This window comes from Burkholderia sp. AU16482 (assembly GCF_002223285.1).
Classification (GTDB): domain Bacteria; phylum Pseudomonadota; class Gammaproteobacteria; order Burkholderiales; family Burkholderiaceae; genus Burkholderia; species Burkholderia semiarida.
On sequence record NZ_NKEY01000004.1, the window covers coordinates 906534 to 1021876 of the forward strand.

The following is a 115343-nucleotide window of genomic DNA, read 5'->3' on the forward strand; positions in this document are numbered from 1 at the left end:
GCGAACTGTCGACGGGGCTCGTCGGATCCTGGTTCTGCAACTGCGTGACGAGCAGCTTCAGGAACGTCGCCTGCAGGTCGCTCGCCGACGTGCCGTTGGTCGACGACACTTTGTTGGTGTTCATCGTGTCGGTCGGCAGCGTCGACACGTTGGTGCCGTTGCTGCCGATCGTCGTGTTGGAGGAAGTCATCCTGGGTGGCCTTCTGTCGGAACTGTCGGTGTCGGGTCGGTCGGGTCGGCGGCGCGCGGCTTACGAGCCGATCGTCAGCGTCTTGAGCATCAGCGTCTTCGCGGTGTTCAGCGTCTCGACGTTGGCCTGGTACGAGCGCGACGCCGAGATCATGTTCACCATCTCCTGCACCGGATCGACGTTCGGCATCTGCACGTAGCCGTTCGCGTCGGCGGCCGGGTTCGCCGGGTCGTAGGTCGATTTCATCGGCGACGGGTCGTCCATCACCTTCGTCACGCGCACGCCGCCCACGCCCTGGCCGGACGCGGTGCGCGCGCCGCCCATCGGGTCGGTCGCGAACACGACCTGCTTGGCCTTGTACGGCTTGCCGTCGGGGCCGGTCGCGCTGTCGGCGTTCGCGAGGTTCGACGCGGTCACGTTCAGGCGCTGCGATTGCGCGGACAGCGCCGAACCGGCGACGCCGAAGATGTTCATCAACGAAGGCATGGAGGCTCCTTGTGCTTGGGTCCGGGTCCGGATTCGGAAGCGGCGCTTACGAGTTCGTCGAGATCGCGGCGATCATCGCCTTGATCTGCTGGGTCATCACGGTCATCCCGGTTTCGTAGTGCAGCGCGTTGTTCGCGAACTGCACGCGCTCGACGTCGAGATCGACCGTGTTGCCGTCGAGCGACGGCTGCAGCGGCATCCGGTATTGCGCGCGGCCGTAGTCGTCCGACGGGCCGCCGGTCGGAATCAGCTTCGCGGTGCCGGCCATGTGGCCCGGCGCCGTCGACACCATCGACATGCCGCTCGTCACGCCCGCCGGCTGCGCCATCGGCAGTGGCGCGGCGTTGCTCGGCGCGAGGCCGCCGCCCGTCTGCTTGAGCGAGCGCGCGAGCGTCGACGCGAAATCGACGTCGCGGGCCTGGTAGCCGGGCGTGTCGGCGTTCGCGATGTTCGACGACAGCAGTTCCTGCCGGTAGGCGCGCACGTCGAGCGCCTGTCGGCCGAACGCGAATTCCGCATCGAGTTTGTCCAGCATGTGTGCGTCTCTCCGTATGAAGCGCTGCACGCCCCTCGCGCCGGATGGCGGCCCGAGCGGCTTTTTTCCATGACAGCGATGGTAGGCGCGGGACGCAACCGGCAATCGGGCGAATAACGCGGCAAAGGCCCCCTCTATTCATCGTTTGCGCGACGCTCGCGCTCCCTAGAATGCGAAGCGGATCAACGGATCGAGGACACGGCGATGACGGGCGGCGCACTTCGCGACAGGAACGGGCGGCTCACGCACGTCCGGCGTGCATTCGCGCTCGCCGCGGCGCTGTGGATCGCCGCGCCCGCCGTGCACGCGGACGACGGGATGATCGTGATTCCCGGACGCGGCGAGACGGCCGAAACCGCGCTCGCGCACGCCAACGCGGCGAGCGGCGGGCAGTTCGGCGCGAATGCGGGCGCCGCTTCCGCTTCGGGCGCGCAGCGCGCGGCCGGCGGAGCGAGCGCCGCGACCGGCGCCGGCTACGCGGCGCAACCGGCCGGCCAGATGGTCGTGACGAGCGTGCCGCCGCCGGCCGCCGCGCCGGCTCCCGCGCCGGTCCCCGTCTACGCAGCCCGCGCGAACGCCGGGTACGGCACGTCGCCGCGTGCGGCGGACCCGGCCGCCATCGCGACGGTCGTCGCCGGCACGGCCGAGCCGGCATCGAATGCCGCGCGGCCGGCGCCGCCACCGGCAGCATCGGCCCGCCTCGCGGCTGCCCGCGCCGCGTCGGTCGCGGCGGCGCCGCGCACGGCGGCCGCCTCCGCCCACCCGGCCCCGGCTGCCGCCACGTCTCCGCCCGCGACGCCGCCCGGCCAGCAAGATCCCGAAACGATCCGGCGCGCGGCCCTCGCGTTCCTGCAGCAGCAGATCGCCGGCCTGCCCGGCAAGACCACCGCGACGGTCACGACCGCCTTTCCGCGCGGGCTCGCCGCGTGCACGACGCTCGAACCGTTCCTGCCGACCGGCGCGCGCCTGTGGGGCCGCACGACGGTCGGCGTGCGCTGCGCGGGCGAGCGGCCGTGGACCGTCTACCTGCAGGCGAAGGTCGCCGTGCAGGCTACCTATTACGTCGCCGCGCGCCAGATCGCGCCCGGCGAGCCGCTCTCCGCGGCCGATCTCGTCGCGCGCGACGGCGACCTGACGGTGCTGCCGCTCGCGGTGATCACCGATCCGGCGCAGGCGATCGGCGCGACCGCGCTCGCGCGCATCTCGGCCGGGCTGCCGCTGCGGCAGGACATGCTGAAGAGCGCGGCGTCGGTGTCGGCCGGCCAGACGGTGCGGGTCGTCGCGGCCGGCCCCGGCTTCACGATTTCGGCCGAGGGCAGCGCGCTCGCGAATGCGGCGCCCGGCCAGTCGGTGCGGGTGCGGATGGCGGCGGGCCAGATCGTCACGGCGATCGTCAAGGACGCCGGCACCGTGGAAATTCCGCTGTAGGGACGGATCGGCCGCAAAAATGTAAAGAATTGTTTATTCGGAGCCTGTCGGGCTCGCGATGCTAAAGTTCGGGCCGACCCGGCCGTTATCTGGGTCAAACCGTACAGGAAACCCATCGTGAAGATCGATTCCACTCCGAAACCGAGCCCCCTCGCGCCGACCGGCAACGGCGCGGCCCGTGCGCCGTCCGGCACGGACCAGCCGTCCGCACCGGCAGCCGACGCAGGATCGACCGGCGGCGACGCGACCGTGAATCTGTCGGGTCTGTCCGGCCAGTTGCGTTCGGTGTCCGCATCGGGCGACGCCGATATCGACGCGGGCCTGGTCCAGTCGATCAAGGACGCGCTGAACGACGGCACGCTGACGATCGACGCGAACAAGATTGCCGACGGCGTATTGAACACCGCCCGCGAACTGCTGCAGCAGCAGCGTCCGGGCAGCTAATCCCCGGCCTCGTGGCCGGGTCACCCCGGTTTGCCGGCGCGCGCAGCACTGCGCGCACCGGCGTGACGAGCATGACGCGATGAGAGAAGAGCTGCTGGCCACGGTCAACGACGAACACGCGACGGTCGAGGCGTTCGCGTCCCTGCTCGTCTACGAGGAAAAGGCGCTGACGACGGCCGAGCCGCTCGAGATGCTGCCCGGGATCGTCGAGAAGAAAAGCGCGCTGATCGACCGGCTCGCGCAGCTCGAACGCATGCGCGACACGCAGCTTTCCGCACTCGGCTTTCCGGCCGGCAAGAAAGGCATGGACCAGGCGGCCGAGCGCGATACGCGCCTCGCGAGCCGCTGGCAACTGCTGCAGCAGGCCGCCGAACGCGCGCGCCAGGCCAATGCGAACAACGGGATGCTGATCCGGATCCGGATGGACTACAACGAGCGCGCGCTCGCGGTGCTGCGCTCGGCGCCCGCGCCAGCCGGCGTGTACGGCCCCGACGGGCGCGTGTCGGCGCTCACGCGCTGACCGGCCGGCGTCGCGCCGCGCGGCCGCCCCGCGGCCGCGCTCCCTGCTTTCCCCTTCGTTACAACAGCGGACACGCGGTGACCTGCGTGCCGCGTTCCACGCACAGCCGCTCGTAGTCGCGCAGGTACGCGCGCTCGGCGTCGTCCAGCAGATCGAGATCGATCAGGTCCCAGTCGTAGCCGACCGTCACGATGTTCTCGAACGTCACCGTGCCCGGCTGCGCGTCGTCCGGCCGCACGATCACGATGTTCTCGATCCGCACGCCGCCCTTGCCCGGCAGGTAGATGCCCGGCTCGACCGAAATCACCGCATTCGGCACCAGCCCGTACGTCGCGCCCGGCGCGAACCGCACGCCGCCCTCGTGCACGTGGATCCCGACGCCGTGCCCGGTGCCGTGGCCGAAATCGTGGCCATGATCGCGGCACACCTGGCGCACCAGCGCATCGACGTCGCCGCCCGTCGCCGTGGCCGGAAAGCGCGCGACGAGCCCCTTGATGCAGGCCTTCAGCGCGACCGTGTAGATCTCGCGCTGCCACGGCTGCGCGACCGTCTCCGGCCGCGTGCGGCGCAGCACGACGCGCGTGCAGTCCGTCGCGAAGCCGGCTTCGTAGTACGCGCCGCTGTCGAGCAGCACGAGCTCGCCCTCGGTCAGCTCGACGTCGGCGCTCGCCGCCGTGTAATGCGCGAACGCGCTGTTCGCGCCGTTCGCCGCGATCGACGGGAACGACAGCGCGACCGCCGAACGGGCGCCGTACGCGTCGTTGATCCTGCGCGCGAGGTCGTACTCGGTGTGGCGCACGCCCGGCTCGCCGGTCTTCGCCCAGCGCATCGTCTCGGCGATCGCCGCGGAGCTGCGCGCGAACGCGTCGCGGAAGCGCTCGAGCACCGCCGGCGTCTTGCTTGCCCGCATCGCCTCGACCGGGTTGAAATCGGCATGCCGCGCGTGCGGCCACACGCGCTTCACCGCGTCGACGAGCGCGCAGTTCACCGATTCGAAGCCGTAGCACACGTGCTCGACCGCGAACCGGGCGAGAAACCGTTCGAGCGCCGCGACGTCGCGCCGGATCACGTGCAGCGCCGGATACGAATCGAGCGCGACCTCGCAGCGGTCGCAGCCTTCCGGCAAGAACAGCGCCACCTGGCCGCCGATCGCGAACAGGAAGCCGAGGTGCGACGACGCATTCGGGATGTGATAGCCGCGGCTGTTCAGCAGATACGCGAGATCGTCCGACGCGCAGGTGAAGAACGCCGTCCTGCCGTCCGCCGCGCCGGTATGCGCGGCGAGCCGGCGGTTCAGCGCATCGAGGTTCTGCGCGACGCTCGCGCCGGTCATCGCGGCCGGAATCTCGAAGATCGGCCGCTCGACGCTCCAGCCCGGCAGCGCGATCGCGCGATCGATCTCGCGATCGGCGAAGCTCGCCCAGTCGAGCGACGCAGCCTGCGTCTGCTCGAACAGCCGGTCGCGCTGCGCGACGCTGATCCGCCGCGCGTCGTAGCCGACCCGCGCGAGCCGGCTCGCGTGCGCGAGCAGCCAGTCGGCCATCGCCTGCCAGATCGTCACGTCGATGCCGAGCTTCTCGACGCGCACGCGCGCCGGATCGCACTGCTCGTCGGCCTGGAAGTGATAGCGGCCGTCGACGAACAGCACGAACGGCGGCAGATCGAGCGCCTGCGCGGTCGCCGCGCTCAGAAAGATTCCGCAGCCGGCCGATCCGTCGAAACCGGACACCGCGTAGCGCGGGTTGTTGCCGCGCGGCAGGTATTCGGTCACGTATTCGTCCTGCGACGTGATCACCACCGCGTCGAGCCGCGCGGCATCGAGCAGGCGCGACAGGCCGGCCTGCGTGTCGGCGACGGACGCGTCGTACGGGGGAAGGCCGGAGAAGCTGTATTTCAGTCGATCGATCATCGGATGCCCGTTATTCGTTGCTGTCGGCGGCCGGAAGCATGTCGCGGCGTCGCGCCTGCCTGACGCGACACGTCGCCGCGGTTCAGGTCACGCACGGCACGACGCGCGGCCGCGGCCGCGCCGCCGTTCAGGCGGCAGGCCCACGGTAAAATTTTTGTCTCACTTAACTTTGTTTGATGCGCGACAGAATCTAGAGCACGCTGAAATCGAGGTCAAGCCAAAATTTTCGTAGCACTAAAATCGGCGCCCCGCCCGCGGATTCCGGCACAACGCCAATTCGGCCGGCGACGCCGCGCGGTACAATGCGCCGGCCCAGCCGCCGCCCCGCCCCGGCGGCCGCTTAGCCCCTTCGCCCGCGTCCCGACTCGTTGCCACACGAAAGAGATTCATGGATTCAGACCTCATGCGTATCGGCCAGCGCATTCGCCGCCTGCGCCGGGAAGCGAAGAAGACGCTGCTGGAAGTCGCGTCCGAAGCGAAACTGTCGGTGGGGTTCCTGTCGCAGGTCGAGCGTCATCTGACGGGCATCTCGCTGTCGTCGCTCGTCAACGTCGCGAAGGCGCTGGGCGTGCCGCTCGGCGCGCTGATCGACCAGCCGCGCCAGGCGCAGCCCGATTCGCACGAGGGCAGCCGCAGGCCGTACGCGCTCGACGCCGCGTCGCAGTGGTACGAGCGGCTGTCCACCACGTTCGACGGCAGCCAGATCAACGCGCTCAAGGTGCAGATGATGGAAGGCTACCGGTCCGAATGGGTCGCGCACGCCGGCGACGAATTCGTGTACGTGCTGGCCGGCCGCGTCCGCTACACGGTCGGCAAGAAGCATTACCCGCTGACGGCCGGCGACTCGCTGCACTTCGACGCGCGCAAGCGCCATCGCGTGGCCAACGTCGGCGACGGGCCGGCCGAGCTGATCACCGTCAGCACGCTGCCGCTGTTCGACGACAGCGGTGCGGAATGCGTGCCCGCGACGACGGATATCGGGCAGCCGGCCGCTGGCGCGCCGCGCGTGCGCGGCCGCGCGCCGGCGCCCGAACGGAATGGCCGCGACGCCGCCGCGGCACGGCCGTCGAGGGCCGGCGCAGCCGAAAGGAAGGGGACGGCGAAGGCGCGCGCCGCCGCCGCCGGCAAACGCCCGGCGGCCGCGACCCCGGCACGCAGGAAGAAACCGTAACGGCCGACGGGCGCGCACGCCCTGCGCGCTGTTCCGCGCCGCCTACTCGCCGATCGCGAGCGCCTGCGCGACAGCCTGGATCCGCGCGCGGTGCACGGCATCCTTGATCTTCTCCGTGTCGCTGCCGATGCCGCGCGCGATCGCGCCGGCGTCGACGCTGCGCGCCGCCGCGAGCGCGACGCGCAGCCGCTCGGCCTGCGGGTACGGCTGCGCCTCGAGCCCGAGCCGGCCGCGCGCATCCGATTCGCAAGCCTGCAGCAGCTCGGCGAAGCGCGCCGGCTTGCGCAGCGCGTCGCTGCGCTCGAAGAGCCGCACCAGCGCGGCCGCGCCCATTTCCATCACGCGATGCAGGTTGCCGTGCTCGCGCGCGACCACCAGCGCGAGATCGCGGCATTCGTTCGGCACGCGCAGCCGCTCGCACAACGGCTTGAGCAGTTCGACGCTGCGGCCTTCGTGGCCGACGTGGCGCGGCAGCACGTCCGCGGGCGTCGTTCCCTTGCCGAGATCGTGCGTGAGCGCCGCGAAGCGCACCGCCAGCGAATAGCCCTGCTTCGCCGCGTAGTCGACCACCATCATCACGTGCACGCCGGTGTCGACTTCCGGGTGGTAATCGGCGCGCTGCGGCACGCCCCACAGCGCGTCGACCTCGGGCAGGATGCGCGCGAGCGCGCCGCAGTCGCGCAGCACCGCGAACATCCGCGACGGCTTCGCCTCCATCAGCCCGCGCGCGATTTCCTGCCAAACGCGCTCGGGCACGAGCGCATCGACCTCGCCCGCGTCGACCATGCGCCGCATCAGCGCGAGCGTTTCGTCCGCGACCGTGAAATCCGCGAACCGCGCGGCAAAGCGCGCGATGCGCAGGATCCGCACCGGATCCTCGACGAACGCGTCGCTCACGTGCCGGAACACGCGCGCGCGCAGGTCGGCCTGCCCGTCGAACGGGTCGATCACCGGGCCGACCAGCGCGCCATCCGGGCTCACCTCGCGCGCCATCGCGTTGATCGTCAGGTCGCGCCGCGCGAGATCCTCGTCGAGCGTCACGTCCGGCGCGTAATGGAACTGGAAGCCGTGATAGCCGGCCGCCGTCTTGCGCTCGGTGCGCGCCAGCGCGTATTCCTCCTGCGTCCGCGGATGCAGGAACACCGGGAAATCCTTGCCGACCGGCCGGAAGCCCTGCGCGGTCATCTGCTCGGGCGTCGCGCCGACCACCACGTAGTCGCGGTCCTGCACCGGCACGCCGAGCAATTCGTCGCGGATCGCTCCGCCTACTGCGTAGATGTTCATCACTGGGGCTCGTATTCGGCGATCACGTTGGTTTCGCGGCGCGCGCCGTCGATCCACTGCCGCACCGCCGGCAGCGCCGTCACGCGCGCCGCATAGCCGGCGGCTTCCGGCGACAGCGCCGGCGCGTACGTGTTGAAGCGCATCACGACGGGCGCGTACATCGCGTCGGCAATGCCGAATTCGCCGAACAGGAACGGCCCGCCCGACGCCTCGATGCATTCGCTCCACAGCGCGTCGATGCGTGCGACGTCGGCGAGCGCTTCCGGCGTCGCGCCGCGCCCCGGCATCGACGCGCGGATGCTCATGCCCATCTGCGTGCGCAGCGCCGCGAAGCCCGAATGCATCTCGGCGGATATGCAGCGCGCATGCGCGCGCGCGCGCGGGTCGGCCGGCCACATCGGGAATTGCGGATAGCGCTCGGCGAGCGTCTCCGCGATCGCGAGCGAATCCCAGATCGCCGAGCCGTGATCGTCGACGAGGCACGGCACCTTGCCGGTCGGCGAGTATTCGCGGATGCGCGCGGCCGTGTCGTCGCGGCGCAGCTCGACCACGATCTCGTCGAACGGGATGCCGAAATGCACGAGCAGCAGCCACGGCCGCATCGACCACGACGAGTAGTTCTTGTCTCCAATGACGAGCTTCATGACGGGGTTCCCGAAAACGCGAAAAGGAAAAGAAAGGGGCCGGCCGACGTCGCCCGGCGCGCGGGCTAACGACGCGAGCGGAACCAGTCGAACCGCGAGCGTTTCGTCGCTTCGCCGAGATACGCGGGCGCGATGCTTTCGAGACTCGCGGGCGAGAGACCGAGTTCCGGCGCGAGCGGCCCCGACAGCACGTTCGGCACCGACATCGTCGCGAGATTGTCGCGCGTGAGCACCGGCTCGCCCGGCAGGCATTCGAACACGCTTGCCTGCAGCCGCGCAAGCGCGTCGGGCAGCCGCACGATGCGTGCCTGCCGCCCGACCAGCGTGCCGCAGTAGCGCACCAGTTGCTCGAGCGTGTAGACGGTCGGGCCGCCGAGCTCGTAGGTCTTGCCGTGCGCGCCCGCGAGATCGAGCGTGTTGACGAACGCGCGCACGACGTCGCCGACGAACACCGGCTGGAAGCGCGCGTCGGGCATCGCGAGCGGCAGCACGGGCACCGTGCGCTGCAGGGTCGCGAACGTATTGAGGAAGGCGTCGCCCGGGCCGAACACGACCGACGGACGGAAGATCGTCAGCGCGAGCGAATCGGTGGCCGCGATCGCATGCAGCGCGGCTTCGCCGTCGCCCTTCGAGCGCTGGTACATGCTCGCGCCGTGGGAATCGGCGCCGAGCGCGCTCATGTGCAGCAGACGCCGCACGCCGGCCTCCGTGCAGGCCGTCGCGAGCGCGGCCGGCAGCGCGACGTGCGCGCGCTCGAAGCCCGGCCCGTACGGCGTGCCGCGCCCGCCGTGCAGCACGCCGACCAGGTTGATCGCCGCGTGCGCGCCGGCGACGAAGCGCGCGAGCGTGCGCGTGTCGAGCGCGTCGAGCTCGACGATGTCGACCGGCAGCATCTGCAGGTGGCGCGCATGGTCGCGCCGCCGCGTGCCGATCCGCACGTGCTTGCCGGCGTCGATCAGCGCATTGACGAGCCGGCTGCCGATGAAGCCGGTGCCGCCCAGCAGCGCGACGGTCTGGCGATCCATGATGTGGGCCTCGAAAGAACACTGCCGCGTCTCGCGCGGCAGTTCATGTATCAGGGCGAGATCATGCCTAGACGCTTCTTCAACGACTGCGGTTTGCCCTCGAAGAGCGCCGCGTAGTAGACGGTGTTCGACAGCACGTTCTTCACGTAGTCGCGCGTCTCGTTGAACGGAATCGTCTCCGCGAAGATCGCGCCTTCGACCGGCTGCGTCAACACCTGGCGCCACTGGCGCGGCCGGCCCGGGCCCGCGTTGTAGCCGGCGGTGGCGAGCACCGGCGAGCTGTCGAAGTTGTTGTAGATGTCCGCGAGATACCAGGTGCCGAGCTGGATGTTGGTGTCGATGTCGTGCATCTGCGCACGCGAGATCGTGCCCATGCCCAGCTTCTTCGCGACCATCTGGGCCGTCGCCGGCATCAGCTGCATCAGGCCGCCCGCGCCGACCGACGAACGCGCGCTGATGATGAAGCGCGATTCCTGGCGGATCAGCCCGTACGCCCACTCGACGTCGAGGCCCGTCGACTGCGCATAGCGCTCGACGGTCGTGCGGTACGGGGACGGATAGCGCAGCGTGAAGTCGTGCTCGGCCTTCGTGCGGTCGGCCGTGTTGACCGTGCGGTCGAGCAGCTCGACGCGCTTGCCGTATTCGGCGGCCGCGAGCAGCTGGCGATCGGTCATCCCGCGCAGCGGCCAGTTCCATTCGCGATTGCCTTCGAGGCGCAGGTTCAGCGCATAGAAGCGCTGCGCGAGCGCGAAGCCCGGGATCTTGCTCATCGCGTCGATCTCGGCGTCGCTCACCCTCGTGCGCGGCGGAATCGTCGTGCGCTGGCCGAGCTCCTCGCCGGCCAACTGCCCGTAGAAGTTGAACTGGCCGGCCACCTGCTCGAATTCCTGGTTCGCCTGCAGCGTGTCGCCGCTCTGCTTGAGCGCGCGCGCATGCCAGTAGATCCACGCCGGATCGTTGCGCAGCGACGGCGGCATCTGCTCGATCGACCAGCGCACCATCGGCCAGTTGCCGGCGAGCAGCGCGGCGCGCGTGCGCCATTCGTAGCCCGGGTTCGACAGCGGCGCGTTCGCCGATTTCGCATACCAGACCGAGGCCATCGGCGAGCGCTTGATCGCGCCCTGGTAGCCGATCGCGCCCCACGCGATCGCCTGTTCCTGCTTGGTGAGCGACGGCGCGACCGTCGTCAGCATCCCGGCGGCCGCGTCCGGATCGTTGCGCGCCATGCGGCCGAGCGCGATCAGCGCGAGCTGATGCGACGCGGCGTCGGGGCCGACGCCGCGCGCGAGATACAGCGGCGGCGCGCTCGTCGCCTGGTCGAAGCCGGCCGGGCGCGGGCCGAGCGCGTCGACGATCTTGCCGCCGAGCGTCGTGTAGTTCTGCTCGTACGCGAGGCGCGCCTGCTGCCACACGTCGTCGCTCGTGAACTGCTGGTTGACGGCGAGCGCGGTGATCAGGTCGACGCACGCGTCGCCGTAGTTCTTCGGCTCGACGAGCAGCGCGCGCGCCGCGTCGGCGACGTTCTCGTTGCGCGCCGCGCGCGATTCGAGCGCATAGCACTTGACCTGCGTGTCGTCGTCGAGCACGAAGCGCTTGTACTGGTCGTCGAAATTGCGCCAGTCGTGACGCGCGCCGAGCACGAGCAGGTAGTCGTTGCGCAGGCGATCGGCGATCGCCTGCCCGTCGTAGCGCTGCAGGAACGACTGCACGGGCGCGTCCGGCGCATCGACGCGCGCGCGGCCCGTCGAATCGAACAACTGCGGCTTGATCTGGAAATACTCGACGTAGGACGGAACCGGATAGTTCGGGATCATCGACGCGAGCTGCGCGGCCTTCGCGGCGTCGTTGCGGCGTGCGGCTTCGCGAAGCTGCACGAAGATCTGGTCATCCCCGGCGAGCGTGTCGTCGTTCGGTGCGGCGCATGCGGCCGTGCCCGCGACGAGCGCGGCGGCCGAAAGCGTCAGCGCGAGCGCGCGATATACTCGGAAAAGGCTGTTCGACATCGTTTTGAATGGAGCACGAAGTGAGCGAAAGCATAGCACGCAACCCTGTGCCGAACCCGAAGGTTGCGCTGCGCAAAACGCTGTCCGGCGCCCGTCGCGACGCCGCGTCGCAACCCGCCGCGAACGCCGCGCTCGACGCGCGGCTGCGCGCGCTGCTCGACCGTCTGGCGCCGCGCACGGTCGGGTTCTACTGGCCGCTGCCGGGCGAATTCGATGCGCGCGACGCGGTGCTCGCATGGTGCGCGGCGGGCGCCGGCCGGCGCGCCGCGCTGCCGGTGATCGGCGAGCGTCACACGCCGCTCGCGTTTCACGCGTGGGATGCGCACACGCCGATGCGCGAAGGCCATCACCGGATTCCCGAACCGGCGTCAGGAATCGTCGTCGTGCCCGATCTTTTGCTGATTCCCTGCGTGGGATTCGATCTCCAGCGCTACCGGCTCGGCTACGGCGGCGGCTACTACGACCGCACGCTCGCCGCGTGGCCGGGCGACGCGCTGCCCGTGACGGTCGGCATCGCGTACGAAGCATGCCGCGTCGATGCGCTGCCGGCCGAAGCGCACGATCTCGCGCTGCGCTGGATCGTCACCGACGGCGCGCTTTACCCGGGCGCCGGATAATGCCGCGCGCGGCGCCGCGATCGTCGCCATGCGCCCGTGAGCGCATCGCCGCGCGCGCCCCTTTGCGCCGGCGCCTACAGCGACGCCGCCGCGCGCGCGGCCGTGTCGTAGAGGCCCGAAGCGTGGCGCAGCAACTGCGCCGCGTCGCCGATCTGCTCGTTGGTGAGGCCGCTGTCCTTCAGCGTCTCGATCAGGCAGTGCTCGCGCACCTCGCGGTATTTCAGGCACAGCTCGCGGCCCGCGTCGGTCGCGAAGAAGAACACTTCCTTGCCGCTCTTCTCGCTCTTCACATAGCCGCGGGCGATCAGTTTTTTCAGCGCATAGGTCGCGACGTGCGTATCCTCGATATTGAGCACGAAGCAGATGTCGGCGAGCTTCTTCTTGCGTTCGCGATGGCTGACGTGATGCAGCAGCGAGACCTCGACCGCCGTCATGTCCTTCGCGCCCGCCGCCGACATGCAGCGCACCATCCAGCGGTTGAACGCGTTGCCGGCCATGATGAGCCCGTATTCGAGCTCCGACAGTTCCGCGCTCGATTCGGAGACGAGGTGTTCGGATGACACGATCTTGGTCGCAGGACGCTTCATGGAAAGGCGGCGCAAGCCGGATGACAGGATGTGCCCGAGTGTACGCCAGAAGCCCCGGCCGACGAGCTAGGCGAAAACGCTTATTGAGAAGTTGTCGATATTTTATTGACAATGTGCGCTAACATTGCCGTCCGAACCGTGCCAGTCCGATGACGCAACCCCGCATTTATCCGCTCGGCGATGCCGCCCTCGTCTGCGAGGTGCCGCCGCCCGCCACGCTCGATTGCCAGCGCCGCGTCTGGGCCGTGGCCGAGGCCGCGCGCGCATGGCCTGACGTGATCGACGTCGTCCCCGGCATGAACAACCTGACCATCGTGTTCGACGCGCTCGCCGCGACGGCCGACTCGCTCACGCCCGCGCTGCGCGACGCGTGGGAGACGGCCGACGTGGAGCACGCGGACGGCCGCGAGGTCGAGATCCCGGTCGAATACGGCGGGGCCGCCGGCCCCGACCTGGCCGCCGTCGCCGCGCACACGGGCCTGTCGGCCGATGAAGTCGTCGCGCGCCACGCGGGCGGCGCCTACGTCGTGTTCTTCGTCGGCTTCCAGCCGGGCTTCGCGTATCTGGGCGGCCTCGACGCGTCGCTGCACACGCCGCGCCGCGCGGCGCCGCGGCTCGAGGTGCCGGCCGGCTCGGTCGGCATCGGCGGCGCGCAGACGGGCATCTACCCGGCCACGTCGCCCGGCGGCTGGCAGTTGATCGGCCGCACGTCGCAGGTGCTGTTCGATCCGGCGCGGCAGCAGCCGACGCTGCTGCTGCCCGGCGACCGCGTACGCTTCACCATCGCCGGAGTCCACACACGATGACCCAGAGCAACGCACCGGGCACCATCGAAGTCGTGCGGGCCGGGCCGCTGTCGACCGTGCAGGATCTCGGGCGCCGCGGCATGCGCCATCTCGGCGTCGCGCAGGGCGGCGCGCTCGACGGCCTCGCGCTCGAGGTCGGCAACCGGCTCGTCGGCAACCGCCCCGACGCCGCGGCCGTCGAAATCACGATCGGCCCCGCCGCGTTCCGCTTCCCGCGCGCCACGCGCATCGCGATCACCGGCACCGAATTCGGCGCGACGCTCGACGGCAAGCCCGTGCACGCGTGGTGGAGCCTGCCGGTCGACGCCGGGCAGACGCTCGTGCTGCCGGCCGCGAAACGCGGGATGCGCGGCTACCTGTGCATCGCGGGCGGCATCGACGTGCTGCCGATGCTCGGCTCGCGCAGCACCGATCTCGCGTCGCGCTTCGGCGGCCTCGGCGGCCGCGCGCTGCGCGACGGCGATCGCCTGCCGGTCGGCGTGCCGCCGGCCGGCGCGGGCTGCCTGGCGGCCGATGCGCCCGAATTCGGCGTGAAGGCGCCCGCGTGGTGCGCGTTCGTGCGGGTCGACGAGCCGCCGCGCCGTCACCGCCCCGCGCATGCGCCGTGGGCGATGCCCGTGCGCGTGCTGCCGGGCCCCGACTACGCGTCGTTCGCGGCCGATGCGCAGCAGGCGTTCTGGGACGAGGAATGGCTCGTCACCGCGAACAGCAACCGGATGGGCTATCGCCTCGCCGGCGCCGAGCTCGCGCGCGAGCGGCCGGTCGAGCTGCTGTCGCACGCGGTACTGCCCGGCACGGTCCAGGTGCCGCCGAACGGCCAGCCGATCGTGCTGATGCACGACGCGCAGACCACCGGCGGCTACCCGAAGATCGGCACGGTGATCCGCGCCGATCTGTGGAAGCTCGCGCAGGCGCGGCTCAACCTGCCGATCCGCTTCGTGCGCACGACGCCCGATGCCGCGCGTGCCGCCCTCGTCGCGGAACGGGCGTACCTGCGGCAGATCGACGTCGCGATCGAGATGCGCGAGGAGGCGCGCCGCCGCGCCGGATCGCGCGCGGCGTGACAATGGCGGAAGCAGCAGCGAAAGACGCGCCACGCAACCAGTGGACGAGGAACATATGGAAATCGATCTGAATGCCGATCTCGGCGAAGGATGCGGATCGGACGAGGCGCTGCTCGACCTCGTCACGTCGGCGAACATCGCATGCGGCTGGCATGCAGGCGGCGCGAACGCGATGCGCGACTGCGTGCGCTGGGCCGTGCGCAAGGGCGTGTCGATCGGCGCGCACCCGAGCTTTCACGATCCGGAGAATTTCGGCCGCAAGGAAATGCAGCTGCCGGCCGGCGACATCTATGCGGGCGTGCTGTACCAGCTCGGCGCGCTGTCGGCGATCGCGCAGGCCGAGGGCGGGCGCATCGCGCACGTGAAGCCGCACGGCGCGCTGTACAACCAGGCCGCGCGCGACCCGATGATCGCCGACGCCGTGGTGTCCGCGATCCACGATTTCGATCCGTCGCTCGCGGTGTTCGGCCTCGCGAATAGCGTGTTCATCGCGGCCGCGCGGCATGCGGGGCTCGCGGCGGTGGAAGAAGTGTTCGCCGATCGCGGCTACCGCGCGGACGGTTCGCTGGTGCCGCGCAGTCAGCCCGGCGCGTTGATCGACGACGAAGACGCGGTGCTCGCGCGCACGCTCGACATGGTGCGCAACCGGCAGGTGCGCGCATTGAGCGGCGAGTGGGTGCCGCTCAATGCGCAGACCGTCTGCCTGCATGGCGACGGGCCGCATGCGCTGGCGTTCGCGAAGCGGATCCGCGCGGCGCTCGCGGCCGCCGGCGTCGACGTCGTGGCGCCCGGCGCGCTGCAGGCCGACGAACGCGCGTAACGAAGCATTCGGCGTATTCGGCACATTGCCGCGGGCCGCACGTTTTCGTCGCGGCAAAGAAAAAAGCGCCCTCGCGGCGCTTTTCCGTTGGTGCAATCGCCGCGGCTTCGCCGTCTGTCGATTCACCCCCCGAAACCGTCTTTCGACGGTGACCGGAAAAATATTCCGGATTAAAAAACGTCCGCCGCCGCCCGATCACTGCCTTCCCCGGTCAGACGACGGAACGTCGCTTATGTGCAAGTCGGCCCGCATGCATGTGTTGTAGACGACGTTGGCCCCGCCGTGCATGCAGACTCTCCGCGGCCGGCACGTGCTTCACGTGCCGGCGACGCTCACCCCGCGCTTTATTTCTGCTACCCCGTAGAACTTATCTATTCTTTTCATTTTTTCAACTTGTGGGATGAAGAATAGAGATCGGCCGAACGGGATGTCAATCGTTTTAAACGCTATTTTCCGACGATTCAAGGGTTTTCCTTATCGACCGGCGCCACCGCGCAGGCGCGTCGCGCGGCGCGCGAGTCGTCGATCAAACAGGGGATGATCAGGGCGGGCAGCCGGGCGCGATCAGTTCGCGTCGACCCGGTATCCTTGCTGGCGCAACAATTCGAGCACGCCGCGCGGGCCGCCCAGGTGCAGCGCGCCGATCGCGACGAACAGCGGCCGGTTCGGCGCGGCGATTGCCGTCATCCGTGCAACGAAGCGCCGGTTGCGCTCGTACACGATCTTGTTGTCGAGCGACGCCGACAACGCCTTCGAACGCGCGAGCCGTTCGCTCTTCGCGACGGCCCACGCCGAGATCGCATCGGCGTCGCCAATTCGCCACAGCCGGTGCAGCGCCTTGATGTCGTCGGCGTTCTGCGCGGGCGTCTGCACCATGTCCTGCGCGAGCATCTCGCGCTGCTCGGCGAGCGTCAGCCCGGTGAACGCGCGCATCTGCTCGGCGAGCGTCTCGAGCCCGATCACGCGGCCGCCCTTCTTCCTCAGGAACACGTTCTGCAGCTGCGCCTCGGTGCCGTATTCGGTCTGCAGGCCGGCCGACAGCGAATCGTAGGTCTCGACGACGAGCGCCGCGAGCCACGGCCGCATCTTGCGGATCTCGGCGAGCGCGGCCGGGTTGCCGCGCAGGCGCGCCGCGAGCCGCTGCCACAGCGGCTCGGGCAGCAGGCGCTGCAGGCACGGATAGCGGCACACGCCGTACTTCGACACGTCGTCCTGCGATTCGAGCAGATCGTCGGGCGACAGCTCGAGCGCGAGCGTCGGCGACGCGGCGAGCGCCGCGAGGATGGGCGGCCGGAACGGCTGCGCGCTCGGGTAGTCGGACGGATCGCCCGTGTGCAGCGTGCCGAGCACGTAGAGCGTGACCTTGCCCCGGGTCGCGACGTAGAACGGCATGCGCGCCGGCTGCACGCGCACGGTGCCGCGCGACACCGTGCCGTCGGACACGGCCGGCGCATGGAAGCCCGGCAGGCTCATGCCGGGCGGTGGAACCTGTGACGGACGAATCGGCGCGGTCGCCGGCGCACGCCCTTCGGCACGCGCCGGTTCGACGGGGGCCACGACGCTGGTCGCCACGCACGCGCCGGCCAGCGCCGCGCCCGTGACGGTACGCACGCTCCAGCGCCGCGCGTCGCGGTACGCGCGCATTGCGCGCGCGCCGCCTGCCCCCGCACGGCGCGCGCCGGACACGCGCGCCGCCAACGCTTCAGGCATTCGCCTCCCCGACTTCCTCGGCGCGATGGCAGGCCACGCGCCGGCCGTCCACTTCGCGCAGTTGCGGCTCCTCGACGCGGCACCGCTCGATCGCGTACGGGCAGCGCTGATGGAACGCGCAGCCCGACGGCGGATTGAGCGGCGACGGCAGTTCGCCCTGCAGCTTGATCTGCACGCGGCGGTCTTCCTCGAAGATCGCTGGCGTCGCCGACATCAGCGCCTGCGTGTACGGATGGCGCGGCCGTGCGTAGATCGTCGCCTTGTCGCCGAGCTCGGCGACGCTGCCGAAGTACATGACCATCACGTCGTCCGCGACGTGCTCGACCACCGACAGGTTGTGCGAGATGAACACGTAGCTCGTCTTGAACTGCTCCTGCAGATCCATGAACAGATTCAGGATCTGCGCCTGGATCGACACGTCGAGCGCGGACACCGGCTCGTCGGCGACGACGATGCGCGGATCGAGGATCATCGCGCGCGCGATCGCGACCCGCTGGCGCTGGCCGCCGGAGAACATGTGCGGATAGCGCTTCGCGTGCTCGGGCCGCAGGCCGACCGTGCGCATGATCTGCGCGACGCGCGCGGCGCGCTCGGCGGCCGTCAGGTTCGCGTTGATCTCGAGCGGCTCGGCGAGCGTCTGCTCGACGGTCTTGCGCGGGTTCAGCGACGCGAACGGATTCTGGAACACCATCTGCACGCGGCGGCGCAGGTCGGCGACCGTGTCGCGGCTCGCGCCGGCCACGTTCTTGCCGTCGATCACGAGGCTGCCCGCGGTGGGCGCCTCGATCATCGTGAGCTGGCGCGCGAGCGTCGACTTCCCGCAGCCCGACTCGCCGACGACGGCAAGCGTCTTGCCGCGCTTCAGCGAGAACGACACGCCGTTCAGCGCCTTCACCGTGCCCTGGCCGAACATCCCGCGCTTCACCGTGTAGTGTTTCGCGAGGCCGTCGGCCACCAGTACCGCTTCCTCGTCGTGCGATGCGCGAGGCGTTTGATTGACTGCATTCATCGTGCCCCTCCCGTCAGGTCGAGGTTGGAAACATTGAGCGGCTTGATGCAGCGCGCGCGCATCGCATCGTTGGCCGGCACCAGCGTGTCGAGCGCCGGCCGCGCCTTGCGGCAATCGTCGACGACGTACTTGCAGCGCGGCGCGAACAGGCACCCGGACGGGCGATCATCGCGGCCCGGCACCATGCCGGGCAATGCGGCAAGGCGACGCGCCCCCTGATTGTGCTCGGGAATCGCCGCGAGCAGCGCTTCGGTGTACGGATGATGCGGCGCGCGGAAGATGTCGGGCACGCGGTTGGTCTCGATGATCTCGCCCGCGTACATCACCGCGACGCGATGCGCGACCTCCGACACCACGGCCAGATCGTGCGAGATCAGCACGAGCGCCATCCCGCGTTCCTTCTGCAGCTTCACGAGCAGATCCATGATCTGCGCCTGGATCGTCACGTCGAGCGCGGTGGTCGGCTCGTCGGCGATCAGCAGCTTCGGGTTGCACGCGACGGCCATCGCGATCATCACGCGCTGGTTCATCCCGCCCGACATCTGGTGCGGGAACGACGCGATGCGGTTCTTCGCATCGGGAATGCCGACCTGGTCGAGCAGCTCGAGCGCGCGCCGGTGCAGCGCGTCGCCGCGCAGCCCTTCGTGCAGCTTCAGCACTTCCTTGATCTGGTAGCCGACCGTGTAGCTCGGGTTCAGGCTCGTCAGCGCGTCCTGGAACACCATCGCGATGTCCTTGCCGACGATCCTGCGGCGCGCCTTCGGCGACGCCTTCAGGAGATCCACGCCGTTGAACGTGACCTCGTCGGCCGTCACCTTGCCGGGCGCGTCGATCAGGCCCATCAGCGCCATCATCGTCACGCTCTTGCCCGAACCCGATTCGCCGACGACGCCCACCACCTCGCCCGGCGCGACCGACAGGTTGATCCGGTCGACCGCGGGCAGGCCGTTGAAATTCACCGCGAGATTGCGGATGGTCAGAAGATTCTGGCTGCTCATGTTCACGCCATCCGTTTCAGTTTGGGATCGAGCGCGTCGCGCAGCCCGTCGCCGAGCAGGTTGATCGCGAGCACCGAAATCAGGATCGACAGGCCGGGCATCGTCACGATCCACCATGCGTTGTCGATGTAGTCGCGCGCGGAGGCCAGCATCGCGCCCCACTCGGCGGTCGGCGGCTGCACGCCGAGGCCGAGGAAGCCGAGCGCGGCCGCGTCGAGAATCGCCGACGAGAAGCCGAGCGTCGCCTGCACGATCAGCGGCGCCGTGCAGTTCGGCAGCACCTGCGAGAACATCAGGCGCAGCGTGCCGGCGCCGGCCACGCGCGACGCGGTCACGTATTCCTTCTGCAGCTCGCCGAGCGCCGACGCGCGCGTGAGGCGCACGTAGGCCGGCAGCGCGACGATCGCGATCGCGAACATCGTGTTGGTGAGGCCCGGGCCGATGATCGCGACGACCGCGACCGCGAGCAGCAGCGACGGCAGCGCGAGCAGCACGTCCATGATGCGCATCACCGGCGTGTCGGCCCATTTCTGGAAGAACGCGGCGACCAGCCCGAGCACGATGCCGGGAATCAGCGCGAGCACGACCGACACGAAGCCGATCCAGAACGACATCCGCGCGCCGAACATCAGCCGCGAAAGGATGTCGCGGCCCGCTTCGTCGGTGCCGAGGATGAATTGCCAGTTGCCGCCGGCGAGCCACGCGGGCGGAATCTTCACGTAGTCGCGATATTGCTCGACCGGGCTGTGCGGCGCGATCAGCGGTGCGAGCAGCGCGACTGCGATCAGCACGATCACGACGATGCCCGCGCCGACGGCGCCGCGGTTGCGCGAGAAGTTGGCCCAGAACTCGCGCAGCGCGAGCGCACGGCCGCCGGCCGGCGCGGATTCGGTCGGCAGGGTATTTTGCAGATTGCTCATGGAATTACCTCGTGTGGCGGATGCGCGGATTCAGCACGCCGTACAGCAGGTCGACGACCAGGTTCACGACGATCACGAGCGTCGCGATCAGCAGGATGCCGCCCTGGACGACCGGATAGTCGCGGCGGCCGATCGCGTCGATCAGCCACTTGCCGACGCCGGGCCACGAAAAGAGCGTCTCGGTCAGCACGGCGCCAGCAAGCAGCGTGCCGATCTGCAGGCCGATCACGGTGACGACCGGGATCAGCGCATTGCGCAGCGCATGCACGACGACCACGCGCACGGGCGACAGCCCCTTCGCGCGAGCCGTGCGGATGTAGTCCTCGCGCAGCACTTCGAGCATCGACGAGCGCGTCATCCGCGCGATCACCGCGAGCGGGATCGTGCCGAGCACGATCGCGGGCAGGATCAGGTGGCTCACCGCCGACTTGAACGCGCCTTCGTCCGGCGCGAGCAGCGCGTCGATCAGCATGAAGCCGGTCGGGTGCGGGAAATCGTATTCGACCGCGATGCGCCCCGACACGGGCGTCCAGCCGAGAGTCGACGAAAACACCATGATGAGGATCAGCCCCCACCAGAAGATCGGCATCGAATAGCCGGTGAGCGCGGTGCCCATCACGCCGTGATCGATGACCGAGCCGCGCCGCAGCGCGGCGATCACGCCGGCCGGCAGCCCGACCGCGAGGGCGAACACGAGCGCGCACAGCGACAGTTCGACGGTCGCCGGGAAGCGCGCGAAGAATTCGCCCGCGACGCTCGTGTTGGTGATGATCGACATGCCGAGGTCGCCGTGCAGCGCCCGGCCGATGTAGTGCAGATACTGCAGCGGCAGCGGCTGGTCGAGCCCGAGGCGTTTCATCGCCTCCGCATGCATCGCGGGATCGACGCCGCGCTCGCCCATCATCACTTCGATGGGGTCGCCCGGTATCAGGTGAATCAGCGCAAACGCCAGGATGGTGATGCCGATGAAGGTCGGGATCACCATCCCCACGCGGCGCAACACGAATCTGAACATGATGCGTCTCGTATTTTCTTGTGGGAAATGTGCGACCGGCGACGAGGGGCTTCTGGCCCCTCGCCGCCGGATGGTTTCAAGCCGGTTTTCTCAATGACGACAGCTTACGCCAGCCCCGTTACTTCACGCTGACACCGTCGAAACGCGCATAGCCGAGCGGCTCGATACGCATGTCGACCACGTTCTTGCGCACCGGCTGGTAGACCGTCGAGTTCGCGATCGGCGAGAACGGCAGCTGTTGCGCGAAGATCTGCTGCGCCTGCGTGTAGAGCTTCGTGCGCGCATCCTGGCCCGTCGTCGTGCGGCCCTTCTGGATCAGCTCGTCGAACGGCTTGTAGCACCAGTGCGAGAAGTTGTTGCCCTTGATCGCCTCGCAGCCGAGCAGCGTGCCGAGCCAGTTGTCCGGATCGCCGTTGTCGCCCGTCCAGCCGATCAGCATCGTGTCCTGCTCGCCCGCGTGCGCGCGCTTGATGTACTCGCCCCATTCGTACGTGACGATCTTCGCCTTCACGCCGATCTTCGCCCAGTCGGCCTGGATCATCTCGGCCATCAGGCGGGCGTTCGGGTTGTACGCGCGCTGCACCGGCATCGCCCACAGCGTGATCTCGAAACCGTTCGGGAAGCCGGCCTTCGCGAGCAGCGCCTTCGCTTTCGCGGTGTCGTAGGCGGCCATCTTCAGGTTCTTGTCGTACGACCATTGGGTCGGCGGCATCGGCGCGGTCGCGGCCTGGCCGGCGCCCTGGTAGACCGAATCGAGGATCGCCTTCTTGTTGATCGCCATGTCGAGCGCCTGACGCACTTCGAGCTTGTCGACCGGCTTGTGCTCGACGTTGTACGCGAGGTAGCCGAGGTTGAAGCCCGGCTGCGACGGCATGTCGATGCCCGAGTCGGCCTTCAGCGTCGCGATGTCGGCCGGGCGCGGATAGCTCATCACCTGGCATTCGTTGCGCTTGATCTTCTGCACGCGCACGCCCGGATCCGGCGTGATCGAGAAGATCAGCTTCGACAGCTTCACTTCGCCCTTCTTCCAGTAATCAGGATTCCCGTCGAAGCGGATCGTCGCGTCCTTCGTATAGCTGCGGAAGATGAACGGGCCCGTGCCGACCGGCTTCTGGTTGATGTCGGCGGCCTTGCCGGCCTTCATCAGCTGATCGCCGTATTCGGCCGACAGGATCGACGCGAATTCCATCGCCATGTTCTGGATGAACGGCGCGTTCGGCTCGGCCAGCGTGAACTTCACGGTGTACGGATCGACCTTCTCGATCTTCGTGATCAGCTTGTCGAGGCCCATGTCGGTGAAGTACGGGAACGACACCGGGTACGCCTTGCGGAACGCGTTGTTCGGGTCGAGCATGCGCTGGAACGTGAACAGCACGTCGTCCGCATTGAATTCGCGCGTCGGCTTGAAGAAGTCGGTCGTGTGGAACTTCACGCCATGGCGCAGGTGGAACGTGTACACCTTGCCGTCGGACGAGACGTCCCACTTCTCGGCGAGGCCGGGCTCGACCTTCGTGCCGCCGCGCTCGAATTCGACGAGGCGGTTGTAGACGGTGAACGTGGCGGCGGTGAAATCGACGCCGGTCGTGAATTGCGCGGAATCGAAACCCGCCGGGCTGCCTTCTGAGCAGTAGACGAGCGTTTTGTTCGGGATCTGTGCGAATGCAGAACCCGCGACGCCGAGCGATGCCGCTGCCACGCCTGCCATGGCGGTAACACGCAGGGTGTGCAACAGACGGTTGTATTCCATGTTTCCTCCAGGTCTCCAGATCGGAACCGGTCCCGCCAGGGAGCCGGCGTACGCGGATATTACTTGAGCTAGCGATTCTGCAACAAGCTGGAGAAAAAACTCTTCCAGACGCCCGCCGGGTTTTTGCCGATGTTTAGTGTGGGTAAAAAATGCGACAGCGCGCGTGAGCGGCGATTCCGTTCATTTCGCGCGTGTTTCGTTCGGCGACTAAACAATCCGGACGCGAACACGAAGGTGCGACACGCGTCCTCGTCGTTCGGCCGCCGATCGTTGCGTTTTGCGAAACGATGTAATGACGGCATTCGATCCGTCACGCGCTCACGCCGGCGCATCGAGGTCGGCGCTGCGCGCGGGCACGAACGCGACCGCGACGATCGACAGCGCGATGCCCGCCATCACGTAGTAGGTGGGCGCGAGCGGCGTGCCCGTGACCTTGATCAGCCACGTGACGATGAACTGCCCGAAGCCGCCGAACAGCATCACCGCGACGTTGTACGCGATCGACAGCCCGGTCGAACGCACGTTGGCCGGGAACAGCTCGGCGATCATCGCGCCGAACGGCCCGTAGTAGCCCGCGAGCGTCACCGACAGCACGGCCTGCACCGCGATCAGCCGCCCGATGCTCGGCGCCGCGTCGAGCCACGCGAACAGCGGATACATCAGCGCGAGCGTCAGCACGAGCGACCACAGCGACAGCCCCTTGCGGCCGATGCGGTCCGACCATGCGCCCGCGACCGGCGACAGCACCATCAGCAGCAGGTTGCCCGCGATCACCGCGTAGAACGATTCCGCATAGGGCAGCTTCAGCTGCTTCACCGCGAACGTCGGCAGATAGCTGATCAGTACGTAGATCGTCACGGTGAGCGCGATCACCGAGCCGAGCCCGCACAGCACCTCGCGCGGGTGGCGCGTGAACACTTCGCCGAGCGTCGCGCGGCGCGCGCTTTGCTGCGCATGCAGGAATGCTTCGGAATCCGCGAGATGGCGGCGGATGTAGAAGCCGATCGGGCCGATCACGAGCCCGAGGACGAACGGCACGCGCCAGCCCCAGCTGCGCAGCGCGTCGGGCGACAGCCCGCGCGTGACGGCCGCGCCGACGAGCGCGCCGATCAGCAGCGCGGCCGCCTGGCTCGCCATCTGCCAACTGCCGTAAAAGCCGCGTTTCGAGAACGGCGCGGCCTCGATCAGCAGCGCCGTCGCGCTGCCGAATTCGCCGCCCGCGGAGAAGCCCTGCAGCAGGCGGCCGAGCACGATCAGAAGCGGGCCGCCGATGCCGATCGCCGCATAGGGCGGCGCGATCGCGAGCAGGAAGATGCCGGCCGTCATCAGCAGGATCACGAGCGACAGCGCGGCCTTGCGGCCCGCGCGGTCCGCGTACAGGCCGAACACGATGCCGCCGATCGGACGCATGAAGAATGCGACGCCGAACGTCGCGGTGGTGAGCAGCAGCGACGAGTATTCGCTGGAGGTGGGGAAGAACAGCTCGGCGATCACGACCGTCATGAAGCCGAACACCGTGAAGTCGTACCACTCGAGCGCATTGCCGATCACGGCCGCCACGACGGCACGCCGGTTCAGCGCGCGCTCGGGCCGGGTCGTTTTCGTTGAATTCGCAATCGTCGCCATGCGTGCCTCGTCCTCGTGGATTCGCCGTATCGGGCGGTTCGGCGCGCGGGGTGCCGCGGCGCGCTGGTGTGCAGCGAGTGTAGAAAGCGACGGAACCGTTTTCAAGCATTAAAAAAACGCCCGCCATCGAACGACGGCGGGCGTTTGCGGTTTTCGCCGCATTGCGGCATCGCACGATGCCGCACGGGCCTCAACCCATCTTCGAGAAGGCGCTGCACCAGCCCTTCGCCGACACCTGCTTGCCGGGGAATGCGCCGCACGGGCCCGAAGCCGAGCCCTTCTTGCCCTGGTACAGCATGCAGGCCGCGCAATCCTGGCCCGCGGCGTATTTCGGGTACTTCGTCTTGTCGACCTTCGTGGCATCGGCCTTGTAGCCGAGCGCCACCGCGGTCGGATCGGTTTCCGACAGCATCGGCGCATCGGCCAGTGCTTCGCGCGACAGCGCCAGCGCGGACACGGCACCAATGCTCGTGATCAGGAAACTCCGACGGGATGTTTTCATGGGGACTCGCTCCAACGTTATCGGTTTGAAAGCCGTTCTGGCGACGGCGTCCAACAGAATAACGCTCAAGCGAATAAATGTGCGCGCCGAAATGCCGGAGATAAGGGATTTCACACGGGCTTCACACGCGCTTCACGCGGCCGGCCCGCGCGGCGGCGGGCCATGCGTCACACCCGCGACACCATGTCGCCCACGCGCTGCGCGAGCGCGAGCGACGCGGTCAGCCCCGGCGACTCGATGCCGAACAGGTTCACGAGCCCGCGCACGCCGTGCTGCGCGGCGCCCTGCACGATGAAGTCGGCCGGCGACTCGCCGGGCCCCGCGAGCTTCGGCCGGATGCCCGCGTACGCGGGCTGCAGCGCATCGTCGGGCAGGCCCGGCCAGAATGCGCGGATCGACGCATAGAATGCCCCCGCGCGCGCCGGATCGACTTCGTAGCGCAGCGAATCGCACCACTCGACGTCCGGGCCGAAGCGCGCCTGCCCGCCGAGATCGAACGTCAGGTGCACGCCGAGCCCCGCGCGCTCGGGCATCGGGTAGATCAGGTGCGAGAACGGCGCACGGCCCGACAGGCTGAAATAATTGCCGCGCGCGAGATAGAGCGGCGGCACCCAGCGCGGATCGAGGCCGCGCGTACGGCGCGCGAGCGCCTGCGCGCCGAGCCCCGCGCTGTTGATCACGCACGCGGCGTCGATCTCGGCCGGCGCGGCGCCGCCGGTGCGCACGACGAAGCGCCCGCCGCGCAGCACGTCGATCGATTCGACCGGCGCGTGCAGCGCGCATACGGCGCCGTCGCGTTCCGCGTCGCCCAGCAGCGCGAGCATCAGTTGATGGCTGTCGACGATGCCGGTCGACGGCGAGAACAGCGCCTCCACGCATTCGAGCGCGGGCTCGAGCGTCTGCGCCTCGGCGCGCGTGAGCGGCAACAGGTCGAGCACGCCGTTTTCGGCCGCGCGCGCGGCGATCGCCTTCAACTGCTTCACCTGCGCGGCGCTCGTCGCGACGAGCAGCTTGCCGGTGCGCCGGTGCGGCACGTGATGCGTGTCGCAGAACTCGTACAGCAGGTCGCGCCCATGCACGCACGACGTCGCCTTCAGCGACCCGCGCGGATAGTAGAGCCCCGCGTGAATCACCTCGCTGTTGCGCGAACTCGTGCCCGTGCCGATCGCGTCGGCCGCCTCGAGCACGATCGTTTCACGCCCGCGCGCGGCCAGTTCGCGTGCAATCGCCAGACCGACGACACCCGCGCCGATCACGACACAATCCGTCTGCTCCATGGCTTTTCGCGCTGCTCGCGCGTCGAAGGGAGAGAGGACGATTGTACGTCCCGGTTCGCCCGCTTGCCGAACGCCCGCGCATCGCGACGAGGCCGACGATGCGGGCGCGCGCGCCACGAACGCCACGCGCGCACGCCGCGGCCGTGCGCGCGCGGCCGCGTCAGAAGCCGATCGGCCGGCGCTTCGCCGCGCCTTCGTCGGCGCGGATGTCGGCCGGCCCGATCGCATCGCGGCCGTCGAGCCGCGCGGCGCCGAACGCGTGCAGCAGCGCGCGGCGCATCGTGCGCGGCGGCGTCGCGGCCAGCACGTCGAGCGCATCGTCGCCGAGCGTCTCGGGGAAGCGCCGCCCCCACGCATGCGACGTGCGGATCTCGTCGTAGATCGTCTGCGCGATCCGGCGCGCGCCGGCCGCATCGGGCGGCGCGATCTCGTACACGTTCATCCGGTTGAGCAGCGGCTCCGGAATCGCCTGCGCGTCGTTCGCGGTCGCGATCCAGATCACGTTGCCCGCGTTGATCGGCACTTCCGCGAATTCGTCGACGAACGCGCGCGCGGTGTCGTGCTCGAGCAACGCGTACAGCGCGCCGAGCGGATCGTATTGCGCATCGCTGCCGGCCTTGTCGATCTCGTCGACGGCGATCACCGGGTTCGCGTAGCTGCCGTTCACGAGCGCATCGAACACCTTGCCGGGCTTCGCGTTCTTCCATTGCGACGACGCGCCCGACAGGATCCAGCCGGCCGTCAGCGAACTCATCGGCACGTAGTGATACGCGGTGCCGAGCAGTTGCGCGAGCGCCTTCGCGAAATGCGTCTTGCCGATCCCGGGCGGCCCGAGCAGCAGGATCGGCATCAGTTCGAGCCGGTCGTCCGTTTCGAGGCACAGCGCGATCTGCTTGCGCACGTCGTCGAGCGGCTCGCCGAAATTCGGCAACGCCTCGCCGAGCGCGTCGAACGACGGCATCCGGTTCGGCTTCACGCAGAAACGCAGATTCCCCGTCTTGAGCATCTTCTCGTAGGTCGAGCGCAGTGCGTCGCTCGCGCTCTCGTTCAGGTCGCCCAGCGCCGTCTCGACCTGCTCGAGGTCGTACACCGTGCTGAAGGACGCCACCGCCAGTTCATGTTTCACCATCGCCGTCGTCATACTCACCTCGCTGCACTTGCCGTCATACATGCATCAGACCCTTACGATTTCAGTGTAGCGATCCCGCATCGCCGCGCAAGCAAGCAGCCGGGCGCGTCTGCTGCTAACAGCGCGCGCACGCTGCACGGCCGCGCGCCGCGGCGTATCATCGAAGATTCACGACGCTCGCGCGGGGCTCGCCGATGGCGGCCGCGCGCATGCCGCTCCGCACCTCGCCTGACACCTCGCCCGAAGGGTTGCCGATGTCCGTCCCCGCTTCCCCGCGCGTCGACGCCGACGCGCTCCGTTGCGTCGATGCGGTCGATGCCGTCGACGCCGCGCTCAAGTCGCGCCGCGCGGTCCGCGCGTTCCTGCCGACGCCCGTGCCGCGCGACACGATCGAGGCGATCCTCGAAGCCGCGAGCCGCGCGCCGTCGGGCACCAACATCCAGCCATGGCGCGTGTACGTCGCCACGGGCGCGACGCGCGACGCGCTCGCGGCCGCGCTCACCGCGGCCTACGACGATCCCGCGCGCGACGAGAAATACGTCGCCGAATACGACTACTATCCGCGCGAATGGGTGTCGCCGTATCTCGACCGGCGCCGCAAGGTCGGCTGGGACCTGTACGGGCTGTTGAACATCCGCCGCGACGAGAAGGCGCGCATGCACGCGCAGCACGCGCGCAATTTCCGTTTCTTCGATGCGCCGGTCGCGCTGTTCTTCACGCTCGAGCGCATCATGGCGCAGGGCGCGTGGCTCGACTGCGGGATGTTCCTGCAGGGCGTGATGACGGCGGCGCGCGCCCGCGGCCTCGACACCTGCCCGCAGGCCGCGTTCGTGCCGTTTCACCGGATCGTCGCCGAACACCTCGGCATTCCCGCCAACGAGCAGTTCGTCTGCGGCATGGCGCTCGGCCATGCGGACCCCGACGCGATCGAGAACCGCCTCGTCACCGAGCGCGCGAGCGTCGCCGAGTTCACGCGCTTTTTCGCTTGAAAACGCATGACGCGGCCTCACTTGTCGGGCAGGACCGCATCGTGCTGCGAACCTGCCGCGGCACGTCCTGTCACATCACGGCCGAAATCGATCGGGCGTAAGATGTGCGTCCGTTCCCTGCTATCGCGCGTTTCCGGAGACGTTTCATGCTGAAACACGGCCTGGCCGTCCTGCTTGCGAGCATCGTGCTCGCCGCCCATGCGCAGAGCCCCGCGCCGGCCGTCGTCGCATGGGAAATCCAGGTGGTGCGCGACGGTCAGACGATCGACACGTTCCAGCAAAACACCACCGTGGGTCAGTCCCGCACCGATACCCATCGCTATCCGTCCTCCGTGCCGGTGGGCTGCGGCAATGCCGCGCGCGTCGTGCCGACCGAGCGCTCGCGCTCGGTGACGGTCGCCCCGCTCGCCGTCGACGCCAACGCGCACACCGTGTCGCTCGGGCTCGACGTGCAGGAAACGCTCGACGACGACAATGCGACGCATGGCGATGCGTGCGTGCCCGCGGCGCCGCGGCAGATCGTCGCGAGCCACCCCGGCCTGGCGGTCGGGGGCGATGCATGGACCGACTGGACGCTCGTCGAGCAGCATCCGCATCTCGTGTACCGCGTGCGTGCGCACGTCGCGAAGGATTGAGCGTCATGTCCGCCGACGCCCTGTCCCTGCCGTTCGCCGAGCCGCACGCCACGCCCGATGAAATCACCGCCGTGAGCTGGAACTTGCACAAGGGCCGCTCGCCGCTCGGCTTCACCGCGTGGAACGCGATGCGCGACTGGATGCAGTCGATGCATGCCGACGTGTATTTCCTGCAGGAAGCGATGGCGCGCCGCATGCCGCGCCCGATGCTCGCACCGGGCTTCGGCTCGCCGATGGACGACGCGGTCGACGACGTGTGGCATTGCCAGGCCACCGAGATCGCGCAGGCGCTCGACTGGCAGATCGCGCTCGGGCCGAACGTGTTCAAGCCGTCGTGGCGGCACGGCAACGCGATCCTGTCGCCGCATCCGCTCGACCTCGGCGGCCGCTGGGACATCTCCGCGCACCGCTTCGAGCGGCGCGGGCTGCTGGTCGCGCGCGCGACGCTCGCGGGCGCGCGCCCGGTCACGCTGCTGTGCGCGCACCTCGCGCTCACGCGCGCCGCGCGGCTGCGCCAGATGCACTGGATCGCGCACTGGATCGTGCGCAACGCGGGCGACGGCCCGTTGATGCTCGCCGGCGACTTCAACGACTGGCGCAACGACTCGGTCGCGCTGTTCGGCGAGATCGGGCTGTCCGAGGTCGCGACGCTGCTCGGTGAATCGGGCCGCACGTTCCCCGCGTTCTCGCCGGCGCTCGCGCTCGACAAGATGTTCGTGCGCGGCCTGACGCCGCTCGAATGGCGCGCGCCGTCCGGCGAAGCCGCCTGGCTGTCGGACCACCTGCCGTACATCGCGCGGCTGCGCCTCGATCCGCAGTAACGCGCCGGCGGCCGCGCGCTCCCGTCAAGGCGCCGCCCGAACGTGTCGGCCTCGGCGCGAAACGCATGGTCGAGCGCGGCCGATCGACGAAAGCCCGTTGAAAGGATGCGTTGCGCCAAATCCGCGCGGCCGCGCGGGTCAAGCCCGCATCTGCCCCAAGCAGGGTAAAATAACGAGTTCCTCAAACGTCTGTCATCGAGAAGGCGCGTGTCCGACGCGCCGGCCGGCCGGTCCGCGATCGGGCCGACGCACTCGGTTTTTTTGCCCGTTTTTGGGCCCGTTACACGCGTCCGCTACGCGCGTCCGTTTTCAAAGCCATGAGCAAATACGACACCGCCACCGTCCAATCCGTCCATCACTGGACCGACACGCTTTTCAGCTTCACCTGCACCCGCGAGCCGAGCCTGCGCTTCAACAACGGCGAATTCACGATGGTCGGCCTCGAAGTCGACGGCAAGCCGCTCGCGCGCGCCTACTCGATCGTCAGCCCGAACTACGAAGAGCATCTCGAATTCTTCAGCATCAAGGTGCAGAACGGCCCGCTGACGTCGCGCCTGCAGCACCTGAAGGTGGGCGACACGGTGCTGATCGGCAAGAAGCCGACGGGCACGCTGGTCGCCGACAACCTGCTGCCGGGCAAGACGCTGTGGATGCTGTCGACGGGCACGGGCCTCGCGCCGTTCATGTCGATCATCCGGGATCCGGACATCTACGACCGCTTCGACAAGGTGATCCTGACCCACACGTGCCGCCTGAAGGGCGAGCTCGCGTACATGGACTACATCAAGCACGACCTGCCGGGCCACGAGTACCTGGGCGACATCATCAAGGAAAAGCTCGTCTACTACCCGACGGTCACGCGCGAAGCGTTCGACAACGAAGGCCGGATCACCGACCTCATCGCGACGGGCAAGCTGTTCACGGATCTCGGCGTGCCCGCGTTCTCGCCGGAAAACGACCGCGTGATGCTGTGCGGCAGCACCGCGATGCTGAAGGACACGACCGAGCTGCTGAAGCAGGCCGGCCTCGTCGAAGGCAAGAACAGCGCGCCGGGCCACTACGTGATCGAGCGCGCGTTCGTGGATTGACCGATCCCTCAGGGCCGTTCCCGCCAATAACGGGAACAGGCCCTCATTGCGCGTCATCAAGAACCGGAGCAAAAGCTCCGGTTTTTTTTCGTCCCCACTTGGCGAATTCGTAACAAACTGGGACCATTCCATCTCAAATAGTTACATTTGGATACGTCATCGCCCGGTGGTCGGATGTCAGTGTTTTTCCTACAACACCTTCATTCCGATTATTCACATTTACCCTTAAATGTCCGCCCGACATGACGTTTTCAGTAGTTTTGAGATATTATTCGGCGCGCGTGGTTGCCGTTCGGAAGAGCATGGAAGGGTCGGATGCATGTGTTACAAGATGTAACTTTTGTTACCTCGGCATGGAGCGATTCTCTGGCGGCGACCGTCATCGAAACGGCAGCCAGCGCACGCAGCCAGCCGGTGTCTGAACCGCTTTCTGAGAGCAGGAGAGTCATGGATACGTCGCTTAACGCGCCCTCGGGCGCCCACGCCCCGTTCCCGTCACGGCAGCGCATGCCTGGCTGCGCTGCTACTCCGCCCATGGCCGACGCCGCGTCGAAACGCGACGCGTCCGCCGCACGGATCGCCGCCCTTTCCGCCGAGCTTCTGGCCGCCGACGAAGCGGCCCGCCGCCATCTGGCCGGCGAGCTGCACGACGGGCTCGGCGCCGAACTGACCGCCGCCCGCTTCGCACTCGCAAACGTTCAAACGTGGCTGCCGGCCGACGCGCCGGAAGGCTGCCTGCGCGCGCTGGCGCTGGCGCAGCAGGCGCTCGATGCCGCGACCGACGCGAATCGCCGGCTCATCGACGAACGCGATACGCCGGCGCTGGACGCAGGCGTGGTCGGCGCGCTGTCGTCGTGGATCGACACCCATGCGGCGCGCACGGGCCTGCGCACGAGCTTCGTGTGCGCGGCCGACGCGCGCCTGACGCAGATCGCCGGCGCCGGTGCGCTCGCGGTGTTCCGCGTCGCGCAGGAAGCGCTGTCGAACGTCGCGAAGCACGCCCGCGCGACGTCGGTCGACGTCCGGATCGTCACCGACGGCACCCATCTGTCGCTGAGTGTCACCGACGATGGGACCGGTTTCGCCCGGCGCCGCCGCAACGGCTACGGCCTCGCCGGCATGCGCGCGCGCTGCGAGGCGTTCGGCGGCAGCTTCGAGACGGTCACGCCGGCAACCGGCCGCGGCACGCGCGTCATCGCGCGCTTCGCGTGGAATTCGCTGCTCGCGGTGCCCGTCGCGGCACGTCGCACGTCGCTTTCGTGAGGCCGCGATGAGCCTGAACATCCTGCTCGTGGACGATCACGCGATTGTCCGGCAAGGGATCCGCCAGTTGCTGATCGATCGCGGCGTCGCGCGCGACGTGACCGAGGCCGAGAACGGCGGCGATGCGATGGCCGCCGTCGACAAGCAGGAATTCGACGTGATCCTGCTCGACATCTCGCTGCCCGACACGAACGGCATCGAGCTGCTCAAGCGCCTGAAGCGCAAGCTGTCGCGCACGCCGGTGCTGATGTTCTCGATGTACCGCGAGGACCAGTACGCGGTGCGCGCGCTGAAGGCAGGCGCGTCCGGCTACCTGTCGAAGACGGTGAACGCCGCGCAGATGATCGGCGCGATCCAGCAGGTCGCGGCCGGCCGCAAGTACGTGAGCCCCGCGATGGCCGAGGCGCTCGCCGAATACGTGTCGTTCGAGAACGAGCCGCTGCCGCACGAGAAGCTGTCCGACCGCGAATACCAGACGCTCTGCATGCTCGCGTCGGGCAAGCGGCTCACCGATATCGCGAACACGCTGTCGCTGTCGGTGAAGACGGTGAGCGTGTACCGGTCGCGGCTGCTCGAGAAGATGCGGCTGTCGAACAACGCGGAACTCACGTTCTACGTGATGAGCAACCAGCTCGTCGACATGGCGCCCACGGCCGGCGCCTGATCCCCCGGCCAGTTCGAATTCGTCCGATCCGGCGGCGCGGTGCATGCCGCGCCGCGCCCAGGCGCGCCCGTTGCGCACGCAGGCGCTTGTTTTCTCGGCCGATTCCGCGGCGCGCCGCTGCACCGCAGCAGGGCTTGCACGCCAAATCGGCTAAAATTACGGGTTTTCACTCAATCGGCGCGCCGTGCCCGCGCGTGCCGGCGATTCCTCCGCAATGTCTCTCTTCCGCAAGAAAAACGTCGATCGCATGATCGCCGGCGCGCAAGCCGCCGGGCTCAAGAAAGCGCTCGGCGCGATCGACCTCACCTTCCTCGGCATCGGCGCGATCATCGGCACCGGCATCTTCGTGCTGACGGGCACCGGCGCCGTCCAGGCCGGCCCCGCGCTGATGCTGTCGTTCGTGATCGCCGCGATCGCGTGCGGCCTCGCCGCACTGTCGTACGCGGAGTTCGCGTCGACGATCCCCGTCGCCGGCTCGATCTACACGTATTCGTACGCGACGCTCGGCGAGCTGGTGGCGTGGATCATCGGCTGGGACCTGATGCTCGAGTACGGCCTCGCGTCGTCGGCCGTGTCGGTCGGCTGGTCGGGCTATCTGCAGTCGCTGCTGCAGGGCTTCGGGCTCACGCTGCCGGCCGTGCTGACGGCCGCGCCGGGCGCGGTGCCGGGCGTCACCACGTGGTTCAACCTGCCCGCGTTCCTCGTGATGATCGTGATCACGACGCTGTTGTCGATCGGCATCCGCGAATCGACCCGCATCAACAACATCATGGTGTTCATCAAGGTGTCGGTCGTGCTGCTCGTGATCGCGGTCGGCCTGTTCCACGTAACGCCCGCGAACTGGCAGCCGTTCATGCCGCACGGCTGGAACGGCGTGTTCGGCGCGGCGGCCGTGATGTTCTTCGCGTTCATCGGCTTCGACGCGGTGTCGTCGGCGGCCGAGGAAGTGAAGAACCCGAAGCGCGACCTGCCGATCGGCATCATCGCGTCGCTCGCGGTGTGCGCGGTGCTGTACGTGACGGTCGCCGCGGTCGCGACCGGCATCGTGCCGTCGGCCGAGTACGCGAACATCTCGCACCCGATCTCGTATGCGCTGCAGGTCGCCGGCGAGAAGTGGGTCGCGGGTTTCATCGATCTCGGCGCGGTGCTCGGCATGCTGACCGTGATCCTCGTGATGAGCTACGGCCAGACGCGCGTGATCTTCGCGATGTCGCGCGACGGGCTGCTGCCGGCCACGCTGTCGCGCGTGCATCCGCGCTTTGCGACGCCGTTCCTGACCACCTGGCTGGTCGGCCTGTTCTTCGGGCTGATCGCCGCGCTCGTGCCGCTCAACGTGCTCGCCGAGCTGATCAACATCGGCACGCTCGCGGCGTTCTCGATGGTGTCGATCGCCGTGCTCGTGCTGCGCCGCACGCACCCCGAGCTGCCGCGCGCGTTCCGCTGCCCGGGCGTGCCCGTGGTGCCGATCCTCGCGGTCGCGTCGTGCCTGTTCCTGATGCTGAATCTGCAGGCCGTCACGTGGGCCGCGTTCGCCATCTGGCTCGTGATCGGCCTCGTGATCTACTTCCTGTACTCGCGGCACCACTCGAAGCTCGCGCACGGCCACCCCGACGCGCACTGAGCGCCGTCATGGCGCGATGACGCCTCCCGCGCGGGGCCGCTGCCGGCCCCGCACGCCCCCTTCTCTCCCGCCCCCTCGGCGCCCGCGCGATCACTGTCCGATCGTCGCGAAATCTTGCCCGATCCTCCGGATTTGCCCGCGCGAGCCGCGCGCCGCCTGCACGCGCGCGCCGGGCGGTTCATAATCCCGCCATCGAACGACGGCGCCGCGCGGCGGGCCGTCCGGCAACAGGAAAAACGATGGAAAGCGTCGATCTCGATGTACTGAAATCCAGCGCGCGCTGGCTCGAAGAAGGGCGGCGCGTGCTGCTCGTGACAGTCGTGAAAACGTGGGGCTCGTCGCCGCGCCCCGAAGGCGCGATGCTCGCGGTGCGCGAGGACGGCCTCGTGGTCGGCTCCGTGTCCGGCGGATGCATCGAGGACGACCTGATCGCCCGCGTGCATGCGAGCGGCATCGCGGCCGATGCGCGCCCGGAAGCGCTCAAGTACGGCGTGACCGCCGAGGAAGCGCACCGCTTCGGGCTGCCGTGCGGCGGCACGATCCAGCTGGTGCTCGAACCGCTCACGCGCGACAGCGGGATCGCCGCGCTGTGCGCGCAGGTCGAGGCCGGCCACCTCGTCACGCGCACGATGACGCTCGCGACCGGCCGCGCGTCGCTGTCGCCCGCGCAGGCGACCGACGGGCTCGCGTTCGACGGCGAACGGCTCGTGACGATCCACGGGCCGCGCTACCGGATGCTCGTGATCGGCGCCGGCCAGTTGTCACGCTATCTGTGCCAGATCGCGGTCGGGCTCGACTACCAGGTGACGGTGTGCGATCCGCGCGACGAATACACGGATGCGTGGGACGTGCCGGGCACGCGCGTCGTGCACTCGATGCCCGACGACACGGTGCTCGACATGAAGCTCGATGCGCGTTCGGCCGTGATCGCGCTCACGCACGACCCGAAGCTCGACGATCTCGCACTGATGGAGGCGCTGAAGACGCCCGCGTTCTACGTGGGCGCGCTCGGCTCGCGGCGCAACAACGCGGCGCGGCGCGAGCGGCTGCGCGAATTCGACCTGAGCGAAGCGGAACTGGCCCGGCTGCATGGGCCGGCCGGCATCTACATCGGCAGCCGGACGCCGCCGGAAATCGCGATCTCGATCCTGGCCGAGATCACCGCCGCGAAGAACAACGTGTCGCTGCCGACGATCCTGCAGGTCGAAGGCGCGAAGGCCGCGCGCGAAATCGCGGCGAACGGCGGCGCGGCCTGCGGCCTCTGACCCGCGGCGGCGGGCGGCCGTGCTCGCGCCGGGCGCCGGCGCAGGCCGGCGCCACCGCCGATCAGGTGAGGCCGGCAGCCAGCGCGGCGGCAACCGAACCGACCACCAGCACGACGCCGACCGTGCGGCGCTTGTTCAGCTCGGTCCACAGCAGCACGCCCGTCAGCGACAGCAGGATCAACGAACCTGCGATCGTATCCATCAGCAGCACCCAGCCGAGGTTCATCCCGACGCCGCGATGCAGGTTGTTCAGCGTCGTCAGGAACGTGTTGCCCGTGCGTTTCACCGACACGTAGCCGTTGCCGACCCAGTACTCGGCCTGCAGGTTCTGGTGCGGCCCGAACACGCCGAATTGCCAGTGCTCGGGCTGCATCACGCGCTTGTCGCCCCACGCGACGGCCTGCGCCGGCTCCTTGCGCATGCGGCCGGGCTTGCCGTCGAAATGCAGCTCCTGCTGCAGCCACTTCGTCATCGCGGCGGGCGTCTTCGGCACCGGATCCGGCAGCGCGATCTGCATCTCCTCGACCTGCGGCTCGCCGGTCGGAATCTTCAGCGGCGGCGCGCGGTGATTCAGCACCACGCCGGTCACCCCGAACAGCAGCCCGAGCACCGCGCCCCACAGCCCGACCCAGCCGTGCACCTTGCGCAGCCACTTGATGAAGGTCGCGCGGCGCGAGCGCTGGCGGCGCGCGGCCAGTTCGTCGTCGCTCAGCGGGCGGCCCGCCGGGTGCAGCATGGTGACGCCGGCGCGCGGCATGCCCGTCTTCGGCGGGTCGATCGTTTCGGGCGCGTTCACGCGAAAGGTTCCATTCGTTCAAAACAACGGGCGGCGCGCAGGAAGTGCGCACCGCCCGGGCAGCATGAAAATGAGAATGGATATCATTACATAAATCAAAAGCCGGCTCAATCCGTGCGCGTGCGGAACGGCGGGTTCCCTGCGCGCCGGAACGCGAAAGAAAGGTGTCCGTTGCAGCACGAAGCCAATCGATCGGCGCACGATGCCGGCGGAATGATCCCGCCGACCACGAGCCGCATGTCGCAAGAAGCCGCGCGACGGCAGGCCGTTCAGCGCAACGGCGGCAGCGGGAAGCGCGGCGCGGCCGCGTCCGGCGCGGGCTCGGTGCGATCGAGCGCGTACAGCCATGCGAGCAGATCGGCGACCGCCTGATAGAGCTGCGGCGGGATCCGGTCGTCGAGATCGACCTGCATCAGCAGCGACACCATCTCCGGTGCCGTATGCACGTACAGCCCCGCGTCGTGTGCGCGCGCGACGATCATCTCGGCGAGCACGCCGTAGCCCTTCGCGACCACCCGAGGCGCCGCGTCGCCGCCCTTCGGGTCGTAGACGAGCGCGGCCGCGCGCTTGCGGGACGTCATGCTCATCACAGCGCCTCGTCGTCGTCGCCCGGCACCCGCACGTCGGCCGCGCCGCGCGCGTACGCGGCGGCGGCGGCCTGGGCGGCAAAGAGGTCGAAGCCGTCCGGCCCGTCGTCGACCGCGCGAATCGACAGCCCGCCCACCTTGAGCCCCGAACCCTCGAGCCGCTGCCGCAGCGCGGCTTCGTTGCGCGTGAGGCGGTCGGCGCCCGTCTGGTTCGCGCGTAGCCGCGCGACGAGCTGTGCGCCGTTCAGCACCAGCTCGGCGTCCACCGTGCCGAGCGAGGGCAGCGTCAGCGTCAGGCGCGTGCGCCACGCGATGCCGTCGCCCGTGTCGTCGTCACCGCCGCCGCGCGGTGCACGGTGGCCCGGCTCGTCGGGTTCGATCGTCCAGTCGAGCCGCGCGCCGGGCCACGCCTCGCCGGTCCAGCGAAACTGGTCGGTCGCGAGCGCATCGAGCTGCTGCCGAACGAGCGGCACGGCGGCCGGGTGCACGGGCGCGAGCGGTTGCGCCTGCGGGTCGGACGATGCGGCGGCCAGCCCGGCACGCGCGGGCGTCCAGTGGGTATCGGCGTGCGCGGCCAGCGGATCGGCGGCGTCGGGCGGCGACGGTGCGCCCGGCCGGGCGGCCGCCGGCGCGGCCTGGGCGGGGTCGCGTGCAGGCGCGCCGCCCTGGGCCGGCGGTTGCGCGGTGGCCCGCGCGGCGGCGGGCAGCGGCGGGCGCGGTGCGAGCAATTCGTCGAGCACGTCGGTCGGCTCGCGCGGGACGGCTTCCGGGTCGGCCGGCACGGGCGCGAGCGCGGTCGCGAGGCGCGCCTGCGGCTCGCGCATCAGTGCCGCGAGCGGCCGCTGGCCGGCCAGCCATTGCGCGAGATGGGATTCGTAGAAGAGGCCGCTTTCGCTCACGGCCTGCGCCAACGCCGCCCGCAACGCAGCGACCGGCGGCGGCGCGGCCGCATCGCGCGCCGCTGCCGTGGACGACGCTTCAGCGGAAGCCGGCGTGGAAGACGCAGCGGGACCGGACGCAGCCGGCGCGCGCGCCGGCACGGGCGTCTCGGTGAGCAGCACGGTGGGATCGGCGAGCAGCGGCAGCCGGCCGACGATCGCCGGCGTCGCGTCGCCGCCCGAGCGCGAGATCGCGTCGAGCACGCGCCCGACGTCGGACAGCGCGGTCTGCGTGGAAGCGGGCGGCGCGGCGCTCGGGCTGCCGGCCGGCGGCGAGGACGACGCGCCGGCGCCGGGCGTGCCGACCTGCGAGGCCGCGCCGCCGCCCGCCGGCGCCGATACGGTGCCGGTCAGCAGGCTGTCGAGGCGGCTCGCCAGCAGCGCGGCCGCAACGGAGTCGATACCGGTCATGATCGAAGCCTGCCTATATCAGCCACATCGTTGCGAATCGGGGCGCGGCACGCCGGTGCCGCCCGCGGGACCGGCACGCGCCGCGTGCGGCGCCGGGCCCGGGCGCCCCGCACCCGCCTCCGGACCACGGCCCTACCCGCGCGCGCGGTACAGATCGGTCAATACCTGGGTCGAGCGCCGCGCCTCGAACAGCGCGGACAGCCGCGCGACGTCGGGACTCGCGAGATCGCGGATCGCGGCGTCGTCGGCCAGGATGCGACGGATCAGGTCGAGCTTGCGGCCGAGATCCGACTCGTCGAGCGCGACGCCCGGATCGGCCTCCTTCAACCCGTCGACGAGTTGCATGAATTCGGCCTGCAACTCCGGCAACGCGCTCCAGTCGGCGTCGCGCGCGGCGCACAGCATCCGGCCCGACACGGCGGCGAGCGCCTCGTAACGCGCGAAGTATTCGGCCTTGTGATTCATCGTGATGCTTCCGCTACCTGTTGCGCGGCCATCCGCGCGACTTCCGGGGCGATGCCCGTCCATGCTTCCTCGAGCGTCGCGAGCAGGCGGTCGACCTCGACCAGCATCGCGTCGCTCGCCTGCGTGTTCGCTTCGAGCAGGCGCCGGCCGATATACGCATACAGCGCATCGAGCCGGTCGGCGATCTGGCCGCCCGCGTCGCGGTTCAGCGACGCCTGCAGGCCGCTCTCGACGATCCGGATCGCCTTGCCGATCGCCTCGCCGCGCCCGGACACGTTGTCCTGCTGCAAATGCATGCGCGCCAGTGCGATCGCCTGCCGTGCGCCCTGGTACAGCATCGCGATCAGCCGGTGCGGGGAGGCGCCCATCACCCCCGTCTCGACGCCGACACGCGCGTACGCATTGGCTCCAGCGTGTCCTGGGGAAAACATGCGCTTCTCCTTGTTATTTGCGTTGGCTAGTCAGGAGCCGCGGCCGTGCGTTGCACGGGACGGCCTTCACCGGAGTTATCGGAAGGGATTTGAAAAGCTTTAGGTGCGCGGAGGCTGCCGTCGGGCAAGCGATGCCGGCCGCCCGCCTCACCCGGCAAGCCCCGAGCCGTCGCCGGACGGCCGTCCCCGGATGGCCGTCACACCGCCATCTGCATGATGTCGTTGTAAGCGCTCACCAACTTGTTGCGGACCTGGAGCCCGAACTGGAAGCCGATATTGGCTTTCTGCATGTCGACCATCACGTCGTTCAGCGAGATGTTCGGCGCGCCGACCTCGAACGCCTTCGCCTCGCCGAGCGCGTGCTGCTGGTCGCCGCTGATCTTGTCGAGCGATGCCTTCATCGCGCTCGCGAACGTGCCGGCCGTCGCCGCGCCCGCGCCGGCCAGCGCCGCCGTCGGGCTCGCGACGCCGCCGGACGCCTGCGCGGCCATCGACTGCATCTGTTGCAACACCGAACCGATTCCGCTGACGTTCGCAGTCATGCTGTCCCCAGACATAGAGAAGAGACCCGGACACACCGGGCGACCCGCCGGCGCCGCACCACGCGCACCATGCCGGATCGCGACAAAGGATAGCAGCGCGGTGCGCGTCAAAGCCGCGAAAGTACGGGGGAAACCCCGCTCTTTTCGGTCGATCGGAGTGCGCCGCGGGTCCCGATAATCGCATCGTGTCATTGTCCGCCCGCTCGTCCGAGCGAGCTCAGTCGTCCCGCTCCGGAGAAACTCGACGCATGGATTCGCAGGCCAACTCGCTGATCAACCCAGACGCCCGCGCGGGCCTCAGCCCGGTGCCCGGCGCCGCCGCGGCCGCCGCGTTGCCGGGCGCGGGCGGCGCAGGCGCAGGCGCGGACTTCGGGCTTGGCGGCTTCGCGGAACGCATTCCCGGCATCTCGCGGATGAAGGGCAACCCGAAGCTGCCGTTCGTGATCGCCGTCGCGTTCGCCATCGCCGCGATCACCGCGCTCGTGCTGTGGAGCCGGGCGCCCGACTACCGCGTGCTGTACAGCAACCTGTCGGACCGCGACGGCGGCGCGATCATCGCCGCGCTCCAGCAGGCAAACGTTCCCTACAAGTTCGCCGATGCCGGCGGCGCGATCCTCGTGCCGTCGAGCCAGGTGCACGAGACGCGCCTGAAACTCGCCGCGATGGGGCTGCCCAAGGGCGGCTCGGTCGGCTTCGAGCTGATGGACAACCAGAAATTCGGCATCAGCCAGTTCGCCGAGCAGATCAACTACCAGCGCGCGCTCGAAGGCGAGCTGCAGCGCACCATCGAATCGATCAATGCCGTGCGCGGCGCGCGCGTGCATCTCGCGATTCCGAAGCCGTCGGTGTTCGTGCGCGACAAGGAAGCGCCGAGCGCGTCGGTGTTCGTCGACCTCTACCCGGGCCGCGTGCTCGACGAGGGCCAGGTCCAGGCGATCACGCGGATGGTGTCGTCCGGCGTGCCGGACATGCCGGCCAAGAACGTGACGATCGTCGACCAGGACGGCAACCTGCTGACCCAGACCGCATCCGCTTCCGGCCTCGACGCGAGCCAGCTCAAGTACGTGCAGCAGGTCGAGCACAACACGCAGAAGCGCATCGACGCGATCCTCGCGCCGATCTTCGGCGCCGGCAACGCGCGCTCGCAGGTCAGCGCGGATCTCGATTTCTCGAAGATCGAGCAGACCTCGGAAAGCTACGGCCCGAACGGCACGCCGCAGCAGGCCGCGATCCGCAGCCAGCAGACCAGCAGCGCGACCGAACTCGCGCAGGGCGGCGCGTCCGGCGTGCCGGGCGCGCTGTCGAACACGCCGCCGCAGCCGGCCTCCGCGCCGATCGTCGCCGGCAACGGCCAGAACGCGCCGCAGACCACGCCGGTCAGCGACCGCAAGGACCAGACGACCAACTACGAGCTCGACAAGACGATCCGCCATACCGAACAGCCGATGGGCAGCGTGAAGCGGCTGTCGGTGGCGGTCGTCGTCAACTACCAGCCGGTGGCCGACGCGAAGGGCCACGTGACGATGCAGCCGCTGCCGCCCGCGAAGCTCGCGCAGGTCGAACAACTCGTGAAGGACGCGATGGGTTACGACGCGAAGCGCGGCGACTCGGTGAACGTCGTGAACAGCGCGTTCTCGACCGTGAGCGACCCGTACGCCGACCTGCCGTGGTGGCGCCAGCCCGACGTGATCGCGATGGCGAAGGAAGCCGCGAAGTGGCTCGGCATCGCGGCGGCCGCGGCGGCGCTCTACTTCATGTTCGTGCGCCCGGCGATGCGCCGCGCGTTCCCGCCGCCCGAGCCGGCCGCGCCGGCGCTCGCGGCGCCGGAGGACACGGTCGCGCTCGACGGCCTGCCCGCGCCAGAGAAGGCGGCGGAGGAAGCCGATCCGCTGCTGCTCGGCTTCGAAAACGAGAAGAACCGCTACGAACGCAACCTCGACTACGCGCGCACGATCGCCCGCCAGGATCCGAAGATCGTCGCCACCGTCGTGAAGAACTGGGTGTCCGATGAACGCTGAAGGCTTGACCAAGAGCGCGCTGCTGCTGATGTCGATCGGCGAGGAAGAGGCCGCGCAGGTATTCAAGTTCCTCGCGCCGCGCGAGGTTCAGAAGATCGGCGTGGCGATGGCCGCGCTGAAGAACGTCACGCGCGAGCAGGTCGAGGACGTGCTGCAGGAGTTCGTGAAGGAAGCCGAGCAGCACACCGCGCTGTCGCTCGATTCGAACGAGTACATCCGCTCGGTGCTGACGAAGGCGCTCGGCGAGGACAAGGCCGGCGTGCTGATCGACCGCATCCTGCAGGGTAGCGACACGAGCGGCATCGAGGGCCTCAAATGGATGGATTCGGCCGCGGTGGCCGAACTGATCAAGAACGAGCATCCGCAGATCATCGCGACGATCCTCGTGCACCTCGACCGCGACCAGGCGTCGGAAATCGCGTCGTGCTTCACCGAACGGCTGCGTAACGACGTGCTGCTGCGGATCGCGACGCTCGACGGCATCCAGCCGGCCGCGCTGCGCGAGCTCGACGACGTGCTCACCGGCCTGCTGTCCGGCAGCGACAACCTGAAGCGCAGCCCGATGGGCGGCATCCGCACCGCGGCCGAGATCCTGAACTTCATGACGAGCGTGCACGAGGAAGGCGTGCTCGAAAGCGTGCGCCAGTACGACGCCGATCTCGCGCAGAAGATCATCGACCAGATGTTCGTGTTCGAGAACCTGCTCGACCTCGAGGATCGCGCAATCCAGATGATCCTCAAGGAAGTCGAGTCCGAAACGCTGATCATCGCGCTCAAGGGCGCGCCGCCCGCGCTGCGCCAGAAGTTCCTCGCGAACATGTCGCAGCGCGCGGCCGAACTGCTCGCCGAGGATCTCGACGCGCGCGGCCCGGTACGCGTGTCCGACGTCGAGACGCAGCAGCGCCGCATCCTGCAGATCGTGCGCAACCTCGCCGAGAGCGGCGCGATCGCGATCGGCGGCAAGGCGGAAGACGCCTATGTCTGATTCGGCGAGCGATCGCGTGGGCACCCTCACCGCGTACCAGCGGTGGGAGATGGCGTCGTTCGACCCGCCGCCGCCCCCGCCGCCGCCCGACGACGCGGCGGCCGCTGCGGCCGCGCTCGCCGAGGAGTTGCAGCGCGTGCGCGACGCCGCGCACGCCGAAGGCCATGCGGCCGGCCACGTCGAAGGCCAGGCGCGCGGCTACCAGGCCGGTTTCGAACAGGGCCGCGAACAGGGTTTCGAGGCCGGCCAGGCCGAAGCGCGCGAACAGGCCGCGCAACTGGCGGCGCTCGCCGCGTCGTTTCGCGAAGCCGTCTCGGCCGTCGAACACGATCTCGCGTCCGACCTCGCGCAGCTCGCCCTCGACATCGCGCAGCAGGTCGTGCGCCAGCACGTGAAGCACGACCCGGCCGCGCTGGTCGCCGCCGTGCGCGACGTGCTCGCGGCCGAACCGGCGCTCGCCGGCGCGCCGCATCTCGCGGTGAATCCGGCCGACCTGCCCGTCGTCGAGGCGTATCTGCAGGACGACCTCGACACGCTCGGCTGGAACGTGCGCACCGACGCGTCGATCGAGCGCGGCGGCTGCCGCGCGCACGCCGCGACCGGCGAGGTCGACGCGACGCTGCCCACGCGCTGGCAGCGCGTCGCCGCCGCGATCGGCAAGGTGAGCACGTGGTGACGCGCTCGCCCGACGCGCTCGCGCACGACGGCATGACGCCGCTCGAACGCGAGCTCGCGCTTGCGTCGTTCGGGCCGGCTGCCCCGCACGATCCCGCATTCGACGCCTCGCCGCACGCGGCATCCGAGGCCGCCGGCGCCGCCCCGCGCGCGCCGCACAATCCGCACCTCGCGCACTGGCGCACGCACCTGAACGGGCTCGCCGCACGCAGCCACCGCGCGCTGCCGCTGCGGCCGTGCGGCCGCCTCACGCGCGCGGCCGGCCTCGTGCTCGAGGCGATCGGGCTGCGCCTGTCGGTCGGCGCCGAATGCACGATCGAACTGCCGCCCGGCAGCACGCTGCCGCACGCGCAAGCCGAAGTCGTCGGCTTCGCCGGCGACCGCCTGTTCCTGATGCCGACCACCGACGTCGCCGGCGTGCTGCCCGGCGCACGCGTGTGGCCGCTCGAGGCCGCGCCCGTCGCCGATCCGCTCGCGGGCGCGAAGCGGCTGCCGGTCGGCTGGGAAATGCTCGGGCGCGTCGTCGACGCATCGGGCCGCCCGCTCGACGGCCTCGGCCCGCTCGCGTCGAAAGTCGACGCGCCGCTGTCGGCGCCGTCGATCAACCCGCTCGATCGCGAGCCGATCCACCATGTGCTCGACGTCGGCGTGCGCGCGATCAACGCGCTGCTCACCGTCGGCCGCGGCCAGCGGATGGGCCTGTTCGCCGGCTCCGGCGTCGGCAAGTCGGTGCTGCTCGGCACGATGGCGCGCTACACGAGCGCGGAAGTGATCGTGATCGGGCTGATCGGCGAACGCGGCCGCGAAGTGAAGGAATTCATCGAGCAGATCCTCGGCGAGGACGGGCTCGCGCGCTCGGTCGTCGTCGCCGCGCCGGCCGACGTGTCGCCGCTGCTGCGGATGCAGGGCGCCGCGTACGCGACGTCGCTCGCCGAGTACTTCCGCGACCAGGGCAAGCACGTGCTGCTGCTGATGGATTCGCTGACGCGCTATGCGATGGCGCAGCGCGAGATCGCGCTGGCGATCGGCGAGCCGCCCGCGACGAAGGGCTATCCGCCGTCGGTGTTCGCGAAACTGCCCGCGCTCGTCGAGCGCACCGGCAACGGGCCCGAAGGCGGCGGCTCGATCACCGCGTTCTACACGGTGCTGACCGAAGGCGACGACCAGCAGGACCCGATCGCCGATTCGGCGCGCGCGATCCTCGACGGCCACATCGTGCTGTCGCGCGCGCTCGCCGAGGCCGGCCACTATCCCGCGATCGACATCGAGGCGTCGATCAGCCGCGCGATGACCGCGCTGATCGACGAAACGCATCTCGACCACGTGCGGCAGTTCAAGCAGATGCTGTCGCGCTACCAGCGCAATCGCGACCTGATCGCGGTCGGCGCCTACGCACCCGGCCGCGACGCGCAGCTCGACCGCGCGATCGCGCTTTACCCGCGCATCGAGGCCTTCCTGCAGCAGGGCTTTCGCGAATGCGCGCCGTTCGCATCGAGCCTCACCGCGCTCGATGCGCTGTTCGACGCTTACGGAGGCTGATCCCGATGGCCCACGGCTTTCCCCTTCAGTTGCTGCTCGACCGTGCGCAGGAAGACCTCGACTCGGCCGCGAAGCAGCTCGGCACCGCGCAGCGCGACCGCACCGCGGCGGCCGAACAGCTCGACGCGCTGCTGCGCTACCGCGACGAATATCACGCGCGCTTCGCGCAATCCGCGCAGAGCGGGATGCCGGCCGGCAACTGGCGCAATTTCCAGGCGTTCATCGACACGCTCGATGCGGCGATCGCACAGCAGCGCACCGTGCTCGCCGCGGCCGACGTCCGCATCGACGAGGCGCGCCCGAACTGGCAGCAGAAGAAACGGACCGTCGGCTCGTATGAAATCCTGCAGGCGCGCGGCGTCGCGCAGGAGGCGAAGCGCGACGCCCGGCGCGAACAGCGCGACGCCGACGAACATGCCGCGAAGATCCTGCGCATGCGGGCCGACGCGGCCCGCTCGTCGTAACCGACCACCGCCTTCGAACGAGAGAACCGTCATGCCTCCCCTGCCCCTGCTCGGCGCGCTGCTCGACACCGCCGGCGCCGCACTCAAGGCCACCCGCGGCCCGGGCGCGTCCGCCACTGCCAACGATGCGCCGGCTGCCGCGAGCGCCGTGCCGTTCGCGCAGACGCTGAAGCAAAGCGTCACCACGCGCGGCGACACGGCCAGCACCGGTGCGCCGGACGTGCCGGCCAAACAGGCTGCGTCGAAGCCGGCCGCCGGTGCGAAGCCGTCCGGCACGGACGACGACGACGCAACCGACGCCACGGCCGCGAACGCCACCGCCACCGCCAACCCCGATGCCGCCGCGCTCGCGGCTGCCGCGGCCGTGCAGGCGCAACTGCAGGCGCGCCCGGACACCGCGACGCCGGCCGACGCGACGACCACGGCCGCGGCGGCTGGCGCTGCCGCCGCGCAAAAGACGGCCGTGCCGGGCCAGCCGGACGCCGCGGCCACGCTCGCCGACCATGCAACCCAGGACGCAGCCGCCCTGCCAACCGACCCGGCATCGAGCCGCGACGCGCTGCAAGCGGCGCTCGCCAAGCTGACGGGTGGTGCGAACGCGATTGCGATGCCTGCGACCGGCACGAGCGCCACCGCCACGCCGACGGCGCCGGCCGCGACCACGTCGAACGCCGCCGCGCCGCTCACGCCGAAAGTCCCGACCTTCGACCGTACGCTCGCCGACGCGAAAGGCGCGCTCGCCACCCAGCAGACGCCGGCCCAGGTCACGCCGCAGACGCTGCAGGCCGACGCGAACGCGCAATCCGGCGCACAGCACGCGCTCGCGGCAGCCGGCAACGCAACCGACCCGGCCGCCAGCGCGACGCTCGCGGCAGGCGCGGCGGCCACGGCCGCCGCGCAGGCGAACCTGCAACTGTCGCCGGCTGCCGGTGCGATCGCCGCCGCCAACGCGCACGCGCTCGCGCCGCACGTCGGCACGGCCGACTGGACGGATGCGCTGAGCCAGAAGGTCGTGTTCCTGTCGAATGCGCACCAGCAGAGCGCCGAGCTGACGCTCAACCCGCCCGATCTCGGGCCGCTGCAGGTCGTGCTGCGCGTCGCGGACAATCACGCGCACGCGCTGTTCGTGTCGCAGCACGCGCAGGTGCGCGACGCGGTCGAAGCCGCGCTGCCGAAGCTGCGCGAGGCGATGGAAGCGGGCGGGCTCGGGCTCGGCAGCGCGACCGTCAGCGACGGCGGCCTCGCGTCGCAGCAACAGCAGCAAAACCCGCAGCAGACTTTCGCCGGCGGCCAGCCGTCGCGACGCGGGAACGGCGGACCGTCAGCCGTCGATGCACCCGTCGACGCCGCGCGATCCGCACCGGTCGCCGCACCCGTGAGCCGCGCCGGCCTCGTCGATACGTTTGCCTGAGCATGGTCGCTGCCGTGCGCGCGCCGCGTCTAGCGACCGTGCACCGCCGCGGCCGCCTCGCCGCGCGGCACGCCGCCCTTGCGCGCCGCGGCGATGAAGTCCGCCGCGCGTTCGCCGATCATCACCGACGGCGCATTCGTGTTCCCGCCGACCAGCGTCGGCATCACCGACGCATCCACCACGCGCAATCCGTCGACGCCGCGCACGCGCAGTTGCGGATCGACGACCGCGCGCGCATCCGAGCCCATCCGGCAGGTGCCGACCGGGTGATAGATCGTGTCCGCATGCGCGACGATCGTCGCGCGCAGCTCCGCTTCGCTCTGGTCCGGCCGCGTGTACAGCTCGCGCCCGCCCTGCGACGCCAGCGGCGCCTGCGACAGGATGCGGCGCATCGCCTGCGTGCCGCGCACCAGCAGGTCGAGGTCGCGTGAATCGCTGAAGAAGCGCGGATCGATCAGCGGCGCATCGCGCGCATCGCCGCTCGCGAGCGCGACCGTGCCGCGGCTGAACGGCCGCAGTGCGCACACGTGCAGCGAATAGCCGAAGCCCCAGTGCATCTTGCGGTTGTGATCGTCGACGAGCGCCGTGCAGAAATGCAGTTGCAGGTCGGGACGCTCGAGCGACGGGTCGCTCTTGATGAAGCCGCCGGCCTCCGCGACGTTGCTCGTCATCATCCCCGTGCGGCGCGAGAAATAGCGCACGAGCGCCGGCGTCATCTTCGCGATGCCGCGCAGGCACACGCCGACCAGCTCCGACGAATTCACGCGCGTGTTGATGATGAAGTCGATGTGGTCGATCAGGTTCGCGCCGACGTCCGGCGCATCGTGCACGACCGCGATCCCGTGCCGGCGCAACTGCTCGGCCGGGCCGATCCCCGAACACATCAGCAGTTGCGGCGAATTGAACGCGCCGGCCGACAGGATCACTTCCGCACGCGCGCCGAGCGTCTCGAGCCGCCCGTCGCGCGACACGACGACGCCGACCGCGCGCTTGCCGTCGAAGCCGACGCGCAGCACCGTCGCATCGGTGATCACGTGCAGGTTCGGCCGGTTGCGGCCGTAGATATACGCGCGCGCCACGCTGCAGCGCGAGCCGTCGCGATGCGTGACCTGATAGAAGCCGACGCCTTCCTGCGTCGCGCCGTTGAAGTCGTCGTTCAGCGGATAGCCGGCCGCATGCGCGGCCTGGATGAATCGTTCGGAGAACGGATTGCGAAAGCGCAGATCGGACACCGTGAGCGGGCCGTCCGCGCCGTGCCATGCATCCGCGCCGCGCTCGTTGCCTTCCGCGCGGCGGAAATACGGCAGCACGTCCTGCCAGCCCCAGCCCGTCGCGCCCAGTTGCGCCCACTCGTCGTAGTCGCCCGGGTGGCCGCGCGTATAGATCATCGCGTTGATCGCGCTCGAGCCGCCCATCCCGCGCCCGCGCGGCTGGTAACCGCGCCGCCCGCCGAGGCCCGGCTGCGGCACCGTCTCGTAGCCGTAGTTCGTGCCGAGCTTGAACGGCACCAGCGCCGCGATGCCGACCGGCATGTTGACGAGCAGATTGCGCTCCGTATGCGAGCCGGCCTCGATCAGCGCGATCGTCGCATCGGGGCAGGCATCGGCGAGACGGCCGGCAAGGCTCGCTCCGCCCGAACCTCCGCCCACGATGATGTAGTCGTATTGCATGTCACGTCTCCGTCGTGTCATGGAGGTCGCCCGGCACTGCCGCGCGACCGTGTCTCCTCTTTGGAGGGTCTGTTTGCAGATGGAACACGCATGCGAATGCCCGAAATCGCTCGTAGGGCAAGGAGCGACGAGCGACGCCGCCATACGCCCCGAAGGAAGTCCCCTTGGCGGACGGGCGATTTCGGGCATTCCCGTGACATGATCTTTTCAATTTGGGGTTGCCACGAGAACGGCCGCTCGCCGCGTTGTGCTCCTTGGCGATACGTCGGTATTCGCGGCGTCGCGTGCCTCGTGAGCGGCCGTTCTCGCGGCAACGCATGCGTGTTCCATCTGCAAACAGACCCTCGGGGCATTGTAGGAATGGCCGTCCCGTGCGCGGCGCGCCGATTCAAGAGCGATTCCTCTAAACGCCCGCGTGAACTAAATTTAAGATGTGTCGATGCGCTTCGCGCGATGCACCGGCCACGAGAAGCCGATTCGTCGCGAAACGGGAAGAATGACGATGCAGCGCCAGATCCTGCAGGCCGCGTGCCGACCGGGTGATCCAGAGGTCAAGCGCGCGGCCCGCATTTCATTTCAAACGGCGGCCCGCGCGACGCTGCGCGGCGTGATGCGCGCCCTCGGTCGAAATCGAACGGCGCGTGTCGTCGCCGACCGTTTGGACGGTGTCTCGGCGCCGTCGCACGACGCGCGGCGACACGCCGTCACGGACCCGTCGCGCGACGCTGCCGCGGTGCACCGGCACACGCTCGCAAGACGGCGTCGCGTGCCCGCGCGTCACCGCATCGAGCCGTGCTCGCCTGCCGTGCGGCACGACTTTCGGACACGGACACCGTCGCGCGGATACGACGCCGGCCGCATGCATCAACCGGTTTTCGAGCACCCGTCGCATCCGGCCCCGTGCCGCGCGACACGCATCACCCGATCCGCGTCGCCGCGCTCGCCGAGCGTGCGGCGTGACGGCCGGCCGACCAGCCAGGCCCAACTGGAGGAGACGACATGAAGAACGACCTGCCCGAACTGGCTCCGCAAGCACGCCCGTCGGTCGATGCGCTGACGTCGCTGCTGCACGACCAGCGCGCGGCGTACCTGCGCGCACCGTACCCGGCGTGGGACACGCGTGCGCAGCACCTGCGCGCGCTGCGCACGATGCTGATCGACCATGCGGATGCGCTCGCCGACGCGATCAGCGCCGATTTCGGCCATCGCGCGAAGCAGGAAGTGCTGCTGTCGGAAATCTGGATGGCGAAGGAAGAGATCGACGACGCGCTGAAGCACGGCAAGCGCTGGATGAAGCCGATCCGCAAGCCGATGAACAAATGGCTGCGCCCGGCGCGCGCGAAGGTCGTGCCGCAGCCGCTCGGCGTGATCGGCATCGTCGTGCCGTGGAACTACCCGGTGCTGCTCGCGGCCGGCCCGCTGATCTGCGCGCTCGCCGCCGGCAACCGCGCGATCATCAAGATGTCCGAACTGACGCCGCGCACGTCGGCGCTGTTCGAGCAGCTCATCGGCAAGACCTTCACGCGCGACCACGTCGCGGTCGTCAACGGCGACGCGGAGGTCGGCGCCGCATTCAGCGCGCTGCCGTTCGATCATCTGCTGTTTACCGGCTCCACGCAGGTCGGCCGCCACGTGATGCGCGCGGCCGCCGACAACCTCACGCCCGTCACGCTCGAGCTCGGCGGCAAGTCGCCGGCGATCATCGGCCCGAATGCGCGCTTCGACGCGGCCGTCGACGCGATCGTCGCCGGCAAGACGCTGAACGCCGGCCAGACCTGCATCGCGCCCGACTACGTGCTGCTGCCGCGCGGGATGGAAGGCGCGTTCATCGAACGCGCGCGAACCCGCTTCGCGAAGCTGTATCCGGACCTGTCGGCCAACGGCGACTACACGACGATCGTGTCACCGCGCCACTACGCGCGTCTGCAGCAACTCGCGAGCGACGCGCAGGCGGGCGGCGCGCAGCTGCATCCGCTGTCCGACGCGCAGTCCGATCCCGTGTCGCGCCGCTTCGTGCCGTGCGCGCTCACGCGGGTGCCGGCCGCGTCGCAACTGATGCAGGAGGAAATCTTCGGGCCGCTGCTGCCGCTCGTGCCGTACGAACGGCTCGACGAAGCGATCGCATACGTCAACGCGCGCCCGCGTCCGCTTGCGCTGTACCTGTTCGACGAGGATGGCGGCACGGTCGACCGCGTGATGCACGAAACGATCTCCGGCGGCGTAACGGTCAACGAAACGCTGATGCACATCGCGTGCGGCAGCTTGCCGTTCGGCGGCGTCGGCGCGAGCGGCATGGGCGCGTATCACGGCTACGACGGCTTCGTCACGTTCTCGAAGATGAAGCCCGTGCTCACGCAGGCGCGGCTGAACGCGCGCAACCTGCTCGCGCCGCCATACGGCAAGCGCTTCGCCGCGCTGATCAAGCTGATGCTGAAGTTCTGAGGTAGACGGGCCGCGCGCGTCGCGCCGCGGCCCTTGCCGCACGGCATGGGATGCCGCGCACGCAGCCGTCGTCCATCACACGGGCCAGAGCGGCCCTTCCTGCATCGCGCCGATCTGCTCGCGCAATTCGAGCACGCGCGCTTCCCAGTAACGATGCGTGTTGAACCACGGGAACGCGGCCGGAAACGCCGGGTCGTCCCAGCGCCGCGCGAGCCACGCCGCATAGTGGATCAGCCGCAGCGTCCGCAGCGCTTCGACCAGATGCAGCTCGCGCGGCTCGAATTCGCAGAAATCCTCGTAGCCGGCGAGCAGGTCCGCCAGCGCGCGCGACGCGCCTTCGCGATCGCCCGGCAGCAGCAGCCACAGATCCTGAACGGCCGGCGCCATCCGGCTGTCGTCGAAGTCGACGAAATGCGGGCCGGCATCGGTCCACAGCACGTTGCTCGGATGACAGTCGCCGTGCGTGCGCAGCAGGCGGATCTCGCCCGCGCGCTCGAACGCGGCCTCGACGCCTTCGAGCGCGAGTGCGACCGCGGTCTCGTACGCCGGCCTTACGTCATCCGGAATGAAATCGTGCGCGAGCAGGTAGTCGCGCGGCTCGTAGCCGAACGTACCGATGTCGAGCACGGGACGCGCGGCATACGGCTGCGTCGCGCCGACCGCATGAATGCGGCCGATGAAGCGGCCGAGCCATTCGAGCGTGTCGCTGCGGTCGAGATCGGGTGCGCGGCCGCCGCGCCGCTCGAAGATCGAGAAGCGGAAGCCGTCGAACGCGTGCAGCGTGCGGCCGTCGAAGGCTCGCGCGGGCACCGCCGGAATCTCGTGCGCGGCGAGTTCGGCGACGAACGCATGCTCTTCGAGAATCGCGTCGTCCGACCAGCGCGCCGGGCGATAGAACTTCGCGACGACCGGCGGGCCGTCTTCGATACCGACCTGGTAGACGCGGTTTTCGTAGCTGTTGAGGGCGAGCAGGCGCCCGTCGGTGCGCAGGCCGGCCGGCATCAGCACGCTGTCGAGCGCGTCGAGCACGCACTCGGGCGTGAGGCCGGCGAACGGCGGGCTGGCGGGAGAAGCGGGAGCGGAAGTGGTGTCGGTCATGCCCCGCATTGTGCCGCCAGCCGGACCGAAAGACGAGCGTCCGGTACGAGCGTCCTTAGTGAAGCGCCGCGCCGGCCGGCAAGACGGATTCGCCGGTGTCGATCAGGTCCTCGAGAAAGAACGGCTCGGTGTTGAGTTCTTTCGACTCACCCGGCACGCCCGCGTACCAGGTCACCATGGCCATGTCGCCCAGGATGCGCTGGACGATGCCGCGCGCGCCCTTCGGCACCGCGATATGGGTAGTGCAGACGATCGACCCGATATGCATGATGGTTCCCCACTCTTGAATCTTGAAACCCGGCCCGCTGGCGAGCCGGCAAATGCACGATCCGCGCCGCTCTCGGCGGAGCGTTGCGCGTGATCCCATTGTTCACGGTTTATCGAAGCGCGAAAAGAAGAAGAAGCGGGCGAAGTGCCGCGAATTCGTCGAATGTCTCCAATCAACCACTGCGCCGGGCATGCACTTGCCCGCCCGGTTACCCCCATCATACCCTGTCGAATGCGGCTGCCTACCGAAACCGTCCGGCGCCGCCGCGCACGCGCGATCGACGCAACGCGCGTCCCGCTTCGCTTGCGCCGCGCGCAATCGTCGGAGCACGCCCGCGATCGGCGCTCACATCACGTCCCGCGCGTCGCTTGCCGATCGCCTTCTTCCGTTCGCCGAAAGCTTGCATGCGCATCGGCCAGAGAGCGGGCGCCGTCTTGCATCGCCCCGCCCGCGATGCGCCGCCGCCGACAGCAGTTGCGTTCGACGGCTGCCTTGCGGTACCTTTGGCTTTCATTCGCGTTCAATCGCATTCCGACACGATGCATCCGCTCACGTCCGCCCGCGCAACATCCCGGCCGCAGTTCGACTCGCGGCCGCGGGCGTGCGTGCATCCGTCGGTCCTTCCTCCTCCTGTCGCACCGCCGCGCGTCTGCGCCGCGCCGCCCCCGCCGGCGGCACGCGCCGGCTGACTCGCCGGCTTCTTCGTCTTCCATTCGCCCCGTTGTCTGCACGTGCGTGCGTCATGACGCACGGCACGTTGCCGCGCGCGGATGGAACGTTTCGATCCGTTCGACAGGTGGATTCACATGGTTTCGTTCAAACGCGCGCTTGCCGCGCATGGCGCGACGTCGCTCTTCGTGCTGCTGTGGAGCAGCGGCGCGATCTTCGCTGAACTCGGTTTGCGGCACGCCTCCGCGTTCGCCTTTCTCACTGCCCGTTTCGCGCTCGCCTCACTCGTGCTGATCGTGCTGGCCTTCATGCGCAAACGCTGGCTGCCGCCGCGCGGCGAGCGGCGCATGGCCGCGCTGACCGGATTGCTGATGATGGGCGGCTATTCGATCTTCTATCTGCTCGCGCTCGAGCGCGGCATCGCGCCCGGCGTGCTCGCGACGATCCTCGGCGTGCAGCCGATCCTCACGCTCGCGATCGTCGAGCGGCGCTGGCAGCCGGCGCGCATCGCGGGGCTCGCGCTGTCGCTCGCCGGCCTCGCGCTCGTCGTCGGTCGCGGCGTGAGCGGCGGGACGGGCGGCCTGTCGGCGGCCGGCGTCGCGTGCGCGCTCACGGCGCTCGTCGCGCTGACCGTCGGCTCGCTGCTGCAAAAGCGCGTGCGCGCGGCGCCCGCCGACGTGCTGCCGATGCAGAACGCGATCGGCCTCGCGCTGTGCGTCGCGATCGTGCCGTTCCGGCCGGTGTCGTTCGAGCTGAACTGGGCGTTCGTCGTGCCGCTGCTGTGGCTCGGCATCGTGATTTCGGTGATCGCGCAACTGCTGTTCTACCGATTGATGCAGCGCGGCGATCTCGTGAACGTGACGAGCCTGTTCTATCTCGTGCCGGTCGTCACCACGCTGATGGATGCCGCGTGGCTCGGCAACCGGCCCGAGCCGCTCGCGCTCGCCGGCATGGGCGCGATCATCGCCGGGCTCGCGCTCGTGTTCCGCGCGCCGGCCGGCCGCCCGCAATCCGACCGCGCGTGAGCGGGCCGGCCGCCGCGCCCGCGGGTGCGGCGGCCCGTATCGGACACATACGACGATTCCGCGAAAATCGAAAGGAACGGGAAAGATGCGTGCAAGGCGTTCGTCTTGTTCGCACGAAAAATGCGAGATTCCCGGGGCTTTCCGCTGATTTTTAATGGTTCGGATAGCGAAAAACGCCGCCGGTTGCCTATACTCGAATGGACCGGCCTGCTCGTAACGGGCCGGACCAACTAGAAACACCCGGCATGGGGCCGGGGTGAGCGCACGCGTGCCGGCTTCGGCCGATATCCCGCGGGGATGGAGCCGCCAAGGCACGCACTGAAGCGCTCACTTCGGCCGACACTGGAGACACGCATGACGACCTATTTCACGATCGGCGACTTCATCCTGTTGATTCCGATGGCGCTGGCCGGAGCGCTATTTCTCGGCGCGGTGCCGTGCGCCACCCAGTTCCGTCACAACCTGCTGCGCGTACTCGGCGTCATTCTCGGCGTCGGCGTCGCGGTATTGCTCGTTGAAGGCCTGCCCGCGCTGATCTAGCGCCACCGCCGTGCGCGACACACCTCGCTGCACGGCAGCGAGGTGACGCACTGCCTGCGCGTCGACGATACGGCGCGCGATGTTTCGCATGCCGTATCGAGTTCCGGTCAGATCGCCTGATCGGTGGACGGCTTTTCCCACAGATTGATGCCGCCTTCCGTCGCGTAGCGATCGATCTCCGCGAGCTCCTCCGCCGAGAATTCGAGGTTCTTCAACGCACCGAAGTTCTCGCGCACCTGCTCCGCCCGGCTCGCGCCGATCAGCGCGGACGTCACGCGGCCGTCACGCAGCACCCACGCCAGCGCCATCTGCGCGAGGCTCTGCCCGCGCCGTTCGGCGATTGCGTTGAGCTTGCGTACATGCTCGAGGTTGTCCGCGCTCAGGTGCTCCTGCTTCAGCGAGCCGCCGCCCGGCTTGTTCACGCGCGCGTCGGCCGGCACGCCGTTCAGATACTTCGACGTGAGCAAGCCCTGCGCGAGCGGCGTGAACGCGATGCTGCCCGCGCCGACGTCGTCGAGCGTGCCGAGCAGGTCGCGCTCGATCCAGCGGTTCAGCAGGTTGTACGACGGCTGGTGAATCAGCAGCGGCACCTTGTACTGCGCGAGCAGGTCGGCCATCTCGCGCGTCTTCGCGGCCGAGTACGACGAGATGCCGATGTAGAGCGCCTTGCCCTGCTGCACGGCCGAGGCCAGCGCGCCCGCCGTTTCCTCGAGCGGCGTATGCGCGTCGAAACGGTGCGAATAGAAGATGTCGACGTAGTCGAGCCCCATCCGCTGCAGACTCTGATCGAGGCTCGCGAGCACGTACTTGCGCGAGCCGCCGCCGCTGCCGTACGGGCCCGGCCACATGTCCCAGCCGGCTTTCGTCGAGATCAGCAGCTCGTCGCGATACGGCCGGAAATCCTCCTTCAGCAGCCGGCCGAAGTTGGTTTCGGCGCTGCCGTACGGCGGCCCGTAGTTGTTCGCGAGGTCGAAATGGTTGATGCCGAGATCGAACGCGGTGCGCAGGATCTCACGCTGCGTCGAGATCGGCGTCGAATCGCCGAAGTTGTGCCACAGGCCGAGCGACAGGGCGGGCAGTTTGAGCCCGGATTTGCCGCAGGTACGGTATTGCATGTCGGCATAACGTTCGGAAGCTGCTTCGTAGGCCATGAGTCTGTTCCGTCAGGACATCGGGGGAAGGGACGCGCGCCGGCCGCGCCGATGGCGCGACGGCGGCGAAGGAGTCATACGACGACTATGGTAGCGAAAGCGGCCGAATCGCGCACGGCGGCACGGCGATGGACGCGACCGCGGCGCTCGCCTACACTGCGGCGTCTCGAATCACCGTTTCAGCGAGGTTGGTATGTCCCGGGTCATCTCGGTTGCACTGCTCGTCGGCGGCATCGTGCTGCTGTATTTCGGCGGCCAGTCGTTCCATTCGATCAACGACAACGTGTCGCGCTTCTTCACCGGCTCGCCCGCGACGAAGACGATCCTGCTGATCGTCGGCGGCGCCGTCGCGTCGTTCATCGGCCTGATCGGCCTCGCGATGCCGGGCGGCAAGCGCTGATCGCGACGCATCCGCGGCTCGCGTCACGCGCGGGGGCCGCGCCAAACGAAACGGGCGGCCAGGCCGCCCGTCGTTTCATCCGCCCGCGATGCGCCGCATCGCGTGGCCGCGGCGGCTTCACCGGCCGCCAGATCCGCGCCTAGAACTGCACTTCCGGCTTCGACGCCGAGCGCGTGCCGGGCACCGGCCGGTTGCTTGCACCGTGGTACGTGTACACGAGCGAGAACTTCACCTGGTCGGAACGGTTCTGCCCGGCCGAATGCAGCGTGTTGCAGTGGAAGAACACGACGTCGCCCGTCTGCAGCGACGGGCACGTGGCCGCGTCGATCATCCTGCGATTTTCCGGCAGATCGCCGCGGAAGAACTTCGCGTCATCGAACGCTTCCGGCCCGAATTCGGCCGTATGCGAGCCGGGCACCAGCCACAGCGCGCCGTTCTCGTTGGTTTCCGGCCCGAGCGCGAGCCACACCGACACCATGTCCGGGCGCTCGAACGCCCAGTAGCGGAAATCGCGATGCCAGCCGGTCAGGCTGCCGTACGCCGGGTGCTTCGTCATCATGCAGTTGTGATGCGCGCGCGACAGCACGGGTTGCTCACCGAAATACTCGCGCATCCACGCGCCGATTTCGGGCGCGATCGCACGCTCGGCGAATGCCGGATCGCGCGCGTACGCATCGAGCAGGCGCCGCACCGTATGCCCGCCGGGCGCATGCTTCGATTCGGGCGCGCCCGGGTAGCGCAGGTCGGCCTCGAATTCGATCGGCTCGGCGGCCTCCCGCAACTGGCGCTCCGCGATCTGCCTGAGCGTCGCGCACTGCGCTTCGCCGACGAGGCCGCGCGCGACGACGAAGCCGCGCTCGCGCAATTCCGCGACTTGCGCGCGGATCGATTCCGACTGCAATGGAGACGACATGGGATGCCAGACGTTTATTGTGTGAATGTGACGATTGTAAATCGGCGCCGGATACCGCGAACAGCGCCATTGTCGTGCGCAGGGGCATGCCAATCGCGGATTTGATCCAGCGCAAGGGAACTGTGCGGCGCGGCACCTGCCTGAGCGACAGGCGGTATGCGGCACACGCGTTGCGGCACAAGGGTTTATCGCGACTTTTGCCCGTCACGAATCCCCTGTAGCCTGACGCGGCCTGTCAATTCTGGCGGGCGCGGCGCGCAACGGGTTTCGGTAAGATCCGTTGCGTCATCCGAGGCCGTTCATACCAGTGCGCTCTGCAGGGCGCCATCCATACAAGCGAAGCATCGTTCACATGCCATTCCGTCTGACTTCCCGTTTCAACCGCGCCGCGAAGCGCGTCGTGCCGTCCGCTCCCGCCCGCCCGCTGCGCCACCACCGCGCACGCACGCAGGCGCTGGCCGAACGTACGCACCCGCACAGCCGGCTGGACGGCATCCGTGCGTGGTTTCACGCGTTTTTCTCGATGATGAGCACGCAGGCGTTCGCGCGCCGCGCCGGCCTGCGCTCGCTGCTGCAGAAGCCGTCGTCGCTGCGCGCGCTCGCGCTGCGCCGCAAGCTCGGCCCGCAGCGCCGCATCAACCGCCCGCGTCGCCTCGCGGCCAGCAACGGCTGGTTCGGGTTCGGCGCGCGCTGAGAATGTACCCGGCGGGCGTCGTCCGCCCCGATCGGCCGCCATTGCTTCGGCGATCGAACCCATAAAAAAACCCCGGCTTGGCCGGGGTTTTTCATTTCAGGCGAGCGACGTTCACGCGACGCGTGCGGTCGGCTCCACGCCGGCCGCTTCGGCCAGCGCGAGCGCCTTGTCGGTCGCTTCCCACGAGAACTCCGGCTCTTCGCGGCCGAAGTGACCGTAAGCCGCGGTCTTCTCGTAGATCGGGCGCAGCAGGTCGAGCATCTTGATGATGCCCTTCGGACGCAGGTCGAAATGCTCGCGCACGAGCTTCGTGATCACCGCATCCGACACGCGGCCCGTGCCGAACGTGTTGACCATCACCGAGGTCGGCTCGGCCACGCCGATCGCGTACGACACCTGGATCAGCGCGCGCGACGCGAGGCCCGCGGCGACGATGTTCTTCGCGACGTAGCGGCCCGCATACGCGGCCGAACGGTCGACCTTCGACGGATCCTTGCCCGAGAACGCGCCGCCGCCGTGCGGTGCGGCACCGCCGTAGGTGTCGACGATGATCTTGCGGCCCGTCAGCCCGCAATCGCCCTGCGGGCCGCCGATCACGAACCGGCCGGTCGGGTTCACGAGGAACTTGATGTCGCCCTTGATCAGTTCGGCCGGCAGCGTCGGCTTGATGATTTCCTCGATCACCGCTTCGCGCAGCGCGGGCAGTTCGATGTCCGGTGCGTGCTGCGTGGACAGCACGACGGTGTCGATCGAATCGGGCTTGCCGTCGACGTAGCGGACGGTGACCTGCGACTTCGCGTCCGGACGCAGCCATTGCAGGCGGCCGTCGCGGCGCAGGCTGGCCTGGCGCTCGACGAGGCGGTGCGACAGGTAGATCGGCAGCGGCATCAGTTCCGGCGTTTCGTCGCACGCATAGCCGAACATCAGGCCCTGGTCGCCCGCGCCTTGATCGAGGTTGTCGTCGTGTGCACGATCGACGCCCTGCGCGATGTCCGGCGATTGCTTGTCGTATGCGACGAGCACCGCGCAACCCTTGTAGTCGATACCGTAGTCGGTGTTGTCGTAGCCGATGCGCTTGATCGTATCGCGCGCGATCTGGATGTAATCGATGTTCGCCGTCGTGGTGATTTCACCGGCCAGCACGACGAGACCGGTGTTGCACAGCGTTTCCGCCGCGACGCGGGAGTATTTGTCCTGCTCGAGGATGGCGTCGAGAATCGCGTCCGAGATTTGGTCCGCGACTTTGTCCGGATGGCCTTCGGAGACGGATTCGGACGTGAAGAGATAATCGTTTGCCACTTTTTCAGGCTCCTGTGTGGTTACGGTTGGTTTCACGTAGCCAGCTTCGTTGGGCCTGAAGCGGCGACGCTTTAGCGGATTACCAGGACCGGGCAGCGTGTGTCGCGCCAGCCGGCTTCGCCCCGCAAGTTGTCAGTTAACTCGGCGAAGCCCGTATTATAGCGGCTTTCCTGAATTGTCACAGAGCGCCGCCCGTGCTGCATCTTCCGCTGTCTTACCACCCTGTTCGCAACGTGCCGGCCAGCCGGCCCCACGGAGATTCCGCATGCTAGGCCGCCTCGGCACGCACCTCGCCATCGGCTTGCTGAAGCTGCTCGCGCTACTGCCGTACGGTCTGACCGCACGGTTCGGCGATGGCCTCGGCTGGCTGCTGTATCAGATCCCCAGCCGGCGAAAGCGCATCGTACATACGAATCTGAAACTCTGCTTCCCCGACTGGAGCGACGAGCGGCGCGAGGACGTGGCGGGCCGGCATTTCCGCCATGCGATCCGCAGCTACGTCGAGCGCAGCGTGCAGTGGTTCGGCTCGGAGAAGAAGCTCGCGAAGCTGATCCAGGTCGACAGCGCGGTCGATCTCACCGATCCGGACCTGCCGCCGACGCTGTTCCTCGGCCTGCACTTCGTCGGCATCGAAGCCGGTTCGATCTGGCTGAACCGGTCGCTGCACCGCCGCTGCGGATCGCTGTACCAGCCGTTCTCGAACGCGGTGCTCGAGGAGGAGGCGAAGAAGGCGCGCGGGCGCTTCGACGCCGAGATGGTCGGCCGCGCGGACAGCGCGCGCGTCGTGCTGCGCTGGCTGCGCGACCGCAAGCCGGTGATGCTCGGCGCCGACATGGACTACGGGCTGCGCAACTCGACGTTCGTCCCGTTCTTCGGCGTGCCGGCGTGCACGCTGACGGCCGTCGGCCGGCTCGCGAAGACGGGCCGTGCGCAGGTCGTGCCGTTCATCGGCGAGGTGTTGCCGAACTACAAGGGCTACCGTCTGAAGGTGTTCAAGCCGTGGGATCACTACCCGACCGGCGACGACGATCTCGACGCGCGGCGGATGAACGCATTCCTCGAGGAACAGATTCCGCTGATGCCCGAGCAGTACTACTGGGTGCACAAGCGCTTCAAGACGCGCCCGCCCGGCGAGCCGAGCCTGTACTGACCCTGCCGCGAGACGTTCGCGGGCGCGCCGTCATGCGCGTGCCCGCGCCCTCGCCACCTTCGGCGCGCCCTTGGCGCGCGCGCGCCAGAGATCGTAGGCCGACTGCTGCGCGAGCCACAGATCGGCCCTTCCCCCGTTTTCCTCGCCGAGCCACGCTTCGAGGCGCAACGCCATTTCCGGCGAGATGCCGGCATGGCCGTGCAGGATCCGCGACAGTGCGGCACGCGTCACGCCGAGTTGCGACGCGGCCTCGGTGACGGTCAGGCCGAGCGCCGGCAGCACGTCGTCGCGCAGCGTTTCGCCCGGATGGGGCGGATTGAAGATGCGGGTCATGGTGTTGGATCAATTCAGTGACGAGGCGCGATGCCGGAAACGCCGGCAGCGCATAGCCGCACTATACGAATCACCGGATTGGGACATCAATTTGACGGGTACGAAATACACATCGCGTACCGGCCACAGCCGAGCCCGCCACGCCGCCCCCTGTCAATCCGCCCGCTCATCATCCGCGCGACCAGTCGGCGCGATCGGCAGACAAGGCCCTCGCCCCCCGCACAACGGACGCCGGCCCGCCCGGCGCAGGACGCCCCTGTCGGCTGCATGTATCATTTGCGGTTGAGATCGGCACGACGAACGAGGCCGCCCGGCATGGCAGCCGGCCGTCCGTGTCGTGCCGACCGCCTTGTTCGCCATGGAATTCCGGACCCAGTGAAACTCTCGTTCACCAAGATGCACGGCGCGGGCAACGACTTCGTCGTGCTCGACGGCTATTCGCGCGCGCTGCCGCCGCTCACCGAAGCGCAGGTGCGCGCGCTCGCCAACCGCCACTTCGGTATCGGCGCCGATCAGTTGCTGCTCGTCGAGAAACCGACCGTCGACGGCGCGGATTTCAAGTACCGGATCTTCAATTGCGACGGCGGCGAGGTCGAGCACTGCGGCAACGGCGCACGCTGCTTCGTGAAGTTCGTCAGCGACCGCGGCCTGACCGACAAGCGCAGCGTGCGCGTGCAGGTCATGAAGGGCCTGATCACGCTGACGCTGCAGGAGAACGGCGAAGTCGTCGTCGACATGGGCGCGCCCGTGTTCGCGCCCGCGCAAGTGCCGTTCGAGGCGTCGGGCCTCGACGGCCGCAAGGAAGGCAACGACACGCTGTGGCCGCTCGACGTCGGCGGCGCGACGCGCTGGATCTCGACGGTGTCGATGGGCAATCCGCACGCGGTGCAGGTCGTCGACGACGTCGAAGCGTATCCGGTGCTGGAAGAAGGCCCGCTGATCGAGCGCCATGCGCGCTTCCCGCAGCGCGTGAACGCCGGTTTCATGCAGATCGTGTCGCGCCACGAGGTGAAGCTGCGCGTGTACGAACGCGGCGCGGGCGAGACGCTCGCGTGCGGCACCGGCGCGTGCGCGGCGGTCGCGGCCGGTATCCGGCGCGGCCTGCTCGATTCGCCCGTGACCGTGCACACGCACGGCGGCACGCTGACGATCGGCTGGGACGGCGCGCGCGACGAAACCGCCGCGCTGATGATGGCCGGCCCCGCCACGACCGTGTTCGAAGGCGAGATCGACCTGAACGCCTGACCCTGCAACGTCCCTGATAACTGAACGCTCCAGCCACATGAACGATCGCGAAGTCGCCGACTACCTGCTCGCCAATCCCGAATTCTTCGCGCAGCACGCCGAACTGCTCGCGACGATCCGTCTCGCGAACCCGCACGGCAAGGCCGCGATCTCGCTGCAGGAGCGGCAGATGGAAATGCTGCGCGACAAGAACAAGCATCTCGAACGCCGGCTCGCCGAGCTCGTGCGCTACGGCCACGAGAACGACAGCCTGTCCGCGAAGTTCAGCCGCTGGACCGCGCGCGTGATCGCGGAACGCGATCCGTATGCGCTGCCGCGCACGATCGCCGACGGCATCGCCGACGTGTTCGACGTGCCGCAAACGGCGCTGCGCGTCTGGGACGTGGCCGACACCTACGCGCAAGCCGATTTCGCCCGCCAGGTCGGCGAGGAAGTGCGCCTGTTCACGAACGGGCTGTCGACGCCGTACTGCGGCGCGAACACGGGCTTCGAGGCCGCCCAGTGGCTCGCGCCCGCGCGCGCCGCCGCGAGCGCGGCGGAAGGCGCCGAAGCCGCGCCGGCCGGCGACGGCTCGGCCGCGTCGGTCGCGCTGCTCGCGCTGCGTGCGCCGCTCGCCGGCAACGATGCACCCGCGTTCGGCCTGCTGGTCCTCGGTTCGCCCGACCCGCGCCGCTTCCACGACGGGATGGCCACCGACTTCCTCGCGCAGATCGCGACGCTCGCGAGCGCGGCGCTCACGCGCCTGCTGCCGCACTGATCCGCCGCACGCGATGACCGACGATCCGATCGCCGCCTACCTGTCGAACCTGAAGCACGTCAGGCAACTGTCGGAACACACGCTGCGCGCATACACGCACGAGCTCGACGAACTGAGGAAGCTTGCCGCCGGCCGGCCGCTCGAAGCATTGACCGCCGCCGACATGCGCGGCGCGGTCGCGCGCGCGCATGCGGGCGGGCTGTCCGCGCGCTCGATCTCGCACCGGCTGTCCGCCTGGCGCGCGTTCTACCGCTGGCTCGCGCAACGCATCGAGATGCCCGCGAACCCGGTCGCCGCGGTACGCGCGCCGAAGCGCCCGAAAACCCTGCCGAAGGCGCTGTCGGTCGACGACGCATCCGCGCTGATGGACGCGCCGCTCGCCGGCACGACCGAAGGCATCCGCGATCACGCGATCCTCGAGCTGTTCTATTCGTCGGGGCTGCGCCTCGCCGAATTGATCGGGCTCGACGTCCGGTACACGCAGGCCGACGGCTACCGCTCGGCCGGCTGGCTCGATCTCGCCGAGGCCGAAGTAACCGTGCGCGGCAAGGGCAACAAGGAGCGCAAGGTGCCGGTCGGCCGCAAGGCGATCGACGCGCTGAACGCGTGGCTCGCGGTGCGCGGCGAGTTCGTGAAGCATGATCCGCATCCGCTGTTCGTGTCGGTGCGCGGCAACCGGATGTCGCCGGGCGTGGTGCGCGAGCGCGTGAAGCGCGCGGCGCTCGCCGCCGGCATCCCCGCCAACGTCCACCCGCACGTGCTGCGCCATTCGTTCGCGACGCACGTGCTGCAGTCGAGCGGCGACCTGCGCGCGGTGCAGGAACTGCTCGGCCACGCGAGCGTCGCCGCGACGCAGGTCTATACGTCGCTCGACTTCCAGCATCTCGCGAAGATTTACGACAGCGCGCATCCGCGCGCGAAGAAGCGCGACTGACGCGCGTCCCGTGTTACCCGCCGCGCGCGGCGGCCGGCACCGGCCGGCGTCGCGCCCGGCCCCTTTCGATCTCACCATGCAAACCGTCACCCTCAAGCCGTCCAAGGAAAAATCGCTGCTGCGCCGCCATCCGTGGATCTACGCCAATGCGATCGACCGCGTCGACGGCAAGCCCGCGCCCGGCGCGACCGTGCTCGTGCGCGCGCACGACGGCCGCTTCCTCGCGCGCGGCGCGTACAGCCCGCAGTCGCAGATCCGCGTGCGGGTGTGGAGCTTCGACGAGCACGAACCGATCGATCACGCGTTCTTCAAGCGCCGCGTGCAGCGCGCGGTCGCGCACCGCACGACGATGGTGTCGGGCACGGGCGCGGTGCGGCTCGTGTTCGGCGAAGCCGACGGGCTGCCGGGGCTGATCGTCGACTACTACGTCGCGGACACCGCCGAAGCTGGCGCCGCGCCGCGCGGCCAGCTCGTGTGCCAGTTCATGGCCGCGGGCGTCGAAGCGTGGAAGGACGCGATCGTCGCGGCGCTCACCGGCGCGACCGGCTGCCCGAACGTGTACGAGCGCTCGGACGTGTCGATCCGCGACAAGGAAGGGCTCGAACAGACGACGGGCGTACTGGCCGGCGACGCGCCGCCAGCGACGCTGATCGCGAACGAAAACGGCGTGCGCTACCACGTCGACGTGCCGAACGGCCACAAGACGGGCTTCTACGTCGACCAGCGCGACAACCGCGCGCTCGTCGCGCAGTACGCCGAGGGCCGCGACGTGCTGAACTGCTTCTGCTACACGGGCGGCTTCTCGCTCGCGGCGCTCAAGGGCGGTGCGAAACGCGTCGTGTCGATCGACTCGTCGGGCGACGCGCTCGCGCTCGCGCAGCAGAACGTCGTGGCCAACGGCTTCGACGCCGAACGCGCGACCTGGCTCGACGCCGATGCGTTCAAGACGCTGCGCCGCCTCGTCGACGAAGGCGAGCGTTTCGACCTGATCGTGCTCGATCCGCCGAAGTTCGCGCCGACGCGCGACAGCGTCGATCGCGCGGCGCGCGCGTACAAGGACATCAACCTGAGCGGCTTCAGGCTGCTGCGTCCGGGCGGCCTGTTGTTCACGTACTCGTGCTCGGGCGCGATCGACATGGACCTGTTCCAGAAGATCGTCGCGGGCGCCGCGGCCGACGCGAAGGTCGACGCGCGGATCCTGAAGCGGCTCGGAGCGGGCGTCGATCACCCGCTGCTCGCGGCGTTCCCGGAAGGCGAATATCTGAAGGGCCTGCTGTTGCAAATCGTCTGATCGCCCCGATCTTGGCGGACACCCCGGTCCGCCGGCCCCGCCTGTCGGGCCGACGCTTGCCCCTGTCGTCCGGACGACGGGCGGGGGCTTGACAGGTATGTTTCAATGGATGGTTGTGCGCCCCGGCTCGCAGCGCGAGGGCGCGACGCACATCCTGGTTTTGACCCCGATTCACGAACCACAGGCGACCGACATGGCCACTCCCGTCACCATCCTTACCGGCTTCCTCGGCAGCGGCAAGACGACGCTGCTCAAGCGCATCCTGAACGAACAGCACGGCATGAAGATCGCCGTGATCGAGAACGAGTTCGGCGAAGAGAACATCGACAACGAAATCCTCGTGCAGGATTCGAACGAGCAGATCATCCAGATGAGCAACGGCTGCATCTGCTGCACGATCCGCGGCGACCTCGCCCGCGCGCTCGGCGATCTGGCCGCGAAGAAGCGCGAAGGCAAGCTCGATTTCGACCGCATCGTGATCGAGACGACCGGCCTCGCGAACCCGGGCCCGGTCGCACAAACGTTCTTCATCGACAGCGAAATCGCCGACGATTTCCTGCTCGACGCGGTCATCACGCTGGTCGACGCGAAGCACGCGAACGCGCAGCTCGACGAACACGAAGTGGTGCAGCGCCAGGTCGGTTTCGCCGATCGCCTGTTCATCACGAAGTCGGATCTCGTCGACGATCAGACCGTCGCCGGCCTCAAGCACCGCCTGATGCACATGAACCCGAAGGCCGCGATCAAGGTCGTGAATTTCGGCGAGGCGGACATCAAGGAAATCTTCGACCTGCGCGGCTTCAACCTGAATGCGAAGCTCGAGATCGATCCCGATTTCCTCGCCGAGGACGATCACGCGCACGACCACCACGATCACGACCATGATCACGATCACGCGAATTGCGACCACGATCACGGTCAATGCGCGCACGATCACGACCACGGCCACGGCCACCACCATCACCACCACGCGCACCACGACGACAAGATCAAGTCGTTCGTGTACCGCAACGACCGCCCATTCGACCCGAACAAGCTGGAAGACTTCCTCGGCGGCATCCTGCAGATCTACGGCGAGCGGATGCTGCGCTACAAGGGCGTGCTGTACATGAAGGGCGTCGACCGCAAGGTCGTGTTCCAGGGCGTGCACCAGATGATGGGCAGCGACCTCGCGGCGAAGTGGCTGCCGGTCGAGAAGAAGACCAACAAGATGGTGTTCATCGGCGTCGACCTGCCGCAGGACCTGATCACCGACGGCCTCGACGCCTGCCTCGCCTGACCCGCGCGGGCGCCCGCCGCGCCCTTGCTGCCCGGCCGCCTGCGAGGCGGCGGGGGCTGCCGCGCGACGCCTTTGCCGGGCAGGGTTTCGCCGTCATCGCTTTTTCGCGATTTGCGCGTTATATTTTCTAGATATTGGCGCAGCCGACGGGGATCGACCCGATACGGCGCCCGCTTGCGATTCAGTTACAATACGTGCCCGCTGGAGTACGGCAACAAACAGGCCCGGTTCTTGCTGAACCAGTTTTCCGGGCATCGCAACCGCGCCGGATCGCCAATCCGCCTCCCGGCCGCGGCCGATGCGATGTGCCGCGCAGCACACCGGTTCGCAGCGCGCGCAAATCTGCGCCAGGCCTATCCTGGTATTTGAGAACCGGTTTTCCAGAGGCTTTCGGCCCCGCGGCGGCAAATCGCAAATGATTGCAAGCGCGGTTGCGGGTAATCCCAAAGTGCAGGCAATATCTGTTGATTTGCCGCACATTGAAGAAGCAAGCAGATGACGAAGAAACTCTTGACCGAAGCCGAAATCCTGAAGATGAGCGACAAGGATTACATGAATGAGGATCAGCTCGCCTTCTTCAAAAATCGGCTCGAACAGTTGCAGGCGGACATCCTCAAGAATGCAGGCCAGACGACCGAGAACCTGCGCGAGACGGTGATCGTCCCCGATCCCGCCGACCGCGCGACGATCGAGGAAGAGCACGCGCTCGAGCTGCGCACGCGCGATCGCGAACGCAAGCTCCTCAAGAAGGTTCAGCAGTCGCTCGCCCGCATCGATTCCGGCGATTACGGCTGGTGTGAGGAAACGGGCGAGCCGATCGGCATTCCGCGCCTGCTCGCGCGTCCGACCGCCACGCTGTCGCTCGAGGCGCAGGAGCGCCGCGAGCTGCGCCAGAAGCTGTTCGGCGACTGATCGAGCGGCATTCCGCTCCGACACACGCTGCTTCCCGAAAGCGCGCGGCCTGCCGCGCGCTTTTTGTTTTCCGGCACCGGTTCAGGGCCTGTGCCCCTGATAACGGGCTTGCGCCGACCGATTTGCCTCCCCCTCTTGATATCCCGGCGCCCGCCCTAAAATGAAACGGACGCGCGCCGGGCCGCTCCCTGGCGCACTGCGGATTCACGCGGCGGCGCGTCGCGCCGCCCGACTCTTCCCCGTTTTTCTCAAGGAACGCAGATGGAGCAATTTCACGGCACGACCATCGTTTCGGTCCGGCGCGGCGACAAGGTCGCGCTCGGCGGCGACGGCCAGGTAACCCTCGGCAACATCGTCATGAAGGGTGGCGCGCGGAAAGTGCGGCGGATCTACAACAACCAGGTACTGGTCGGATTCGCGGGCGGCACCGCCGATGCGTTCTCGCTGCTCGACCGCTTCGAGGCGAAGCTCGAGAAGCACCAGGGCAACCTGACCCGCGCGGCGGTCGAGCTCGCGAAGGACTGGCGCACCGACCGGATGCTGCGCCGCCTCGAGGCGATGCTGATCACGGCCGATGCGAACACCACGCTCGTCATCACCGGCAACGGCGACGTGCTCGATCCGGAAGGCGGCATCTGCGCGATCGGCTCGGGCGGCGCGTACGCGCAGGCAGCGGCCCGCGCGCTCGTCGAGAACACCGAACTGTCGCCGCGCGAGATCGTCGAGAAGTCGCTCGGGATCGCCGGCGACATGTGCATCTACACGAACCACAACCGCATCATCGAAACGATCGAGTAAGGACCGCCCCATGAGCACCATGACCCCTGCCGAGATCGTCTCGGAACTCGACAAGCACATCATCGGCCAGAACAAGGCGAAGAAGGCCGTCGCCGTCGCGCTGCGCAACCGCTGGCGCCGCCAGCAGGTCGCCGATCCGCTGCGCACGGAAATCACGCCGAAGAACATCCTGATGATCGGGCCGACGGGCGTCGGCAAGACCGAAATCGCGCGCCGCCTCGCGAAGCTCGCCGATGCGCCGTTCATCAAGATCGAGGCCACCAAGTTCACCGAAGTCGGCTACGTCGGCCGCGACGTCGACAGCATCGTGCGCGACCTCATGGAGACCTCGGTCAAGCAGACGCGCGAGACCGAAATGCGCAAGGTGCGCAGCAAGGCCACCGACCAGGCGGAAGACCGCATCCTCGACATCCTGCTGCCGCAACCGCGCGCGGTGGGTTTCGGCGGCAATGCCGATCACGCCAACGACGACAACAACGCGACGCGCCAGACCTTCCGCAAGCGCCTGCGCGAAGGCCAGCTCGACGACAAGGAAGTCGAGCTCGACCTCGAGCAGCCGTCGGTCGGCATGGACATCATGGCGCCGCCGGGCATGGAAGAGATGACCGAGCAGATCCGCTCGATGTTCTCGAACCTCGGCAGCGGCAAGAAGCAGCGCCGCAAGGTGAAGATCAAGGAAGCGCTGAAGCTGCTGACCGACGAGGAAGCGGCGAAGATGCTGAACGAAGAGGAAGTGAAGACGAAGGCCGTGCAGAACGTCGAGCAGAACGGCATCGTGTTCCTCGACGAGATCGACAAGATCACGTCGCGCAACAACGAAGGCAGCGGCGGCGAAGTGTCGCGCCAGGGCGTGCAGCGCGACCTGCTGCCGCTCGTCGAAGGCACGACGGTCAACACGAAGTACGGGATGGTGAAGACCGATCACATCCTGTTCATCGCGAGCGGCGCGTTCCACCTGGCGAAGCCGAGCGATCTGATTCCCGAACTGCAAGGCCGCTTCCCGATCCGCGTCGAGCTCGATTCGCTGTCGGTGAACGATTTCGAAGCGATCCTCGTCGCGACCGACGCAAGCCTCGTCAAACAGTACCAGGCGCTGCTCGCGACCGAGGACGTGCAGCTCGAATTCGCCGACGACGGCATCCGGCGCCTCGCCGAGATCGCGTTCGCGGTCAACGAGAAAACCGAGAACATCGGCGCGCGCCGGCTGTACACGGTGATCGAGAAGCTGCTCGAGGAAGTGTCGTTCTCGGCCGGCAACCATGCGGGCGAGCGCGTGACGATCGACGCGAAGTATGTCGATCGCGCGCTCGGCGAAGTGTCGCAGGACGAAGACCTGTCGCGCTACGTGCTGTAACGCGCGCAGTGCGGGACGAGAGACGGGCGGCCCCTTCGGGGGTCGCCCGTTTTCATTGGTGCGCCCGCTTACTGCCGCACCGGCTTCTTCGCGAGCTTGCGCTGCAGCGTGCGGCGGTGCATGTTCAGCGCGCGCGCGGTCGCCGAAATGTTGTTGTTGTTCTCGGCCAGCACGCGCTGGATGTGTTCCCATTCGAGCCGGTCCACCGACAGCACGACCGGATTCTCGAGCGCCTCGTCGGCCTGCACTTCGGTCGCGTTGGTCTGCAGCGCGGCCAGGATCGACTCGACGTTCGCCGGCTTCGCGAGGTAGTTGTCGGCGCCTTCCTTCACGGCCTGCACGGCGGTCGCGATGCTTGCGTAGCCGGTCAGCACCAGGATCCGCGCATCGGGCTGCAGGTCGCACAGCGGCGCGATCAGGCTCAGCCCCGAATCCTCGCCGAGATGCAGGTCGACGGTGATGAACTGGAACTTGCCGCCCGCGGCGAGCCTGAGCGCCGCCTCCTTGTCGTGCGCCTGCTGGACCGCGTAACCGCGGCGCTCGAGGCCGCGCGCGAGCGTGCCCGCGAACACCTCGTTGTCGTCGATCACCAGGAAATTGTTCTCGCTCATGTGGTTTCTCCGTCTACGTGTTGGTTGAGGCCGCCGGCATCGCGACGCGCACGACCGGCAGGCGCAGCACGGCCCGCGTGCCGCGCCCGGCCGCCGCGCCGGCCGGGCGGCTCTCCGGCGTGCCGGCTGGCCGGTCGACCGTACGTGCGCCCGTGCGTTGTCCCGATGCGGCCGCCGCGTGGCCGTTTGCCGCGCCGCCGGCCCGCCCGTTGCCGCTCGCGGCGCGCGGCGCGACATCGGACAGCTCGATCTCGCCGCCGAGCCGCGCGGCCGCGCTGAACGCGAGGTACAGGCCGACGCCGTGCCCGCCCTGCGTGCTGTCGACCGGCATCGCGCCGAGCGATTCGCGCAGCGCGGCCGGAATGCCGGGCCCGTCGTCGCATACTTCGAATTCGATTTCGTCGGCCGTGCCGCCATGCGCGACCTTCGCGGCGAGCGTCACGCGCTGCGGGCTCGCGCGCGCGGCGTTGTCGAGCAGGATCGTCAGGATCTGGCCGGCCGCGACGGTATCGTCGAGCGCGACGCCGGCCGGGCGCGCACCGAGCAGCTCGAACTGCACGTGCGGATGCCGCAGGCGCCAGTGCTCGACGAACGTGTCGAGCCAGTCGTCCACCGGCTGGCGGCTCGCCGGCGCGCTCGCGCGGCTGCGCAGGCGCGCGAGCGCCGACGTGCAGAGCGTCATCTGTTCCTCGAGCACCTTCAGGTCGGCCTCGTAGCGCGCGAGCCCCGGATCGGCGCGCGCCGCATCGCGCAACTCCTCGGCGAGCATCGCGATCGTCGACAGCGGCGTGCCCATTTCATGTGCGACGGTGGCGGCCTGCACGCCGAGCGCAACCGCCCGCTCGTCGCGCAGCAGGTGCTGCTGCGCCTCGCCGAGCGCCGCGTCGCGCTGGCGCAGCGCATTCGACATGCGCGCGACGAACCACGCGATCAGCCCGACGCTGACCATGAAGTTCGCCCACATGCCGGTACGGTAGTAGTCGAACAGGTTCGCCGGATTGTCCATGTTGAGCGGCACCGAATCGAAGCCGAGCGCCGCGTAGCAGGCCACCGCGAACGCCGCGAGCCAGATCATCAGGTGCCACGGCAGCACGGCCGCGGCGATCGCGAGCGACGGCAGGTACAGCGACACGAACGGATTGGTCGTGCCGCCCGACAGGAACAGCAGCGCGGACAGCGCGCCGAGGTCGACCCACAGCTGGCCGAGCAACTCGAAATTGGTCTCGGGCCGCGCGCGCAGCACGCGCACCCAGGTCAGCGCGTTGAAAACGATTTCGAGCGCGATGACCATCAGCATCGCCGGCAACGGCAAGTGCACGCCGAAATAGGCCTGCACGACGCCGATCGTCACGAGCTGGCCGATGATCGCGAGATTGCGCAGCCAGAACAGGTGGCTGAGGTTGACGCGCCCGGTGGTGGTGATTCGTTGCATCCGAGCAGTTTACCCGTTTAGCGGGCGGCGCCTCCACGGGGCCGGATCGGGAAGGACGAATGGACGGTCGGACGCCCCGGCGCGGCGTCCGGGGGCGCGAGCGAGCGACGTCAGCCGGGCGCCGCCGCCATGCGCCGCGCGATCTCGTCGGCGAGGCATTCCGGGCAGAGGCAGCGCGCGCGGGCTGCCGGGGCCGTGTCGCCCGGCAAGACCGGCATCGCAGCGCACCAGCAGTCGAACGGCTGCGTGTGCGCGCCGCAGTCGAAACCGCGCCCGCAGTGCGGACAACGCGCACGGCGCGGGGCCGAACGGGCGTCGGCGGCGGAATCGGTCATGGTCGAGGTGCGGAAGCGGGCACGAACGTCGCCCTACGCGACTAGCATAGCGCGGCCGACGGATTTTGCACGTCGGCCGTCTGGCCGACGGCTGCCGCCGACCCCGCCTGATGCGCCGGGCGCGGCCCCGTCCCGCGCGCCGCCGCGGCAGCGGGAGCCTTGGCCGGCGGGCCGCCGCGCGTGCCGTCCGACCTGCGCGACCCACCGTCCGGCCAGCCCAAAAACCGATGCTGCGCTGCGCCACTCCTGTACAATTCGGCCTGTTTCAACCGTTCCCAGCCAGAGCCGCCGCCATGTCAGAGCCCATCGACCTCTCGCAGATCGCCCCCACGCTGAAAGCAGAAATCCTCGCGGAGGCGCTGCCGTACATCCGCCGCTACCACGGCAAGACCGTGGTCATCAAATACGGCGGCAACGCGATGACGGAAGAGCGGCTCAAGCAGGGCTTCGCGCGCGACGTGATCCTGCTGAAACTGGTCGGCATCAACCCGGTGATCGTCCACGGCGGCGGTCCGCAGATCGATCACGCGCTGAAGAAGATCGGCAAGGCCGGCACCTTCATCCAGGGCATGCGCGTCACCGACGAAGAGACGATGGAAGTCGTCGAATGGGTGCTGGGCGGCGAAGTGCAGCAGGACATCGTGATGCTGATCAACCACTTCGGCGGTCACGCGGTGGGCCTCACGGGCAAGGACGGGGGCCTGATCCATGCGCGCAAGCTGCTGATGCCGGATCGCGACAACCCGGGCCAGTACATCGACATCGGCCAGGTCGGCGAAGTCGAGGCGATCAACCCGGCAGTCGTGAAGGCGCTGCAGGACGACGCGTTCATCCCGGTGATCTCGCCGATCGGCTTCGGCGAGGACGGCCTGTCGTACAACATCAACGCAGACCTCGTCGCGGGCAAGCTGGCCACGGTGCTGAACGCCGAGAAGCTGCTGATGATGACCAACATCCCCGGCGTGATGGACAAGGACGGCAACCTGCTGACCGACCTCTCCGCACGCGAGATCGACGCGCTGTTCGAGGACGGCACGATCTCGGGCGGCATGCTGCCGAAGATTTCGTCGGCGCTCGACGCCGCGAAGAGCGGCGTGAAGTCGGTACACATCGTCGACGGCCGCATCGAGCACTCGGTGCTGCTGGAAATCCTGACCGAGCAGCCGTTCGGCACGATGATCCGCTCGCATTGAGCGCGCGCCGCCCGCCTGCCAGCCCCGGCCTGCCGGCGTCGCTGCGGCGCCGGCGCATCTCCCGCAGCCGGCCGCGCGCCGGCACGCCCGTGTGGCTGTTCGATCTCGACAATACGCTGCACCACGCGTCGCACGCGATCTTTCCCGAGATCAATCGTGCGATGACGCAATACATCATCGACGCGCTGCAGGTCGAGCGCGCCGAAGCCGACCGCCTGCGCATCGGCTACACCGAGCGCTACGGCGCCGCGCTGCTCGGCCTCACGCGCCATCATCCGATCGATCCTCACGATTTCCTGCGCGTGGTCCACACGTTTTCCGACCTGCCCGCGATGGTGCGCGCCGAGCGCGGCCTTGCGCGCATCGTCGCCGCGCTGCCGGGCCGCAAGCTGATCCTGACCAACGCGCCGGAAAACTATGCGCGCGCGGTGCTGCGCGAGCTGGGCATCGAGCGGCTGTTCGAGCGCGTGATCGCGATCGAGCACATGCGCGACCGCCGCACGTGGCGCGCGAAGCCCGACCCTGCGATGCTGCGCCGGACGCTGCGCGCCGCGCATGCGCGGCTCGCCGACGCGATCCTCGTCGAGGATACGCGCGGCCACCTGAAGCGCTACAAGCGTCTGGGCATCGGTACCGTATGGATCACCGGCCACCTGCCCGGTCATCTGCCGGCAACCGGACGCCCGCATTATGTCGACCAGCGCATTCGTTCGTTAAAATCGCTGCGACTGGGCACACGATCGGGGCGACAGAAATGCAGCCGACTTACCCGCAGGACCAAGCCGTAACGGAAGGCCAGGCCACACCCTCTCGCCCGCGCCCGAAGCCGGGCGAGCGCCGCGTGATGATCCTGCAGACGCTCGCCGCGATGCTCGAGGCCCCGAAACCCGAGAAAATCACGACCGCCGCGCTCGCGGCCCGGCTCGACGTGTCCGAAGCCGCGCTGTACCGGCACTTCACCAGCAAGGCGAAGATGTACGAAGGGCTGATCGAGTTCATCGAGCAGGCGCTCTTCGGGCTCGTCAACCAGATCGTCGCGAAGGAGCCGAACGGCGTGCTGCAGGCGCGCACGATCGCGCTGACGATGCTCAATTTCGCCGCGAAGAACCCGGGCATGACGCGCGTGCTGACCGGCGAGGCGCTGGTCGGCGAGGACGAGCGGCTGACCGAGCGCGTGAACCAGTTGCTCGACCGCATCGAGGCGACGGTCAAGCAATGCCTGCGGGTTGCGCGCACCGAGGCGAATGCGCCGCACGAGGGCGCGGCGCCGTTCGTGCTGCCGGCCGACTACGATCCCGGCGCCCGCGCGAGCCTGCTCGTCAGCTACGTGATCGGCCGGTGGCATCGATTCGCGAAAGGCGGGTTTCAGAAGCCGCCGGGCGAGCAGGCGGATGCCCATCTGAGGCTGATCCTGCAATAGGCGACGACGATGCGCGCCCGATGCCCGCCCGATACGCGGCTCGATACGCGGCTCGATACGCCGCACGGAGCGAGCGCCTCGTATCGGGTGGTACCGATGTGCGTCAATCGCCCGCGTGCGCGTAGGATGCGCGGAACACGAAGGCCTCCGCGGGTACCGCGTTCGCGTCGATCACCTCGAGGTCGACACGTGCGAGTGTGCGCTGCGACGCCAGCGCATCGAGCCAGTGCGAGGCGAGCCGCGGCAGCACGTGCTGCTCGATGAAGCCGATCAGCAGGCGCGCACCGGTTTCCTGGACGAGACAGCGCTCGACGATGTAGTCGAGCACCGCTGGCGCATAGCCGAACGCCACCGCGTGCCCGTCCGCCATGCGCGTCACTACACGATCCAGATGCAGCCGCACGATTTGCGCCAGCGCCGCCTGTGCGAGCGGCCTGTACGGCACCACGGTCACGCGGCCAAGGAACGCGGCCGGGAACGTTTTCAGCAATACCGGCCCGAGCGCCGCGCACAGCGCATCCGCGCGAGGCGCGAGCGTCTCGTCGGAACACAGGCTCGCGATCAGCTCGGAGCCCGTGTTGCTCGTCAGCAGGATCGTGGTGTTGCGGAAATCGATGTAGCGCCCGTCGCCGTCCTCCATGTAGCCCTTGTCGAACACCTGGAAGAACATTTCGTGCACGTCGGGATGCGCCTTCTCGATCTCGTCGAGCAACACCACCGAGTACGGCCGGCGCCGCACCGCCTCGGTCAGGACGCCGCCCTCGCCGTAACCGACGTAGCCGGGCGGCGCGCCCTTCAGCCCGGACACCGTGTGGGCTTCCTGATACTCGCTCATGTTGATCGTGATCAGGTTCTGCTCACCGCCGTACAGCGCTTCGGCCAGCGCCAGCGCCGTCTCGGTCTTGCCCACACCGGACGGGCCGGCCAGCATGAACACGCCCAGCGGTTTTTTCGGATCCGTCAGCCCTGCGCGCGCGGTCTGCACGCGCTCGCCGATCTGCTGCAGCGCGTCCGGCTGACCGATCACGCGCGCCGCGAGCGTGTCGGGCAGCGTGCGCACCGCGGCAACCTCGTCGGTGACCATCCGGCGCACCGGAATACCGGTCCAGTCCGACACGATCGCCGCGACGATCGCCTCGTTCACTTCCGGGAAAACGAACGCGGCCTCGCCCTGCCGATCCACGAGCGCACGCTCGAGCGCCTGCAGCCGGTCGGCCGACACGCTGTCGGCGGCCTCGCGCACCGCCTCTCGCGCGCTCAACAGCGCCTGCGCGGCCTCGGCCTGCGCGCGCCAGCGTGCATCGACGTTCGCCGCCTCGCGCTCCAGCTCGGCGATGCGCGCCTGCGTGCGGGCCAGCGCGTCCGCGTCGCCCAGGCCGATGCATCGCTCCTGGTCGAGCAGGTCGCATTCGACTTGCGCCGCCTGCAGGCGCTGGCGCACGTTCTGCAGCTCGCGCGGCGGCGCGTGCTGCGACAGCGCCACGCGCGCGCAAGCGGTGTCGAGCAGGCTGATCGCCTTGTCCGGCAGTTGCCGCGACGGGATGTACCGATGCGACAGCGTGACCGCAGCGCGAATCGCCTCGTCAAGCACCACGACGCCGTGATGCCGCGAGAATGTGCGCGCGAGCCCGCGCACCATGTCGATCGCCGCCGCCTCCTCGGGCTCCGGCACCTGGAGCACCTGGAAGCGCCGCGTCAGCGCCGGATCCTTTTCGATATGGCGCTTGTACTCGGCCCAGGTCGTCGCGCCGACCGTGCGCAGCGTGCCGCGCGCGAGCGCCGGCTTCAGCAGGTTTGCCGCGTCGCCCGTGCCGGCCTGGCCGCCCGCACCGATCAGCGTATGAATCTCGTCGACGAACAGGATGACGGGTACCGCCGACTTCGTTGCCGCCTCGAGCACGCCCTTCAGGCGTGCCTCGAATTCACCTTTCATGCTCGCGCCGGCGAGCAGCGCGCCGACGTCGAGACTCAGCAGACGCACGTCGGCCAGCTTCGGCGGCACGTCGCCGTCGACGATCGCGCGCGCGAGCCCCTCGACCACGGCCGTCTTGCCGACGCCCGCCTCGCCTGTCAGCAAAGGATTGTTTTGACGCCGCCGCAACAGGACATCGATCACCGTGCGGATCTCGAGTTCGCGGCCGACGACCGGATCGATCTCGCCGGCGCGCGCGCGCGCCGTCAAATCGCTGCAGTACTGCTCGAGCGGCGAGCCGCCGGCCCCCGCGGGCGCAAGCGCGCCGGCGGCCTCGCCGGGCACCGCGCCGCCGAAGTCGGTCCCGTCATACGGCGCATCCGCTGCCTCCGGCGAGCCGTCGATCCACGCGGGCAGCATCTCGCCGAGGTTCTCGACCGGGATCTTGCCGAACGCCGGAGAGATCGACAGCAGCACCCGGCGCAGTTCGGGCGTCCTGACCAGCGCGGCGACGAGCCATGCGCCGCGGATCCGGCGGTCGCCGAAATCCAGGGATGCCAGCACCCATGCGCGCTCGACGGCGGTTTCGACGTGATGGGAGAAATCGCTGATCGAACTCGCGCCGGCCGGCAGCGCGGCCAGCGCGCGCAGCACGTCCCGATCGAGTGCTTCTGAGTCGACGTCGCAGTGCCGGATGATCCGCTGGAGGTCGCCGTCGGGCGCCTGCAGCAGTTGATGCAGCCAATGCACCAGTTCGACGTAAGGATTGCCGCGCAGCTTGCAGAAAGTCGTGGCGGATTCGACGCTTCGGAACAGCGAATGCCCGAGTTTGCCGAATAAGGCCTGCCTTGAAATTGTCATGAGATCGATCTGGAAATAAGTCGCGCCGCAAGCAAGACCAACGTGAATACAGTCACGTCATCCGTCGCCGCGGATGCTAAATCAAAACCGCCAACATTACCTCCCACATCATTCATCGATCAATCGGACAAGTATTATTTTTTCATCCGCTTTTTCACGAAAAGGACCGCGCGCCTCCATCCCCGCGCGTTCGTCCCAAATTGCCTCGCAAGGCGCCCTGGCGGCTCACATCGCCGCCGCCACGGGCGTCCCGACATCCGTCGCGACTGCCACGCCGGCCCGACTTTCGAAGTCGTTGCACGAAATACGCCCCGTACATTTAGAACAATTCCGATATACCTCGAAACCGGCGCACGATAATATTCCCGCTCGAATCGTCGATCGCACCTTCATTCTCGCTTGTACGCCGGATTTATCTCGAATTAATCCGCAACGAAGCGCCCCTTTATCTCGAATTAATGAGGCACGTGCGCCATGCCGCTGCACCGATAAAACCCTCGCTTTTTACTGATCAACCGTTATGCCGAAAATGAGCAGGAACGCGGCCCGCGAGCCCGATTGCACGACGCCCGACCATCAGCCGGCCGATCCCGCGCCGCCGCCGTTCGCGAAGCTCGTCCGGCGGGGCGGCCGCGCGCCGCGCGCGCCGGTGCAGCACGCGCTCGGCCGGGACCGCTGCGCGTATTCGGCGTCGTCCGGCGAATTCGCCGCGGTGTCGGGCGATGCGAATCCGCTCACCGACCACGTGGTCTTCCTCATCGACGCCGATGGCCGCATCCAGTTCGAAAACCACTGCGAAACACTCGCCTGCCGCGTCGGCGCCACCCTGGTGCCGCGACATCGCGCATGTGAGGTTCGGCTCGGCGAGACGGTCACGGTCGGCGTCGACGAGTTGACCATCGGCCTGCCGTCCTCCGCCATCGCGCAGGACGACGCGCCGGCGCCCGTCGACCTGATCGCGCTGGGCAATGCGCTGCCGCGCAGCGAGCCGGCCGGGTTCGTCGATCTGACGGCGCTGGCGGACGCGAAATCGAACGGCGCGCACGGCGACGCGCCGCGCACCGTGCTGGACGAGGAACCGCTCGGCGTGGTCGCACCGGTCTCGCCCGATCTCGACAACGGCGATCCGCTCGACGCGCTGCTCGCAGAATACCGGCGGGCGCTGATTCACCGCGAGCGGTCCGCCGTGCACGCGATGAAGGAAATAGAGCAGCCGCAGATCGCGGTCCCGTTGCCGCCCGACCCGTTCCTCGATACCGAGCGCTATCGGACCGGCTCGCTGCTGAGCGATCTGCTGGACGCGCGCCAGCAAATCGATCGGGTGCTCGACGGCATGAACCCGTTCCTGTCCGACGAGTTGTTCGTCGACGACGCACGCCACGACGTCCTCCACCTGCTCGCGCCTGCGCAACGGCGGCGTCCGCACTTTCCGACGGCGGCGCTGCTCGCGCGTCGCGAGCATCACCTGATCAGCGTCGATAGCCATTTCCCGATGCTGACCACCTTCACCGACACTTCAACGACCGAACAACATGACGATGAACGCCCCTGATACCGCCACGCCAGCCACCGGCCGCCCAACGGTACAGAACCTGCAGCAGACCCAGTCGCTCGACGCGCTGAAAGAGCAAACCATCGAAGCGGTGCGGCGGCGACCGTCCGATCCGGCGGAACGCTGGCTGCTTTTCCAGTTGCTGTGCGTCTACGGCGACTGGGAACGCGCGCTCAAGCAGTTGCAGACCTGGGCGACGCTCGAGCCCGAGGGCACCGCGCGCGCGCAACTGCATCGCGGGCTCATCGAAAGCGAGATGTTTCGCGCCGAGGTATTCGCCGGCACGCGCACGCCCGGCTTCGTCGATGAAGCGGCGCCCGCGTGGGTCGAGCGGTTGCTGCAGGCGAATGCGCGTCTGGGCGCCGGCGACGTGGCGGGCGCCGACGCACTGCGCGAGTTCGCGCTCGACGCGGCGCCCGCGAGCCGGGGCGAAAGCGCCGAAATGGGCGACTTCGACTGGCTGACCGACAGCGACACGCGCCTCGGTCCGATCTGCGAAATGGCCGTGGCAGGTGGTTACCGGTGGATTCCGTTCGCCCATATCAAGTCGCTCACGCTCACCCCGATCGGCACGTTGACCGATCTCGTATGGCGCCCTGCCACGCTGATCCTGCGCGACGCGACGGTTCTCCGCGGCTACGTACCGACCCGCTACCCCGGCTCCGAGCACGGCCCGGCCACCATTCGGCTCGCGCGCGAAACCCGCTGGCAGGATCTCGGCGACACGAACGTGATCGCGCTCGGCCAAAAAACCTGGACGACCAACCGCGGCGACTGGGGTCTGCTCGATATCGGCGGCTGCCGCTTCACGGACGAAGACACCGATGGCACGTCATCCTGAAGACCCGCACCGGCCCGCGTACCTGCCGTCCCTGCTTGACCGGCTGCAGGACGACGCGCCGCACGCGCGCCACGAAACCGCCCGCGCGTATGCGCCGAACGGCGAAGGCATGCGCCGGATCATTCAACGCGATCTCGCGCTGCTGCTGAACTCGACCAATCTCGATGGCGAGCTGGACGCCGCGCGCTATCCGCAGGCCGCCGCGTCCGTCGTCAACTATGGCGTGCCGCCGTTGTCGGGAAGCTACCTGAGCGACCGCAACTGGGAAACGATCGAGACGCTCGTCAAGACCGCGATCGTCCGCTTCGAGCCGCGCCTGCTCGCGGATTCGATCGCGATTCGCCCCATCGCGGGGCGCGAAGCCGCCAGCTACAACAAGCTCGCGTTCGAGATTCGCGGGCTGATGCAATGGTCGCCGTACCCCCTCGAATTCCTGATCCAGAGCACCTTCGACATCGAATCGAACAAGGTGACGCTCGATCCTGGCGCTCGCATCGAACATTGATATGGATCCCAGATTTCTCGACCACTACAACCGCGAACTGACTTACATGCGCGAGCTGTCCGCGGAGTTCGCCGCGCAGCATCCGAAGATCGCCCGCCGCCTCGGCATGCACGGCATCGAGACAGCCGATCCTTACGTGGAGCGGATGATCGAGGCGTTCTGCTTCATGTCGGCCCGTACGCAGCTCAAGCTCGACGCGGAATTCCCGCGCTTCACGCAGCGCCTGCTCGAAGTCGTGTATCCGAACTACGTTGCGCCGACGCCGTCCATGGCCGTGGCGAAGCTGCGCCCGAGCCTGCGCGAAGGCAACTTCAGCAAGGGTTTCACGGTGCCGCGCCACAGCGTATTGCGCTCGTCGATCCCGCCGGGCGAGCGGACCGCGTGCGAGTTCCGCAGCGGCCATGAAATCACGCTTTGGCCGATCGAGATCGTCGACGCGAAGCTGACGGCCGTCCCGCCGGACCTTCCGGACCTGCAGCGCACACTGATGCCGCACATGCGGCTGCGCGGCGCGCTCCGGTTGCGGCTGCGCACGGTGGGCGAGATCAAGTTCTCGCAAATCACCGGGCTCGACAGGCTGTCGCTCTATATCGGCGGCGACGAACGGATCGCGTCGCATCTGTTCGAACTGATCCATGCCGGCGGCATCGCATCGGTCGTGCGCGCACACGGCGCCACCCGCGACGATTGCACGGTCGTCGCCAAGCATCCGGTCGATTTCGAAGGCCTTCGCCCCGACCAGAGCCTGTTGCCGCAAATGTGGAATACGTTCCACGGGCACAACCTGCTGCACGAGTACTTCACCTGCCGGCAACGCTTCTATTTCTTCGTGCTGACGCAGTTGCAGGCCGGCTTGTCCAGGATCGACGGCCAGGAAGCGGAAGTCGTGCTGCTGCTCGACCGACTGCCCGACGAACTGACGACACACGTCGATGCGTCGAGCTTTCAGTTGTTCTGCACGCCGATCGTCAACCTGTTTCCGCGGCGTACCGACCGGATCGAGATCAACCGCGCGCTGACCGCGTTCCACCTGATTCCGGACCGCAGCCGCCCGCTCGATTACGAAGTCTTCTCGGTGTCGCGCGTATTCGGCCAGAAAGCCGAAACGTCGACCGAGGTGACGTTCAATCCGCTGTACCAGACGCTACACAGCGACATCGGCAATTACGGGCGCTACTTTTCGATTCTGCGGGAGCCGCGCGCGATGTCGGCCAACGCGCGCAAATACGGCACCCGCAGCGAGTACGTCGGCACCGAAGTATTCGTGTCGCTCGTCGATCAGGCCGAAGCACCCTACGACGACGCGATCCGCTATCTGTCCGTCGACGCGTGGCTGACCAATCGCGACCTGCCGCGCCTGATTCCGCGCAACGGATTCAGCGACCTCACGATGCAGGACTCGGTGCCGATCGAGGGCGTGAGTCTCGTGCATCCGCCGAGCACGCCGCGCGAACCCTATGCGACGGGCGAGACGGCATGGCGGCTGATCCGCCAGTTGAGCTTCAACTACATGCCGCTCGCGGAGCTCGACCATCGCGACGGCGGCCAGGCGCTGCGCAACATGCTGCGGCTGTTCGTCGGGACGAGCGAGCACGAACAGCGCACGCAGATCGAGAGCCTCGTCGGGGCGCGCACCGAGCCGGTCGTCCGGCGCCTTCCGGATCACGGGCTGCTCGTCTACGGGCGTGGCGTGCGCTGCGAACTGACGGTCGACGAGACCGGCTTTTCCGGAGTGAGCCCCTATCTGTTCGGCCTCGTGCTCGAGCAATACCTGGCCCGACACGTATCGATCAATGTCTTCACCGAGACGGAGCTGCGCTCGATGCAGCGCGGCCTCGTGACACGCTGGAAACCGCGCATGGGCGGGCGGGGGGCCGTGTAAGCGATGGACGCATTCGACTCGGTGCCGGTCAACGACGGCTCGCCGCTGCATCCCGATTCACTGCGCGCGTGGTTCGACGAGCACACGCCGTGGCAGGCCGGCTTCCTCAGCCTGCTGCGCGCGATCAGCGCGCGCGACACCGTCCAGCCGCTGCCCGGCACGGCGCGTTTGCCGCGGCAGGAACCCTTCCGCGTCGGCCAGCAACCGTCGATGGCGTTCGCGCCGCGCGAAATCGCGGCGCTCGGCGTGCAGGGCGGACGGCTCGACGTCCGGCTCTTCGGGCTTGGACTGTGGGGTCCGCAGGGCCCGCTGCCGCTCCACATGACGGAACTGGCGTACAGCCGTGCGGAGAGCCATCAGGACAAGACGCTCATTGCATTCGCCAACCTGTTCCATCATCGGGCGCTCACGCTGTTCTACCGGGCGTGGGCGTCGGCACAGGCGACCGTCTCGCTCGACCGGCCGTCGCAGGAAACCTTCTCGTTCTATATCGGCAGCCTGATGGGCACCGATCCGGACGAAGCCGCGCGTACGCACCCGCCGCCGCATGCGCGCTATGCGGCCTCGGCGCACCTGGTGCGCGAGGCGCGCAATCCGGACGGCCTGGCGGCAACGCTGTCCCATTACTTCGGCGTACCGGTGGCCGTCGACGAGTTCGTGCCGCACTGGATTCAGATCACCGGCCCCGAGCGCTGCCTGCTCGGCGCGCCCGCACCGTCGACGATCATGGGCGAGGGTGCGCTGCTGGGCGACATGATCCCCGACTGCCAGCACAAGTTCCGTCTCGTGATCGGGCCGCTCGATCTCGACCAGTACCTGCGTCTCACGCCGCATGGCGACGATCTCCCGACGCTGGTCGACTGGGTCCGCGCGTTCGTCGGTCTCGAATACGACTGGGAAATCAAGCTGCTGGTCAAGCCGCGTGCCGCGCCGCCGGCGCGCGCCGACAGCTCGCACCGGCTCGGCTATTCGACCTGGCTCGGCCAATCGCTGGACGACAAACCGGTGGTCGGCATGGTGTTCGAGCCCGAGAAATACTGCGATCAACTGGAGAATCCGGCATGAATGCTCCCGCACACGACCCGCTCGCGCGCTACATCGACCTGCTCGAACCCGTATCGGCCGACGATCCATGCGGCCCCGATCTCGAATACGACCCGGCCTTCGTGATGCTGCAAGCGGCCGTCGCACCACGCACGGATGCGCAATACGGCGATTTCGTCGATGCGCCGCAGCAGGCGAACTGGGCCGAAGCCGAGCGCGACTGCCGCGCGCTGCTGCTACGCACGAAGGACCTGCGGCTGCTCACGATCCTGACCCGCTGCCGGATCCGCCAAAGCGGCGCCGAAGGGCTGCGCGACGGCATCGCGGTACTGCTGCAGATGCTCGAGCGCTACGGCGAGGCGTTGCATCCGATGCCGGTGCTCGACGGCGAGCGCGATCCGATCGTCTACTCGAACGCGATCGCCGCGCTCGCCGACGCCGACGCGGCACTGGCTGACGCCCGCGACATCCGGCTGCCGAAAACCGCCGGTCTGCAACTGCAGTTGCGCGACATCGAGAAGGCGTTCGCGGTCCCGCGCGCGAAGGACGCGCTCGCGCCGGAATCGGCGAGCCGGCTGCTCGGTGAACTGTGGAACCGGCGCGACGCCGCGATCGTCGCACTGGCGGATGCGCAACGCGCCGTCGCCGAGATCGTCGCGCTGACACGCGACACGTTGCAGGCCGATGCGCCCGATCTCGACGGTATCGTGAAACTGCTGCAGCCGTTCGCGCGGACGGCCCTCGACGCGGGCCGCGCACCGGTTGCCGCCGGTCCGTCCGATGCGCCGGTGGAGCCGGCTTCGGCACCGGAGGCGACGGCGAGCCCGCCGACCGAAGCGGCGCCGCACGAAGCCGGCGCCGCGGCCCGGACCACGCAAGACGCGCGGCCGATGGATCGCTGGAGCGCGCTCGCGACGATTCAGGAAACGCGCCTGTGGTTCGAGCAAAACGAGCCGAGCAGCCCCGTCGTCGTGCTGCTCCGGCAATCCGAACGCATGGTCGGCAAGCGCTTCTCGGAGCTGGCGAACGTGATCCCTGCCGAGCTTCTCGCGCAATGGGACGCCGTCGACATCTGAGCGCCTCGCCCTCTCATCGTCTTCAGCGCATTCAAATGATGAAAAAAGCCCGATTTATCCTTGCTGCCGCGTGCCTGCTGTCCGCGTCGCCGGCCGTGCTGGCGGCGTGTCGGCCCGTTACTCAAGCGGAGTCGGAGCGGTGGACCGAAACACGGCCCATGCCGAACCAGATATTGACGACGTTCAATATCAGCTTTCCGGCCGGGGTCGTCGACGTCGACCCCGATCTGCCGATCGGCAGCCCGCTCGTCAGCGGTGAGTCCGCTCCGACGCCCGAGATGATTTTCATCGCCTGCGATCCGCCGACCGGCACGATCAATGTGGAGTTCATCACGCCTCCCAAGCTTTCGTCGCTCGGCGGCAAGATTTACGATACCAACGTGCCAGGAGTCGGGTTTCGGCTCAACTACGTTCGCGCCAGCGGCAGCACCAGCGTCGTGCCTTACACGAACAACTGGAAGGAAAATCCGTCCACCCCGGGCACGCAGCCGGTCAACTACGGCAACGGCGCAAAATACAGGATCGATCTGGTCAAGACCAGCAACGACATCCCGAGCTTTTCGACGACGAGCTTCGGCCATGTCGCCCGAACCTATGGCGACGGCAATCCCGGTGTGGCCGTCACCAACATCTACTCCGGCAACGTGTCGCTCCGGGTGTTGCCGAGCTGCCGCGTCGACAGCAGCACGCTGAACATCGACTTCGGGCAGTTCGGCCCCTATGACGTTTCGCAGACAACCGGCCCGACGCGCCCCGTGAACTTCCGGGTGCTCTGCTCGGGCCCGACGCCCCCGGCGTCGATCACCGCCACGCTCAGCGCGCCTCGGGACTCGGACAACCCCGCGCTGATCCAGAATACCGGCGCCCAGCACCTCGCGATCCGTCTGCGCGACAAAACGACCGGCACCCTGCTCAAGCCCGGCGACGCGAGCAGCATGCTCGTTCAGAAGCCGGGCGGCGCGATGGAGTCAGGTTTCGATCTCGAAGCCACCGTGCTGCGCGTCGGCAACCAGCCGCCCACCACGGGCAAGATCGACGCGACTTCGGTCATCACGCTGAACATTCTCTAACTTTTCCAACGGGATTCACGAAACCCGACTCATCGACCATGGAACGCACCATTTTCGTCCAGATCGCCAGCTATCGCGATCCGCAGTTGATCCCGACGCTGCTCGACCTGATCGAGCGCGCCACCCGACCCGACCAGCTCCGCGTCGTCGTGTGCTGGCAGCACGCACTGGACGAGACCATCGGCGCCTTCTTCGCGCACGGCTTCTCGCGTTGGCATGCGTGCCACGATGGCGCGTTCCCGACTCATACGCTCTCCTATCGAGACGCCACCGTCGAGCTGATCGACGTGCCCCATCGGCAATCCCAGGGCGCGTGCTGGGCACGCAATCTGATCCAGCAACAGTACCGCGACGAACGCTACACGTTGCAGCTCGACTCTCACCACTACTTCGTCGACGCGTGGGACGATCAGGCCATCGCGATGCTCGAGTCGCTGCGCCCGCGCAGCGCGAAGCCGCTCCTTACCACCTACCTGCCCGGCTTCCAGCCCGGCGCGCAGCGCGACACGCTCGCGCATACGCCGACCGGCCTGTATTTCCAGCGCTTCATGCCGGAAGGCGTGCTGTCGCTTCGTTCCGGCTGGCTCGATAACTGGCAAGCGTTGGAGGCGCCTGTCCCGGGCGCGTTCTACAGCGCTCACTTCGCTTTTGCGGACGGGCATTTCGCCGTCGATGTGCGGCATGATCCGAACTACTTCTTTCTGGGCGAGGAAATCTCGATCGCCGCTCGTGCGTTCACGCACGGCTACGATATCTACATCCCGCATCGCGTGTTGGCGTGGCACGAATACACGCGCGCCAGCCGAGTCAAGATATGGGACGACCACACGCCCGAGGCGCAAGCCAGCGGCCTCGTCGCGGAGAACTGGCATGTCCGCAACGACCGTTCCCTGGAGCGAAACCGGGCGCTGCTCGGCGTGGATGGCGCGTCGTCCGACGGCATCGATTTCGGGCCGTACGGCCTCGGGGTCGAGCGCACGCTCGCACAATACGAAGCCTACGCAGGCATCAGCTTCGCGCACCGCGGCGTGCGCCGGGAAACGCTCGATGGCTTACCGCCGAATTCCGATACGCCGGTTTGCACATCCGATGAGGAATACAAGGCCACGCTGCTGCGCGCCCACGACTTCCGCGTCTGGGCGCATCGGGCCCGGTTCACGGATATCCTGCCGCAGCTCGATCATTTCCGCATGAACGCCCATGCGCAGGACGGGACGGTGATTCACCGCGGCGAAATGCTCGATGCCGGCAAGTTTCACAAGCACATCAAGCGTGAATGGTTCGACATGCATCTGTACTTCGCCACCGGATTCGAACAAGTCCCCGACCACTACACGATCGAATTATTCGACCGCGACGGCACCCTGCTGCGCGCACTCCAGCGCTCGATCTGATCCGCTGCGGCGTGAAGCATGGCCGCAATACCGGCCGGTGCAGGGAAAACGCCGTCTGCTTCACCGAAATGAAACGGGGGGCCGACCGCCCCCCACCTGATACGCCGCCCCGCCTCAACGGTCCAGCCACGCCAGCCATTCGCCGCCCGACATGACATCGCACTCGTCGATGCCGCCCGTCAGCCGCGTCGACAGATCAATCGGGCCGTCCGCGCATGATGCGCCGTCAACGTCCCCCTTCGGCCGCCTCAGCGAAACGGCGCGACCGTTCGGGTTCGCGACGCTCAACGGACTCGACACGTAGCGATACGGGCTCACGCCCGCCGGCGCGGCACGATCCGGGCTGAGATAGCGGCCCGCATCGGGGTCGTAGTAGCGACGGCCATTCAAATGCAGCCCGGTCTCGTCGTCCAGATACTGCCCCGCGAACCGCAACGGCTGCCGCACCGGCGTGGCCAGTTGGGTCCACGGTATCACCTGCCCCCATGCCTTGTAGCGGCCGCTCCACACGAGCTTGCCCGCCGCGTCGGTCAGCGCGACCGCCGTGCCGGCGAGATCGGTCTGGTAGTAATACACGTGCATTCCGGAAAACGTGCCGTCGTCCTTGCGTCGCCGGTCCACGCAGGCAAGCGGCGCATAACCGACGGCCCCGTCCCGTGCCGGCTGATACAGATAAATCCGCACGTTCTCGCCCGTCGTTTCCTGGACAAGGCGCTCGCCATGCCAGACGAAGCGCGTGACCTCCGCGTTGTCATCCAGGCGTCGCGCGCCGCCCGCTTGCGATTGTCCGAACGATTTACTGACGCGGCGCCCCAACGCATCGTAGCGATAACGCACCTCGCCGCGCCGGCTCCGTACGCTCATCAACCGGCCGTCCGCGTCCCACGTGAACGTCTGTTCGTCCGCCGCGCCGCGCTTGGCGGCCACCTGCCCCCACGCATCGTATTCGTAGCGATAGCCTCGACACTCACGTAGCCGATGATCGGGATACACGGCAGGCTGCCATCCGGTGCGCGGCGTCTCGAGCAGGTTGCCCGCCGCATCCCACGTGAAATATTCGATGCCGAGTTCGTCCGAGACGACGCGCAGCAGACAGCCCCGACGATCGTAGTCGTAATAGGTCCGGCCGTTGAAACGATCGTCGACCTGCACGAGATTGTCGGCCGGGCTGTAATGAAACTCGCGCCAGAATTCCGCGCTGCCCGGCAACATCTCGTTGTCGGCCGTCCGGATCACCGTCATCGCGAACCAGCGCTCGATCAATGCGCCCGCGTAAACCGAGCGCAGGTACAGTTCCCCTTGAGAGCGCAACAACTGGCGCGTGGCCGCTTCGTAACTCAATGCGGCGATACCATGCATTTCGTCGCCATGGCCCAGTCCCATCAGCGTGACTACGCCAGCCTCGTCGCGCTCCGATTTCAAGATGTGCCCGTCCGGCAGCGTCACGGCGGCGAGCCGTCCTGCGTCGTCGTACACGTAGCGCAGCGCGCCATGCATGTCGTGTTCCGCCGTCAGACGCCCGGCCGCATCGTATTCGAAGCGCAGCGTGTCGGGTTCGACGCCGATCGCCGCCCCGGCTTCGGTCGGCAGGCAGTGCACCATCCCGAGCTGGCCGTCGCGCACGTACGTGTAACGATAGCGCGCGTGTTCGGTGTCGCGGCCAACCATCCGCCCGAGCACATCGTTGGCGAAGGTTTCGGTGCGCGTCTGTCCATCCGACGTCGATGTGATCTGCTGCAGCGCGCCCGATGCGGCATAGCTGAACGACCGGGTCACGCCGTCCGCGTCGACGATCGACGTCAACCGCTTGACCGGGTCCCAGGTCAGGCGCTGAATCCCGCCGTTGCCGGCGACGGTGCGAATCCTGCGGCCGTGCGCATCGAACTCGTGCGCCGTGACGTTTCCTTCCTCGTCCACCGCGCTCACCACGCATCCGTACTGGTCGCGATGCCAGTGCCGCGCCTGCCCGTCAACGCCGGTCGACGTGGTCAACTGCCCCGCGGCGTTCCAGATCCGCCGCTCCTGCCGGCCGTCCGGCAGCGTCACGATCAACGGCCGCCCGAGCAGATCGGGCTCGATCTTCGTCACGGCCCCGAACGGGTCCGTGACGGCCACGACATGTCCGTTGCCGTCGCGCAGATAGCTCACCGTGCGCCCCGCCGCATCGGTCCGCTTCGACACGAGCCCGCGCCCGTCGTATTCGAGCACGACGGCGCCGCGCTGCTCGTGCGTGTCGGTCCGAATCTGGACGCCGTCCTGTTCCGAATACGTCGTCTGCGTCACGCCGTCGGACGGCGACTGGAACTGGGTCGGCCGCAATTCGTCGTCGCGCTGCCAGAGCCACGTCCGGCCGTCCTGCAGGCGAATGCTCAGCGGCTCGCGGCTCGCGAACGCGTAGACCGTCGAGCGTTCGCCGCTCAATGGCGCCTCCTCACGGATCGGCCGGCCCAGGTTGTCGTTGACGACGCGCACCTCGCGCTCGCCCGGCAACGTCAGTGCGCTCGGCCAGCCTGCGTTGTCGTACTCGAACGCGTACCGCCGCCCGTCGAAATCGACATAAGCGAGCACGCGGCCCCGCGCATCGTATTGCCAGTGTGCCGTATGGCCGAACACGTCGGTTGCCTGCGTACTGCGTTCGGCCAGTTCGTACGTGCAGTGCTCGCGCGCGCCGCGGCAGGTCGAGCGCTCGACGACGCGCGACGCACCGCCGATCGTCTGCCACGTGTAACGCATGGTCTGCCGAAGCGGACCGATTTCCTCGACCATGCGGCCGCTGTCGTCGTAGGCGAAGCCGCGGACGACGTCGCCGAGCCGATTACGCACCTCGGCTAGCCGGCCGTGCTCGTCGTACGCATAACGAACAAGAAAACCGGTCGGTCCGCCGTCGACACATTCGATGCCGGTCAAGTGCGATCCGTCACGCTCGTAGTGCATCCGCAATTCATGCCCGCACGTGCCGCGCACGCGCAGCAGGCGCCCGCCGTCCCAGATGCATCCCACCCGGCGGCGCCCCAGATCCTCGACATACTTGACACGTGCGATGCCGTGTTCGTCGAATTCCCCGAAGACGGTGTAACGCGGCGTCAGATCGGCGACTACGATCCGGTCGTCCGACAGGCGGGCCACATGAAGCTGCTCGGATGAAACGATGATCTGGTCGCCGCGTTCAGGCATCGGCAGCGATACGATCCGGCCTTGTTCGTCGATGTAGTCGAGCCGGTCGTCGTTCCGGCGTCGCAGCGTGACGTCCCATGCAGTGCGCCAGCCGACCCCGAGCATGCCGTTCGCGGACAGCGCACTCGAATAGAACCTTGACCATTCGATCGGCAAGCGGCCGGGCAGCCTGAAGTCGACTTCGTTTCGCGGCAGGCAAATCTTGTTGCCCGAAACCATGTCGACCGACTCGCAAAGGAGGCCGGACAACGCCCGCTCCACCCCGTGGCGGCCGGCCAAATCACTCGGCTGCCCGCGATGACGATCGAGACGCGGCGCGACGTCGAGCGACTCCAGCACCGTGCCCTGCAACCCGGCAAGCACGCCGCCCAACCCTCCAATTCCACTCATTTGAACTCCCTGACCTGCCGTTACCCGCCGATGAACACGTCGCCCGACCCCGACGCGACCGGGGCGCCGCAGGACGTCGAGCATGCAACGAAAGCCGCCGGCGAGCCGTTGATGAAGACAGACCCCGAACCGGTTACAACCGCCTGGGCCGAACAATGAAGGCCGCAAACCGCGGCGCTGCCGACATAGGCGGCCGATATTCCGTTGGTGAACACGTCGCCCGAACCGGTCACGATCGCTCCGCCATGGCCGATCGCGTCACCGACTCTGGCTGCTGGATTGCTCATGGTGATTTCTCTCCCCGTAAAACCCATCACTTTGGTGTCGCCGCACCCGTGCAGGGTGCGGCGACACACGGTTTAGCCACGCAATCAAAATTCCGATTCCGGTGGCTCTTCGCTCGGCGGTGGCTCTTCGCTCGGCGGTGGCGTCTCGCTCGGCGGCGGCGTTTCGCTCGGCGGCGGCGTTTCGCTTGGCGGCGGCGTTTCGCTTGGCGGAGGCGTCTCGCTTGGCGGCGGCGTTTCGCTCGGCGGCGGCGTTTCGCTCGGCGGCGGCGTTTCGCTCGGCGGCGGCGTCTCGCTCGGCGGCGGCGTTTCGCTCGGCGGCGGCGTCTCGCTTGGCGGCGGCGTCTCGCTTGGCGGCGGCGTCTCGCTTGGCGGCGGCGTCTCGCTTGGCGGCGGCGTCTCGCTTGGCGGCGGCGTCTCGCTTGGCGGCGGCGTCTCGCTTGGCGGAGGCGTTTCGCTTGGCGGAGGCGTTTCGCTTGGCGGAGGCGTCTCGCTCGGCGGAGGCGTCTCGCTCGGCGGCGGCGTTTCGCTCGGCGGCGGCGTCTCGCTCGGCGGCGGCGTCTCGCTTGGCGGAGGCGTTTCGCTCGGCGGCGGCGTTTCGCTCGGCGGCGGCGTTTCGCTCGGCGGCGGCGTTTCGCTTGGCGGCGGCGTTTCGCTCGGCGGAGGCGTTTCGCTCGGCGGCGGCGTTTCGCTCGGCGGCGGCGTTTCGCTCGGCGGCGGCGTCTCGCTCGGCGGAGGCAGCTCGCTCGGCGGCGGCGTTTCGCTCGGCGGCGGCGTCTCGCTCGGCGGAGGCAGCTCGCTCGGCGGCGGCGTTTCGCTTGGCGGCGGCGTTTCGCTCGGCGGCGGCAGCTCGCTCGGCGGCGGCAGCTCGCTCGGCGGCGGCAGCTCGCTCGGCGGCGGCAGCTCGCTCGGCGGCGGCAGCTCGCTCGGCGGCGGCGTCTCACTCGGCGGCGGCGGCTCGATACTCGGCGGCGGCGGCTCGACACTCGGCGGCGGCGGCTCGATGCTCGGTGGCGGCGGCTCGGTCGGCGGCGGTGGTGCAACGCTCGGCGGCGGCGGAACAACCGTCGGCGGCGGCGGCGGCGGCGGCAGAAGCGGCTTGGTGATCTTGAACATGAAAGTCGGGAATGGAATCGGCGGAATCGCCCCGCCCCCACCGCCGCCGCCCGCACAGCCGTCGCCACATCCAGGATTCAACTGCAGCGGCGAACCCTGAACCACGACCTCGTTGCTGCCGACGATCCGGATCTTCGTGCCGACCAGCTTGATCGTGCCGTCGGCCGTCATGTTGATGGCCGACGCACCGCATACGATGGAAAGCGCACCACCGACGTTCAGCGCATAGGCACCGCCCACCGACGTCGACATCGCACCGCCCACCGCAATCGCATACGCGCCGCCGACGTTCAGCGCACAAGCACCGCCGATCATCGTCGACTCGGCGCCGCCCACCGCGTAGCTGGCGGCGCCGCCCACGATGCTGGTGAACATGCCGCCCACCGCGCGCGTGTGTGTCAGCGCGACGCCGACCGACAGACTCGCACCGACCGTGAGCGACTCGTTGCGCTTCGTCAGGCGGTTCATGTCCCGCTCCGCCTGCATGTGGAATTCCTCGGCGCCCTTCTTGTCTTCGAAGCGAATCCCGCTGTAGTTTTCGCGGCCGCCGGTGATCGTCTTGCTCTTGAAGCCGCTCTTCGTCGCTTCTCCGGGCAGATCCCACGGAGGCGGCGTCACGGTGTTGTACAGGCTGCCGAGAATCAACGGACGATCGGGATCGCCGTTCATGAAGCCGACGATCACCTCCTGCCCGATGCGCGGGATATAGATGCCACCGAAATTCACGCCCGCCCATGCCTGGCTGACACGCACCCAGCACGAATCCGTCGCGTCGTTGCGCGCATACCGGTCCCACAGGAAGCGCACCTTCACGCGGCCGAACTCGTCCGTCCACACTTCGTGTCCCGGCGGACCCACGACGATCGCCGACTGCGGGCCACTCGTGGTCGGCTTCGGCGTCTCGCGCGGCATCCGGAACACTTCGCTCGTCGGTTGTACGATCAGCTCGTTATTGCATTCGTACCGGTAACCGCTGCCGGATTCGTCGGCGATTTCGGTCAGCATCAACGCCGCTTCGATGATCAGATACTCGCGGTTGGCTTCCTCGTGCTTGTGTTTCGTCAGCGTGAAGGTTTGGCCGCACGCGAGGCCGCGCACGTTGCCCTTGCCGAACGCGCGCGTGCCGGGCGCACGGCGCTCTTCCATCCGGACGCGGCTGATGAGATCGCCATGCTTGCTGTCGGTATAGTCGCCGGGCCACTCGAACAGTTCGCCTTCGCCCCAGTTCGTTTCGCGCGGCTGATGGTTCGACGTCACGAGCTGCGCCCTCGGCCGCGTGAAATCGAAATCGTCGACCACCACGCGCCCCGGCCGCAGCGATTCGTCCGTCGAGAAATAATTCAGATACTCGATGTCGATCTTGCCGCCTTCCGGGTGGTGCCTGATTTCGTGATAGGCGGCACTCGGCGAGCGGCGGTGCGCGCCGATGTGATCGCACAGCACGAGCCGGTGCTTGCCGTCCGAGTGCTCGAAGAACCAGTAGATCCCCCACTCCTCCATCAGGCGCTGGATAAAATCGAAATCCGTCTCGCCGTATTGCACCTGGAATGCCCGCGGCTCATTGCGCGTACTCTCGCCCTGCACCGTGTACTTGTCGACGTCGAGCCGCTTGTCGACCGGATACGGATAATCGCTCAGCACGGTGTCGATGATCTCGACCACCGTCTTGTCCTGAAAGATCTTGTAGTCGCTCGTCAGCGTGGCGAGCCAGAGCCACGGCCGCAACACGATGCGGTAAACGTTGTAGCGCCCTTCCGTGCGCAGGAAACCCGCTTTCACGACGAGGCCGCTGATTTCCCGCCCGCCGGCGCCGACACCGCCTTCCACGCCCGTCCCGATGCCCTCCAATTGCACACTGACGGTCATCTCGGTGCCGATCATCGCCTTCAGATCGAGATTCGCACTGGTCGACAACGGCACGTGAAAATCGTCCGGCGTGCGCAGCAGCAACTCGTACGTGTAAAGTTTCCCGAGATGCTCTCCACCGCGAAGCGACAGGAATCGGAGCGCGGGCTTGCCAAGCAGCCGTGGCATCGCATCGCTGCGAATCACCACCGTGCGCTCCTGATTGATCAGTCCTTCCGAAGAATTGATTGACATGCGATCTATTCGCTCCCACTCACCCAAAACAAAGATGCGCCCACGCGCATTGCCCTATATCCGCATGCAGCAGCCGTATGGCGCCGCCCTGCGGTTGCCTGCGTCATGTGCCGGATGCGCGCGCCGGATACCGGACACGCACCGCCGCGAGCTTCAGCAGCACGTCGATCAGCAAATCGGCGCCGATACTCGTCGCGGCATCGACCAGATAGCTTGCGGCCAGGTCGAGATCGCTCGCGTCGCGCGCATCGATCACCTTCCGTCCGAATGCAACGACGCGGCGCATGCAGTAGACCGCGCGCACGCCCGGAACCAACGGCGCGCCACCGCCGGGATCGATTCCCGCCACCCACTCGACCGGCGCGGCATGTACGCCTAACCATTCGGCCAGCATGCTGGCGATCGTCGCCAGGTTGCCGTTCGCGCATAGCGCGGCCACCTTCGCGTCGTCCACGTCGTGCAGTTGCCACGCAGCCAACCACAACGTGCGCTCGAGCTTCTTGATGTGCGGCGTGCGACGAAACGCGACAATCTCGCGATATTCGCGGTGTCGGCTGCGCAAGGTCGTGCAATTCGAAGCAATCGCCCGCTCCAGCGCACGCGTGCCCTGCTCGTGCTCGCACGGCAGTTGATCGAACGTGTATGTATCAGCGTTCCGTATGTTCATGAGTCCGCTCTTGCTCGACATCGACGGTGCAATCCGAATCCGGTTCGTCGGCGTCGCGCGCGATCGCCGCCGCGCCCGCCGGCAAACCGGCGATCCACCTCTGATCGACGAAACCGCCGCGATCGTCCTGTTGCCAGAACCACCCGCCTTCGCCCTGCGTCGTACACCGCGGCCACGCCGCCCACGGCACCTCGGGTACGCCGGTCAGCACGCGCGCGGGATCGTCGCCGCAGCCCGCCCCTTGAATTTCCGAATCCGCCGACGGCACGACCGCCTTTCGGCCGCGCCTGCCCATGCGCGGCCATACGAATGCGTGCGCCGCGTCCCACAGCGCATCAAGTTGCGTGTACAACGACGACACGAAGCGATCCGGATCGGCCGGTTGCGCACGCGGCGGCACGTACCTCGCCAGCAGGCGCGCCATCTGGAACAACACGCCGCGCGGCTCGCGCAGCCGGCGTTCCAGCCAGCGGCGCGACACGGTGCAGCAGACGATGCATGGATGCCGCCGTCCGGCCCGATCGCACGAAGCGGCCATCACGCCGACGACATATCGCCCATCGGCGAACGGCGAACAGGCGGGCGTCAGCACGAAACTCCACGGCAACGCATGTGTGCCGCCTTCGCCGGACAGATGCGCCGCCCATTCGGGATGACGCGTCAGCCAGTGTTGCCATTGAAGAGCCTGCATGACGGTCGTGCGGTGCCGGATCTGCTCGACCGACGCGGGGAGACGCCCCCACAGCGCCGGCATGCCGACCGTCACGCGAGCCCCCCAGGGCAATGAAAGCTCGTCAGCAGATTGCTCGTCAGCGGATTCGACTGCCCGCTCGTCATCAGCTCGAGCGCCGCATGCCGACCATCGAAATCGAACGCCAGCGTCAGGCGGCTGGCCGATGCCGTGCCGGTCAACTGGCCGCGCTCGATCAACCGGAACAGCGCCCAGGGCCCCGTCGCGACGATCGTCGACGTATCCGGCCGGATCGCCGGTCTTGCCGCGATCTCCGCTACCGCGCCGCCGCGCGGTCCGGGCCAGCTCAGCGCGAACGGCGTGACCGGGCCGTGCACGTAGCGCTGCGTCTGACCGTCGACGTCAATCAGCAATTCGGTGATCTCCGGGTCGATCGCGGCCACCTTCGCATCCATCTTCCACGCCATCCGTTTTGCACCCTGATCGCGGAAGAACACTTCGCGGATCGCCGCCGCACGTTCGAACGGTGCGAGGCTCGGCCCCTTGATCGGCGGCATGCCGGGGCTCAGTGACTTGTAGCGCCACGGCTTCGCGTTCGTATCGACATAGCTCGCCAGCGATTTCTGAAAGAACTCGTCGAATACGCCGCCGCTTGCGAACATCCGGTTGAAGTCCTCCACGTCGACTTCCTGGCTGCTGCGCACGAACGGGTATTTGCCGTCGATGGTGCGCCGGCAGGTTTGCCCGACGCTCGTATCGACCTGCATCGCGAGCAGCCCGCCGACCTCCTGCCCGACCTTGTCCGCCACCTGCGTCGCGATACCGCCCAGGACGAGCCGCAATGGCGCCGGCAGCTTTTCGGCTTCGGTCTGCAGCGTCGTGCCGATATCCAGCGCCGGCGGCATGCTGTTGGCCGACAGTGCGTTGCTCGCGACGACGAGACGCGTGTATTGCTCGTTGATCAACGTCAGGATCGCGTCGAGCTGCAAGGCCTTGCCGCCCACCGAAATCGGCTTGTCCGTCATCGCCGGACCGCTGCCGGTGTCGGCCTGCCCGGTGGTGACTTCGCGCAACGCCGCAAAGCGGTTGTCGACGAACTCCTTCTCGAGTCGCGTTTCCGGCCGCTGCGCGGCGATCTTCCCGGCTTCGACCGCCGCCGTTCGCGCCGCCGAGGATCGCCGGCCGACCGCTGCCAGCGCGAGGTCGTTCAGCGACGACGGCTCCGGTGCATCGATGACCGACAGCGACGTTTCCCGGACCACCGCGCGCGCCAGCCTCACCAGCGGCGAATCAGGGGCGGCGAGTGCGCGCAGCGTCGCCTGGTCGAGCGCCAGCGTGCCGTCCCGGCCGTTCTCGCCGCTCGTGGCCGGCCGAATGTCGGCGAGAAACTGCTGCCAGTAGTTTCCGTAATCGATCAAATACTGGCGGCGAATCTCGTCGGCGAGCGACGATCTGGCCGCCACGATCCGGGTGCCCTGTATCGATGCCACGAGATCGTTGCGCTTCGACGCGCGTCCCATGACCCAATCGTCGTCGTCTTGCGCGCGCGTGAGAAATTCGGGCAGACGCTGACTGAACAACGCGTGATAACCGTCATACGTGTAAAGCCCCGGCACGCCTTGCTCGAAGCGCGACCCGTCCACCAGCTTGAAAAGCGACGCGCCCTGCAGCCCAAGCGCCTGCGCGAGCGTGAAGTTTTCGGGCGCCTCCTTCTGCATCGCGCCGATCGCCCGCTCGTACAGCCGCCTCGGCGCGGGGTTCTGGCTCAGGAAGAGGCGTGCGCGCTGCACGAGCGCGGCATCCTGCTTCATGGAAGGTTTGACCGGACGGCCGTCGACGAACAGCGCCTCCAGGTGCCGCGTCATCGCATTGCGGCCGCCCATCGCCGCCGCGCTGTCGGCGCGCTCCCAGTCCCGCAGCACCCAGGCCCGGACTGCCTTCGCGTCGTAACGCCCGGCTTCGTACAACATCAGGTAGATGGTCAGCGTGCGATATACATCGTCCGGGTTTTGCGCGGCGATCTGCGTGTTCAGATCGCCTTCGACGCGCGCCACGATCTGCGGCATCAACGTCTGCTGCAACAGGCTCAGATAGGTCGTATCCGACGCCGAGACGATGGCCGGGACCACATAAAGGCCGTAGCGGTACGCAAGGCCCGGTGCATCGAGATCGAAATCGCCGTGGCGCGGGAGATCCCTCGACCTGTCCAGCAGGCCGCCGATCGCCGCCGCTTTCGGTGCCTTGTTGTATGCCGCAGCCCGTGCGGCCAGCGCCGACGTCTTGCCGGAAATCGCGGACAGATAGTTCCGGTTGTTTTCGTAGCTCACCGTGAGCGAAAACGCGAGCCAGACGAACAGGGCCACGGTCAGCAGATGGCCAGCCCAGCGCATCGTTCTGAAGCGAATCTCCCACTTCAGATCTGCGCGGACCAGATGCGCCTCCGGCACGATCACGTGCTGGAACACGTTGCGCAGGAAATAGCTGCGATGCCCGGCGATCGCATCGTCGCCACGCACGTGCGCTGCCGTGTCGCTGGTCGTACGCAGGCGTGCCAGCTTGCGCCTCAGGCGCTGCAGCACCGTGTCGCGGTCGACGGTCATCACCTGATCCGTCTGCTCGGCGCTCGTGAAATAGACGCCGCGCAGCATGTTCTGCAACTGCGCGTCGTCGTAGCGGGAATCGAGGAACACCAGTTCCACCAGATCCGCGAGCAACGCCGACAGGCTGCGGAACTCCTGTGCCAGCGGGTACAGCCGCTTGCGACGCTCTCCCTCGTATTCTTCGAGCAAGCGGTTGTTCAAGCCGGCGTCGACCCGCGCTTCCAGCAGCGTCAGTTCACGCATGCAGTGACGTCGCAGCCCGTCGACGCTCGCCGCGCCCGACTCGTCGCACGGCAGCGTGAAACCCCAGATCTGCGTGCGCCCGTCGGCCGTCAACGACTGGAAATACTCGGTAAAGCCCGGCAACAGATCCAGCTTCGTGACGAATACGTAGACGGGGAACCGAATCCCGAGTTGCTGGCGCAGTTCGCCGAGCCGGGCCCGCAAGCTCGCCGCGAGCGCGGTGCGCTCGACTTCCGACCGGTTGACCAGGTCCGCCACGCTCACGGTCAGGATCGCGCCATTGAGCGGCGCGCGCGGCCGATGCTTGCGCAACTGGCCGAGCAACGCCTTCCATTCCGCGGCGTTGACCGTCGTAGCCGTTTCTTCCCGCGCGTCGTCCTGCTCGACATAGCGACCTGCGGTGTCGATCAGCACCGCCTCGTTCGCGAACCACCATTCGCAGTTCGCGGTGTGCTCGATCCCGTGCGCGGACACCGCCGCCATCTGGTCGGTCAACGGAAACTGCAGGCCCGACCCGAGGATCGCGGTCGTCTTCCCGGCCCCCGGCGTACCGAGCATCATGTACCACGGCAGCCCGTACAGATGACGGTCCACCTCGAGCAGGCGACGCCATCCGAGCGTGCCGCCGCGCAAGCGCTTCAACTGCGCGATGGCCTTGGACACCACCATCGCAACCGCACGCACTTCGTCGCGGCCGATTTCGGCCGGCTCGTCCCCCTTCGGCTCGAGAAAGCGCTTCAGCAGCGCATCGTTCGACCGCAACGCCTGCCACAACTTGTACAGACCGTAGAGCGCATAGCAGAACACGATCGCCGCGACGATCAACACGCGCACCCAGATCGGCTGGAGCGGATGATGCTCCGCGAACCCGAACAGCGGGCCGACGTGCCAGAGCGCGACGCAAAGCGCGATCACCCAGACCGGACTCAGCGGCCACCTTCTCAGCCACAGGACGAGCAGGCCCGCCAACAGCGCGATCACGATCGAGCGGATCACGGCGCCGGCGAACGGATGCAGCTCGCCGAACACGAACAGCGGCCCCAGAAACCAGACCGCCACGCATGCCAGCAGAATCGCCACGCACGCCAGCATCCGCCACGAGACCAACCATCTGAAAAGACGTTTCAAATAAGACATGCTGAATTCCGGTACTACGGGGTGACCATGATTTCGACGCGACGGTTGAGTGCTCTGCCGGCCGCCGTCGCGTTATCGCCGATCGGCTGCGTGTCACCCTTGCCGACCGCGCGAATCCGCTCCGCGGGCGTACCGTCCCGTTGCAGGATTTGCGCGACAAACGCCGCGCGCTTTTCCGACAGAACCTGGTTGTTCGCGAAAGCCGCGCTACGAATGGGCTGGTTGTCGGTATGCCCGCTCACGAGCACGTTGCCGCCGACGCGCGCCACTTCGCTCGCGACCTTGTTCAGGATCGGCTCGATCTCAGGCAACACCACGCTCTGGCCCGACGCGAACATCGAATCGCCCCTGAACACGACGACGCTGCGCCGGTCGTCTTCGTCAACGGTCAGCAGGCCGCGCGCGATCTCGTTCGTCAGCAGCTGCGACAGGCGCAGACGCTGCGGCGCGGACGCCAGCCGCTCCTTGCCGATCTCGAGAATGCGCGCCTCCAGCAAATGCCGCTCGGTCAGCAGGTGGTACTGGTAGAACACGAACAGTGCGAACAGAAGGAGCGCCGCGAGCGCGACGGACGCCCATGCCGGCACGCTGCGCAGCAACGGCAGTTTGCCGGGCGGCGCCCCCCGCCAGTGCGGCGACAGCTCCGGCTGCAGCGCGTCTCGCGCGCCGGTGATGAGCGTCCACAGACGCTGGCGAATCTGCTCCAGATAGCGGCGCCCATCGGCCATCACGCTGTAGCGGCCCTCGAAGCCGAGACCGAGCACGCGATACAGGATTTCGAGGATATCGACGTACTCCTGCGGATCGGTCGCCATCCGGCCGATCAACAGGAAGAACTTCTCGCCGCCGTCGACTTCGCCCTCGAACGTGATCAGCAGGCTCCGTGCTGCCCATACGCCGCTCCCGCCCCAGCTGGTGCGGTTGGCCGCCTCGTCGAGCGCGGTGCACAGACAGTAGCGGACGACCGCCATGTGCTTCCACGGCAGATCGACCTTGTCGCATACCTTTTGAAACAGGTTGACCTCGCGCACGAGCAGCGTCCTCAGCCCCTCCACCGCTTCGGACGTATCGAGCGTCGCCGGCATGTCGGCGAGCATTCTGAGCAACGGGCGCGCCGCCTCGAGCAGCGGATTCGCGGCTGCGCGCACCTCGTCGACACGCTGCTGAATATCCACGACCGCATCGAACTCGCCAGGATCGACGGGTGCGCTCGCGGCACGCCTTTCGTCTCCGGCGCGTTCCTTCTGCGGATCGAGCACCGTCCCGGAATCCCCCGCGAGAAAGTCGAACGCGTCCTTATCGAACGTACCGGAGTTCATTTATGGCGCACTCCCCACAGTTCGAGTTTCAGTTCGGGGAAGTGGCCGGCGATATGCATCGCGAGCCCGCCTTGCTGCGCGATCTGCTCCCAGAACGGCCCGCTGCGCGACAACTCGTAGTAGATGTAGCTCGAATTGAACGGAATCTGTCGCGGCGGCACCGGCAGCGGCACCATCGTGAGCCCGGGAAGGTGCGAACGAATCAACTCGGGCAAACGCTGCGGCTGGCTGATCTTCGTCTGCGCGGCGAATTGCTGCTGAAGCACGTCCGGCGACATCTGCGCGCCGACGGCCAGCACGAGGCTCGAATAGCCGGAGAGTTCCGCGGGCATCACGGCCGCGACGCGGATGCCGTGCGGCTGCTCGGTAAGCGGAATCGGCTGCGCACCGCGGATCAGCACCTGGTTGAGCAGATAGTGGACCTCCTCCACGAGCGGCCGGATGCTTGCGTACAGTTGTGCGTGATCGTAGCCGGGAGTCGGGAGCGGGCGGCGCGTCTGCGGGCGCACGAACGTCGACAGCTCGCCCGCCATGATCGCGAGTTCACGATAGAACACCATCGGCGGCGTCTCGCGAATCCGGCAGATATGTTCGAGCAGCGGTTCATAGCGATTCAGTACCTGCAGGAGCAGGTAATCGGCGACTTCCGCCGCCGCGCCCGCCCGCCCGTCGCTACCGGACAGACGGGTGGCCAGCGCATCGGCTCGCAGCTTCGTGAGGCCATGCAGTTGCGTCGCCCATTCGCGCAGCAGCGGATCGGCGCCGTACCGGCTGACCGGCGGAATGTGATCGGTCACGTGCAGCGACACCGATCCGTCCGCATGCAAGGTCTTGATGCGCGTCAGCGCGATGCCGATCCACGACTGCGTCAGTTCTTTTTCGGGCAGCAGCCGCAGGCGCAGGTTCGCCAGTTGCACGGGCTTCGGCCCCTGCCCGATCGTGTTGCTGTCCCGCAGTTCGTTTTCGAACGCCAGATAGCGGGCCAGCGACGCCGTCTCGTCGCGGAACACCGTCTCTTCGGTATTGGGCTGCCGCAACGGGACAGCCAGATAGATGACCTGGTTCTGATGCTCGGGCACGATCGTCAACGGCGGCGGCGGCGGCGCATGCGCCGGCACGTCGAACGGCGTCCCGTCGGGAAACACGCCTGCACCGCTCTTCAACACCAGCTTGCCGAACGCAAGCGATTCCTGATCGGTCTCGAACTGACTGAAGCCCCAGAAGAACGGGCTGAGCGGCGCGGAACGCTTGTGCGCGAAATGTTCGAAATAGCGCTCTTGTTGCTGGAACAGCTGGGGCAGCAGGAAAAGACCCTCGCTCCACACGACCTTGTTATGCCAACTCATGTCAATCCAATTCAGTTACCAGAACGGCCCGCTGGCCGATATCCACGTTCAATTTGATTTTTGTACGCGCCGTCAGCACCCGAAGCCATGCTTCCTCCGGCGGCGGCGGCAAGCGATACGTGCCGCGCCACACCGATTTGCCCAGCTCGCGGTATCCGGCCAGCACGCCGATCGCGGTCGTCGCGCTATTGATACGCCGCCGAATATCCCGGACGTCGCCGGGGCGCAGCACGAACTCGTCGATCACGATCGCGTCTTCGCCGAGCACCTTCTTGCTGTCGTTCTGCAGCGAGAAGAAGTCGGCGTTGTCGAACGTATAGGCCGACTTCAATTCATAGATCCGCACCATGATCGGCGCCGGCCGCCCGAGCTCGTCGGGATTGACGCCATCGCTCACCTTGATCTTCAGATTCAGCGACGCGGCCAGATCCTTCCGCGACGGCACCCCTCCGCACGCAGCAAGCGACAGAAATGTCAGTCCGGCCGCGATACGTTTCAGTGCATTGCGGCGCGTCGCCATACCTGGCGGAAATCGAGAAAACATAGGGAAGATCCTGTCGTACCCGGGGCAGCCGTTGACCGAGGCCCCCACGCATCGCGAAGACGCCTTGGTCAACGGCTTGCGATGCCGCCCGCGCGAGCACAGGCGGCATCGCCCTGAACTACGGGCGTCGACGCTTACGCCGCGTTCCGCTTGATGTCGAACGTCGCCGTGATCGCACCGCCGCTGCCGCCTTGCGCGTTCTGCACGACGTATTCCTGCTTCAGGCGCGAGAACGACAGGCGAACGATCTCGCGCGGACGCGATTCGTCAGCCGCGACGCCAGCCGGGCTCACCTGCGTCACCAGCACGTCATTCATCGTCAACATGATGTATTCGAGCGGATTGCCGCCGGCCTTGCGCACCGTGAGCTTCGCCTGATCGATGTGCTTGCCCAGCAGACAGTACTGAATCAGGTTCGGGCTCGCACGGTCGATGTAGTGTTCGAACTGCAGATCGTCGACGGTCGCGCGGCCCGCCCCGCCGCCGGAGCCCAGGTGCATGTTCGATTGCTGCGATACGTTCCACGACCAGCTCAAGACCTCGATTTCGTCATGGTGAGTAGCATCCTTGGATTCGCCGTCGATTCCGTTGATCTTGAGGAAAATGTCGTGTGCCATGGCATCACTCCTTACGTCTTGGTTGAATTTTTTGTACAACTAACTTTGCGATCAGGTTTATTTACGGAGCGCCTGATCACCACTCCCCCGGGGTCGAACATCACATCGGAATACGCGGGACGAGGAACGTCGCCGACGCGACGGTCAGCGCGCGTGCTGGGGCTTGCCGATCAGCAACCGTCCCCGCGGCAATCGCTCGCTGGGATCAGGCGGCCGCCTTGACCGACGGAAGCTTTGCGACGAGCCGCAGCGACACCGTCAGACCTTCCAGCTGGAAGTGCGGGCGCAGGAAGAACTTCGCCTGGTAGTAGCCGGGGTTGCCCTCGACTTCTTCCACGACCACCTCGGCAGCAGCCAAGGGACGACGCGCCTTGGTTTCCTGCGACGAGTTCGCGGGATCGGCGTCGACGTAGTACATGATCCATTCGTTGAGCCATTGCTGCATTTCGTCGCGCTCCTTGAACGAGCCGATCTTGTCGCGCACGATGCACTTCAGGTAGTGCGCGAAACGCGAGCAGGCAAACAGATACGGCAGACGCGCGGACAGGTTCGCGTTGGCCGTCGCGTCCGGATCGTAGTACTCGGCAGGCTTCTGCAGCGACTGCGCGCCGATGAACGCCGCGTAATCGGTATTCTTGCGATGAATCAGCGGAATGAAGCCGTTCTTCGAAAGCTCCGCCTCACGGCGATCGGAAATCGCGATCTCGGTCGGGCACTTCATGTCGATGCCGCCATCGTCGGTCGGGAACGTATGGCACGGCAGATTCTCGACCACGCCACCGCTCTCGACGCCGCGAATCAGCGTGCACCAGCCGTAGTGCTTGAACGAGCGATTGATGTTCACGGCCATCGCATACGCGGCGTTGGCCCACGCGTATTTGCGGTGGTCCGATCCGTCGGTCGATTCCTCGAAATCGAACTCGTCGACGGGATTGGTGCGGATACCGTACGGCAGGCGCGCGAGGAAGCGCGGCATGGCCAGACCGATGTAGCGCGAGTCTTCGGAGTTGCGCAGCGAGTTCCACGGTGCGTACTCGAGGTTCTGCGTGAAGATCTTGGTCAGATCGCGCGGGTTCGCGAGTTCCTGCCACGAATCCATCTGCAGCACGGATGGCGACGCGCCGGTGATGAACGGCGCGTGCGCGGCCGCGGCGACCTTGCCGATCGACGCCAGCAGATCGACGTCCGGAGGCGTGTGGTCGAAGTAATAGTCGGCGACGAGACAGCCATACGGCTCGCCGCCCAGCTGACCGTACTCCTCTTCGTAGATTTGCTTGAAGAACGGGCTTTGATCCCAGGCCACGCCCTTGTAGCGTTTCATCGTGCGACGCAGATCTTCCTTCGACACGTCCATGAAGCGGATTTTCAGCTTCTCGTCGGTTTCCGTGTTCGTCACGAGATGATGCAGCCCGCGCCACGCGCTTTCCAGCTTCTGGAAATCGTCGTGGTGCAGGATCAGGTTGATCTGTTCCGACAACTTGCGATCGATCTCGCCGATGATCGCCTCGATGCTCTTGTAGGCATCGTCGGACATCGTCACCGAATTGGCCAGCGCCTGCTCGGCGAGCGTCTTGACGGCGGATTCCACCGCCTCGCGCGCCTGCTCCGTCTTGGGCTTGAACTCGCGCGACAACAGTGCGTTGAAATCCGATTGGGCGCCGAGCTGCGCCTCGGCAGCGCGCGCCTGCGATTCACGTACAGCCATTTTTTACCTTTACCTGTGTTAGATCGTGGTTGAGCATCCAGGGCCGCGTCACTGCTCTTGCGGTTCCCGAGCGTCCGGCTTCCGTGCTTCAGGCTTGGGTGCCTTGGCGAGCGCGCTCAGCAGCGCCGGATCCTTCAGCACCTTGCTGACAAGATTTTCCGCGCCCGACTTGCCGTCCATGTAGGTCTGCAGATTGGCGAGCTGCGTGCGCGCGTCGAGCAACTGCGACAGCGCGTCGACATTTCTCGCAATCGCCGCCGGAGAAAAGTCGTCCATGCTTTCGAACGTGATGTCGACCATCAGCTGGCCGTCGCCGGACAGCGTATTCGGGACCGAGAACGCGACGCGGGGCTTCATCGCCTTCATCCGCTCGTCGAAGTTGTCGATGTCGATGTTGTAGAACTTCCGATCGCCGACGGCCGGCAACGACTCCAGGGGCTTGCCGGACAGATCGGCGAGCACGCCCATCACGAACGGCAGCTCGACCTTCTTTTCGGAGCCGTAGATCTCGACGTCGTACTCGATCTGGACGCGCGGAGCACGATTTCGCGCAATGAATTTCTGTGCACTGCTGGATATGGCCATAAACTTTCCAGATGAATTCAGATTGGGAAAAAATCAATGAGCGAATGCTCGTCCGTTTCGCCCTTTCAGCGTAAACTCCGGGCATCTTAAGACACTCGTCGGCGCCGTTATATAGGACCAGTACTAACTTAATTGCCGATAATTGGAGATATACGAAATATCGAAAAAATCTCTAATCTCAATAAAGCGACGAATTGAAAACGCCGCATTCGGCTGAGTTGAATCCCTATCTGGAATGGCTATGGGGCGTGCCTGGACGAGTCGTTGCCACGCGGCGGAGCAAGCACCGCCCCGGCCGCATGGATCGTCACAGCGATGATGCGATGCGCTACCGTGTCGAGCGCGTCACCGCGCACTTAGCGGCGCAGGCCGTCCGGAATCAGCGAAATGTCGACGCGCCGGTTCAGTGCCCGGCCCGCTTCACTCCGGTTGTCCGCGATCGGGCGGACGTCGCCCATTCCCTGAATCGCGAAACGCGTGACCGGCAATCCGCCTTCGACGACAAGCCAATCGCGAATCGCGCGCGCCCGCGCCTCGGATAGCCGAAGATTCGCGTCGGATGAGCCCTCGCTGTCCGCATGCCCTTCGATCAGCACGCGCTGGTCCGGATTCTCCCGGATCAACCGAAGCACATGTGCGAGTTCACGATGCGCGTGCGCGGGGGAAAACGTCGCCTTGCCGCTTGGAAACAGCGAAAGGCTATCGATCTCCACGGTCGTGAGCGGCGGCCGATAGGCCGCCAGCGCCACGTCGACGCGAGGCAGCAGCGCACGCCCCGGATATAGCCCCCATCCCGCGCCGAGCGGCGCACCGTCGCGCAAATTGCGCGCCACCTCGTCGCGCGCCGCGCGCAACCGCTCGAACGAGTCGATCGATGCCGTGATGCGAACCGACGGCGTGTTCCAATAGGTAGACAGGTCGCCCGAGATCCGCTCGACGAGCCGATAATTCACTGTTCCCGATATCACCACGGCCAGCGTCACGGCCGTCGCGCTTGACAGCGCCACGTGGGATGCAAGCGGCCATGCCCGCCGGTCGGCCGGCGATGGCGCAGGCGGCCGCCCGGCCGTATCCGCCGATACGGACGCCGATGCCTGAATGCGCGGCAACGGAAGCGGGCCCGCGACCGGCTTCGTCACGCGTGGCTGCAGGCCCGTTTTCGCGATCAGCCAGCGCGTCCACGCGCCCGGCCGAACGGGCGTGTGGTCGATGTCCGCCAGCGACGCACCCTGCAACGCAAACGGCACGGTATTCGACAGCGCGGAAATCGACGACAGCAACGCCGCCTCGTCGAGCCATTCGAATACCGCGAGCCCCAGAGCGCTCCGGCCCGCCGCATCGGCATGCCGCGACTCGGCAAGTTGGCTACGGATCGCCGGCAACCGGTCTGAAACGCCGATCGCGTTCTTGAGGCGCGGCGCGTCGAACTCGAGCGAATCGCCAAACCATCGCGTTTGCGGCGCGCCGCCCTCGCCCGGCCCCAGACATGCGTATACCGCGACATGACAAGGCAGCACGCATTCGGGATGGCAGTATGCTGCCTGCAGCGCAATCCGCCATTGCGCAAACTCCCTGCGCAACACGCTTTCGTCGTCGCCCTCCGGTACCACGGGCAGCAGCGCGGCGTCCGGGAAACGCCCTCGCGCCACCTTGACTTGCGTCATCACATCGTTGAGCCGCGCTGGCGTATCGGCCAGCAGCCACACTGCCCGATCGTCGCGCCTGATCGTGGCTCGGCCGCCCTCGCGCGGGAACAGCGCGGCGGCGTAGGGCCCGACGACGACGATCACGTCGAGTTCGCGCGCGGTGCCGCCGATATCCTCCACGGCGGATTCGGCGGGAGCCGCTGCCGGACGCCGGCGCTCGTACCATGTAACAAACCACGCCGCGAGCGCGACAGCCGATCCGATGCATAGCGCGCTCAGCCAATCCGGCAGCCCCGCGAGTGCCCATGCACCGCCGAACACCACGATCGGCATTGCGATCCAGACGAGTCCGATCTCCCTGATTGACCGCATGCTCATTGGCGCCCTCCGTCGCTGTTCTGCGTCACGCGCGGCCCCGAGTCGGGCAAGCGCTCCACCGCACGACGCAACGAGACGTCGCAGAAGATCCACACGGCCGCCAGTACCACCGTTGCGAACAAGATCGGCCGAAGCGGCTTACCTGCGCGTGTCGCGACAGTCGCAACGGCGCGCGCCGGCCACGGCAACCGCTGCGCCGGCTCATCCCCCACGTCGGCCGCCCGCGGGCCTGCCTGCAATGTCACGGGACACCCCGCATCCGGGCGCGCCCGAGCAGCGTCTCCCTGACGCGATAGTCCAGGCCCAAGCAACGTCGTATACATACTCAGCAGCGACGCTTCCGAATGGGGTGCGTCCGGCAATGCGCCGGCTTGCGCCGAAGACCGCGACGCAACGCCGTGCGCACGATGAAATCGGAACAGCAGCGTCTCGCGCAGCCATTCGTCGCGCGTACCAGCGGGCAAATGACGCAGCGTCGCCTCGTCCAGCAGCATGCATTGCGCGATGCCGACGTCCCGTATGACGTCGGCTGCTCGCCCGTCGTCGCGCATCGCCTGCTCGAGCCGCTCGACGAGCCCGATGCACCGTGCTCGCCACGCATGGACCTCCGGTATCGACGCACCCTGCGCAAGCAGCGCGACGTGCAGTAGGGTCTCTTGAAGCGACGCGCGCAACGCGGCGCCTGAACTGTCGAATGTCATGCGAATATCAAGAAAAACTGCCGATGGAACACCATCACGGCATCTGAATCACGAAAGTCGCGTACGTACGAACCGTGCCGGCGCGTGCCGCGCCGGTCGCGTAATACTGCGCCCCGAACGGCACCAGCGTCGTAGTCGACTCATCGACGTTCACCGTCTGCATCGTCGCCGCATTGCCGATCTGGATCGGCGAACCGTCGCCGTTCATCAACTGGACCTGGACATTTCTGGCGCTTGCAGGATCGTTCGGCGTCTCAACGTCGAGATTTCCGTTCGCGTTCGTCGTGGCGCCCCGTTGAAAATAAATGCGGACCGAATCGATGCTGCCGTCGCAGCGCAACGGAATGGTGAAGGCCGTGGAGCCCGCTGTCTGTCCCGGCGACGTCAACGACGACGTCGAGATCCGTGGCAGCTTGATCGTCTGATTCTCCTGACCGCCTACGATCGTGCACGTCACCGAGTTGTACGAACCCTGAAACTTGACCGTGACGGTCGGATTACCGGCGCCCCAGGCTGTGCTCGCGGCCCCCGCGACCAGCGCGACCGTGGCGCCCGATGCAACGCGACGGACCCATTTCGAAGCATGCATGCGTATCATTTTGTCCATGACTCCTGTGCCTCACCTTGATACGGGCGCGTCATCGCATCGCCGCCGGCTCGCAACGCAAGCGCACACGCGTCGCCATCCTGACCTTCCCCGCATTCGCCGTTGCGGCCGGGACCGCATAAGGCAAGCTGCACCGATCGGCAGCGCTGATTCCCCACTTCGCGGTCAGCTCGCCAGAGCCTTCCAGCCCGCGCAGGAATGCCATGCCGCCCTGACCGACGCCGCCGATCGATTTGCCGGACGCATCGAACAATTGAGTGCCCATCGGCAGCGGCGAACCATCCTGCCGCTCCATCGTCGCGAACACCGGGCGGCCCCGCACCGTACTCATCTTCACGAAGACGACCGAGTTGTAGCGCGGCACCACCTCCTCGCTCGTGTTCCCGAGTTCGACGTCGTCGGGCAACCTGGACGGGTCGATCTCGACCGTGTTGACGCGATACGGCGTCAGCGATGGAATCACCGCGTAGCCGAAACGATCGATCGACGCGCCTTGCCCGTTGACGATCTGCCCGCCGGTTGCACCCTTCGCCTCGATCAGCGCAGCTGCCTGACCGAGCGGCGGACTGAGCGTGACGCCGCCTCGATGGACGATCATCGCGCCGTTTGCGCCGATCGACGCCTGACGCATCCGATTGCTGAGCGATGCGTTCGCGCTGTAGGTGCCGACAGGCGACCGATAGGTACCGTATCCGCCGAACGACGACAGCGCATTGGTATCGCCGCCGGCAACGCGCGATGCGGTAACCCCGTAGCTGAACGGTGCAACGGTTCCCTTGCTGCCGGACATATCCATCTGAATGGCGCTGTTGCCGCTCGAATCGCGCGAGGCCGAGGTGGTCAACGAATTGAAGAGACTGCTCTTCGTGTACGACTGCTTGCCGAGTGGGATAGTCAGGTTGATCCCGACCTGGGTGACCGTCCGGTTGTCGCCGTTGCGGGCACGCTGCGCATACACCGCATATGACACTTGCCGGAACGTGCTGTTGAAGCCAACCTGATACTGCAGATCGCGCCCCCTCTCGCCGCCCCAATAGTCTTGCGAACTGCCGGTGACGTAGATTGCACTGCGATCCCCCAGGCGCTGGTTGACGTTCAGTTGCAGCCGCGTCCTGGCCCGGTAGTTGTACTGACCAATCGATCCGTTCCAATCTTTTCGTGCGTTCACCGCGTCCTGCAGACTGAAGAAGTTCGACGTCGAATAGCGGTACGCGGCCACCGAGAAATTGGTTCCGGTCGGCACCAGCATCTTGCTGTACGTGACGCGCGAGCTGAGGCCGTGGTACGTGCGCCGGCCCGGCACGCTCGCGTGTGCGGACGTGACGTCGAACGCGAACGCACCGACCGACGTATTGAGCGCCATGCCGAGCAGGCCCGAACCATAGCCGGCCGACGACAGTACGCCGGCATAGCCGGTCACGAGATTCGTGATGCCTCGCTGATAAACCAGTTGGGCAACCCACGGCTTCGTATCGACCGCGTTGTCCCGATACTGGCCGACCGTCACGTTGAAACGGTGCCGACCTGGCCGCAACAGTTGCGGAACGGCGGCAAACGGCACCGAGAAGCGCCGCACGCGCCCGTCGGCTTCGGTGACCGTCACGTCGAGATCCCCGCCGTAGCCGGTGGCCGGCAGATCGTTGAACTCGAATGGCCCCGGCGACACGGTCTCTTCATACACCGTGTTGCCGCCCTGCCGCACGACCACGCGCGCATTGGTGTCCGCTACACCCCGGACGGTCGGCGCATAAGCCTGCAGCGAATTCGGCAGCATTCGGTCGTCGCTCGACAACTGGACGCCGCGCACGCCGAACGAATCGAAAACCTCGCCGCTCGTGAAACTGTCGCCGAGCACGATCTGGCTGCGCAATGGCGTGATGTCACGCTGAACGAAGGTTTCGAGGCTGCGCCACGATACGCCGGCACTGCGGCTAGCCCAGTTCAGCGTCGAGCGATGACGAAGGCGCCACGGCCCGATATTCACGCCCGATTGCAGGCCGGTATACAAGCTGCTGAAGTTGTGCCCGAAAAAGTTGCTCTCGCTCGTATATCCGTTGACGTTGTACTGCAGCAGCCCGACGTTGATCCCTTCGTCCCAGCGCGAAGGATCGACGTAGCCTTGGGCCGTCCTGCTCATCGCGGTTTGCGGGATCGTCAGATCGAGCTTCAGATCCGCGCTGTCGAAGGTATAGGTCGCATCGGGTATCGTGTCGCGAAGTGCCAGGCAGGCGTCGGGCGCCGATTCGGGCGTGGCGGGAGCGCCATCGTCGTCCTGCTTCAATCGCCGAAGCCGGTTCGCGAGCTTGTCGCCGTCGACACCGAATTGCTCCAGCATCGCAGGCGTGAAGCACGGCGCGGCAACGTCGCTGCCGGGCACCGCGAGGAACGGTACGTCGTGACGTCCACGCCCTTTGCCGTTGACCGTCACGTCGACAGCATAATTGCCCGGCTCGACCGGATTGCCCTTCGCGAAACGAGACAGATCGACGCCACCGCCGGCGAACAGTCGCGGGTTGAATGCAACCGCCGCCAGCTCCGTCGGCGCGCGAGACGCCACCTGCATCACCGGCTCAGTCGGCGCGCGGGACGCCATCTGCATCACCGGCTCGGTCGTCCCGCGGGACGCCATCTGCATCCCAGGCTCGGTCGTCGCGCGGGACGCCACGATCATTACCGGCTCGCCCCCCGCTTGCGGCCCGATGTCAGACCCACCGGGTTCCGCCGCGCCAGCGTCATCACCGGGAAAACCGATGCCGAACGCCAAACCGACTGCCAAAGCGACCCGCCGGCGGCGGAAGACGCTCAGATCGACATCATGGCTACCGCCAAGCGCGATATTTCGTGCTGCTTGAACCACTCTTCGATCCTCATCGTTTCCGGAACAGTCGGCTGGTTATTCGACGGTGGCCGAACCCGCCACCTCCGCGCCGTAATCGTTGAGCAGTTTGTACGACACCGTGCCTCGCTCGAACGTACGATGCGCCCCCTGCGATTGGGTGAGCGACACATGGTCGAACGGTGGAACCATAGCCGGGTCAAACTGGATTTCCTTGTCGCCGGCCTTCAGCGCCACACGGCCGAACGACACGTAATAGGGCGACGGATTGTCGACGCGCAGGATGCTCCGCCCCTTGTCGTCATGCGCGACCTTCCACGTCAGCAATTGACCCGAAGGGCCGTCCTGAAGCGCGGCCGGCCGAAAAAACAGCTTGATGCGAGTGCGAAATGCCAGTTGCAGCAGATTCGTTTCTTCCGCGTTGGCGGGCTGCGGCGGAATCTCCTGCACGTTGAGCCAGAACACCGACTCGCGATCCGCCGGCAGATTCGCACCCGTATACATGATGCGCAACGTCTGCCCCTTTTTCGGCTCGACGCGGAACACCGGCGGCGTCAACACGAACGGCACCTTGATCTGATCGGGATTGGCATCCGCATTCCCGTCGTCGATCCATGCCTGCACCAGCACGGGCGCCGTCTCGACGTTGCTCAATCGGACGTTGACTTCGCGACTTTGCTCCGGGTAAATGACCCGCGTACCCGTAATCACGATCGCCGCCTGGGCCGACAGCGCCATCGCGCCCAACGCAAAAGCCGCCGCGACGCCCTTCCATTTCCATAACCGCACGCATACCTCCTTGATCCATCGCCGCAGCGAGTTCCGGAGGCCGAACGACAAAATCTCCGGAGCCCGCTTGCGCGCTACTTGCGACTCGAGATCACTGATAGGCGAGCGTGAAGCGAGCGAAGGTGTTCACCTTACCCGCCGTGGTGGCGCCGGTCGCGTAGTACTGACCGCCGTAGAGCATCGTCGCGCCGCGCGTGTCGCCCGTGCCCGTCACGTCGAAGTACGCGCCCGTCGTGCCGGCCCGAATCCCCGTACCGTCGGCGTTCACCAACTGGACGACGACATTCGTCGCCGCGGTCTGTGGATCCGTCAGCAGGTTCTTCAGGAAGCCGGTAGCCGGATCCATGTTGGTCATCTCGAAGTGAGCGGCGACCTTGCTCACGTCAGCAGCGCACTTCTCCGCGGTGATATCGAACGAAGTCGAGCCAGCCGTGTCGCCCTTCTTCGCCAGCGTCACCGTCGAAATCTTCGGCAGCAGCACCTTCCTGTCTTCGTCCCCGGCCTTGATCGAGCACGTGCTCGCGGTCAGTTCGCCGTCGAACGTCACCTTGCCTTGCGTCACGGCCTGCGCGAACGCCGGCGATGCAGCCAGCACACCCAGCAGCATCGCAGCGGAAGCACCCAATACCTTCTTCTTCATTTAACACTCCTACTTAAATAGAAATACGCCAAACAGGTCGACCGGGTTCACGAGGCGTCATGCCGCCCATCTGCACCACGGTTATCTCGCGCAATCGAACCCGCGAAAAATCTTATCAATCCCCGAATATCGGGGATATAGGACGAGTTCAAACCTCAAAGGAATCCGGGCCGGACTCTCGTAAAAGACCGAGTGAATTGTGTAATTTGTCAGGAAATCGATGACCGCCTCTCGATGGCCGAGCGCGATCGCGATCGGCGGCGCATGCATCAGGGCGCCGCCGAAACGCAAATCCGGTCGTGCGGCCAACGGGGCGTGCTCGATCCGCAGCGGGAAGCGACGCTGCGGATTCCTGTGCCATTGCCGCCATGCCGCCGGTCGATCGTCCGGGTTCGACCGACACACTCGCATCCGATAGCGCGGCCCCGATGGCGCGGCCCGCGTCAATACACGTGGCCGATCGTCACCGCGCGCTGTTGTTCGGCATCGACGGACGGCCCGCTCGACGCCAGGATCACGCTCGTCGCGACGTCGCGGTATGGGCGCTGCGGCGGCATGTCGATCGCGACGCTGCGATGCCGCGCGGTGGCCACGGAGGCCATGACGTTGTCGTAGAGCGGATCGCCTCGGCGAAAACGCCCGTACCGCTGGTCGCCGTCGGTCTTCATGGCCGCGGTGCGCCAGCCGGTGTCCCGCGCCGCATCGGCATGCGCCGTGCCGCGCGCGATCCGTGAAGACGCTCGCGCCCCCTTGGACACGCGCCCGCTCGTTTCGGGCCGGACCAGCGCCGCGGCCATCTCCACCGCGCTCGGCAAACCGTCGATGACGGCCGGCCGCTCGGGTGCGCGCGACGCGTACGCCAACACGTTCCGTGTATCGGCAACGATCGTCGGGAGCCCTTCGGAAGCATGTCCGTTTTTCGCGCCGCGCGCGCCGCGACCGGGCTGGCTTCGTTCTCCGGCACCCGCGCCGAGCACCGCCCTCGTGGAGACGCGCGTCGTCACGCGCCACGCTTGAGAAGCGAACGCGGTGCCGCCCTGCGGGCGCGCGCCAAGCTCCGGCAGTGTCTGACGCTGCCCGGCGATGCTTGCGACCCGGGCCGCAAGCTCGGGAAGACTCGCCGACGTCGCCAGCATCGCGGCCCGTTGGCCGTCGAGCGGCCGCGCCGATCCGGCCACGCGCACCGCAGGCGATAAGGGCGACGCGAAGGCTGCGTCACTGATCCGTGCTTCGGCAGGCTCGGCGCCGCCGTGCGCGACCGTCGAGACCGCTCCCGTCGCCGGCTTGGGCAACGCAGCCAAAACCGGCTTCAACGTATCGAGCAAGCCGGTCAGCGACCGCGGCTCGACGGACGCCGCACGTCGCTCGGACAACGCGTGATAGGCCACCTCGCCGCCCAGCGTGGACAACGCGATACTGGGCGGCGCGGCACGCGTCGGACCCGACAGATCGAACGGGAATCGCGAAACGAGTGACGCGACGCCTTCGCTCGCGTCGGCCGTGAGCGCTGGCGCGCCGCCGGGCGACGGGTGTGTCCGCGCATACGCGATCTGATCCGCGTAAAACGGTTCTCCGGCCAGGCCGCGCCCCGATGCGTCGCCGCGGTCCGCACTCGCCGTGCGGACCGCCCCGGCTTCGTCGTGCACCGCCGCACCGCCCGCCGCGGCGTAGCGCGCGAGCGCGTCGGCCACCTGATCGGCATAGAACGGGGAATCCGTCGCGCCGGCCAGTTCGACGGCGACGCCGGGCAATGGGGGCAGGTCCGGGGACGCGACGCGGGCCAGACGCTCACCGTCGAGCATCCGCGCGCGCAACGGCTCGGCCGCGCCTGTATAACTGAGCACGGGCCCGCCGCGATGTGGCCGGAACAGATCGAAACGTTCGTCCGGCAGCGGACCATTCGGCAGCGGCGGCCGGTCGGCCAGGCTGTCGGCCGCGAGCGGGCCGCCGAGCGGACGATCGTCGAGTCCGGCGGCGATGGCCGGCCGCCGCACCGGCGCGAACGGGGTCGCTGGAAACGCGGATGGCGGCGGGACGGGATGGGGGGCCTTCTCTTCGTCGACGCGAGGCTGCACAGGCGGATCGGTCCGCTCGTCGACATCGCGCACGCCCGCCGGCGGTGCCACCGACGACGCGGGCGCCGGCACGCTGCGCGGCACCTCGGACGCCGGCGCCCGTGCCGCTCCGGAGTCGTCCGGTGCGCACGAACCGAGATACGGCGCGGTGGCCATCAGCGCAGCCGTCATGACACCGGTGCCGCCCGCGCTTCGCTTCGCCCATTCCACCGCTGCGGCTCGCGCGCGCCGGCCTTTCCTGCTCGTTCCGTTCGTCATGCTCGTATCGGCCGCCCCATGCCCGCCGGTGTGCGCCCTTGTCCATTCGAGGTAAGCCGCAAATCTAGCCAAGGGCACCGGCATCAACAATGGGACAGATATTTGAAATCAACACCGAGACACGCAGACACGTCTGATTTATCGACACAAAGCGCCCCGCCCCACCCTGATCGCATGCGTTGGATCAACCGTCGAAAGGCGCTGCCGCTCATGCCTGCAAGCCAACGCGGGCCGGGTGCAGTCGGCGATTGGGCGCCCGGGCATTCGGTGCAATGCGCGTCGGGTTCCGATCGAACGTGCCGCATCCGGCCATTGCGATCGTGCGACTCGTCTGCTTGAACCAATTCGACGCAAATGCCGCCGCCGGCCGTCGCCCGTTCCTGACCGTCTTCATGCAACTGCCGGGCCGTTGCTCATGGATTCCGCAAGATTCGAACTCGTCCAATTTCCAAACTCGCGCTGGAAAGTTAC

General features: G+C 67.8%; 104 protein-coding genes (2 of these 104 cut by a window edge). 49 read left to right on the forward strand and 55 right to left on the reverse strand.

Going from position 1 to position 115343, the window contains the following annotated elements; translation table 11 throughout:
• The 3 genes in view from flgD to flgB are tightly spaced (at most 60 nt apart) and all read right to left on the reverse strand, a layout consistent with a single transcriptional unit that may run on beyond the window.
• Window positions 1-190: the 5' portion of a flagellar hook assembly protein FlgD gene (flgD, locus tag CFB35_RS15920; protein ID WP_059583904.1), read on the reverse strand. It extends 557 nt beyond the left edge of the window; the window shows 190 of its 747 coding nt (coding positions 1-190); its start codon is at window positions 188-190; the stop codon falls past the left edge of the window.
• Window positions 191-250: 60 nt separating this feature from the next.
• Window positions 251-676, reverse strand: a complete 426-nt coding sequence (gene flgC, locus CFB35_RS15925; protein WP_006485701.1) for a flagellar basal body rod protein FlgC — start codon at window positions 674-676, stop codon at window positions 251-253.
• Window positions 677-722: 46 nt separating this feature from the next.
• Complete coding sequence (gene flgB, locus CFB35_RS15930; protein WP_059583906.1) at window positions 723-1211, reverse strand: flagellar basal body rod protein FlgB; 489 nt, start codon at window positions 1209-1211, stop codon at window positions 723-725.
• A 204-nt stretch (window positions 1212-1415) separates the two neighbouring features.
• Here flgB and flgA point away from each other — a divergent pair, with 204 nt between their 5' ends.
• From flgA to CFB35_RS15945, 3 genes are all read left to right on the forward strand, one after another.
• Window positions 1416-2639 (forward strand): flagellar basal body P-ring formation chaperone FlgA, encoded by a 1224-nt coding sequence (gene flgA / locus CFB35_RS15935; protein WP_089465227.1) that lies wholly within the window; start codon window positions 1416-1418, stop codon window positions 2637-2639.
• A gap of 117 nt (window positions 2640-2756) precedes the next feature.
• A complete protein-coding gene (gene flgM, locus CFB35_RS15940) occupies window positions 2757-3083 on the forward strand; it encodes a flagellar biosynthesis anti-sigma factor FlgM (protein WP_059642451.1) in 327 nt (108 codons plus the stop codon).
• Window positions 3084-3162: 79 nt separating this feature from the next.
• Complete coding sequence (locus CFB35_RS15945) at window positions 3163-3603, forward strand: flagella synthesis protein FlgN (protein ID WP_089465228.1); 441 nt, start codon at window positions 3163-3165, stop codon at window positions 3601-3603.
• A gap of 58 nt (window positions 3604-3661) precedes the next feature.
• Here the strand turns inward: CFB35_RS15945 and CFB35_RS15950 are convergent, their stop codons facing one another.
• Window positions 3662-5512: a M24 family metallopeptidase gene (locus tag CFB35_RS15950; RefSeq protein WP_089465229.1), complete on the reverse strand. Its 1851-nt coding sequence runs from the start codon at window positions 5510-5512 to the stop codon at window positions 3662-3664.
• A 388-nt stretch (window positions 5513-5900) separates the two neighbouring features.
• On the opposite strand from CFB35_RS15950, the gene CFB35_RS15955 reads away from it, so the two are divergent.
• Window positions 5901-6683 (forward strand): helix-turn-helix domain-containing protein, encoded by a 783-nt coding sequence (locus CFB35_RS15955; RefSeq protein WP_060966544.1) that lies wholly within the window; start codon window positions 5901-5903, stop codon window positions 6681-6683.
• A gap of 42 nt (window positions 6684-6725) precedes the next feature.
• Here the strand turns inward: CFB35_RS15955 and CFB35_RS15960 are convergent, their stop codons facing one another.
• The 4 genes from CFB35_RS15960 to CFB35_RS15975 form a co-directional block, all read right to left on the reverse strand.
• Window positions 6726-7967 carry a multifunctional CCA addition/repair protein gene (locus CFB35_RS15960; RefSeq protein WP_089465230.1) on the reverse strand — a complete coding sequence of 414 codons (1242 nt, stop codon included), beginning with the start codon at window positions 7965-7967 and terminating at the stop codon, window positions 6726-6728.
• Window positions 7967-8611 (reverse strand): glutathione S-transferase family protein, encoded by a 645-nt coding sequence (locus CFB35_RS15965; protein ID WP_089465231.1) that lies wholly within the window; start codon window positions 8609-8611, stop codon window positions 7967-7969. The genes CFB35_RS15960 and CFB35_RS15965 overlap by 1 nt, the downstream gene beginning before the upstream one ends.
• 65 nt (window positions 8612-8676) lie before the next feature.
• Entirely contained in the window at window positions 8677-9636 is a 960-nt protein-coding gene (locus CFB35_RS15970) for a complex I NDUFA9 subunit family protein (protein WP_059583919.1), read from the reverse strand.
• A gap of 50 nt (window positions 9637-9686) precedes the next feature.
• The gene (locus tag CFB35_RS15975) at window positions 9687-11639 is read right to left on the reverse strand and encodes a lytic transglycosylase domain-containing protein (protein ID WP_059583921.1); all 1953 of its coding nucleotides are present in this window, start codon (window positions 11637-11639) and stop codon (window positions 9687-9689) included.
• Between the two features lie 8 nt (window positions 11640-11647).
• Here CFB35_RS15975 and CFB35_RS15980 point away from each other — a divergent pair, with 8 nt between their 5' ends.
• Window positions 11648-12256 carry a 5-formyltetrahydrofolate cyclo-ligase gene (locus tag CFB35_RS15980; RefSeq protein ID WP_060010301.1) on the forward strand — a complete coding sequence of 203 codons (609 nt, stop codon included), beginning with the start codon at window positions 11648-11650 and terminating at the stop codon, window positions 12254-12256.
• Between the two features lie 74 nt (window positions 12257-12330).
• Here the strand turns inward: CFB35_RS15980 and CFB35_RS15985 are convergent, their stop codons facing one another.
• Window positions 12331-12843 (reverse strand): winged helix DNA-binding protein, encoded by a 513-nt coding sequence (locus CFB35_RS15985; protein ID WP_059583924.1) that lies wholly within the window; start codon window positions 12841-12843, stop codon window positions 12331-12333.
• A gap of 149 nt (window positions 12844-12992) precedes the next feature.
• Here CFB35_RS15985 and pxpB point away from each other — a divergent pair, with 149 nt between their 5' ends.
• From pxpB to pxpA, 3 genes are read left to right on the forward strand one after another with little or no spacing between them, the layout of a single operon-like run.
• Window positions 12993-13649: a 5-oxoprolinase subunit PxpB gene (pxpB, locus tag CFB35_RS15990; protein WP_059583926.1), complete on the forward strand. Its 657-nt coding sequence runs from the start codon at window positions 12993-12995 to the stop codon at window positions 13647-13649.
• Window positions 13646-14713: a biotin-dependent carboxyltransferase family protein gene (locus CFB35_RS15995; RefSeq protein ID WP_059583927.1), complete on the forward strand. Its 1068-nt coding sequence runs from the start codon at window positions 13646-13648 to the stop codon at window positions 14711-14713. Before pxpB ends, CFB35_RS15995 begins: the two co-directional genes overlap by 4 nt.
• Window positions 14714-14768: 55 nt before the next feature.
• Entirely contained in the window at window positions 14769-15533 is a 765-nt protein-coding gene (pxpA, locus tag CFB35_RS16000; RefSeq protein WP_059583929.1) for a 5-oxoprolinase subunit PxpA, read from the forward strand.
• Window positions 15534-16097: 564 nt separating this feature from the next.
• Here pxpA and CFB35_RS16005 read toward each other — a convergent pair.
• The 10 genes from CFB35_RS16005 to CFB35_RS16050 all read right to left on the reverse strand — a co-directional run bounded on the left by CFB35_RS16005 (window position 16098) and on the right by CFB35_RS16050 (window position 27478).
• Window positions 16098-17243, reverse strand: coding sequence for a TraB/GumN family protein (locus tag CFB35_RS16005; protein WP_059583930.1), 1146 nt, complete (start codon window positions 17241-17243; stop codon window positions 16098-16100).
• Window positions 17236-18252 carry a peptide ABC transporter ATP-binding protein gene (locus CFB35_RS16010; protein ID WP_059583932.1) on the reverse strand — a complete coding sequence of 339 codons (1017 nt, stop codon included), beginning with the start codon at window positions 18250-18252 and terminating at the stop codon, window positions 17236-17238. The genes CFB35_RS16005 and CFB35_RS16010 overlap by 8 nt, the downstream gene beginning before the upstream one ends.
• Complete coding sequence (locus tag CFB35_RS16015; RefSeq protein WP_059583933.1) at window positions 18249-19250, reverse strand: ABC transporter ATP-binding protein; 1002 nt, start codon at window positions 19248-19250, stop codon at window positions 18249-18251. Before CFB35_RS16015 ends, CFB35_RS16010 begins: the two co-directional genes overlap by 4 nt.
• Before the next feature lie 2 nt (window positions 19251-19252).
• Window positions 19253-20170, reverse strand: coding sequence for an ABC transporter permease subunit (locus tag CFB35_RS16020; RefSeq protein ID WP_006489141.1), 918 nt, complete (start codon window positions 20168-20170; stop codon window positions 19253-19255).
• A gap of 4 nt (window positions 20171-20174) precedes the next feature.
• The gene (locus CFB35_RS16025) at window positions 20175-21185 is read right to left on the reverse strand and encodes an ABC transporter permease subunit (RefSeq protein WP_059583935.1); all 1011 of its coding nucleotides are present in this window, start codon (window positions 21183-21185) and stop codon (window positions 20175-20177) included.
• A 118-nt stretch (window positions 21186-21303) separates the two neighbouring features.
• Entirely contained in the window at window positions 21304-22932 is a 1629-nt protein-coding gene (locus tag CFB35_RS16030; RefSeq protein WP_059583936.1) for an ABC transporter substrate-binding protein, read from the reverse strand.
• A 318-nt stretch (window positions 22933-23250) separates the two neighbouring features.
• Complete coding sequence (locus CFB35_RS16035) at window positions 23251-24558, reverse strand: MFS transporter (RefSeq protein WP_059583938.1); 1308 nt, start codon at window positions 24556-24558, stop codon at window positions 23251-23253.
• 190 nt (window positions 24559-24748) lie between these two features.
• Window positions 24749-25060 carry a high-potential iron-sulfur protein gene (locus tag CFB35_RS16040; protein WP_021163765.1) on the reverse strand — a complete coding sequence of 104 codons (312 nt, stop codon included), beginning with the start codon at window positions 25058-25060 and terminating at the stop codon, window positions 24749-24751.
• A 167-nt stretch (window positions 25061-25227) separates the two neighbouring features.
• The gene (locus CFB35_RS16045) at window positions 25228-26337 is read right to left on the reverse strand and encodes an NAD(P)/FAD-dependent oxidoreductase (protein ID WP_059583939.1); all 1110 of its coding nucleotides are present in this window, start codon (window positions 26335-26337) and stop codon (window positions 25228-25230) included.
• 160 nt (window positions 26338-26497) lie between these two features.
• Window positions 26498-27478, reverse strand: coding sequence for an AAA family ATPase (locus CFB35_RS16050; RefSeq protein ID WP_059584034.1), 981 nt, complete (start codon window positions 27476-27478; stop codon window positions 26498-26500).
• 242 nt (window positions 27479-27720) lie between these two features.
• Here CFB35_RS16050 and CFB35_RS16055 point away from each other — a divergent pair, with 242 nt between their 5' ends.
• The 8 genes from CFB35_RS16055 to CFB35_RS16090 all read left to right on the forward strand — a co-directional run bounded on the left by CFB35_RS16055 (window position 27721) and on the right by CFB35_RS16090 (window position 35812).
• Window positions 27721-28455, forward strand: coding sequence for a nitroreductase (locus CFB35_RS16055; protein WP_059584035.1), 735 nt, complete (start codon window positions 27721-27723; stop codon window positions 28453-28455).
• Window positions 28456-28601: 146 nt separating this feature from the next.
• Window positions 28602-29090 (forward strand): hypothetical protein, encoded by a 489-nt coding sequence (locus CFB35_RS16060; protein ID WP_059583941.1) that lies wholly within the window; start codon window positions 28602-28604, stop codon window positions 29088-29090.
• A 5-nt stretch (window positions 29091-29095) separates the two neighbouring features.
• Entirely contained in the window at window positions 29096-29911 is an 816-nt protein-coding gene (locus CFB35_RS16065; protein ID WP_059583943.1) for an endonuclease/exonuclease/phosphatase family protein, read from the forward strand.
• A gap of 317 nt (window positions 29912-30228) precedes the next feature.
• Window positions 30229-30999, forward strand: a complete 771-nt coding sequence (locus tag CFB35_RS16070; protein WP_059583944.1) for a ferredoxin--NADP reductase — start codon at window positions 30229-30231, stop codon at window positions 30997-30999.
• Between the two features lie 447 nt (window positions 31000-31446).
• Window positions 31447-32262 (forward strand): quorum system sensor histidine kinase RqpS, encoded by an 816-nt coding sequence (rqpS, locus tag CFB35_RS16075; protein ID WP_059583946.1) that lies wholly within the window; start codon window positions 31447-31449, stop codon window positions 32260-32262.
• A 7-nt stretch (window positions 32263-32269) separates the two neighbouring features.
• Window positions 32270-32926, forward strand: a complete 657-nt coding sequence (gene rqpR, locus CFB35_RS16080; protein WP_059583947.1) for a response regulator transcription factor RqpR — start codon at window positions 32270-32272, stop codon at window positions 32924-32926.
• Between the two features lie 214 nt (window positions 32927-33140).
• Window positions 33141-34547 carry an amino acid permease gene (locus CFB35_RS16085; RefSeq protein ID WP_059583949.1) on the forward strand — a complete coding sequence of 469 codons (1407 nt, stop codon included), beginning with the start codon at window positions 33141-33143 and terminating at the stop codon, window positions 34545-34547.
• 239 nt (window positions 34548-34786) lie between these two features.
• Window positions 34787-35812, forward strand: coding sequence for an XdhC family protein (locus CFB35_RS16090; protein ID WP_059583951.1), 1026 nt, complete (start codon window positions 34787-34789; stop codon window positions 35810-35812).
• A 61-nt stretch (window positions 35813-35873) separates the two neighbouring features.
• Here CFB35_RS16090 and CFB35_RS16095 read toward each other — a convergent pair whose 3' ends face one another.
• The 6 genes from CFB35_RS16095 to fliE form a co-directional block, all read right to left on the reverse strand.
• Complete coding sequence (locus CFB35_RS16095) at window positions 35874-36608, reverse strand: PepSY-associated TM helix domain-containing protein (RefSeq protein WP_059583953.1); 735 nt, start codon at window positions 36606-36608, stop codon at window positions 35874-35876.
• Window positions 36609-36877: 269 nt separating this feature from the next.
• The gene (locus CFB35_RS16100) at window positions 36878-37195 is read right to left on the reverse strand and encodes an EscU/YscU/HrcU family type III secretion system export apparatus switch protein (RefSeq protein ID WP_059583955.1); all 318 of its coding nucleotides are present in this window, start codon (window positions 37193-37195) and stop codon (window positions 36878-36880) included.
• Window positions 37195-38544: a flagellar hook-length control protein FliK gene (locus CFB35_RS16105; protein WP_059583958.1), complete on the reverse strand. Its 1350-nt coding sequence runs from the start codon at window positions 38542-38544 to the stop codon at window positions 37195-37197. The genes CFB35_RS16100 and CFB35_RS16105 overlap by 1 nt, the downstream gene beginning before the upstream one ends.
• Window positions 38545-38676: 132 nt before the next feature.
• The gene (locus CFB35_RS16110; protein WP_059583960.1) at window positions 38677-39009 is read right to left on the reverse strand and encodes a flagellar protein FliT; all 333 of its coding nucleotides are present in this window, start codon (window positions 39007-39009) and stop codon (window positions 38677-38679) included.
• Complete coding sequence (fliS, locus tag CFB35_RS16115; protein ID WP_059583963.1) at window positions 39006-39440, reverse strand: flagellar export chaperone FliS; 435 nt, start codon at window positions 39438-39440, stop codon at window positions 39006-39008. Before fliS ends, CFB35_RS16110 begins: the two co-directional genes overlap by 4 nt.
• Window positions 39441-39637: 197 nt before the next feature.
• Window positions 39638-39982, reverse strand: coding sequence for a flagellar hook-basal body complex protein FliE (gene fliE, locus CFB35_RS16120; RefSeq protein WP_059583964.1), 345 nt, complete (start codon window positions 39980-39982; stop codon window positions 39638-39640).
• A gap of 248 nt (window positions 39983-40230) precedes the next feature.
• Between fliE and fliF the strand changes: the two genes are divergently transcribed.
• From fliF to CFB35_RS16155, 6 genes are read left to right on the forward strand one after another with little or no spacing between them, the layout of a single operon-like run.
• A complete protein-coding gene (gene fliF / locus CFB35_RS16130; protein WP_059583966.1) occupies window positions 40231-42000 on the forward strand; it encodes a flagellar basal-body MS-ring/collar protein FliF in 1770 nt (589 codons plus the stop codon).
• Window positions 41990-42985 carry a flagellar motor switch protein FliG gene (fliG, locus tag CFB35_RS16135; protein WP_050014223.1) on the forward strand — a complete coding sequence of 332 codons (996 nt, stop codon included), beginning with the start codon at window positions 41990-41992 and terminating at the stop codon, window positions 42983-42985. The genes fliF and fliG overlap by 11 nt, the downstream gene beginning before the upstream one ends.
• A complete protein-coding gene (gene fliH, locus CFB35_RS16140) occupies window positions 42978-43661 on the forward strand; it encodes a flagellar assembly protein FliH (RefSeq protein ID WP_059583968.1) in 684 nt (227 codons plus the stop codon). Before fliG ends, fliH begins: the two co-directional genes overlap by 8 nt.
• Window positions 43662-43693: 32 nt before the next feature.
• Window positions 43694-45199 (forward strand): flagellar protein export ATPase FliI, encoded by a 1506-nt coding sequence (fliI, locus tag CFB35_RS16145; protein ID WP_264160265.1) that lies wholly within the window; start codon window positions 43694-43696, stop codon window positions 45197-45199.
• Between the two features lie 5 nt (window positions 45200-45204).
• On the forward strand, window positions 45205-45663 hold the full coding sequence (gene fliJ, locus CFB35_RS16150; protein WP_059583972.1) for a flagellar export protein FliJ: 459 nt from the start codon (window positions 45205-45207) through the stop codon (window positions 45661-45663).
• 31 nt (window positions 45664-45694) lie between these two features.
• Window positions 45695-47074 (forward strand): flagellar hook-length control protein FliK, encoded by a 1380-nt coding sequence (locus CFB35_RS16155; protein ID WP_059583973.1) that lies wholly within the window; start codon window positions 45695-45697, stop codon window positions 47072-47074.
• A 29-nt stretch (window positions 47075-47103) separates the two neighbouring features.
• Here the strand turns inward: CFB35_RS16155 and CFB35_RS16160 are convergent, their stop codons facing one another.
• Window positions 47104-48744 carry a GMC family oxidoreductase gene (locus CFB35_RS16160; RefSeq protein ID WP_059583975.1) on the reverse strand — a complete coding sequence of 547 codons (1641 nt, stop codon included), beginning with the start codon at window positions 48742-48744 and terminating at the stop codon, window positions 47104-47106.
• Between the two features lie 496 nt (window positions 48745-49240).
• Between CFB35_RS16160 and CFB35_RS34980 the strand changes: the two genes are divergently transcribed.
• Both CFB35_RS34980 and CFB35_RS16170 read left to right on the forward strand, forming a co-directional pair.
• A complete protein-coding gene (locus CFB35_RS34980) occupies window positions 49241-49747 on the forward strand; it encodes a hypothetical protein (protein WP_155634564.1) in 507 nt (168 codons plus the stop codon).
• On the forward strand, window positions 49744-51186 hold the full coding sequence (locus tag CFB35_RS16170) for a coniferyl aldehyde dehydrogenase (RefSeq protein WP_059583978.1): 1443 nt from the start codon (window positions 49744-49746) through the stop codon (window positions 51184-51186). The genes CFB35_RS34980 and CFB35_RS16170 overlap by 4 nt, the downstream gene beginning before the upstream one ends.
• Window positions 51187-51261: 75 nt before the next feature.
• Here CFB35_RS16170 and CFB35_RS16175 read toward each other — a convergent pair whose 3' ends face one another.
• Window positions 51262-52293 carry a serine/threonine protein kinase gene (locus CFB35_RS16175; RefSeq protein WP_059583980.1) on the reverse strand — a complete coding sequence of 344 codons (1032 nt, stop codon included), beginning with the start codon at window positions 52291-52293 and terminating at the stop codon, window positions 51262-51264.
• A 46-nt stretch (window positions 52294-52339) separates the two neighbouring features.
• The gene (locus tag CFB35_RS16180; RefSeq protein WP_006477514.1) at window positions 52340-52552 is read right to left on the reverse strand and encodes a hypothetical protein; all 213 of its coding nucleotides are present in this window, start codon (window positions 52550-52552) and stop codon (window positions 52340-52342) included.
• Between the two features lie 806 nt (window positions 52553-53358).
• Between CFB35_RS16180 and CFB35_RS16195 the strand changes: the two genes are divergently transcribed.
• Entirely contained in the window at window positions 53359-54246 is an 888-nt protein-coding gene (locus tag CFB35_RS16195; RefSeq protein ID WP_089465232.1) for a DMT family transporter, read from the forward strand.
• 354 nt (window positions 54247-54600) lie between these two features.
• Entirely contained in the window at window positions 54601-54786 is a 186-nt protein-coding gene (locus CFB35_RS16200; RefSeq protein ID WP_006482800.1) for a hypothetical protein, read from the forward strand.
• A gap of 107 nt (window positions 54787-54893) precedes the next feature.
• On the opposite strand, the gene mgrA is transcribed toward CFB35_RS16200, so the two are convergent.
• Window positions 54894-55937, reverse strand: coding sequence for an L-glyceraldehyde 3-phosphate reductase (gene mgrA / locus CFB35_RS16205; protein WP_059583983.1), 1044 nt, complete (start codon window positions 55935-55937; stop codon window positions 54894-54896).
• 193 nt (window positions 55938-56130) lie between these two features.
• Between mgrA and CFB35_RS16210 the strand changes: the two genes are divergently transcribed.
• Entirely contained in the window at window positions 56131-56337 is a 207-nt protein-coding gene (locus CFB35_RS16210) for a DUF3185 family protein (RefSeq protein ID WP_059583985.1), read from the forward strand.
• A gap of 139 nt (window positions 56338-56476) precedes the next feature.
• On the opposite strand, the gene CFB35_RS16215 is transcribed toward CFB35_RS16210, so the two are convergent.
• Window positions 56477-57250: a phytanoyl-CoA dioxygenase family protein gene (locus CFB35_RS16215; protein ID WP_059583986.1), complete on the reverse strand. Its 774-nt coding sequence runs from the start codon at window positions 57248-57250 to the stop codon at window positions 56477-56479.
• Window positions 57251-57602: 352 nt separating this feature from the next.
• Between CFB35_RS16215 and CFB35_RS16220 the strand changes: the two genes are divergently transcribed.
• A complete protein-coding gene (locus tag CFB35_RS16220; RefSeq protein WP_059583988.1) occupies window positions 57603-57944 on the forward strand; it encodes a hypothetical protein in 342 nt (113 codons plus the stop codon).
• Between the two features lie 111 nt (window positions 57945-58055).
• On the opposite strand, the gene metK is transcribed toward CFB35_RS16220, so the two are convergent.
• Window positions 58056-59243: a methionine adenosyltransferase gene (metK, locus tag CFB35_RS16225; protein ID WP_011546455.1), complete on the reverse strand. Its 1188-nt coding sequence runs from the start codon at window positions 59241-59243 to the stop codon at window positions 58056-58058.
• 265 nt (window positions 59244-59508) lie between these two features.
• On the opposite strand from metK, the gene lpxL reads away from it, so the two are divergent.
• Entirely contained in the window at window positions 59509-60393 is an 885-nt protein-coding gene (lpxL, locus tag CFB35_RS16230) for a lauroyl acyltransferase LpxL (RefSeq protein WP_059583990.1), read from the forward strand.
• A gap of 30 nt (window positions 60394-60423) precedes the next feature.
• Here lpxL and CFB35_RS16235 read toward each other — a convergent pair whose 3' ends face one another.
• Window positions 60424-60726 (reverse strand): HigA family addiction module antitoxin, encoded by a 303-nt coding sequence (locus tag CFB35_RS16235; protein WP_059583991.1) that lies wholly within the window; start codon window positions 60724-60726, stop codon window positions 60424-60426.
• A gap of 375 nt (window positions 60727-61101) precedes the next feature.
• Between CFB35_RS16235 and dapF the strand changes: the two genes are divergently transcribed.
• The 8 genes from dapF (at window position 61102) to hslU (ending at window position 69296) form a co-directional block, all read left to right on the forward strand.
• Window positions 61102-61971: a diaminopimelate epimerase gene (gene dapF / locus CFB35_RS16240; RefSeq protein ID WP_060312248.1), complete on the forward strand. Its 870-nt coding sequence runs from the start codon at window positions 61102-61104 to the stop codon at window positions 61969-61971.
• Window positions 61972-62008: 37 nt separating this feature from the next.
• The gene (locus CFB35_RS16245) at window positions 62009-62728 is read left to right on the forward strand and encodes a DUF484 family protein (RefSeq protein WP_059583995.1); all 720 of its coding nucleotides are present in this window, start codon (window positions 62009-62011) and stop codon (window positions 62726-62728) included.
• 13 nt (window positions 62729-62741) lie between these two features.
• Entirely contained in the window at window positions 62742-63662 is a 921-nt protein-coding gene (xerC, locus tag CFB35_RS16250; protein WP_059642549.1) for a tyrosine recombinase XerC, read from the forward strand.
• Window positions 63663-63738: 76 nt separating this feature from the next.
• On the forward strand, window positions 63739-64953 hold the full coding sequence (locus CFB35_RS16255) for a class I SAM-dependent rRNA methyltransferase (protein ID WP_089465233.1): 1215 nt from the start codon (window positions 63739-63741) through the stop codon (window positions 64951-64953).
• Between the two features lie 193 nt (window positions 64954-65146).
• On the forward strand, window positions 65147-66232 hold the full coding sequence (locus tag CFB35_RS16260) for a GTP-binding protein (protein ID WP_059584036.1): 1086 nt from the start codon (window positions 65147-65149) through the stop codon (window positions 66230-66232).
• Window positions 66233-66727: 495 nt separating this feature from the next.
• Window positions 66728-67144, forward strand: a complete 417-nt coding sequence (gene dksA / locus CFB35_RS16270; protein WP_006477498.1) for an RNA polymerase-binding protein DksA — start codon at window positions 66728-66730, stop codon at window positions 67142-67144.
• Between the two features lie 261 nt (window positions 67145-67405).
• Complete coding sequence (gene hslV, locus CFB35_RS16275) at window positions 67406-67942, forward strand: ATP-dependent protease subunit HslV (RefSeq protein ID WP_059583998.1); 537 nt, start codon at window positions 67406-67408, stop codon at window positions 67940-67942.
• 10 nt (window positions 67943-67952) lie between these two features.
• Window positions 67953-69296: an ATP-dependent protease ATPase subunit HslU gene (hslU, locus tag CFB35_RS16280; RefSeq protein ID WP_059584000.1), complete on the forward strand. Its 1344-nt coding sequence runs from the start codon at window positions 67953-67955 to the stop codon at window positions 69294-69296.
• A 68-nt stretch (window positions 69297-69364) separates the two neighbouring features.
• Here hslU and CFB35_RS16285 read toward each other — a convergent pair whose 3' ends face one another.
• The 3 genes from CFB35_RS16285 to CFB35_RS16295 form a co-directional block, all read right to left on the reverse strand.
• The gene (locus tag CFB35_RS16285; protein ID WP_021156278.1) at window positions 69365-69907 is read right to left on the reverse strand and encodes a response regulator transcription factor; all 543 of its coding nucleotides are present in this window, start codon (window positions 69905-69907) and stop codon (window positions 69365-69367) included.
• Between the two features lie 13 nt (window positions 69908-69920).
• Window positions 69921-71339 (reverse strand): ATP-binding protein, encoded by a 1419-nt coding sequence (locus tag CFB35_RS16290; protein ID WP_059584001.1) that lies wholly within the window; start codon window positions 71337-71339, stop codon window positions 69921-69923.
• Between the two features lie 110 nt (window positions 71340-71449).
• Entirely contained in the window at window positions 71450-71674 is a 225-nt protein-coding gene (locus tag CFB35_RS16295; RefSeq protein ID WP_059584003.1) for a cysteine-rich CWC family protein, read from the reverse strand.
• A 293-nt stretch (window positions 71675-71967) separates the two neighbouring features.
• Here CFB35_RS16295 and argB point away from each other — a divergent pair, with 293 nt between their 5' ends.
• Genes argB through slmA form a run of 3 tightly spaced genes read left to right on the forward strand, consistent with a single transcriptional unit; the run spans window position 71968 to window position 74287 of the window.
• Window positions 71968-72867: an acetylglutamate kinase gene (argB, locus tag CFB35_RS16305; protein WP_006490510.1), complete on the forward strand. Its 900-nt coding sequence runs from the start codon at window positions 71968-71970 to the stop codon at window positions 72865-72867.
• The gene (locus CFB35_RS16310) at window positions 72864-73655 is read left to right on the forward strand and encodes a pyrimidine 5'-nucleotidase (RefSeq protein WP_059584005.1); all 792 of its coding nucleotides are present in this window, start codon (window positions 72864-72866) and stop codon (window positions 73653-73655) included. Before argB ends, CFB35_RS16310 begins: the two co-directional genes overlap by 4 nt.
• Window positions 73622-74287, forward strand: a complete 666-nt coding sequence (slmA, locus tag CFB35_RS16315; RefSeq protein WP_059584006.1) for a nucleoid occlusion factor SlmA — start codon at window positions 73622-73624, stop codon at window positions 74285-74287. The genes CFB35_RS16310 and slmA overlap by 34 nt, the downstream gene beginning before the upstream one ends.
• A 103-nt stretch (window positions 74288-74390) precedes the next feature.
• On the opposite strand, the gene tssH is transcribed toward slmA, so the two are convergent.
• Window positions 74391-77060 (reverse strand): type VI secretion system ATPase TssH, encoded by a 2670-nt coding sequence (gene tssH / locus CFB35_RS16320; RefSeq protein WP_059584008.1) that lies wholly within the window; start codon window positions 77058-77060, stop codon window positions 74391-74393.
• Between the two features lie 520 nt (window positions 77061-77580).
• Between tssH and CFB35_RS16325 the strand changes: the two genes are divergently transcribed.
• The 8 genes from CFB35_RS16325 to CFB35_RS16360 are packed head-to-tail and all read left to right on the forward strand — an operon-like array spanning window position 77581 to window position 86424.
• Complete coding sequence (locus CFB35_RS16325; protein WP_081066427.1) at window positions 77581-78612, forward strand: TagK domain-containing protein; 1032 nt, start codon at window positions 77581-77583, stop codon at window positions 78610-78612.
• Window positions 78599-79453 carry a type VI secretion system accessory protein TagJ gene (locus CFB35_RS16330; RefSeq protein ID WP_373453011.1) on the forward strand — a complete coding sequence of 285 codons (855 nt, stop codon included), beginning with the start codon at window positions 78599-78601 and terminating at the stop codon, window positions 79451-79453. The genes CFB35_RS16325 and CFB35_RS16330 overlap by 14 nt, the downstream gene beginning before the upstream one ends.
• Window positions 79437-79958, forward strand: a complete 522-nt coding sequence (gene tssE, locus CFB35_RS16335; protein ID WP_059584011.1) for a type VI secretion system baseplate subunit TssE — start codon at window positions 79437-79439, stop codon at window positions 79956-79958. Before CFB35_RS16330 ends, tssE begins: the two co-directional genes overlap by 17 nt.
• Before the next feature lies 1 nt (window position 79959).
• Window positions 79960-81840 (forward strand): type VI secretion system baseplate subunit TssF, encoded by a 1881-nt coding sequence (tssF, locus tag CFB35_RS16340; RefSeq protein ID WP_059584013.1) that lies wholly within the window; start codon window positions 79960-79962, stop codon window positions 81838-81840.
• Window positions 81841-81843: 3 nt separating this feature from the next.
• Window positions 81844-82905 (forward strand): type VI secretion system baseplate subunit TssG, encoded by a 1062-nt coding sequence (tssG, locus tag CFB35_RS16345; protein WP_059584015.1) that lies wholly within the window; start codon window positions 81844-81846, stop codon window positions 82903-82905.
• Window positions 82902-83960, forward strand: coding sequence for an ImpA family type VI secretion system protein (locus CFB35_RS16350; protein WP_059584017.1), 1059 nt, complete (start codon window positions 82902-82904; stop codon window positions 83958-83960). Before tssG ends, CFB35_RS16350 begins: the two co-directional genes overlap by 4 nt.
• Window positions 83961-83995: 35 nt before the next feature.
• Window positions 83996-85030, forward strand: coding sequence for a fimbrial protein (locus CFB35_RS16355; RefSeq protein ID WP_059584019.1), 1035 nt, complete (start codon window positions 83996-83998; stop codon window positions 85028-85030).
• A 38-nt stretch (window positions 85031-85068) separates the two neighbouring features.
• Window positions 85069-86424, forward strand: a complete 1356-nt coding sequence (locus tag CFB35_RS16360) for a GlcNAc-transferase family protein (protein ID WP_059584020.1) — start codon at window positions 85069-85071, stop codon at window positions 86422-86424.
• Between the two features lie 114 nt (window positions 86425-86538).
• Here the strand turns inward: CFB35_RS16360 and CFB35_RS16365 are convergent, their stop codons facing one another.
• The 19 genes from CFB35_RS16365 to CFB35_RS16460 all read right to left on the reverse strand — a co-directional run bounded on the left by CFB35_RS16365 (window position 86539) and on the right by CFB35_RS16460 (window position 114872).
• Window positions 86539-89988, reverse strand: a complete 3450-nt coding sequence (locus CFB35_RS16365) for an RHS repeat-associated core domain-containing protein (protein WP_059584021.1) — start codon at window positions 89986-89988, stop codon at window positions 86539-86541.
• A 20-nt stretch (window positions 89989-90008) separates the two neighbouring features.
• Complete coding sequence (locus tag CFB35_RS16370) at window positions 90009-90275, reverse strand: PAAR domain-containing protein (protein WP_081066436.1); 267 nt, start codon at window positions 90273-90275, stop codon at window positions 90009-90011.
• Between the two features lie 84 nt (window positions 90276-90359).
• Window positions 90360-93488 (reverse strand): type VI secretion system Vgr family protein, encoded by a 3129-nt coding sequence (locus tag CFB35_RS16375; RefSeq protein ID WP_089465234.1) that lies wholly within the window; start codon window positions 93486-93488, stop codon window positions 90360-90362.
• A gap of 103 nt (window positions 93489-93591) precedes the next feature.
• Window positions 93592-94155, reverse strand: coding sequence for a hypothetical protein (locus CFB35_RS16380; RefSeq protein WP_059573644.1), 564 nt, complete (start codon window positions 94153-94155; stop codon window positions 93592-93594).
• Window positions 94136-94939, reverse strand: a complete 804-nt coding sequence (locus CFB35_RS16385) for a TagF domain-containing protein (protein ID WP_226094364.1) — start codon at window positions 94937-94939, stop codon at window positions 94136-94138. Before CFB35_RS16385 ends, CFB35_RS16380 begins: the two co-directional genes overlap by 20 nt.
• Window positions 94918-98826, reverse strand: coding sequence for a type VI secretion system membrane subunit TssM (tssM, locus tag CFB35_RS16390; RefSeq protein WP_059573642.1), 3909 nt, complete (start codon window positions 98824-98826; stop codon window positions 94918-94920). The genes CFB35_RS16385 and tssM overlap by 22 nt, the downstream gene beginning before the upstream one ends.
• Before the next feature lie 14 nt (window positions 98827-98840).
• Window positions 98841-100145 (reverse strand): type VI secretion system protein TssL, long form, encoded by a 1305-nt coding sequence (tssL, locus tag CFB35_RS16395; RefSeq protein WP_059573641.1) that lies wholly within the window; start codon window positions 100143-100145, stop codon window positions 98841-98843.
• Window positions 100142-101491, reverse strand: coding sequence for a type VI secretion system baseplate subunit TssK (gene tssK / locus CFB35_RS16400; RefSeq protein ID WP_059573640.1), 1350 nt, complete (start codon window positions 101489-101491; stop codon window positions 100142-100144). Before tssK ends, tssL begins: the two co-directional genes overlap by 4 nt.
• 1 nt (window position 101492) lies before the next feature.
• On the reverse strand, window positions 101493-102035 hold the full coding sequence (gene tssJ / locus CFB35_RS16405) for a type VI secretion system lipoprotein TssJ (RefSeq protein ID WP_081066617.1): 543 nt from the start codon (window positions 102033-102035) through the stop codon (window positions 101493-101495).
• 134 nt (window positions 102036-102169) lie between these two features.
• Window positions 102170-102652 (reverse strand): type VI secretion system tube protein Hcp, encoded by a 483-nt coding sequence (locus CFB35_RS16410; protein WP_059573638.1) that lies wholly within the window; start codon window positions 102650-102652, stop codon window positions 102170-102172.
• Window positions 102653-102857: 205 nt separating this feature from the next.
• Window positions 102858-104357, reverse strand: coding sequence for a type VI secretion system contractile sheath large subunit (tssC, locus tag CFB35_RS16415; RefSeq protein ID WP_059573637.1), 1500 nt, complete (start codon window positions 104355-104357; stop codon window positions 102858-102860).
• A gap of 48 nt (window positions 104358-104405) precedes the next feature.
• Entirely contained in the window at window positions 104406-104942 is a 537-nt protein-coding gene (gene tssB / locus CFB35_RS16420) for a type VI secretion system contractile sheath small subunit (RefSeq protein ID WP_059573636.1), read from the reverse strand.
• A 356-nt stretch (window positions 104943-105298) separates the two neighbouring features.
• Window positions 105299-107059 carry an OmpA family protein gene (locus tag CFB35_RS16425; RefSeq protein ID WP_226094363.1) on the reverse strand — a complete coding sequence of 587 codons (1761 nt, stop codon included), beginning with the start codon at window positions 107057-107059 and terminating at the stop codon, window positions 105299-105301.
• Window positions 106963-107667 (reverse strand): DotU family type IV/VI secretion system protein, encoded by a 705-nt coding sequence (locus CFB35_RS16430; protein ID WP_089465236.1) that lies wholly within the window; start codon window positions 107665-107667, stop codon window positions 106963-106965. Before CFB35_RS16430 ends, CFB35_RS16425 begins: the two co-directional genes overlap by 97 nt.
• A gap of 34 nt (window positions 107668-107701) precedes the next feature.
• Complete coding sequence (locus CFB35_RS16435; RefSeq protein ID WP_089465304.1) at window positions 107702-108265, reverse strand: fimbrial protein; 564 nt, start codon at window positions 108263-108265, stop codon at window positions 107702-107704.
• Window positions 108266-108305: 40 nt separating this feature from the next.
• Entirely contained in the window at window positions 108306-111131 is a 2826-nt protein-coding gene (locus CFB35_RS16440; protein WP_089465237.1) for a fimbria/pilus outer membrane usher protein, read from the reverse strand.
• A 36-nt stretch (window positions 111132-111167) separates the two neighbouring features.
• On the reverse strand, window positions 111168-111899 hold the full coding sequence (locus CFB35_RS16445) for a fimbria/pilus periplasmic chaperone (protein ID WP_089465305.1): 732 nt from the start codon (window positions 111897-111899) through the stop codon (window positions 111168-111170).
• A 91-nt stretch (window positions 111900-111990) separates the two neighbouring features.
• Complete coding sequence (locus tag CFB35_RS16450; RefSeq protein ID WP_089465238.1) at window positions 111991-112539, reverse strand: fimbrial protein; 549 nt, start codon at window positions 112537-112539, stop codon at window positions 111991-111993.
• Between the two features lie 443 nt (window positions 112540-112982).
• On the reverse strand, window positions 112983-114872 hold the full coding sequence (locus CFB35_RS16460) for a hypothetical protein (protein ID WP_143328723.1): 1890 nt from the start codon (window positions 114870-114872) through the stop codon (window positions 112983-112985).
• A gap of 415 nt (window positions 114873-115287) precedes the next feature.
• Here CFB35_RS16460 and CFB35_RS16465 point away from each other — a divergent pair, with 415 nt between their 5' ends.
• Window positions 115288-115343 carry the start of an autotransporter outer membrane beta-barrel domain-containing protein gene (locus tag CFB35_RS16465; protein WP_230951112.1) on the forward strand. The gene runs 3010 nt beyond the window's last position, so only the first 56 of its 3066 coding nucleotides appear in the window; its start codon is at window positions 115288-115290; its stop codon lies off the right edge, out of view.

Bases quoted from the DNA above. Each gene is read 5' to 3' on its own strand.
- CFB35_RS16175 (WP_059583980.1), bottom strand. From the start codon at position 52,293: ATGCGGGGCATGACCGACACCACTTCCGCTCCCGCTTCTCCCGCCAGC.
- CFB35_RS16100 (WP_059583955.1), bottom strand. From the start codon at position 37,195: ATGAGCATGACGTCCCGCAAGCGCGCGGCCGCGCTCGTCTACGACCCG.
- CFB35_RS15995 (WP_059583927.1), top strand. From the start codon at position 13,646: ATGACCCAGAGCAACGCACCGGGCACCATCGAAGTCGTGCGGGCCGGG.
- CFB35_RS16170 (WP_059583978.1), top strand. From the start codon at position 49,744: ATGAAGAACGACCTGCCCGAACTGGCTCCGCAAGCACGCCCGTCGGTC.
- CFB35_RS15960 (WP_089465230.1), bottom strand. From the start codon at position 7,967: ATGAACATCTACGCAGTAGGCGGAGCGATCCGCGACGAATTGCTCGGC.
- CFB35_RS15975 (WP_059583921.1), bottom strand. From the start codon at position 11,639: ATGTCGAACAGCCTTTTCCGAGTATATCGCGCGCTCGCGCTGACGCTT.
- CFB35_RS16255 (WP_089465233.1), top strand. From the start codon at position 63,739: ATGCAAACCGTCACCCTCAAGCCGTCCAAGGAAAAATCGCTGCTGCGC.
- tssG (WP_059584015.1), top strand. From the start codon at position 81,844: ATGGACGCATTCGACTCGGTGCCGGTCAACGACGGCTCGCCGCTGCAT.
- CFB35_RS16070 (WP_059583944.1), top strand. From the start codon at position 30,229: ATGAGCAAATACGACACCGCCACCGTCCAATCCGTCCATCACTGGACC.
- CFB35_RS16105 (WP_059583958.1), bottom strand. From the start codon at position 38,544: ATGACCGGTATCGACTCCGTTGCGGCCGCGCTGCTGGCGAGCCGCCTC.
- pxpB (WP_059583926.1), top strand. From the start codon at position 12,993: ATGACGCAACCCCGCATTTATCCGCTCGGCGATGCCGCCCTCGTCTGC.
- tssH (WP_059584008.1), bottom strand. From the start codon at position 77,060: ATGACAATTTCAAGGCAGGCCTTATTCGGCAAACTCGGGCATTCGCTG.
- CFB35_RS16370 (WP_081066436.1), bottom strand. From the start codon at position 90,275: ATGAGCAATCCAGCAGCCAGAGTCGGTGACGCGATCGGCCATGGCGGA.
- CFB35_RS15945 (WP_089465228.1), top strand. From the start codon at position 3,163: ATGAGAGAAGAGCTGCTGGCCACGGTCAACGACGAACACGCGACGGTC.
- tssK (WP_059573640.1), bottom strand. From the start codon at position 101,491: ATGAGTTGGCATAACAAGGTCGTGTGGAGCGAGGGTCTTTTCCTGCTG.
- CFB35_RS16450 (WP_089465238.1), bottom strand. From the start codon at position 112,539: ATGAAGAAGAAGGTATTGGGTGCTTCCGCTGCGATGCTGCTGGGTGTG.
- CFB35_RS16060 (WP_059583941.1), top strand. From the start codon at position 28,602: ATGCTGAAACACGGCCTGGCCGTCCTGCTTGCGAGCATCGTGCTCGCC.
- CFB35_RS16025 (WP_059583935.1), bottom strand. From the start codon at position 21,185: ATGTTCAGATTCGTGTTGCGCCGCGTGGGGATGGTGATCCCGACCTTC.
- CFB35_RS15980 (WP_060010301.1), top strand. From the start codon at position 11,648: ATGGAGCACGAAGTGAGCGAAAGCATAGCACGCAACCCTGTGCCGAAC.
- CFB35_RS16365 (WP_059584021.1), bottom strand. From the start codon at position 89,988: ATGAGTGGAATTGGAGGGTTGGGCGGCGTGCTTGCCGGGTTGCAGGGC.
- fliS (WP_059583963.1), bottom strand. From the start codon at position 39,440: ATGTTTTCCCCAGGACACGCTGGAGCCAATGCGTACGCGCGTGTCGGC.
- CFB35_RS16460 (WP_143328723.1), bottom strand. From the start codon at position 114,872: ATGACGAACGGAACGAGCAGGAAAGGCCGGCGCGCGCGAGCCGCAGCG.
- CFB35_RS16245 (WP_059583995.1), top strand. From the start codon at position 62,009: ATGAACGATCGCGAAGTCGCCGACTACCTGCTCGCCAATCCCGAATTC.
- CFB35_RS16210 (WP_059583985.1), top strand. From the start codon at position 56,131: ATGTCCCGGGTCATCTCGGTTGCACTGCTCGTCGGCGGCATCGTGCTG.
- CFB35_RS16235 (WP_059583991.1), bottom strand. From the start codon at position 60,726: ATGACCCGCATCTTCAATCCGCCCCATCCGGGCGAAACGCTGCGCGAC.
- CFB35_RS16015 (WP_059583933.1), bottom strand. From the start codon at position 19,250: ATGAGCAGCCAGAATCTTCTGACCATCCGCAATCTCGCGGTGAATTTC.
- flgA (WP_089465227.1), top strand. From the start codon at position 1,416: ATGACGGGCGGCGCACTTCGCGACAGGAACGGGCGGCTCACGCACGTC.
- CFB35_RS16435 (WP_089465304.1), bottom strand. From the start codon at position 108,265: ATGATACGCATGCATGCTTCGAAATGGGTCCGTCGCGTTGCATCGGGC.
- CFB35_RS16050 (WP_059584034.1), bottom strand. From the start codon at position 27,478: ATGACGACGGCGATGGTGAAACATGAACTGGCGGTGGCGTCCTTCAGC.
- flgC (WP_006485701.1), bottom strand. From the start codon at position 676: ATGCCTTCGTTGATGAACATCTTCGGCGTCGCCGGTTCGGCGCTGTCC.
- tssF (WP_059584013.1), top strand. From the start codon at position 79,960: ATGGATCCCAGATTTCTCGACCACTACAACCGCGAACTGACTTACATG.
- CFB35_RS16045 (WP_059583939.1), bottom strand. From the start codon at position 26,337: ATGGAGCAGACGGATTGTGTCGTGATCGGCGCGGGTGTCGTCGGTCTG.
- CFB35_RS15950 (WP_089465229.1), bottom strand. From the start codon at position 5,512: ATGATCGATCGACTGAAATACAGCTTCTCCGGCCTTCCCCCGTACGAC.
- pxpA (WP_059583929.1), top strand. From the start codon at position 14,769: ATGGAAATCGATCTGAATGCCGATCTCGGCGAAGGATGCGGATCGGAC.
- CFB35_RS16290 (WP_059584001.1), bottom strand. From the start codon at position 71,339: ATGCAACGAATCACCACCACCGGGCGCGTCAACCTCAGCCACCTGTTC.
- CFB35_RS15955 (WP_060966544.1), top strand. From the start codon at position 5,901: ATGGATTCAGACCTCATGCGTATCGGCCAGCGCATTCGCCGCCTGCGC.
- CFB35_RS16260 (WP_059584036.1), top strand. From the start codon at position 65,147: ATGGCCACTCCCGTCACCATCCTTACCGGCTTCCTCGGCAGCGGCAAG.
- fliG (WP_050014223.1), top strand. From the start codon at position 41,990: ATGAACGCTGAAGGCTTGACCAAGAGCGCGCTGCTGCTGATGTCGATC.
- CFB35_RS16380 (WP_059573644.1), bottom strand. From the start codon at position 94,155: ATGAACATACGGAACGCTGATACATACACGTTCGATCAACTGCCGTGC.
- tssC (WP_059573637.1), bottom strand. From the start codon at position 104,357: ATGGCTGTACGTGAATCGCAGGCGCGCGCTGCCGAGGCGCAGCTCGGC.
- CFB35_RS16030 (WP_059583936.1), bottom strand. From the start codon at position 22,932: ATGGAATACAACCGTCTGTTGCACACCCTGCGTGTTACCGCCATGGCA.
- CFB35_RS16410 (WP_059573638.1), bottom strand. From the start codon at position 102,652: ATGGCACACGACATTTTCCTCAAGATCAACGGAATCGACGGCGAATCC.
- hslU (WP_059584000.1), top strand. From the start codon at position 67,953: ATGAGCACCATGACCCCTGCCGAGATCGTCTCGGAACTCGACAAGCAC.
- fliF (WP_059583966.1), top strand. From the start codon at position 40,231: ATGGATTCGCAGGCCAACTCGCTGATCAACCCAGACGCCCGCGCGGGC.
- rqpS (WP_059583946.1), top strand. From the start codon at position 31,447: ATGGATACGTCGCTTAACGCGCCCTCGGGCGCCCACGCCCCGTTCCCG.
- xerC (WP_059642549.1), top strand. From the start codon at position 62,742: ATGACCGACGATCCGATCGCCGCCTACCTGTCGAACCTGAAGCACGTC.
- tssJ (WP_081066617.1), bottom strand. From the start codon at position 102,035: ATGTTTTCTCGATTTCCGCCAGGTATGGCGACGCGCCGCAATGCACTG.
- hslV (WP_059583998.1), top strand. From the start codon at position 67,406: ATGGAGCAATTTCACGGCACGACCATCGTTTCGGTCCGGCGCGGCGAC.
- fliI (WP_264160265.1), top strand. From the start codon at position 43,694: ATGACGCCGCTCGAACGCGAGCTCGCGCTTGCGTCGTTCGGGCCGGCT.
- tssM (WP_059573642.1), bottom strand. From the start codon at position 98,826: ATGTCTTATTTGAAACGTCTTTTCAGATGGTTGGTCTCGTGGCGGATG.
- CFB35_RS15970 (WP_059583919.1), bottom strand. From the start codon at position 9,636: ATGGATCGCCAGACCGTCGCGCTGCTGGGCGGCACCGGCTTCATCGGC.
- mgrA (WP_059583983.1), bottom strand. From the start codon at position 55,937: ATGGCCTACGAAGCAGCTTCCGAACGTTATGCCGACATGCAATACCGT.
- CFB35_RS16195 (WP_089465232.1), top strand. From the start codon at position 53,359: ATGGTTTCGTTCAAACGCGCGCTTGCCGCGCATGGCGCGACGTCGCTC.
- CFB35_RS16065 (WP_059583943.1), top strand. From the start codon at position 29,096: ATGTCCGCCGACGCCCTGTCCCTGCCGTTCGCCGAGCCGCACGCCACG.
- CFB35_RS16350 (WP_059584017.1), top strand. From the start codon at position 82,902: ATGAATGCTCCCGCACACGACCCGCTCGCGCGCTACATCGACCTGCTC.
- CFB35_RS16430 (WP_089465236.1), bottom strand. From the start codon at position 107,667: ATGACATTCGACAGTTCAGGCGCCGCGTTGCGCGCGTCGCTTCAAGAG.
- CFB35_RS16020 (WP_006489141.1), bottom strand. From the start codon at position 20,170: ATGAGCAATCTGCAAAATACCCTGCCGACCGAATCCGCGCCGGCCGGC.
- fliJ (WP_059583972.1), top strand. From the start codon at position 45,205: ATGGCCCACGGCTTTCCCCTTCAGTTGCTGCTCGACCGTGCGCAGGAA.
- CFB35_RS15965 (WP_089465231.1), bottom strand. From the start codon at position 8,611: ATGAAGCTCGTCATTGGAGACAAGAACTACTCGTCGTGGTCGATGCGG.
- CFB35_RS16200 (WP_006482800.1), top strand. From the start codon at position 54,601: ATGACGACCTATTTCACGATCGGCGACTTCATCCTGTTGATTCCGATG.
- CFB35_RS16055 (WP_059584035.1), top strand. From the start codon at position 27,721: ATGTCCGTCCCCGCTTCCCCGCGCGTCGACGCCGACGCGCTCCGTTGC.
- CFB35_RS16040 (WP_021163765.1), bottom strand. From the start codon at position 25,060: ATGAAAACATCCCGTCGGAGTTTCCTGATCACGAGCATTGGTGCCGTG.
- CFB35_RS16220 (WP_059583988.1), top strand. From the start codon at position 57,603: ATGCCATTCCGTCTGACTTCCCGTTTCAACCGCGCCGCGAAGCGCGTC.
- dksA (WP_006477498.1), top strand. From the start codon at position 66,728: ATGACGAAGAAACTCTTGACCGAAGCCGAAATCCTGAAGATGAGCGAC.
- fliE (WP_059583964.1), bottom strand. From the start codon at position 39,982: ATGACTGCGAACGTCAGCGGAATCGGTTCGGTGTTGCAACAGATGCAG.
- CFB35_RS16035 (WP_059583938.1), bottom strand. From the start codon at position 24,558: ATGGCGACGATTGCGAATTCAACGAAAACGACCCGGCCCGAGCGCGCG.
- CFB35_RS15985 (WP_059583924.1), bottom strand. From the start codon at position 12,843: ATGAAGCGTCCTGCGACCAAGATCGTGTCATCCGAACACCTCGTCTCC.
- flgB (WP_059583906.1), bottom strand. From the start codon at position 1,211: ATGCTGGACAAACTCGATGCGGAATTCGCGTTCGGCCGACAGGCGCTC.
- CFB35_RS16325 (WP_081066427.1), top strand. From the start codon at position 77,581: ATGCCGAAAATGAGCAGGAACGCGGCCCGCGAGCCCGATTGCACGACG.
- CFB35_RS16085 (WP_059583949.1), top strand. From the start codon at position 33,141: ATGTCTCTCTTCCGCAAGAAAAACGTCGATCGCATGATCGCCGGCGCG.
- CFB35_RS16360 (WP_059584020.1), top strand. From the start codon at position 85,069: ATGGAACGCACCATTTTCGTCCAGATCGCCAGCTATCGCGATCCGCAG.
- CFB35_RS16215 (WP_059583986.1), bottom strand. From the start codon at position 57,250: ATGTCGTCTCCATTGCAGTCGGAATCGATCCGCGCGCAAGTCGCGGAA.
- CFB35_RS16090 (WP_059583951.1), top strand. From the start codon at position 34,787: ATGGAAAGCGTCGATCTCGATGTACTGAAATCCAGCGCGCGCTGGCTC.
- CFB35_RS16180 (WP_006477514.1), bottom strand. From the start codon at position 52,552: ATGCATATCGGGTCGATCGTCTGCACTACCCATATCGCGGTGCCGAAG.
- CFB35_RS16110 (WP_059583960.1), bottom strand. From the start codon at position 39,009: ATGAATCACAAGGCCGAATACTTCGCGCGTTACGAGGCGCTCGCCGCC.
- CFB35_RS16295 (WP_059584003.1), bottom strand. From the start codon at position 71,674: ATGACCGATTCCGCCGCCGACGCCCGTTCGGCCCCGCGCCGTGCGCGT.
- tssB (WP_059573636.1), bottom strand. From the start codon at position 104,942: ATGGCCATATCCAGCAGTGCACAGAAATTCATTGCGCGAAATCGTGCT.
- fliH (WP_059583968.1), top strand. From the start codon at position 42,978: ATGTCTGATTCGGCGAGCGATCGCGTGGGCACCCTCACCGCGTACCAG.
- tssL (WP_059573641.1), bottom strand. From the start codon at position 100,145: ATGAACTCCGGTACGTTCGATAAGGACGCGTTCGACTTTCTCGCGGGG.
- CFB35_RS34980 (WP_155634564.1), top strand. From the start codon at position 49,241: ATGACGATGCAGCGCCAGATCCTGCAGGCCGCGTGCCGACCGGGTGAT.
- CFB35_RS16355 (WP_059584019.1), top strand. From the start codon at position 83,996: ATGATGAAAAAAGCCCGATTTATCCTTGCTGCCGCGTGCCTGCTGTCC.
- CFB35_RS16005 (WP_059583930.1), bottom strand. From the start codon at position 17,243: ATGCCTGAAGCGTTGGCGGCGCGCGTGTCCGGCGCGCGCCGTGCGGGG.
- CFB35_RS16160 (WP_059583975.1), bottom strand. From the start codon at position 48,744: ATGCAATACGACTACATCATCGTGGGCGGAGGTTCGGGCGGAGCGAGC.
- CFB35_RS16155 (WP_059583973.1), top strand. From the start codon at position 45,695: ATGCCTCCCCTGCCCCTGCTCGGCGCGCTGCTCGACACCGCCGGCGCC.
- slmA (WP_059584006.1), top strand. From the start codon at position 73,622: ATGCAGCCGACTTACCCGCAGGACCAAGCCGTAACGGAAGGCCAGGCC.
- CFB35_RS16330 (WP_373453011.1), top strand. From the start codon at position 78,599: ATGAACGCCCCTGATACCGCCACGCCAGCCACCGGCCGCCCAACGGTA.
- lpxL (WP_059583990.1), top strand. From the start codon at position 59,509: ATGCTAGGCCGCCTCGGCACGCACCTCGCCATCGGCTTGCTGAAGCTG.
- rqpR (WP_059583947.1), top strand. From the start codon at position 32,270: ATGAGCCTGAACATCCTGCTCGTGGACGATCACGCGATTGTCCGGCAA.
- CFB35_RS16010 (WP_059583932.1), bottom strand. From the start codon at position 18,252: ATGAATGCAGTCAATCAAACGCCTCGCGCATCGCACGACGAGGAAGCG.
- argB (WP_006490510.1), top strand. From the start codon at position 71,968: ATGTCAGAGCCCATCGACCTCTCGCAGATCGCCCCCACGCTGAAAGCA.
- CFB35_RS16285 (WP_021156278.1), bottom strand. From the start codon at position 69,907: ATGAGCGAGAACAATTTCCTGGTGATCGACGACAACGAGGTGTTCGCG.
- tssE (WP_059584011.1), top strand. From the start codon at position 79,437: ATGGCACGTCATCCTGAAGACCCGCACCGGCCCGCGTACCTGCCGTCC.
- CFB35_RS16375 (WP_089465234.1), bottom strand. From the start codon at position 93,488: ATGTCAATCAATTCTTCGGAAGGACTGATCAATCAGGAGCGCACGGTG.